General features: G+C 58.8%; 109 protein-coding genes (2 of these 109 cut by a window edge). 63 read left to right on the plus strand and 46 right to left on the minus strand.

Going from position 1 to position 112143, the window contains the following annotated elements; all coding sequences use genetic code 11:
- From L6D63_RS12990 to L6D63_RS13070, 17 genes are all read left to right on the plus strand, one after another.
- Window positions 1–338: the final stretch of a bifunctional prephenate dehydrogenase/3-phosphoshikimate 1-carboxyvinyltransferase gene (locus L6D63_RS12990; RefSeq protein WP_047295738.1), read on the plus strand. 1870 nt of this gene lie to the left of the window's left edge; only the last 338 of its 2208 coding nucleotides appear in the window; its start codon lies beyond the left edge, outside the window; the stop codon is at window positions 336–338.
- Entirely contained in the window at window positions 335–1024 is a 690-nt protein-coding gene (gene cmk / locus L6D63_RS12995) for a (d)CMP kinase (protein WP_007963625.1), read from the plus strand. Before L6D63_RS12990 ends, cmk begins: the two co-directional genes overlap by 4 nt.
- A gap of 119 nt (window positions 1025–1143) precedes the next feature.
- Window positions 1144–2826 (plus strand): 30S ribosomal protein S1, encoded by a 1683-nt coding sequence (gene rpsA, locus L6D63_RS13000; protein WP_131671661.1) that lies wholly within the window; start codon window positions 1144–1146, stop codon window positions 2824–2826.
- A gap of 194 nt (window positions 2827–3020) precedes the next feature.
- Entirely contained in the window at window positions 3021–3299 is a 279-nt protein-coding gene (locus L6D63_RS13005; protein WP_121186581.1) for a hypothetical protein, read from the plus strand.
- A 153-nt stretch (window positions 3300–3452) separates the two neighbouring features.
- Entirely contained in the window at window positions 3453–3749 is a 297-nt protein-coding gene (ihfB, locus tag L6D63_RS13010) for an integration host factor subunit beta (protein ID WP_003189779.1), read from the plus strand.
- A 27-nt stretch (window positions 3750–3776) separates the two neighbouring features.
- Window positions 3777–4016, plus strand: coding sequence for a lipopolysaccharide assembly protein LapA domain-containing protein (locus L6D63_RS13015; protein WP_131671660.1), 240 nt, complete (start codon window positions 3777–3779; stop codon window positions 4014–4016).
- A gap of 222 nt (window positions 4017–4238) precedes the next feature.
- Window positions 4239–5315, plus strand: coding sequence for a dTDP-glucose 4,6-dehydratase (gene rfbB / locus L6D63_RS13020; protein WP_047295548.1), 1077 nt, complete (start codon window positions 4239–4241; stop codon window positions 5313–5315).
- On the plus strand, window positions 5312–6205 hold the full coding sequence (gene rfbD, locus L6D63_RS13025; RefSeq protein WP_131671659.1) for a dTDP-4-dehydrorhamnose reductase: 894 nt from the start codon (window positions 5312–5314) through the stop codon (window positions 6203–6205). Before rfbB ends, rfbD begins: the two co-directional genes overlap by 4 nt.
- Window positions 6202–7092: a glucose-1-phosphate thymidylyltransferase RfbA gene (gene rfbA / locus L6D63_RS13030; RefSeq protein ID WP_047295546.1), complete on the plus strand. Its 891-nt coding sequence runs from the start codon at window positions 6202–6204 to the stop codon at window positions 7090–7092. Before rfbD ends, rfbA begins: the two co-directional genes overlap by 4 nt.
- 53 nt (window positions 7093–7145) lie before the next feature.
- On the plus strand, window positions 7146–8069 hold the full coding sequence (locus L6D63_RS13035) for a glycosyltransferase (protein WP_047295544.1): 924 nt from the start codon (window positions 7146–7148) through the stop codon (window positions 8067–8069).
- On the plus strand, window positions 8066–9019 hold the full coding sequence (locus L6D63_RS13040) for a UDP-glucose 4-epimerase family protein (RefSeq protein WP_131671658.1): 954 nt from the start codon (window positions 8066–8068) through the stop codon (window positions 9017–9019). The genes L6D63_RS13035 and L6D63_RS13040 overlap by 4 nt, the downstream gene beginning before the upstream one ends.
- Before the next feature lie 506 nt (window positions 9020–9525).
- The gene (locus tag L6D63_RS13045; RefSeq protein ID WP_131671657.1) at window positions 9526–10425 is read left to right on the plus strand and encodes a glycosyltransferase family 2 protein; all 900 of its coding nucleotides are present in this window, start codon (window positions 9526–9528) and stop codon (window positions 10423–10425) included.
- Window positions 10426–10539: 114 nt separating this feature from the next.
- Window positions 10540–11358, plus strand: a complete 819-nt coding sequence (locus L6D63_RS13050; protein WP_131671656.1) for an ABC transporter permease — start codon at window positions 10540–10542, stop codon at window positions 11356–11358.
- Window positions 11345–12655, plus strand: coding sequence for an ABC transporter ATP-binding protein (locus L6D63_RS13055; RefSeq protein WP_047295735.1), 1311 nt, complete (start codon window positions 11345–11347; stop codon window positions 12653–12655). The genes L6D63_RS13050 and L6D63_RS13055 overlap by 14 nt, the downstream gene beginning before the upstream one ends.
- Entirely contained in the window at window positions 12652–16974 is a 4323-nt protein-coding gene (locus L6D63_RS13060; protein ID WP_131671655.1) for a glycosyltransferase, read from the plus strand. The genes L6D63_RS13055 and L6D63_RS13060 overlap by 4 nt, the downstream gene beginning before the upstream one ends.
- Window positions 16975–17077: 103 nt before the next feature.
- Window positions 17078–18094, plus strand: coding sequence for an MraY family glycosyltransferase (locus L6D63_RS13065; RefSeq protein ID WP_047295538.1), 1017 nt, complete (start codon window positions 17078–17080; stop codon window positions 18092–18094).
- Between the two features lie 98 nt (window positions 18095–18192).
- Window positions 18193–19287, plus strand: a complete 1095-nt coding sequence (locus L6D63_RS13070; protein ID WP_047295535.1) for an acyltransferase family protein — start codon at window positions 18193–18195, stop codon at window positions 19285–19287.
- 65 nt (window positions 19288–19352) lie between these two features.
- Here L6D63_RS13070 and L6D63_RS13075 read toward each other — a convergent pair whose 3' ends face one another.
- The 5 genes from L6D63_RS13075 to L6D63_RS13095 form a co-directional block, all read right to left on the minus strand.
- Window positions 19353–19748, minus strand: a complete 396-nt coding sequence (locus tag L6D63_RS13075) for a GtrA family protein (protein WP_047295533.1) — start codon at window positions 19746–19748, stop codon at window positions 19353–19355.
- Window positions 19749–19750: 2 nt separating this feature from the next.
- Entirely contained in the window at window positions 19751–20701 is a 951-nt protein-coding gene (locus L6D63_RS13080) for a WxcM-like domain-containing protein (RefSeq protein WP_047295531.1), read from the minus strand.
- Entirely contained in the window at window positions 20698–21633 is a 936-nt protein-coding gene (locus L6D63_RS13085; RefSeq protein ID WP_047295528.1) for a glycosyltransferase family 2 protein, read from the minus strand. Before L6D63_RS13085 ends, L6D63_RS13080 begins: the two co-directional genes overlap by 4 nt.
- Before the next feature lies 1 nt (window position 21634).
- Window positions 21635–22744 carry a DegT/DnrJ/EryC1/StrS family aminotransferase gene (locus tag L6D63_RS13090; RefSeq protein ID WP_047295526.1) on the minus strand — a complete coding sequence of 370 codons (1110 nt, stop codon included), beginning with the start codon at window positions 22742–22744 and terminating at the stop codon, window positions 21635–21637.
- Window positions 22745–22924: 180 nt separating this feature from the next.
- Entirely contained in the window at window positions 22925–25069 is a 2145-nt protein-coding gene (locus L6D63_RS13095) for a glucosyltransferase domain-containing protein (protein WP_047295523.1), read from the minus strand.
- A gap of 353 nt (window positions 25070–25422) precedes the next feature.
- Between L6D63_RS13095 and L6D63_RS13100 the strand changes: the two genes are divergently transcribed.
- From L6D63_RS13100 to fabF, 4 genes are all read left to right on the plus strand, one after another.
- Window positions 25423–27417, plus strand: a complete 1995-nt coding sequence (locus L6D63_RS13100) for a polysaccharide biosynthesis protein (protein WP_047295521.1) — start codon at window positions 25423–25425, stop codon at window positions 27415–27417.
- Window positions 27418–27527: 110 nt separating this feature from the next.
- On the plus strand, window positions 27528–27863 hold the full coding sequence (locus L6D63_RS13105; RefSeq protein ID WP_131671654.1) for a ComEA family DNA-binding protein: 336 nt from the start codon (window positions 27528–27530) through the stop codon (window positions 27861–27863).
- Between the two features lie 212 nt (window positions 27864–28075).
- Complete coding sequence (locus tag L6D63_RS13110) at window positions 28076–28873, plus strand: SDR family NAD(P)-dependent oxidoreductase (protein ID WP_131671653.1); 798 nt, start codon at window positions 28076–28078, stop codon at window positions 28871–28873.
- A gap of 17 nt (window positions 28874–28890) precedes the next feature.
- Window positions 28891–30165, plus strand: coding sequence for a beta-ketoacyl-ACP synthase II (gene fabF, locus L6D63_RS13115; RefSeq protein ID WP_131671652.1), 1275 nt, complete (start codon window positions 28891–28893; stop codon window positions 30163–30165).
- Here fabF and L6D63_RS13120 read toward each other — a convergent pair.
- From L6D63_RS13120 to eat, 3 genes are all read right to left on the minus strand, one after another.
- Window positions 30162–30719 carry a TetR/AcrR family transcriptional regulator gene (locus L6D63_RS13120; RefSeq protein ID WP_095668642.1) on the minus strand — a complete coding sequence of 186 codons (558 nt, stop codon included), beginning with the start codon at window positions 30717–30719 and terminating at the stop codon, window positions 30162–30164. The genes fabF and L6D63_RS13120 overlap by 4 nt on opposite strands.
- A 155-nt stretch (window positions 30720–30874) precedes the next feature.
- Window positions 30875–31042 carry a DUF2897 family protein gene (locus tag L6D63_RS13125; protein WP_003226857.1) on the minus strand — a complete coding sequence of 56 codons (168 nt, stop codon included), beginning with the start codon at window positions 31040–31042 and terminating at the stop codon, window positions 30875–30877.
- Between the two features lie 220 nt (window positions 31043–31262).
- A complete protein-coding gene (eat, locus tag L6D63_RS13130; RefSeq protein ID WP_095668643.1) occupies window positions 31263–32627 on the minus strand; it encodes an ethanolamine permease in 1365 nt (454 codons plus the stop codon).
- A 426-nt stretch (window positions 32628–33053) separates the two neighbouring features.
- Between eat and kdpF the strand changes: the two genes are divergently transcribed.
- The 6 genes from kdpF to L6D63_RS13160 all read left to right on the plus strand — a co-directional run bounded on the left by kdpF (window position 33054) and on the right by L6D63_RS13160 (window position 41120).
- On the plus strand, window positions 33054–33143 hold the full coding sequence (kdpF, locus tag L6D63_RS13135) for a K(+)-transporting ATPase subunit F (protein WP_007963673.1): 90 nt from the start codon (window positions 33054–33056) through the stop codon (window positions 33141–33143).
- A gap of 8 nt (window positions 33144–33151) precedes the next feature.
- Window positions 33152–34846, plus strand: coding sequence for a potassium-transporting ATPase subunit KdpA (gene kdpA, locus L6D63_RS13140; RefSeq protein WP_095668644.1), 1695 nt, complete (start codon window positions 33152–33154; stop codon window positions 34844–34846).
- A gap of 10 nt (window positions 34847–34856) precedes the next feature.
- Window positions 34857–36914, plus strand: a complete 2058-nt coding sequence (kdpB, locus tag L6D63_RS13145; protein ID WP_131671651.1) for a potassium-transporting ATPase subunit KdpB — start codon at window positions 34857–34859, stop codon at window positions 36912–36914.
- A gap of 131 nt (window positions 36915–37045) precedes the next feature.
- Window positions 37046–37591 carry a potassium-transporting ATPase subunit KdpC gene (gene kdpC, locus L6D63_RS13150; protein ID WP_047295505.1) on the plus strand — a complete coding sequence of 182 codons (546 nt, stop codon included), beginning with the start codon at window positions 37046–37048 and terminating at the stop codon, window positions 37589–37591.
- 130 nt (window positions 37592–37721) lie between these two features.
- Window positions 37722–40373: a sensor histidine kinase gene (locus tag L6D63_RS13155; RefSeq protein WP_131671650.1), complete on the plus strand. Its 2652-nt coding sequence runs from the start codon at window positions 37722–37724 to the stop codon at window positions 40371–40373.
- Window positions 40374–40421: 48 nt separating this feature from the next.
- Complete coding sequence (locus tag L6D63_RS13160; RefSeq protein ID WP_047295501.1) at window positions 40422–41120, plus strand: response regulator; 699 nt, start codon at window positions 40422–40424, stop codon at window positions 41118–41120.
- A 141-nt stretch (window positions 41121–41261) separates the two neighbouring features.
- Here the strand turns inward: L6D63_RS13160 and L6D63_RS13165 are convergent, their stop codons facing one another.
- Window positions 41262–42299: a patatin-like phospholipase family protein gene (locus L6D63_RS13165; RefSeq protein WP_047295500.1), complete on the minus strand. Its 1038-nt coding sequence runs from the start codon at window positions 42297–42299 to the stop codon at window positions 41262–41264.
- Window positions 42300–42515: 216 nt separating this feature from the next.
- On the opposite strand from L6D63_RS13165, the gene L6D63_RS13170 reads away from it, so the two are divergent.
- From L6D63_RS13170 to L6D63_RS13180, 3 genes are all read left to right on the plus strand, one after another.
- A complete protein-coding gene (locus tag L6D63_RS13170; protein ID WP_041069470.1) occupies window positions 42516–42794 on the plus strand; it encodes a hypothetical protein in 279 nt (92 codons plus the stop codon).
- A gap of 79 nt (window positions 42795–42873) precedes the next feature.
- Window positions 42874–43638 (plus strand): CHAD domain-containing protein, encoded by a 765-nt coding sequence (locus L6D63_RS13175; protein ID WP_095668647.1) that lies wholly within the window; start codon window positions 42874–42876, stop codon window positions 43636–43638.
- A gap of 220 nt (window positions 43639–43858) precedes the next feature.
- A complete protein-coding gene (locus tag L6D63_RS13180) occupies window positions 43859–44653 on the plus strand; it encodes an acyl-CoA thioesterase (RefSeq protein WP_131671649.1) in 795 nt (264 codons plus the stop codon).
- A 5-nt stretch (window positions 44654–44658) separates the two neighbouring features.
- Here L6D63_RS13180 and L6D63_RS13185 read toward each other — a convergent pair whose 3' ends face one another.
- The 3 genes from L6D63_RS13185 to L6D63_RS13195 all read right to left on the minus strand — a co-directional run bounded on the left by L6D63_RS13185 (window position 44659) and on the right by L6D63_RS13195 (window position 47709).
- A complete protein-coding gene (locus L6D63_RS13185; protein WP_047295495.1) occupies window positions 44659–45024 on the minus strand; it encodes an Mpo1-like protein in 366 nt (121 codons plus the stop codon).
- Window positions 45025–45212: 188 nt separating this feature from the next.
- On the minus strand, window positions 45213–46694 hold the full coding sequence (locus L6D63_RS13190) for a methyl-accepting chemotaxis protein (protein ID WP_095668649.1): 1482 nt from the start codon (window positions 46692–46694) through the stop codon (window positions 45213–45215).
- Between the two features lie 136 nt (window positions 46695–46830).
- Window positions 46831–47709, minus strand: a complete 879-nt coding sequence (locus L6D63_RS13195; RefSeq protein WP_236170341.1) for a TatD family hydrolase — start codon at window positions 47707–47709, stop codon at window positions 46831–46833.
- A 237-nt stretch (window positions 47710–47946) separates the two neighbouring features.
- On the opposite strand from L6D63_RS13195, the gene L6D63_RS13200 reads away from it, so the two are divergent.
- The 3 genes from L6D63_RS13200 (at window position 47947) to L6D63_RS13210 (ending at window position 50469) form a co-directional block, all read left to right on the plus strand.
- Window positions 47947–49368 carry an MltF family protein gene (locus L6D63_RS13200; RefSeq protein ID WP_047295489.1) on the plus strand — a complete coding sequence of 474 codons (1422 nt, stop codon included), beginning with the start codon at window positions 47947–47949 and terminating at the stop codon, window positions 49366–49368.
- Window positions 49369–49476: 108 nt separating this feature from the next.
- Complete coding sequence (locus tag L6D63_RS13205) at window positions 49477–49911, plus strand: DoxX family protein (RefSeq protein WP_007964771.1); 435 nt, start codon at window positions 49477–49479, stop codon at window positions 49909–49911.
- 249 nt (window positions 49912–50160) lie between these two features.
- Window positions 50161–50469, plus strand: a complete 309-nt coding sequence (locus L6D63_RS13210; RefSeq protein ID WP_003226820.1) for a hypothetical protein — start codon at window positions 50161–50163, stop codon at window positions 50467–50469.
- Between the two features lie 3 nt (window positions 50470–50472).
- Here L6D63_RS13210 and greB read toward each other — a convergent pair whose 3' ends face one another.
- Genes greB through L6D63_RS13225 form a run of 3 tightly spaced genes read right to left on the minus strand, consistent with a single transcriptional unit; the run spans window position 50473 to window position 54192 of the window.
- Window positions 50473–50970: a transcription elongation factor GreB gene (gene greB / locus L6D63_RS13215; RefSeq protein WP_016770885.1), complete on the minus strand. Its 498-nt coding sequence runs from the start codon at window positions 50968–50970 to the stop codon at window positions 50473–50475.
- 34 nt (window positions 50971–51004) lie between these two features.
- Window positions 51005–53509 (minus strand): ABC transporter permease, encoded by a 2505-nt coding sequence (locus L6D63_RS13220; RefSeq protein WP_131671648.1) that lies wholly within the window; start codon window positions 53507–53509, stop codon window positions 51005–51007.
- Window positions 53509–54192 (minus strand): ABC transporter ATP-binding protein, encoded by a 684-nt coding sequence (locus L6D63_RS13225; protein WP_041069503.1) that lies wholly within the window; start codon window positions 54190–54192, stop codon window positions 53509–53511. Before L6D63_RS13225 ends, L6D63_RS13220 begins: the two co-directional genes overlap by 1 nt.
- Window positions 54193–54202: 10 nt before the next feature.
- Between L6D63_RS13225 and L6D63_RS13230 the strand changes: the two genes are divergently transcribed.
- The 3 genes from L6D63_RS13230 (at window position 54203) to L6D63_RS13240 (ending at window position 56267) form a co-directional block, all read left to right on the plus strand.
- Entirely contained in the window at window positions 54203–54808 is a 606-nt protein-coding gene (locus tag L6D63_RS13230) for an arylesterase (protein WP_047295484.1), read from the plus strand.
- Window positions 54809–54865: 57 nt separating this feature from the next.
- Complete coding sequence (locus L6D63_RS13235) at window positions 54866–55159, plus strand: hypothetical protein (protein WP_003226812.1); 294 nt, start codon at window positions 54866–54868, stop codon at window positions 55157–55159.
- A 136-nt stretch (window positions 55160–55295) separates the two neighbouring features.
- Window positions 55296–56267, plus strand: a complete 972-nt coding sequence (locus tag L6D63_RS13240) for a L,D-transpeptidase family protein (protein ID WP_041069516.1) — start codon at window positions 55296–55298, stop codon at window positions 56265–56267.
- Between the two features lie 123 nt (window positions 56268–56390).
- Here L6D63_RS13240 and oprI read toward each other — a convergent pair whose 3' ends face one another.
- Window positions 56391–56642, minus strand: a complete 252-nt coding sequence (oprI, locus tag L6D63_RS13245; RefSeq protein ID WP_025113130.1) for an outer membrane lipoprotei OprI — start codon at window positions 56640–56642, stop codon at window positions 56391–56393.
- Window positions 56643–57277: 635 nt separating this feature from the next.
- Between oprI and L6D63_RS13250 the strand changes: the two genes are divergently transcribed.
- Window positions 57278–57559, plus strand: coding sequence for a GNAT family N-acetyltransferase (locus L6D63_RS13250; RefSeq protein WP_025113131.1), 282 nt, complete (start codon window positions 57278–57280; stop codon window positions 57557–57559).
- 63 nt (window positions 57560–57622) lie between these two features.
- Here L6D63_RS13250 and L6D63_RS13255 read toward each other — a convergent pair whose 3' ends face one another.
- Together L6D63_RS13255 and L6D63_RS13260 are read right to left on the minus strand one after the other, a co-directional pair.
- A complete protein-coding gene (locus L6D63_RS13255) occupies window positions 57623–58699 on the minus strand; it encodes a 3-deoxy-7-phosphoheptulonate synthase (protein WP_003226802.1) in 1077 nt (358 codons plus the stop codon).
- Window positions 58700–58828: 129 nt separating this feature from the next.
- On the minus strand, window positions 58829–59272 hold the full coding sequence (locus tag L6D63_RS13260) for a PilZ domain-containing protein (RefSeq protein WP_041069521.1): 444 nt from the start codon (window positions 59270–59272) through the stop codon (window positions 58829–58831).
- Here L6D63_RS13260 and L6D63_RS13265 point away from each other — a divergent pair.
- From L6D63_RS13265 to cysB, 5 genes are all read left to right on the plus strand, one after another.
- Entirely contained in the window at window positions 59271–59657 is a 387-nt protein-coding gene (locus L6D63_RS13265; protein WP_131671647.1) for a thioredoxin family protein, read from the plus strand. The two genes, L6D63_RS13260 and L6D63_RS13265, sit on opposite strands and share 2 nt — an antisense overlap.
- A complete protein-coding gene (locus L6D63_RS13270) occupies window positions 59658–60614 on the plus strand; it encodes a putative 2-dehydropantoate 2-reductase (RefSeq protein ID WP_131671646.1) in 957 nt (318 codons plus the stop codon). It begins immediately after the preceding gene.
- 29 nt (window positions 60615–60643) lie between these two features.
- On the plus strand, window positions 60644–61549 hold the full coding sequence (locus L6D63_RS13275) for a 5'-nucleotidase (RefSeq protein ID WP_095668653.1): 906 nt from the start codon (window positions 60644–60646) through the stop codon (window positions 61547–61549).
- A 98-nt stretch (window positions 61550–61647) separates the two neighbouring features.
- Window positions 61648–62151: a universal stress protein gene (locus L6D63_RS13280; protein WP_095668654.1), complete on the plus strand. Its 504-nt coding sequence runs from the start codon at window positions 61648–61650 to the stop codon at window positions 62149–62151.
- A 113-nt stretch (window positions 62152–62264) separates the two neighbouring features.
- Entirely contained in the window at window positions 62265–63239 is a 975-nt protein-coding gene (gene cysB, locus L6D63_RS13285) for an HTH-type transcriptional regulator CysB (protein WP_007908591.1), read from the plus strand.
- A gap of 9 nt (window positions 63240–63248) precedes the next feature.
- On the opposite strand, the gene L6D63_RS13290 is transcribed toward cysB, so the two are convergent.
- Complete coding sequence (locus tag L6D63_RS13290; RefSeq protein WP_131671645.1) at window positions 63249–63731, minus strand: GreA/GreB family elongation factor; 483 nt, start codon at window positions 63729–63731, stop codon at window positions 63249–63251.
- Between the two features lie 2 nt (window positions 63732–63733).
- Window positions 63734–64144, minus strand: coding sequence for a hypothetical protein (locus L6D63_RS13295; protein WP_041069540.1), 411 nt, complete (start codon window positions 64142–64144; stop codon window positions 63734–63736).
- 125 nt (window positions 64145–64269) lie between these two features.
- Between L6D63_RS13295 and earP the strand changes: the two genes are divergently transcribed.
- The gene (gene earP / locus L6D63_RS13300; RefSeq protein WP_131671644.1) at window positions 64270–65412 is read left to right on the plus strand and encodes an elongation factor P maturation arginine rhamnosyltransferase EarP; all 1143 of its coding nucleotides are present in this window, start codon (window positions 64270–64272) and stop codon (window positions 65410–65412) included.
- 48 nt (window positions 65413–65460) lie between these two features.
- The gene (locus tag L6D63_RS13305) at window positions 65461–66030 is read left to right on the plus strand and encodes an elongation factor P (RefSeq protein ID WP_003226785.1); all 570 of its coding nucleotides are present in this window, start codon (window positions 65461–65463) and stop codon (window positions 66028–66030) included.
- Between the two features lie 65 nt (window positions 66031–66095).
- Here L6D63_RS13305 and L6D63_RS13310 read toward each other — a convergent pair whose 3' ends face one another.
- The 4 genes from L6D63_RS13310 to L6D63_RS13325 form a co-directional block, all read right to left on the minus strand.
- A complete protein-coding gene (locus L6D63_RS13310; RefSeq protein WP_131671643.1) occupies window positions 66096–67109 on the minus strand; it encodes an alpha/beta hydrolase in 1014 nt (337 codons plus the stop codon).
- A 33-nt stretch (window positions 67110–67142) separates the two neighbouring features.
- Complete coding sequence (locus L6D63_RS13315) at window positions 67143–67562, minus strand: organic hydroperoxide resistance protein (RefSeq protein WP_105343275.1); 420 nt, start codon at window positions 67560–67562, stop codon at window positions 67143–67145.
- Window positions 67563–67834: 272 nt separating this feature from the next.
- Window positions 67835–68299, minus strand: coding sequence for a MarR family winged helix-turn-helix transcriptional regulator (locus L6D63_RS13320; protein WP_131671642.1), 465 nt, complete (start codon window positions 68297–68299; stop codon window positions 67835–67837).
- Between the two features lie 83 nt (window positions 68300–68382).
- Window positions 68383–69339 carry a LysR family transcriptional regulator gene (locus tag L6D63_RS13325; RefSeq protein ID WP_131671641.1) on the minus strand — a complete coding sequence of 319 codons (957 nt, stop codon included), beginning with the start codon at window positions 69337–69339 and terminating at the stop codon, window positions 68383–68385.
- A 111-nt stretch (window positions 69340–69450) separates the two neighbouring features.
- Here L6D63_RS13325 and L6D63_RS13330 point away from each other — a divergent pair, with 111 nt between their 5' ends.
- Complete coding sequence (locus tag L6D63_RS13330; RefSeq protein ID WP_179295022.1) at window positions 69451–70200, plus strand: sulfite exporter TauE/SafE family protein; 750 nt, start codon at window positions 69451–69453, stop codon at window positions 70198–70200.
- On the opposite strand, the gene L6D63_RS13335 is transcribed toward L6D63_RS13330, so the two are convergent.
- A complete protein-coding gene (locus L6D63_RS13335) occupies window positions 70190–71044 on the minus strand; it encodes a LysR substrate-binding domain-containing protein (RefSeq protein WP_047295460.1) in 855 nt (284 codons plus the stop codon). The genes L6D63_RS13330 and L6D63_RS13335 overlap by 11 nt on opposite strands.
- 96 nt (window positions 71045–71140) lie before the next feature.
- Here L6D63_RS13335 and L6D63_RS13340 point away from each other — a divergent pair, with 96 nt between their 5' ends.
- A complete protein-coding gene (locus L6D63_RS13340; protein ID WP_047295457.1) occupies window positions 71141–71362 on the plus strand; it encodes a DUF1127 domain-containing protein in 222 nt (73 codons plus the stop codon).
- Window positions 71363–71426: 64 nt separating this feature from the next.
- Complete coding sequence (locus L6D63_RS13345; RefSeq protein WP_131671640.1) at window positions 71427–72653, plus strand: winged helix-turn-helix domain-containing protein; 1227 nt, start codon at window positions 71427–71429, stop codon at window positions 72651–72653.
- Window positions 72654–72835: 182 nt separating this feature from the next.
- On the opposite strand, the gene L6D63_RS13350 is transcribed toward L6D63_RS13345, so the two are convergent.
- Window positions 72836–74182, minus strand: coding sequence for a class II 3-deoxy-7-phosphoheptulonate synthase (locus tag L6D63_RS13350; protein ID WP_041069567.1), 1347 nt, complete (start codon window positions 74180–74182; stop codon window positions 72836–72838).
- A 153-nt stretch (window positions 74183–74335) separates the two neighbouring features.
- Here L6D63_RS13350 and L6D63_RS13355 point away from each other — a divergent pair, with 153 nt between their 5' ends.
- On the plus strand, window positions 74336–75091 hold the full coding sequence (locus tag L6D63_RS13355; RefSeq protein ID WP_095668663.1) for a spermidine synthase: 756 nt from the start codon (window positions 74336–74338) through the stop codon (window positions 75089–75091).
- 131 nt (window positions 75092–75222) lie between these two features.
- Here L6D63_RS13355 and L6D63_RS13360 read toward each other — a convergent pair whose 3' ends face one another.
- Complete coding sequence (locus tag L6D63_RS13360; RefSeq protein ID WP_108183400.1) at window positions 75223–76014, minus strand: crotonase/enoyl-CoA hydratase family protein; 792 nt, start codon at window positions 76012–76014, stop codon at window positions 75223–75225.
- A gap of 421 nt (window positions 76015–76435) precedes the next feature.
- Between L6D63_RS13360 and L6D63_RS13365 the strand changes: the two genes are divergently transcribed.
- Complete coding sequence (locus tag L6D63_RS13365; RefSeq protein ID WP_007964821.1) at window positions 76436–78109, plus strand: DEAD/DEAH box helicase; 1674 nt, start codon at window positions 76436–76438, stop codon at window positions 78107–78109.
- Between the two features lie 117 nt (window positions 78110–78226).
- On the opposite strand, the gene L6D63_RS13370 is transcribed toward L6D63_RS13365, so the two are convergent.
- Complete coding sequence (locus L6D63_RS13370) at window positions 78227–78994, minus strand: DODA-type extradiol aromatic ring-opening family dioxygenase (protein WP_131671639.1); 768 nt, start codon at window positions 78992–78994, stop codon at window positions 78227–78229.
- 104 nt (window positions 78995–79098) lie between these two features.
- On the opposite strand from L6D63_RS13370, the gene L6D63_RS13375 reads away from it, so the two are divergent.
- Window positions 79099–79755, plus strand: coding sequence for a thiopurine S-methyltransferase (locus tag L6D63_RS13375; RefSeq protein WP_131671638.1), 657 nt, complete (start codon window positions 79099–79101; stop codon window positions 79753–79755).
- Window positions 79756–79952: 197 nt separating this feature from the next.
- Here L6D63_RS13375 and htpX read toward each other — a convergent pair whose 3' ends face one another.
- The gene (gene htpX / locus L6D63_RS13380) at window positions 79953–80840 is read right to left on the minus strand and encodes a protease HtpX (protein ID WP_041069582.1); all 888 of its coding nucleotides are present in this window, start codon (window positions 80838–80840) and stop codon (window positions 79953–79955) included.
- Between the two features lie 303 nt (window positions 80841–81143).
- Complete coding sequence (locus L6D63_RS13385) at window positions 81144–82355, minus strand: pyridoxal phosphate-dependent aminotransferase (protein WP_003226761.1); 1212 nt, start codon at window positions 82353–82355, stop codon at window positions 81144–81146.
- A gap of 223 nt (window positions 82356–82578) precedes the next feature.
- Here L6D63_RS13385 and msrB point away from each other — a divergent pair, with 223 nt between their 5' ends.
- The 3 genes from msrB to L6D63_RS13400 all read left to right on the plus strand — a co-directional run bounded on the left by msrB (window position 82579) and on the right by L6D63_RS13400 (window position 84110).
- Window positions 82579–82974 carry a peptide-methionine (R)-S-oxide reductase MsrB gene (gene msrB / locus L6D63_RS13390; RefSeq protein ID WP_041069831.1) on the plus strand — a complete coding sequence of 132 codons (396 nt, stop codon included), beginning with the start codon at window positions 82579–82581 and terminating at the stop codon, window positions 82972–82974.
- A gap of 192 nt (window positions 82975–83166) precedes the next feature.
- On the plus strand, window positions 83167–83652 hold the full coding sequence (locus tag L6D63_RS13395; protein WP_027613435.1) for a glutathione peroxidase: 486 nt from the start codon (window positions 83167–83169) through the stop codon (window positions 83650–83652).
- Window positions 83649–84110: a MarR family winged helix-turn-helix transcriptional regulator gene (locus L6D63_RS13400; RefSeq protein WP_095668667.1), complete on the plus strand. Its 462-nt coding sequence runs from the start codon at window positions 83649–83651 to the stop codon at window positions 84108–84110. Before L6D63_RS13395 ends, L6D63_RS13400 begins: the two co-directional genes overlap by 4 nt.
- Here the strand turns inward: L6D63_RS13400 and L6D63_RS13405 are convergent.
- The gene (locus L6D63_RS13405; RefSeq protein ID WP_131671637.1) at window positions 84094–86415 is read right to left on the minus strand and encodes a hybrid sensor histidine kinase/response regulator; all 2322 of its coding nucleotides are present in this window, start codon (window positions 86413–86415) and stop codon (window positions 84094–84096) included. The genes L6D63_RS13400 and L6D63_RS13405 overlap by 17 nt on opposite strands.
- A 165-nt stretch (window positions 86416–86580) precedes the next feature.
- On the opposite strand from L6D63_RS13405, the gene L6D63_RS13410 reads away from it, so the two are divergent.
- Both L6D63_RS13410 and L6D63_RS13415 read left to right on the plus strand, forming a co-directional pair.
- Window positions 86581–87471, plus strand: coding sequence for an ATP-binding protein (locus L6D63_RS13410; protein WP_047295439.1), 891 nt, complete (start codon window positions 86581–86583; stop codon window positions 87469–87471).
- Window positions 87468–87950 carry a GAF domain-containing protein gene (locus L6D63_RS13415; protein WP_039770434.1) on the plus strand — a complete coding sequence of 161 codons (483 nt, stop codon included), beginning with the start codon at window positions 87468–87470 and terminating at the stop codon, window positions 87948–87950. The genes L6D63_RS13410 and L6D63_RS13415 overlap by 4 nt, the downstream gene beginning before the upstream one ends.
- Here the strand turns inward: L6D63_RS13415 and L6D63_RS13420 are convergent, their stop codons facing one another.
- The 8 genes from L6D63_RS13420 to L6D63_RS13455 form a co-directional block, all read right to left on the minus strand.
- Entirely contained in the window at window positions 87951–90896 is a 2946-nt protein-coding gene (locus L6D63_RS13420; protein WP_131671636.1) for an HD domain-containing phosphohydrolase, read from the minus strand.
- A 48-nt stretch (window positions 90897–90944) separates the two neighbouring features.
- Window positions 90945–94589: a transporter substrate-binding domain-containing protein gene (locus tag L6D63_RS13425; protein ID WP_121186494.1), complete on the minus strand. Its 3645-nt coding sequence runs from the start codon at window positions 94587–94589 to the stop codon at window positions 90945–90947.
- A gap of 8 nt (window positions 94590–94597) precedes the next feature.
- Window positions 94598–95224: a response regulator transcription factor gene (locus L6D63_RS13430; protein WP_041069609.1), complete on the minus strand. Its 627-nt coding sequence runs from the start codon at window positions 95222–95224 to the stop codon at window positions 94598–94600.
- A gap of 346 nt (window positions 95225–95570) precedes the next feature.
- On the minus strand, window positions 95571–96899 hold the full coding sequence (locus L6D63_RS13435) for a deoxyguanosinetriphosphate triphosphohydrolase (RefSeq protein WP_003226741.1): 1329 nt from the start codon (window positions 96897–96899) through the stop codon (window positions 95571–95573).
- A 76-nt stretch (window positions 96900–96975) separates the two neighbouring features.
- A complete protein-coding gene (locus L6D63_RS13440) occupies window positions 96976–98139 on the minus strand; it encodes an EAL domain-containing protein (RefSeq protein WP_131671635.1) in 1164 nt (387 codons plus the stop codon).
- A 124-nt stretch (window positions 98140–98263) separates the two neighbouring features.
- The gene (locus L6D63_RS13445) at window positions 98264–98602 is read right to left on the minus strand and encodes a hypothetical protein (protein ID WP_041069615.1); all 339 of its coding nucleotides are present in this window, start codon (window positions 98600–98602) and stop codon (window positions 98264–98266) included.
- Window positions 98599–98985, minus strand: a complete 387-nt coding sequence (locus L6D63_RS13450; protein WP_041069617.1) for a phage holin family protein — start codon at window positions 98983–98985, stop codon at window positions 98599–98601. The genes L6D63_RS13445 and L6D63_RS13450 overlap by 4 nt, the downstream gene beginning before the upstream one ends.
- A gap of 2 nt (window positions 98986–98987) precedes the next feature.
- Window positions 98988–99302: an ElaB/YgaM/YqjD family protein gene (locus L6D63_RS13455; protein ID WP_025113166.1), complete on the minus strand. Its 315-nt coding sequence runs from the start codon at window positions 99300–99302 to the stop codon at window positions 98988–98990.
- Between the two features lie 305 nt (window positions 99303–99607).
- Here L6D63_RS13455 and L6D63_RS13460 point away from each other — a divergent pair, with 305 nt between their 5' ends.
- Entirely contained in the window at window positions 99608–100816 is a 1209-nt protein-coding gene (locus L6D63_RS13460; protein WP_131671634.1) for an ammonium transporter, read from the plus strand.
- Here the strand turns inward: L6D63_RS13460 and L6D63_RS13465 are convergent.
- Complete coding sequence (locus tag L6D63_RS13465) at window positions 100813–102525, minus strand: cation:proton antiporter (protein WP_131671633.1); 1713 nt, start codon at window positions 102523–102525, stop codon at window positions 100813–100815. The two genes, L6D63_RS13460 and L6D63_RS13465, sit on opposite strands and share 4 nt — an antisense overlap.
- 200 nt (window positions 102526–102725) lie before the next feature.
- Between L6D63_RS13465 and L6D63_RS13470 the strand changes: the two genes are divergently transcribed.
- The 3 genes from L6D63_RS13470 (at window position 102726) to L6D63_RS13480 (ending at window position 104400) form a co-directional block, all read left to right on the plus strand.
- Complete coding sequence (locus tag L6D63_RS13470) at window positions 102726–102962, plus strand: glutaredoxin family protein (RefSeq protein ID WP_047295422.1); 237 nt, start codon at window positions 102726–102728, stop codon at window positions 102960–102962.
- Window positions 102963–103110: 148 nt separating this feature from the next.
- Entirely contained in the window at window positions 103111–103428 is a 318-nt protein-coding gene (locus L6D63_RS13475; RefSeq protein WP_003226726.1) for a transcriptional regulator, read from the plus strand.
- A gap of 81 nt (window positions 103429–103509) precedes the next feature.
- Window positions 103510–104400: a pseudouridine synthase gene (locus L6D63_RS13480; RefSeq protein WP_047295420.1), complete on the plus strand. Its 891-nt coding sequence runs from the start codon at window positions 103510–103512 to the stop codon at window positions 104398–104400.
- Between the two features lie 76 nt (window positions 104401–104476).
- Here the strand turns inward: L6D63_RS13480 and L6D63_RS13485 are convergent, their stop codons facing one another.
- Window positions 104477–104698 (minus strand): YgdI/YgdR family lipoprotein, encoded by a 222-nt coding sequence (locus L6D63_RS13485; protein WP_003226722.1) that lies wholly within the window; start codon window positions 104696–104698, stop codon window positions 104477–104479.
- Window positions 104699–104776: 78 nt separating this feature from the next.
- Window positions 104777–105379: a molybdenum cofactor guanylyltransferase MobA gene (mobA, locus tag L6D63_RS13490; protein ID WP_047295418.1), complete on the minus strand. Its 603-nt coding sequence runs from the start codon at window positions 105377–105379 to the stop codon at window positions 104777–104779.
- A gap of 82 nt (window positions 105380–105461) precedes the next feature.
- On the opposite strand from mobA, the gene moaB reads away from it, so the two are divergent.
- The gene (gene moaB / locus L6D63_RS13495; RefSeq protein ID WP_047295416.1) at window positions 105462–106001 is read left to right on the plus strand and encodes a molybdenum cofactor biosynthesis protein B; all 540 of its coding nucleotides are present in this window, start codon (window positions 105462–105464) and stop codon (window positions 105999–106001) included.
- Window positions 105985–107211: a molybdopterin molybdotransferase MoeA gene (locus L6D63_RS13500; protein WP_131671632.1), complete on the plus strand. Its 1227-nt coding sequence runs from the start codon at window positions 105985–105987 to the stop codon at window positions 107209–107211. Before moaB ends, L6D63_RS13500 begins: the two co-directional genes overlap by 17 nt.
- Window positions 107212–107284: 73 nt before the next feature.
- Here the strand turns inward: L6D63_RS13500 and L6D63_RS13505 are convergent, their stop codons facing one another.
- Window positions 107285–107593 (minus strand): hypothetical protein, encoded by a 309-nt coding sequence (locus tag L6D63_RS13505; RefSeq protein WP_179294967.1) that lies wholly within the window; start codon window positions 107591–107593, stop codon window positions 107285–107287.
- Between the two features lie 320 nt (window positions 107594–107913).
- Here L6D63_RS13505 and yegS point away from each other — a divergent pair, with 320 nt between their 5' ends.
- A complete protein-coding gene (gene yegS / locus L6D63_RS13510; protein ID WP_047295409.1) occupies window positions 107914–108831 on the plus strand; it encodes a lipid kinase YegS in 918 nt (305 codons plus the stop codon).
- Here the strand turns inward: yegS and L6D63_RS13515 are convergent.
- The 3 genes from L6D63_RS13515 to L6D63_RS13525 all read right to left on the minus strand — a co-directional run bounded on the left by L6D63_RS13515 (window position 108815) and on the right by L6D63_RS13525 (window position 111329).
- Window positions 108815–109474, minus strand: a complete 660-nt coding sequence (locus L6D63_RS13515) for a response regulator (protein WP_047295407.1) — start codon at window positions 109472–109474, stop codon at window positions 108815–108817. The two genes, yegS and L6D63_RS13515, sit on opposite strands and share 17 nt — an antisense overlap.
- A complete protein-coding gene (locus L6D63_RS13520; protein WP_047295405.1) occupies window positions 109471–110364 on the minus strand; it encodes a sensor histidine kinase in 894 nt (297 codons plus the stop codon). Before L6D63_RS13520 ends, L6D63_RS13515 begins: the two co-directional genes overlap by 4 nt.
- A 494-nt stretch (window positions 110365–110858) precedes the next feature.
- The gene (locus L6D63_RS13525) at window positions 110859–111329 is read right to left on the minus strand and encodes a hypothetical protein (RefSeq protein ID WP_047295403.1); all 471 of its coding nucleotides are present in this window, start codon (window positions 111327–111329) and stop codon (window positions 110859–110861) included.
- 455 nt (window positions 111330–111784) lie between these two features.
- Here L6D63_RS13525 and L6D63_RS13530 point away from each other — a divergent pair, with 455 nt between their 5' ends.
- Window positions 111785–112143, plus strand: the 5' end (the start) of a protein-coding gene (locus L6D63_RS13530) for a chemotaxis protein CheV (protein ID WP_003226705.1). It continues 577 nt past the right edge of the window; only the first 359 of its 936 coding nucleotides appear in the window; the start codon lies at window positions 111785–111787; the stop codon falls past the right edge of the window.

Consider the following 112143-nt stretch of genomic DNA (forward strand, 5'->3'; position numbering starts at 1 on the left):
CGGCCTGTGCCGAAGGTCGTACCGTGCTGACGGGTGCTGAAGAGTTGCGCGTCAAGGAATCGGACCGCATCCAGGTAATGGCGGACGGCTTGCTGGCGCTGGGCGTCAAGTGCCAGCCGACCCCGGACGGCATCATCATCGATGGCGGCCAGATCGGTGGCGGCGAAGTGCATGGTCACGGCGATCACCGTATCGCCATGGCCTTCAGCGTGGCCTCGCTGCGCGCCACTGCGCCGATCCGCATCCATGATTGCGCCAATGTCGCGACGTCGTTCCCGAACTTCCTCGCGCTGTGCGCGCAGGTCGGCATTCGTGTGGCACAAGAGGCTCAGTCGTGAAAAACATTGCACCGGTCATCACCATCGATGGGCCAAGCGGTTCGGGCAAAGGCACGGTCGCCGGGATTCTGGCCAAGCGCCTTGGCTGGAACCTGCTGGATTCCGGTGCGCTGTATCGCCTGCTGGCGTTCGCTGCGCACAACCATGGTGTCGACCTGACCAATGAAGAGTTGCTGAAAAAGCTGGCTGCTCATCTGGATGTGCAGTTCATCGCGGCGACCGAAGGCCAGTTGCAGCGCATCATTCTGGAAGGTGATGAAGTCAGCGATGTCATCCGTACAGAAAGCGTCGGCGCAGGCGCGTCCCAGGTAGCTGCGCTGCCGGCAGTGCGCGAGGCGCTGCTGCAGCGCCAGCGCGCTTTCCAGGAAGCGCCGGGGCTGGTGGCTGATGGGCGCGACATGGGCACAGTGGTTTTTCCTGACGCACCGTTGAAAATCTTCCTGACCGCCAGCGCCGAGGAACGGGCGCGCCGCCGATATTTGCAGTTGAAGGGCAAAGGCGAGGATGTTAGTCTGTCGAGTCTGCTAGATGAGATCCGTGCACGCGACGAGCGTGATACCCAGCGTGCAGTGGCCCCGCTCAAGCCGGCGGCCGACGCGATTCAGCTGGATTCCACGGAGTTGTCCATCGATCAGGTGCTTGAACGCATCATGAGCGAGATCGCCATTCGCGATATCGCCGGGTGACCAAGAAGGCCGCAGGGGACCAGTCATAGTCCTGCAGCGCTTCTTTTAAATGAAACTAACCCACACCGTCTGGGGTGTGGAGATGGGCGTATTCTTCGCCCTCATCTACAGGAATTAAAATGAGCGAAAGCTTTGCGGAACTCTTTGAAGAAAGCCTAAAGACCCTGAACCTTCAGGCAGGCTCCATCATCACCGGTGTTATCGTTGATATCGATTACCAGGCTCGCTGGGTAACCGTTCACGCTGGCCTGAAGTCTGAAGCACTCATCCCGCTGGAACAGTTCTACAACGACGCTGGCGATCTGGCTATCAATGTCGGTGACGAAGTTCACGTTGCTCTGGATTCGGTTGAAGACGGTTTCGGTGAAACCAAGCTGTCCCGTGAAAAAGCCAAGCGCGCTGAATGCTGGATCGTTCTGGAAGCAGCCTTCGCAGCTGAGGAAGTGGTCAAGGGCGTTATCAACGGTAAGGTTAAAGGCGGCTTCACTGTCGACGTTAACGGCATCCGTGCGTTCCTGCCAGGTTCCCTGGTTGACGTCCGTCCAGTGCGCGACACCACGCACCTGGAAGGCAAAGAGCTGGAATTCAAGGTCATCAAGCTGGACCAGAAGCGCAACAACGTTGTCGTTTCCCGTCGCAGCGTCCTCGAAGCCGAGAACTCCGCCGAGCGTGAAGCTCTGCTGGAATCCCTGCAGGAAGGCCAGCAAGTCAAAGGTATCGTCAAAAACCTCACCGATTACGGCGCATTCGTCGATCTGGGTGGCGTGGACGGCCTGCTGCACATTACCGACATGGCCTGGAAGCGCATCAAGCATCCTTCCGAGATCGTCAACGTTGGTGATGAAATCGACGTCAAGGTTCTGAAATACGATCGCGAACGCAACCGTGTTTCCCTGGGCCTGAAGCAACTGGGCGAAGATCCATGGGTTGCTATCAAAGCCCGTTATCCAGAAGGCACTCGCGTTACCGCTCGTGTAACCAACCTGACCGACTACGGCTGCTTCGCTGAGCTGGAAGAGGGCGTTGAAGGTCTGGTGCACGTTTCGGAAATGGACTGGACCAACAAGAACATCCACCCTTCGAAAGTCGTACAAGTCGGCGACGAAGTGGAAGTCATGGTTCTGGACATCGACGAAGAGCGTCGTCGTATCTCCCTGGGCATCAAGCAGTGCAAGTCGAACCCATGGGAAGACTTCTCTGGCCAGTTCAATAAGGGCGACAAGATCTCCGGCACCATCAAGTCGATCACCGATTTCGGTATCTTCATTGGTCTGGACGGCGGCATCGACGGTCTGGTTCACCTGTCCGACATCTCCTGGAACGAAGTGGGCGAAGAAGCCGTACGTCGTTTCAAGAAGGGCGACGAGCTGGACACAGTCATCCTGTCGGTTGATCCAGAGCGCGAGCGCATCTCCCTGGGCATCAAGCAACTGGAAAGCGATCCGTTCTCCGAGTACGTCTCGGTTAACGACAAAGGCGCTATCGTTAAAGGCACCGTGAAGGAAGTTGACGCCAAAGGCGCCATCATCGTTCTGGCTGACGACATCGAAGCGACCCTGAAAGCCTCCGAAATCAGCCGTGACCGCGTTGAAGACGCGCGCAACGTTCTGAAAGAAGGCCAGGAAGTTGAAGCCAAGATCATCAGCGTTGACCGCAAGAGCCGCGTAATCCAGCTCTCGATCAAGTCGAAAGATGACGCTGAAGAGAAAGAAGCTATCCAGAGCCTGAACTCCGTTCAGGAAGCTCCAGCCGATACCACCATGGCTGCTCTGTTGAAGCAAGCAATGGCCAAACAGAACTAAGTTCTGCTTGATCATGAAAAAGGGCGACTTCGGTCGCCCTTTTTTGTGCCTGCGATTTGGTGGCGGGAGGCTACGGTGAAACCAATCACTTCAGCGGGTTGTCTGTTTCTTTAATCGGATCAATCGCCTATTCGCGACTAAGCTGTGGGTAGTAGTCGTGCAGTAGTCGGGCGTTGCCTGGCATAAGGAAGTGGATGAACAGATTTATTGTGTTGATTGCTGTGTTGATTTTGGCTGGCTGTACCACCAGTGCCAAGACGCATGCGGTGCGTGGCGTCAGTGGTATCGAGATTGACTGCTCCGGTTTGGGGTCGAGTTGGGAGAAGTGCCAAAGGCGCGCGGCGAAGGAGTGCAAGGGGGCGGGTTACCGGGTGATCACCCGATCTGATCAGGCCAAAGATGAGGATGAATATCCGTTTGGCTTCAATCCCGCGGGCTACGTCACTCGAACCATGCTGGTGATGTGTCGCTGAATGAGCGCTGCTCCTGTTCAGTGCTTTAGTGTGCTGAAAACGGGCGTTTTGATGCCGAGAAAGATATGTCAATCCCTGGGCTGTTCAAAATCTTCCGGGCGTGCTAAAACCTTTCAAGCGCTGATCTAGCTGCTTGAAAAAGAAGGGAAAAATATGACGAAGTCGGAGTTGATCGAACGAATTGTCACCCATCAAGGGCTACTCTCATCCAAGGATGTGGAGCTGGCCATCAAGACCATGCTTGAACAAATGTCCCAGTGCCTGGCTACCGGGGATCGCATCGAGATCCGTGGGTTTGGCAGCTTTTCTCTGCACTATCGTGCGCCGCGCGTCGGTCGCAATCCAAAGACCGGTCAGTCTGTCAGCCTTGACGGCAAGTTTGTTCCGCATTTCAAACCGGGCAAGGAATTGCGTGACCGGGTGAATGAGGAAGAGGAGGAGGGGGTTTGACAGTCGCTATTTCTCAAGGAGTTTCTCATGCGTAATCTCAAGCGCGTGCTTCTTGGCGTTTTCGTTTTATTGCTGGTGTTGGTGGTTCTGGCGTTTGTGCTCGAGAACCAGCAGTCGGTTTCGCTTTTGTTTATGGGCTTTTCCGGCCCGCAGTTGCCAGTGTCGATTGTTGCCGTGTTGGCATTGCTGATCGGCATGATTATTGGTCCTGTATTGGGCTGGTTTCTGGGGCGTTCGTCCAGGGCAGCGCGCAAACGACTGGTCTGAAAGCGACAGGCGCACGGCATCTGTCGAATTTGCGCCTTGGCCTGTCTTTATCCATTAGTAAAACCATCATTAAGCTGTAAAATGCACCCTTGTTTGATCGTGCCTAAATGCATGTCGATTCAGACTGACTCTGACGGATGCCAACTGATGGTGGCTTCTGCATTCATGGATTAGACCGCGCTCGCAGGCAGCGCTGTCCGTAGCTCAAGGGTATCGTTTCGCGTGAAAATTCTAGTTACCGGCGGCGCCGGCTTCATTGGCTCGGCAGTCATCCGTCACATCATCTCCAATACTTCTGATTCTGTCGTCAATGTCGATAAGCTGACTTACGCCGGCAATTTGGAGTCCTTGGCAGAAGTCAGCCAGAACTCGCGTTACGCTTTCGAGCGCGTCGATATCTGCGATCGTGATCAGGTTGACCGTGTCCTGCGTGAGCACCAACCGGATGCAATCATGCACCTGGCCGCTGAATCCCACGTCGATCGCTCGATCTCCGGCCCGTCCGAATTCATCCAGACCAACATCATCGGTACTTACACGCTGCTCGAAGCTGCCCGCCACTACTGGGCAGCGCTGGATGATGCGCGTAAAGCCAGTTTCCGCTTCCACCACATTTCGACTGACGAAGTTTACGGAGACCTCGAAGGTCCAGAAGACCTCTTCACTGAGACCACACCTTACCAGCCAAGCTCGCCATACTCGGCCAGCAAGGCTAGCTCTGATCACCTTGTTCGCGCTTGGGCACGCACCTATGGTCTGCCGACACTGGTTACCAACTGCTCGAACAACTACGGCCCTTGCCACTTCCCTGAGAAGTTGATCCCTCTGATCATTCTCAATGCACTGGAAGGCAAGCCGTTGCCGGTTTATGGCAAAGGTAATCAGGTACGTGACTGGTTGTATGTCGAAGATCACGCTCGTGCGTTGTACAAAGTCGTCACTGAAGGTGTAATTGGTGAGACTTACAACATCGGCGGTCATAACGAAAAACAAAACATCGAAGTGGTGCACACCCTCTGTGCGCTGCTTGATGAGTTGCGTCCTGATTCGGCCCATCGTCCTCATGCCAGCCTGATTACCTATGTTCAGGATCGTCCTGGGCATGATGTGCGTTATGCAATCGATGCAAGCAAAATTCAGCGCGAATTGGGCTGGACTCCGGAAGAAACTTTCGAGACCGGTATTCGCAAGACTGTCGAATGGTATCTGAACAACACTGAGTGGGTTGAGCACGTGAAGAGCGGCAGTTACCAACAGTGGATCGATCAGAACTATGCGGATCGCTCGAATAAAGCATGAAGATCCTACTTCTAGGAAAGAACGGTCAGGTGGGCTGGGAGCTGCAACGTTCCCTGGCTCCGCTTGGCGAACTCGTCGCTCTTGATCGTCACGTCGTTGATGGCCTCAGCGGTGATCTGTCGAATCTTGAATGCTTACGTGCAACGATTCGTCAGATAAAGCCCGACGTTATTGTTAATGCTGCAGCTTATACGGCGGTCGACAAAGCTGAGTCGGAAACCGAGTTGGCGGATCGTGTAAACGGCCTTGCGAGTGGCGTGATGGCGGAAGAAGCCGCATCGCTGGGCGCATGGCTGGTTCACTACTCAACGGATTATGTTTTCAGTGGTCAAGGCGTCACGCCATGGCAGGAGACAGACCCTGTCGCGCCGGTGAACCATTATGGCGCCAGCAAGCTCGCTGGCGAGCAGGCGATTATCGCGTCGGGTTGCAACCATCTGATCTTCCGCACCAGTTGGGTGTACGGCGCTCGCGGCAATAACTTCGCCAAGACCATGCTGCGTTTGGCCAAAGATCGCGAAACGTTGAGCGTGATTGCGGATCAGATTGGCGCACCTACCGGGGCGGATCTGATCGCTGATGTAACGGCGTTGGCTATTCAGCAAGTTAATAAGCGTCCAGAGTTGGCTGGCCTCTATCACTTGGCCGCTGCTGGTGAAGTGTCTTGGCATGGCTATGCCAGTTACGTCATTGATTTCGCGAAAGCCCAAGGCGAGGAGTTGGCTGTGACAATAGTCAACCCAATCGAAACGACTGCCTACCCGACACCTGCACGTCGCCCTCTGAACTCACGCTTGAACACTCAGAAGCTGCGCGACAATTTTTCTCTACACTTGCCGGATTGGCAAAGTGGTGTAACCCGAATGCTTAGGGAAGTTCTCAACAAATGACCACGACAAATCGTAAAGGCATCATCCTCGCTGGTGGTTCGGGCACGCGCTTGCACCCGCTTACTCTTGGTGTTTCCAAGCAAATGTTGCCTATTTACGACAAGCCGATGATCTTTTATCCGCTATCGGTGCTGATGCTCGCCGGTATGCGCGAGATTCTGATTATCTCTACCCCTGAAGACTTGCCTTGTTTCCGCAAGCTCCTGGGAGATGGAAGTCTGTACGGCATCAAGTTGACTTATGCCGAGCAGCCAAGTCCCGATGGCTTGGCGCAGGCCTTTATCATCGGCGAGGAGTTCATCGGCAACGATCCTTGCTGTCTGATACTGGGCGATAACATCTTTTACGGTCAGCACTTCACCGACAATCTTCGTTCGGCCACCAATCAGCAGCAGGGTGCAACGGTATTCGGTTACCACGTATCTGATCCTGAGCGATTCGGTGTCGTTGAGTTCGATGCTTCCGGTCGCGCTCTGAGCATCGAAGAGAAGCCGCTGAAGCCGAAATCCAGCTACGCCGTGACGGGTTTGTATTTCTATGACAGTCAGGTCGTGCAGATTGCCAAGAACATCAAGCCTTCGGAGCGCGGTGAACTGGAGATCACCGATGTCAATCGTGCCTACCTTGAGCAGAAATCGCTGAATGTAGAAATGCTTGGTCGTGGTTTCGCGTGGCTGGATACCGGCACCCACGATTCTCTGCTGGAAGCGAGTCATTTCGTTCATACGATCGAACAGCGTCAGGGGCTGAAAGTCGCTTGCCTGGAAGAGATCGCTTATCACAATGGCTGGATCACTGCCGAGCAATTGGCCGCTCAAGCTGATGCGCTTAAAAAGACGGGCTACGGTCAATACTTGCAGAAATTGCTGGACACGCCTTCACGCTGATCGAAAAAAAACTTTTCGAGCAGTAGTGTTTAATCAGTGCAATCAGGATTGGCATGCCCGTAGAACATCCCAGGGTTGCAGTGTTGCTGGCGGCCTTCAATGGCATGCGCTGGATCGAGGAGCAGTTGGACTCGATCCTTGGCCAGTCAGCTGTCGATGTAACCGTCTATATCAGTATCGACCCTTCCTCTGACGGTACCGAAGCATGGTGCGCGGATTATGCCGCGCGCCATGCTCAGGTGATCGTCCTGCCCGAAGCCGGCAGCTTCGGTGGTGCGTCGCGTAATTTTTTCAGGCTGATTCGCGATGTGCCTGTGGATGAATATGATTTCGTCGCCTTCGCTGACCAGGATGATATCTGGAATCTCGATAAGCTCGATCGCGCGACCTGGGCAATTAGATTGCGCCAAGTTGATGCCTATTCCAGCAATGTCACGGCTTTCTGGGCGGATGGGCGGGCTTGTCTGCTAGATAAAGGGCAACCGCAAGTTGCCTGGGATTATTTGTTCGAAGCTGCGGGGCCGGGTTGTACCTACGTCATGAGGCATCGACTGATGACAGAATTGAAGGCGTCTATGCTCGCTAATTGGGAGGCGCTGCAGCAGGTTCGCCTACATGACTGGTATTGCTACGCCTACGCTCGCAGTCATGGTTTTCGCTGGTTCATCGATCCGTTGTCATCCATGCAATATCGTCAGCACGCGCAAAATCAGGTGGGGGCGAATACTGGCCTCGGTTCATTGATCGAGCGTTACAAGACGATTCACGATGGTTGGTGGTTCTCCCAAGTGCGATTGATCGCGAGGTTGGTGGGGGTCGCGGACCATGCGTTTGTGCGGCGCTGGCTGCCGTTAGGTCGCAGACAGTTATTGGGATTGTCCCTGAGCGCTCGGCATTGCCGGCGACGAATGAGGGATAAAGTGTTTTTCTTCTGTATATGTTGGGCTACTGCGATCGTTGGGAAAAAAGCCGAATGACAAAGCGCCGTGTATTGGTTACAGGTGCCACCGGTTTTGTCGGTGAGGCAGTGGTTTTCCGCATGCTCCTGGACAGGGCGTATGCGCCAGTCGCTGCGGTGCGGGGTAAGACCCGGTTAAGCGGCTTGTGTGATGTGGTGCCTTTTGATTTGAGCGAAAATGTTGAGCTGCCGGCGCTCGTACAAGTCGATGTGGTGGTTCACTGTGCAGCTCGCGTCCACGTGATGAGTGACACCGCTGCCGACCCCCTGGCGAAATTCCGTGAGATTAACGTTCATGGCACGGCGCGCCTGGCTCGAAAGGCGGCTGAGGCAGGTGTCAGGCGTTTCGTATTCCTCAGTTCGATCAAGGTTAATGGTGAAGCGACATTGCCTGGTATGCCGTTCAAGGCTGACGATCAGCCTGCGCCGGCTGATCCATATGGTGTCTCCAAATGTGAAACGGAAGAGTGCCTGCGTGAAATCGGTCGTCAGACCGGCATGGATATTGTCATCATTCGTCCGCCGCTGGTGTATGGTCCGGGTGTCAAGGCCAACTTCCTCAGCATGATGAGCTGGCTGAACAAAGGCTTGCCGCTACCTCTGGGGGCCTTGAGAAACCAGCGCAGTCTGGTGGCGTTGGGTAATCTCGTTGATCTGGTTGTTACCTGCATAGCGCATCCCGCTGCGGCGAATCAGACATTTCTGGTAAGCGATGGCGAAGACTTGTCCACCTCCGGGTTGCTCCGGCGTATGGCGGCAGCCTTGGGTAAGCCGGCGTTATTGTTACCTGTGCCACAACTGCTGCTGCGTGGTGCTGCGCGGTTGATGGGGAGGGGGGAGATGGCGCAGAGACTTTTCGGTTCATTGCAGGTCGACATTAATAAGACTTGCTCGTTGTTGCAGTGGTCGCCTCCGATAAGTGTCGATAGGGCCTTGAAGCGCACCGCGATTCATTACCTCGAGCGTTGATGAAGCCGATGCGAGGTCAGTTCGCATGCTGCTTTGCTTGGTCATGAAAGTTGTCGGACAGGGAGGCCGCCTCTGCATGTGAAAATTGGCAAAATGCCACCCCTTTTGCCAATGCAGGGCCCTTGGTACCCTACGCACCCCCTAACCATTGCAGCTTTGCCGAGTTATTGAAGTTCGATCCAGGCGGATGAAGCTTCCATTTTCCGGTGCTAACAATGCCCTGGCGTATTTCATGCGGTGATATCACTGGGCTATCAAGTGGCTTTGACTCATTGTTATAATGGCAAATTTTGCGCAGTCGGAGCGGCCATGAGAAGAGCATGTAACGCTTGTCCTACTGAGAATGCGCATTTTGATGGCAGGCGGAACAACGCCGTCATAATTTTATCCTTAACGCAATGGAGTGCTCGGTGGTAGTCCCTCTTCCACAAGCTGTTCAGACAGGTTCTATACCTTACCGTGAAGCAGTCGATAGACCGGATCAAGGTTCGCACGTCACGATCCTTATGTGTACGTACAACGGTGAGCGTTTTCTGTCTCAACAACTGGACTCTATCGCTCGTCAGAGTTTTCAAAACTGGGATGTTCTGGTATCGGACGATGGCTCAACCGATGCCACTCTGGATATCTTGCGCCAGTATGCCGCCGCGTGGGGCGAAGGCAAGCTGACTGTGCGGCAGGGGCCTCAGCGAGGCTTTGCGACGAATTTTCTGTCGGTGGCCTGCGTTGTCTCTGGTCAATCCGAATTCTATGCATGGGCCGATCAGGATGATATCTGGCAGGAGCATAAGCTCAAGGTCGCTCTCAAGTCGCTGCAGCATCTGCCGATGGACATTCCAGCATTGTATTGCGCGCGTACCGAATTGATTGATGATACGGGAACGATTACCGGCCGTTCGCCGATGTTTCCACGACCGCCCTGTTTTGCCAATGCACTGGTGCAGAGCATTGCCGGGGGCAACACCATGGTCTTCAACCGTTCGGCACAAGCACTTTTTCAGGCCGCCGGGGCGCATCTGGATATAGTCTCCCATGACTGGTGGGCCTACCTGTTGGTGACAGGTACTGGCGGACAAGTTGTCTATGACCACACCCCGACTCTCCTTTACAGGCAGCACGACACCAACCTGATCGGTTCCGACATGGGCGCGCGCGCGCGGTTGGCAAGGTTGCGGATGATGTTCAGTGGGCGTTTCAAAGGGTGGAATCAGAGAAATATCGCTGCTTTGGAATCGGTTCGAACACGACTGAGCAAAGACAGTCAATTGACGCTTGATCTGTTCCAGAAAGCCCGAAGATCCTCAGTTTTTACTCGATTTTTCTGGCTGAGACGTTCCGGCGTCTACCGACAGACTATGTGGGGTAGCTTGGGGCTGATACTGGCAGCGGCCATTAATAGACTATGAAGATATTCGCGCCTGAAAGGACCTTTGCAGGTTTCCTTGGGGCGCGGTAGCAGTGTTTGAACGAGAGAATTTTGATGAGATTCATCTCCCTGAGTTTTTTTAGGTGTGTGCTTAATGCGTAATTATTCGATTTCACCGAGGGAATTGCTCGGCAGTTTGTGGCGCAATCGCAGCATGATCAGAGCTCTGGTGCAGCGCGAGGTTGTGGGGCGCTATCGCGGGTCTTTCATGGGGATTCTCTGGTCGTTCTTCAATCCGGTGTTCATGCTGGTCGTGTACACGTTTGTCTTCAGCGTCGTGTTCAAGGCTCGCTGGAGCGGGGGCAGCGATTCCAAGACAGAGTTTGCACTCATTCTGTTTGCGGGACTGATCGTATTCAACTTGTTCGCCGAGTGCTTCAATCGCAGCCCGACGCTGATTCTTTCCAATGCGAATTACGTCAAGAAGGTGGTATTTCCGCTGGAGATCCTGCCATGGGTGACCGTGGGCTCCGCGCTGTTTCACATGGTGATCAGTCTGATCGTGTGGCTGCTTGCCTATACCTTTCTGTTTGGTACACCTCACCTGACGGTCTTGTTTTTTCCGCTGATCATAATGCCGCTGGTGCTGTTGATTATGGGATTGACCTGGGCGCTGGCATCACTCGGTGTTTACTTGCGCGATGTTGCGCAATTCATCGGGATTCTAACCACTGTGCTGATGTTCCTCTCCCCCATTTTCTATCCGGCGAGCGCATTGCCCGAAGAGTATCGGCACCTGCTGATGTTGAACCCGCTGACGCCCACTATCGAATACGCGCGTGAAGTGCTGTTTTGGGGACATATGCCTGACTTCACCATCCTTGGCATTTATCTCGCAGGCTCGATAGTCGCCGCTTGGCTGGGCTTTGCCTGGTTTCAGAAAACTCGAAAAGGATTTGCTGATGTCATCTGAGATCGCCATCAAAGTTCAGAATCTCAGCAAATGCTATGAGATTTACGACAAGCCACGTGACCGCCTGCTGCAGATGCTAAGTCGCGGCAAGAAAAAATACTGCCGGGAGTTCTGGGCGCTGCACGATGTGTCGTTCGAGATCCGCAAGGGCGAGACCGTCGGGATTGTCGGCAAGAACGGCAGTGGCAAGTCCACGCTGTTGCAGATCTTGTGTGGGACCCTGAACCCTACCGGCGGTACCGTGGAAACCCACGGTCGGATCGCTGCGTTGCTGGAGTTGGGCTCGGGGTTCAATCCTGAGTTCACCGGGCGTGAAAACGTCTATTTGAACGCTACCATCCTCGGTTTGAGCAAAGAGGAAATCGATGAAAAGTACGATGCGATCATCGAGTTTGCGGACATTGGCGACTTTATCAACCAGCCCGTGAAAACTTACTCCAGCGGGATGCTCGTGCGTCTGGCGTTTTCCGTTCAGGCTCAAGTCGAACCGGACATTCTTATTGTTGATGAAGCATTGGCCGTTGGCGATGCCAAGTTCCAGGCACGCTGTTTTGATCGCTTGAAGAAGCTGAAAGAGAATGGCACTAGCATTCTCCTGGTAACGCATTCAAGTGAGCAGATCGTGACTCATTGCGACAAGGCATTTCTGTTGAATGACGGTGTGCAGTTAGAGCAGGGTGAACCACGGCAGGTTGTCAATCGCTATCTGGATCTGCTGTTCGGCAAAACCCGGAATTCGGTTGTGACCGAGCTTGAGCCTGCCGTCGATGTGCTGGAAACCTACCACACGCCTGACGGCGGAATGGACGTATTTGATACGCATCCCAACTACAATCCAAATGAGTATCGTTGGGGTGATCGGGCAGCGACGATCATCGACTTTCATCTGAGTGCCGATGGTCAGGAGTATCCCGTAGCCGTCGATACTGGTTCCAAGCTCAAGCTGGCTGTATTCGTCAGGTTTGATACCGATCTGATCTGCCCTATCCTCGGCATGACCATCAAAACCAAGGAAGGGGTAACCGTTTACGGCGTGAACAGTGAAACCCTTGATTCTCCGGATTTCCGCGCCTTTGGTCGCAAGGGTGAAATTGTCGAGGTCGATTTGTCGATTGCCTGTGAATTGGCTCCGGGTGATTACTTCATTTCCCTCGGCGTTTCCACCAAAGACGGTGAAGAGGTGACGCCAAGGGATCGTCGTTACGATTCCGTGCACCTTCAAGTGCGGCCGACAGACAAGTTTTTTGGGCTGGTAAATCTAGATTCGAGCATTCGTGCCAAAAAGGTTACAAATTGAATACTTTATTGACGCAAGCGGGCTATCAACTTAACGAAGAACTCAAGATCTGGTCGAGGCCGGATTACGCGAGTATCAATTACAGTGACGGCGATACCACCGAACTACGCATCAAGTACTTGATTGAGAAGGCGCGTGATGTAAGTGTTTTTTCCGATGAACTGCGTGGCTGGTGCACGGACTGGCCATCGCTGTATTACCTGTCCAGCACCCGGGCAAATTTGCTACGGGTGTTTGACGCCGATCTTAAAGGTGACGTCCTCGAAATCGGCGCAGGCTGTGGCGCGATTACCCGCTATCTGGGCGAGCAGGGCGGCAACGTTCTTGCGCTGGAAGGCAGTGCGCGCCGTGCAAGCATTGCCCGGTCTCGTACCAGAGACTTGCCGAACGTGTCGGTATTGGCCGAAACATTCGAAAACTTCCAGGTTGAAAAGAAATTCGATGTCATCACGCTTGTTGGTGTTTTTGAGTACGCCAATCTGTTTGTCTCGGGTGAGAACCCGGGCGCGAACATGCTCAAGAAAGTCCGCTCGCTATTGAAGCCCGACGGCTTGTTGATCATTGCGATCGAGAACCAGCTGGGTCTCAAATATTTTGCAGGCGCACCGGAAGACCATGTTGTGACGCCGATGTTTGGTGTCGAGGGACGCTATAACAGCACTACGCCACAAACTTATGGCAAACAGGCGCTAGCCTCGCTGCTGTCTGGTGCCGGCTTTGCGTCCAACGAGTTTTTTGCCCCATTTCCAGATTACAAACTGCCGGTTTCGATTGTCACGGAAGAAGGGTTTGTCGACCCTGATTTCGATGCTGCGGCCTTTGCCTGGCAAAGCGCCCAGCGCGATCCGCAACTGCCTGAGCTGTGTACGTTTTCGCTCGAACTGGCATGGCCGCAGATCTGCAAGAATGGTTTGGGCATGGACATGTCCAATTCCTTCCTCATCGGTGCTTCGCCGGTGGCACGCAAAACCCTCGACGATGGAACCCTGGCAGTTCATTTCAGCAGTGATCGTCGGGCGGAATTCTGCAAGAGTTCGTCGTTCAAAAAAAGCGCCGATAACTCAATTCGCGTTCACTACGAGAAGTTGACCAATATTGCAGCAGAGTCTGCCGCAGACGCCATCGTCGACTTCAAGCTGACAGCGTCCGAACCATACATCAAAGGGCATGTGCTCTCGACAAAGTTGATCGAAATTGTCAATGCGCAAGGCTGGACTTATGCTCAGGTCGGCGAGTTTCTGAAAGGCTATGTGGCGATATTGAAAAATATCTCCGGCGGTCTGTCGGGCGCTGATGATTTATTGCCGGGTCAACTTTTCGATGCCGTACCGCAGAATATTCTGATCGACCAGCAAGGCGCCCCCCACCTGATAGATAAAGAGTGGTCGTTGACCGTCGGTGTGCGGATCGAATTCCTGTTGTTCAGGACTCTGCGTCAATTGCTTGGTTCGGTGACACGTTTCAGCCCAAGCGCTGACTTCGCGACGGCAACTTACAAAGAATTCGTGTTTGCAGCGTCAGCGGCAGCTGGCTATGGGATCGACGATGAAGATGTTCGTCAATTCCTGTCATTAGAGGCGGCTGTGCAGAGCACCGTCATTGGCCGCGAGCCAAGTGAATTTCACTCTTGGGAGGAGGATCGACAGGTTGTCGTCGACAACTTGTTGATGGCTTTCAACAAGATCCAGTCCGCCTTGGCGACACAAGCGCAAGCGTTGGAAGCCGCTGGGAGGGAAGTTGAAAGAGTTCAGGCTGAGTCCCAGCGGGAAGTCGAGAGAATTCAGGCTGATTCCCAACGGGAAGTTGGAAGAATCCAGGCTGATACTCAGCGGATTCACTCCGAACTTCGATCCGAGCTAGAGAATCTGCAGTCGGAACGCTACCGCCTGTCTGTTCGCTTGGCCGAGAGTCAGGCGGCCTACAATGATGTGATTCATTCGAACTCCTGGTTCATCACCAAACCGATTCGATTTGTCGTTCGTTCACTGCGCAACGGCAAAAAGGCTTTGCGCAATAATGTCGAAAGCTGCAAACGCGCGGCTACCGTCTACCTGCGTAATCAGGAGGTCAAGGCTCCGGTTCCCGCAGGCAAGAGTTACATCGTCGAAGCGCCAATTGCCCGTATCCGCTCAGTGACGGTGATCTTGCCGGTTTATAAAGGCATCGAGATGACCAGGCGCTGCATCGAAGCTGCCATGCCGGGCATTCTCTCGATGGCGGGTGCGAAGATCATCGCGATCAATGACTGCAGTCCGGATGCCGGTATGCAGGACATGCTGCTTGAGCTCGAAGCGCAATGGCCGGACGTTCTGACTGTTTTGGAAAATCCGAACAACTTGGGATTCGTCAAAACCGTAAACCGTGGGATGCGCCAGGCCGCAGAAGCCGACATCGTGTTCCTGAACAGCGACGTGATCGTCCCGCAAAACTGGCTGGAACGGCTGACCGCAGAAGCCTACATTGCGCCGAATATCGGTACGGTCACCCCGTTCTCGAATAACGCGACCATTTGCAGTTTTCCGGCCTTCCTGTACGAAAACGAACAGGCCTTCGGACTAGATGTCCATCAGATCGACAAAGTGTTCGCCGGGGCACGACTGCCAAATGTGAAAGCACCTACCGGTGTCGGGTTCTGCATGTACGTGCGCCGCGATTGCCTGGACGTCGTGGGCTTGTTGAATGAGGAAAAATTCGGTCGTGGTTACGGCGAAGAAAACGATTTGTGCCAGCGCGCGCTCAAGGCCGGCTGGTCCAACGTCATTACACCGAACCTTTACGCATTCCATGAAGGCGGCGTCAGTTTTTCTTCGACCAAGCAAGCATTGATCGAAAACGCCTTCAAGGCGATTGTCGAACTGCATCCAGACTATCACCTGGATATTCAGACGTTTATTGCCGAAGATCCGGTCAAACTGGTGCGTGTCAATCGTCTGGTCCAGTTGCTTTCGACACTCGATCGTCCCAAGGTCCTGCAGGTTTCCCATGAGGCCGGGGGCGGAGTCAAACAGCATGTCGAAGAGCTGAGCGAAGCGCTTCAGGCGAATACCTACAACCTCATCCTCAAACCTCGTAAAGGTGCGGGCGCCGTCTCTCTGTACATGGGCACATTCCCCGGCGCAGACGAGTTGGTCTTCCATCTTCCGGAAGAGCTTCCGAAGCTGGTTGCCCTGCTCAAAGGCTGCGGTGTCGGATTCGTCCATTTCCATCACTCTCTTGGATTGAATCCGGCACTGTTCGATCTTCCGGCGCAACTGGGTACTGAATACGCATTGACGGTTCACGACTTCTATTGGCTTGGGGGCAACCCGACACTGACCAACGAGGCGGGCGTTTATCCAGGCCAGTATTCCGATGATTTACTCAATCCTGCGTTCCCTCTGCCCAAGGGTGTCTCGGCAGCCGAGTGGCGCGAACAATTGAGAGTATTCCTCGAAAGCGCGAAAACAGTCGTGTTCCCATCTGAGTACACATTGGCGCTTTACCAGCAGTACTATGCTTTGAAGCGTCCAATCGTAGCGTTGCATGTCGAGAACAAGCGACCGGTGAGCTCTTCGGTGGCACCGATCATCCCAAAACCACGTTATACCGTGGGCGTGCTGGGTGCGCTGGGCAAGGAAAAAGGCGCGGATTATCTCGAGCAACTGGCTGCGAAAGCGAAGGCTGCAAATGCCCCCTTCGACTTCAAGCTGCTTGGCTTCGCTTACCGGGAATTAAACGGCGTTTTCACCAGCGGGCAATACGACGCTGCGGAGCTCGTGCGGTTGATCGCGGAGCATGAACTCGACTTGATCCTGTTTCCTGCGCAATGGCCGGAAACTTACAGCTACACACTCAGCTATGCGCTGGCGTCAGGGCTGCCGATCATCGCGCCGGATATCGGTGCGTTCCCCGAGCGCCTGGCCAGCCGTGAACATACGCTCGTCTACCCATTTGGCATCGAGCCTGCAGAGCTTCTGGAAGCAATGAGCACATTTGTGCAGTCATCGGTGGCGGGGGACTTGATCCAGGCACCTTCGCATGCACAAAGTCTGTTGAATCCGGATTTCTATGATGTCGATTACTTGCAACTGGTAAATAACGCTGTTCCGCGTCAGCAACAGCCCGGTTTCCTCGAGCTCCCTGCCACGGGCATTGCTGCGGCCGAGTACGAAGTGCCGTTGACCACCCGGGAAATTGTGCTGCTCGCTCTGTGGACGTTGTACCGCAAGCCTGGCATGCAGCGACTCAGCCGTTCGGTTCCGTATGGTGTGCGTCAGAAAATCAAGAGAAAGCTGACCAAGCGTCCACTTCACGAAATAGTCGACCTGCACAAAAGCTGAGCAACTTGTTCCCCTTGCCGCGAAGCTGGGGCTTCAGCGGAAGGGGACAGATGATTTTTGGCGCAATGTCGAATTAGAGTTTTGCAAAGGAGCCGCTGGGCTTATGAGTAGCGTTTGGCTTGTGCCAGTGGTTTTTGCCAGTGCCTTCACTTTAACCGCGCTCTTGCGCCGTTATGCCTTATCCAAAAGCCTTATCGATGTGCCTAACGATCGGAGCTCTCACACCATTCCAACCCCAAGGGGCGGAGGAGTGGCGATCGTCGTCACCTTTCTGGCTGCACTTTGTCTATTGTTCATGGCGGGGATAATCCCGTCGGGGCTCTTCTTGTCGGCGTTGGGAGCGGGGGCATTGGTCGCGATCATTGGTTTTATGGATGATCATGGCCACATCGCTGCACGCTGGCGACTACTGGGGCACTTCGCCGCCGCTGCATGGGCTCTTTACTGGCTGGGAGGTCTTGCGCCGCTGCATGCGTTCGGTCAGGTGATCAATCTGGGATGGCCGGGGACGGCATTGGCGGCTTTTTTTCTCGTCTGGATGCTCAATCTCTACAACTTCATGGACGGTATCGACGGGATCGCCGGTGTCGAGGCGGTCACGGTGTGCCTTGGGGTATGCGTGTTATCAGTGTTGGATAACGGCGCGCCGTTGATTGGTGCGCCGCTATTGCTGGCGGTCGCTGTGGCAGGCTTTCTGGTCTGGAACTTTCCGGCGGCACGGATCTTTATGGGCGATGCCGGCAGCGGGTTTCTCGGTCTGATTCTGGGCATTCTCGCGCTTGAGGCCAGCTGGCTCTCGTTTCAGCTGTTTTGGGGGTGGTTGATCCTGCTGGGGATCTTCATCGTCGATGCGACGTTAACACTGCTGCGCCGCTTGCTGCGTGGCGAAAAGGTCTATGAGGCTCACCGCAGTCATGCCTATCAGTTTGCGTCACGTCGTTATGGCAAACATTGGCCTGTCACAATGGCAGTGGGTTTGATCAATCTGCTGTGGTTGTTGCCGATTGCAGTATGTGTCGCCCGATTCCAATTGGACGGGGCGACGGGACTTATCCTTGCGTATGCCCCTTTAGTTTTTCTTGCCTTCAAGTACCAGTCGGGCAGGGCGGAGCAGGCTTGAGTGAGGAAATACAGGCTTCGTAATGGCAACATAATCTCGCCGCACTTACGTGATAATATGCGCGCGCCGAATAAAAGGTGACAAAACGAGTTCGCGTAATGACCAATTTTAAAAAGCCAGCAACAACACTTGGCGACATGGTAAAGCTGCGTGCTAACAACTTTGACTTGCTCAGATTGTGCGCAGCCCTGATCGTCTTGATAACCCATAGCTTTGAGCTCACGGGGAAATCGGCTGCATCGTGGCATACCTTTTTTATGGGTTATGCGCCTGGAAGCCTGGCAGTCAGTGCTTTTTTTGCGATCAGTGGCTTTTTGATTGCCGGCTCTCTGGAGCGCCGTACATTCTCGGAGTACTGGCAGGCACGTGCCTTGCGCATCATCCCGGCACTGGCGGTCACCTCGTTCGCTTCCGCCTTGATATTAGGCCCGATTTTCACCGCGCTGCCGATTGCTGAGTATTTCCAGAGTTCCGGCACCTATCGCTATCTGACCAACTCCATTCCGTATCAGACAATCTTCGTGCTGCCTGGCGTCTTCACGGATGTATTCTATCCACTGACGGTGAATGGTTCGCTATGGACGATCCCGATCGAAGCGTTTTGCTACGTGGCGCTGGCTGCGATCTTCTTTGTCGGACGTCGAACCTTCTCGCTAGTTGTACCGGTTATGGTGTTTATTTCGGCGTTCTTTGTCTGGTTGTTTTTCCATGGCCCCATCGCGCCGATCACACTTTTCGGAACGACGGAGGTACTACCTGTTCTGCGCTTCGGCTTGATGTTCCTGGTCGGTACTTTCCTCTGGAAGTACAAGGATATCGTGCCATTCAAGGGCGGTATCGCGGCAATGTGTCTGGTCATCCTGTTGATCGGCTCACGATTTGGTTACACCAATCTGGCACTGTTCATTGCATTGCCGTACTTGCTGATGTATCTGGCTTATCGTCGTCCAGTCTTCGTTGATGGCATGCACAAGCTTGGCGATCTATCTTACGGCACCTATCTCTTTGCCTTCCCTATCCAGCAAGCGCTGGTGTCGATCTCCCACAAGTCGATCAACGGCTGGTGGTTGGCTATTGCCACCAGCGTGATCTCCATGGGGCTGGCGTGGTTTTCCTGGCGATACATCGAGAAGCCGGCGATGCAGTTTAAAAAGAAGTTCTCGGCACCGGTGGTGCTTGAACGAGCAGCCTGATCAACAGGCATAAAAAAACCCGGATTGCCGGGTTTTTTTATGCCTGTTGATCGTCAAGGACGCTTTCATTGGGCTGGTGTGTTGCTTTTCACAAACACAAGTTTGCTTAACGCATAAGTTATCGGCAGCGTTAGTGCGATGGCTGCCAGTGGGGCCAGATACTCGGGAAGGGACAGCTTCTTGACCCACAGCCAGACAATCAGGACGCCCAAAGCGTATTGCGCAACGTACACGAACGGGAACAAAAGCGCGGATTTCAACCCCTGATGCTCTTTGAATACGAAGAAACGACTGAGCATGAACGCCAGAAAGATCCCGCAGACATAACTGATTGAGTAGCTCCAGATGTAGGGTAGAAAACTCAATAGAACGAGATAGAGAACGTAAGTCAGTCCGGTGTTGAGCCCGCCGGTCAGGAGGAACCGGACAAACTTGATCTCCAGCAGTTTTTTCAGATTCATTCCTACGAAACTGCCTGCTGTTTTTTCTCGATCAGGAATTGATCATAGTCACGGATGTAGTCGTCGGCCATGTAGTGTTCCGAGGCGAATACCAGCAAGACGGCGTCTGCCGAATACTTGTACTGAATTCCCCAGGTCATCGCTGGCAAGAACAGGCCCAGAGTATGGTTGTCCAGAACGAATTCCTGGCGGTGCTTTCCATTATCGGCAACGACATGCACTGTGCCTTTGACCGCTACCAGAAACTGGTGACATTCCCGGTGAGCATGCTCGCCACGGGTTTCTGCCGTCGGAACGTTGGTCACCAGGAAGTAACGCTTCACTTCGAACGGCACATCCTTGCCGCATTCGCCAACGCTCAGACTTCCGCGCATGTCGACGGCTTCCATCATGCGGTGCAAAGTAACGCCACAAGGGTATATATCCGATTTTCCGACTTTCACCGGGTTTTCTACCAGTGCCCCATCGGTAGGCTTGGCATCGACATAACCGATGATTTTGGCCGGGTTGCCGACCACGATGGCATTGGGCGGAACAGATTTGGTGACCACTGCGCCTGCACCAACCATCGCCGAAGTGCCAATGGTGATGCCGGGCAGAATCGTCGAGTTGGCGCCCAAGGAGGCACCTTTACGAATAATGGTTCGGGCGAATGCTTCCGGATAAATCTTGCTGCGTGGGAACTTGTCGTTGGTAAATGTGACATTAGGCCCGACGAAGACATCGTCCTCAATGGTGATGCCGTCCCAGACTTGCACGCCGCATTTCAGCGTCACACGGTCACCGATGATGACGTCGTTCTCGACAAAAACGTTGTCGCAGATATTGCACTCGGCACCGATGAGGGCGTTCGGCAGGACGTGGGCAAAAGCCCAGACTCGTGAGCCGGCGCCAATGGTAGACGATTCACAAATCGCACGGTCATGAACGAAAAAATCCCGTGGATCACTCATTTATTGGCTCCAAACTCAGTAACTTTCATAGGAATAGCCAGAGGGCGCCCTTTAGTATTTTCATACGTGCGCCAAGCGTAAGAACCGATGACGCCCAGGCCCAGCAGATTGAGGCTACCCAATAGCGTGATGGTAAACAGCGTCATGGCATAGCCGGGCACGTTGATCAAACCACCCAGCTTGGCCAGAACTACACTGACGCCATAGAGTGCAGAAAGCACCGAACCTACTGCACCGACCCGGATCAATAATCGAATCGGCAGGTCGGTAAAAGAGAAAACGCTATCCATCAGGTAGTTGATTTTCTTGCGCAGAGTCCACGCGGACTTTCCGTGCTCTCGGGCCACGCGGGAATAGTGAACCACCTGCCGACGGAAGCCGAGCCAGAAAATCTGCGCGATCAACGAGCTATGCCGCTCTTCAAGTTTCAGCAGGTTGTCGCGAAACTCCAGATTGCAGCCGAACATGTCAACGCCGCCGGCCGGCATTTCCGGAATAACGTATCGCTTGTACAGACCCCAGAACGTTTTCGACGCCAGTTTCGACAGGAAAGGATCCTGACGGCTTTCGCGCACGCCTACTACAACATCGACTGGCTCGGTATTCAGGACGCGATTCATGGTCAGAACCAGGCTCGGTGGTTCCTGCAGATCGGCAGCCATTACTGCGAAAGTCCGTCCCTTGCCATGCTGCAAGCCGGTTCTGATCGCCATGAAAGAACCAAAGTTCTTCGAGAGCAGAATCAACTGCGATGCGAAACGTTGCATTGGCAGGCTGTCGCGAAGAATTTCATACGAGCGATCCGGGCTTCCATCTACAACAAACACAACCTCCAGGGCTCCCTGAAGCTCGACATTCAAGTCGTCGACAGCCTTCAGCAGTGAAGGGAGTGATTCTTCGTTGCGATAGACAGGAATGACGAGCGACAGCACGTTAAGCCCTCTGCTTGAAGTAGTTTTTGACCACTTCAATGACGCGGTCTACTTGAGATTCCGTCAGCCCGGGGAAACAAGGCAAAGACACAAGTTGCGAGCAGGCCACTTCGGTAACCGGCAAGTCGAAGTGCTCGGTCAGTTCATAGGCTGTTTGCCAATGATCAGGTACAGGATAGTGAACATCGGTGCTGACGCCATTCTCTTTCAGGTACAGGGTGAAGGCCTCTCTGTCCTTTATGCGCAAGACAAACAAATGCGCAACAAAATCGCTGCCCAAGCTAACTGGAAGCGTGACGGGCAGACCTTTAAGGCCCTCGGTATATCGGCGAGCGATGTATCGACGCTGTTCGTTCCATTGATCCAGTAGAGGCAATTTCACGCGAAGAATTGCAGCCTGCATTTCATCGAGTCGGCTGTTGCGGCCCAGGGCTGTGGTGATGTGATACTTGGTCGACCAGCCATACTGGCGAAGCGTACGCAAACGTTCGGCGATTTCGGTAGAGGACGTAACAATTGCTCCGCCATCACCCAGAGCTCCGAGATTCTTCGTCGGGTAAAAGCTGAAGCAGGCCAGATCACCGAAGGAACCACACTGTCCGCTGGATGATCTGGCACCATGAGACTGTGCGCAATCTTCGAGCACCGCTGCACCCGCCGCTCTTGCCATTTCTGCCAGTGTTCCGATCTCTGCCAGTTGACCATAAAGGTGCGTGACGATTACGACTTTGGCTGGCTTGGACAGTGCTTTTTCCAGCGAAGCCGGGCACATCGTCAGTGAATGTTCGTCGACATCGACGTACACCGGTTCGGCGCCCACTGCGCGAATGGCCGTGCTGCTGTAGAAGCCGGCATTAGCTACAGTAATGACACGATCACCTGGGCCTACTCCAAGCGCAAGCAAAGCGATCTCCAATGCTTCGGAGCCGTTCGCGACAGAGATGCAATGCTCAACGCCTACATAGTCGGAAAATTCGCGCTCAAAGGCTTTGACCTCCTCGCCCATGATGTACCAGTGCCGATTGACCACCCGCATCAGTGGTTCGGAAAAGTCGATGCCTGCGTTCGCCGCGGCTGCAGAAAACAACGGAACGGTTTGATTCACTTCCATGATTTATCCAGAAATATAGGGCGGAGCACTTGATGATGGGCGAAATGTTACTACAGATATTGCCGCCTATGTCGGGCCAATCCACGCCGTTCGTACGCGATGTGCAATGAATAAAAATGGCAGTCTTGGTGCGCAGAACGGAGCTCCGAGCGAGCTCCGTGCGCAGAGGCCGCTGACTGCCTATTGATACTGGGCGTGGATGGGGTCGGGCTTTTCTGACAGCTTGATCAGATAGATACCATTGTCCAGACGAACAGAACCTGGCGCAGGCCAGACCGGCATATCCTTAAACTTCGGCGTCAGCGCTATCCGATCAACCGGCTGGAGAGGAAAAACATTACGGAATCCAACAAGCTGCATGTATTTGATCATTCGATTTGCGTTGCCATCGTCCCAGTCAAAAAATGAAGCACTCATGGTCGACGAGTCGGGGGACGGGTAGCGAGTGTTAAATGACATCTTTCCAAATATATCGATATGTGCTCGTGCATTTCGGTCGAAATGAGGGTTGGACTCGGCTATTTTTTTATATATTTCTTCAGCTGTAAATCGATCATGACTGGTTGCGAGCAGAGTGCTGGCTGTGTACTGCCCATTAATCGTTACTATCTGGAATATCAATATGGCGCTCAAAGCCAGGCCAAGCGCTCGAATTCGGCCTTGATACTCGAGAATAATCATGACGCTAAACCAGCTGACGAAAGAAACCGCCAGCATCGAGCGTAGTGGAAGATTGTTCCCGCCGGTTACAAAATTTAGCAAGAAAGGCGAGATAAGAAGAGCTGCAATAAAAAGCATCATTCGCGCGGAGGCTTTCCAGGTTCTCTGCGTGATCAGAAGTAACGTGGCGAGACCGAGCATGATTGCAGAGATGAAAAAATCGACCCCGAAAGTCTGCGCTGAACCAGTATAAATTTTAAATATTTCATTAGTGGTCAGCTTCGTGATGAGTAAAGGATTTTCCAGTAGTGCGTTCAGCTTCAGGAAGCTGTCTAGATAGCCTGGATTTGCTGGGTAAAAGTGTTTCGCAATTTTATTAATGAGCGCATAAAGAATCAGGCCGCAGAGGAATACTGCTGCAATGAGAGCCATTCTCTTGAATAGAGGCCGAAGCCCACCAGGCAGCGACGTTGTGTCGGCTTTGGCTGCAAATATTATCATGCCTATTCCGATCGCCAGGTAGAACATCACCAGAGACTGATAAGCACCGATTGCCGCCGCGAGTAACAAACTTGCACAGGCGAGTGCGAGAAATTTTGCTTTGTTTGCTTCTGTAGATAGATCAACTCGAGAAACAATGTAAAGGCTGATGGAGAGGCAAAGAACTCCAAGGCCTGTGGAAGGTAGGTTAGAGTAAAACTCGGAGATGAACCACCAGATCGGATGGGCGACAAACACGCAATAAGCGAATGCCGTAAGCTTGGTAAATGTCAGATTGTGCGAACGTAAGATCAGCATGTAAGAAGCTGCGAGGCATACATAGAAAAACAGGTTCGGGACAAAAGGTAAGACTGGCAGCGGGAATATAAATTTTTCTACAAGGAACGCGGTCCATCGTCCGTCAGCAATCCATACCGATGGGTCGGTACGAAAGGCGCCCACTTCATCATCGACGGACAGGAAAAAATTGCTGATGGGGATCAGATTCAAAACTATCCCGATGCACAGAAGAGTAATGAATTCAATCGATGAAAAGTTATCGTTTTTTGCCACATTTTTTATGCGTGTTGCCCAGATGCTTTCTTTCTGAAAATACGGCAGGATAATTGGATGCCAAATGATCCAGCCGACTGTAGCGAGTGCGAGCAATGCTGCCAGCATGAAGGCGATAGATGTACGCACCTTTTCAAGATGGGCGCTATTTATATGGATGGTAATCTGTGGGTCTGTCGATCCAGGCGGTGCCGAAAAGAAATAAAGGTTGTTTCTGAAGGTTTTCTGCAGCTGGAAGGACGGATTGACGTCATCCATTGAAATATCCATACGATACGCCAATAGACTGATGCTGACCGATTTCAAATCAAAGGCTTCTGCATTATCGAACGGATCCCAGCGAAGCTCGTCGTCATAAAATGGTAGCTGGAACTGAAAGCGTGTCCTTGAAGGATCGATTTTTTTGAAGACTGAATTCTGTTCGCTATAGGGTGTCAGTTTTTTATAATAGAGCTGCGATTTTTCGGCAGGGAAGTTCTCAACTTCGATGTTTAATGTGGGCATTAAAATCGGGCTTTTCAGAAGTACCCAGGTAAACACCAATGTTAGTGCTGCGCCGAGGACAGCCCATTTAAAAACGGCTTTTGCTTTTGTCTTGAACTCGGTGTGCATAACCGTTGCTCACTTCCCTATATTTGATTTTTACGAGTGGGGGCTTGATGTTTGAGACGCGGTGGTGCGGCAAATCACGTTGCCGGCGGTTACGCCCGACCTCCTGAGCCTAGAATGGCGCCGGTCAGTATAACGGCTGATGTCCACTGCCGCAGCAGGGCGCTCGGATCCGGCTCGGAATTTCTAGCGGTTAGACGAGGTGGGGGGCGGCTCTGCCTGGCTTAAACTTTGTCGTATCGATATGATTTTAATTTTCCACCCCCTTCTTTTTTCTGTAACGTACTTCTCTATCTCCGTACAATGTCAACCGCCGATTCAACCGAAGGGAGCAGGCCAGATTGGTACAGGGGAGTATGAACAGAATGCGCGAATTCTTGCTGGGATTGCCTCGTCGCCAGAAGCGATTGATTCAAGTGTTGACTGACGTATGTCTCGTCTGGCTTGCGCTGTGGCTGGCGTTTATCGTTCGTCTGGGCATCGACGAGATGGTCAATCCGTTCAGGGTGCACTTGTGGCTGTTCATCTGTGCTCCCATCGTGGCCATCCCGCTGTTCATCCGGTTTGGCATGTACCGGGCGGTGATGCGCTATTTTGGCAACGACGCACTGGTGGTGATCATCAAGGCGGTCAGTTTGTCTTCACTGATTCTGGCGCTGGTCGTGTACTGGTACAGCAATCATGAAGCGGTCGTGCCGCGCTCTATCATTTTCAATTACTGGTGGCTGAGTCTAGTGATCATTGGCGGCCTGCGTTTGTGCATGCGCCACTATTTCATGGGGGACTGGTTTACTGCGGCCCAGCATGTGCCGTTCACCAATCGCGACGACGGGCTGACCAAGGTAGCTGTTTATGGGGCAGGTGTTGCGGGTAATCAGTTGGTAGCGGCACTGCGCATGGGCAGGGTAATGCGCCCGGTGGCCTTTATCGATGATGATCCGGGCATCTCGGATCGTTCGATTTCCGGCCTTCAGGTCTACAAGCCAAAACACATCCAGCAAATGATCGACATGACTGGTGCGCAGGAAATTCTCCTCGCGTTGCCGTCCTCCACTCGTGCACGACGCCGGGAAATTCTCAATCTACTGGAAGGCTTCCCGCTTCACGTGCGCAGTGTTCCCAATTTCACCGACCTTGCCAGCGGGCGAGTGAGAGTCCAAGACATTCAGGAAGTCGATATTGCCGATTTGCTGGGACGCGATGCGGTGCCGGCTCAGCCTGATCTGCTGGAGCACTGCATCAAAGGTAAGGCTGTCATGGTTACCGGGGCAGGTGGATCCATTGGTTCTGAACTGTGCCGACAGATTTTTTCCCTGCAACCGACCACGCTTCTTTTGTTTGAGCACAGCGAATTCAACCTTTACAGCATTCTTTCGGAACTGGAACAGCGCGGTTATCGTGAGTCGGTATCCGTCAAACTGCTGCCGATCCTCGGCTCGGTCCGTCATCAGGACAAGCTGCTTGACGTGATGAAAACGTGGAAGGTCGATACGGTTTACCATGCTGCAGCTTATAAACATGTACCAATGGTCGAGCACAATATTGCTGAAGGTGTCCTGAATAACGTTATCGGTACGCTCAATACTGCTCAGGCCGCATTGCAGTCTGGCGTATCGAACTTCGTATTGATTTCCACTGACAAGGCCGTGCGTCCAACCAATGTAATGGGCAGCACCAAACGTTTGGCCGAGTTGACTCTTCAGGCGCTCAGCCGTGAGATAGCGCCGGTATTGTTTGGCGACAGTTCCAACGTGTCCCGAGTCAATAAAACCCGCTTCACCATGGTGCGTTTCGGCAATGTGCTGGGATCGTCGGGTTCGGTGATCCCGCTGTTTCACAGCCAGATCAAGTCAGGCGGCCCGCTGACGGTCACCCATCCCAAGATAACTCGCTACTTCATGACGATCCCGGAAGCCGCGCAACTGGTGATACAGGCCGGATCCATGGGGCAGGGTGGCGATGTCTTCGTGCTGGACATGGGCGAACCGGTCAAAATTGTCGAGCTGGCAGAAAAAATGATCCACCTGTCGGGCTTGAGCATTCGCTCCGAGCGCAACCCGCAGGGCGATATTTCCATCGAGTTCACTGGCTTGCGGCCAGGTGAAAAGCTCTACGAGGAGCTGTTGATCGGCGACAACGTAGCAGCAACACCCCATCCGATGATCATGTCCGCCAACGAGGATCACCTTCCCTGGGATGTACTCAAGTCTCGCCTGCACGAATTGCTCGTCGCCGTCGAAAATGATGATTACTCACGAGTGCGCCAGTTGCTGCGCGAAACTGTCAGCGGCTACACCCCGGACGGCGAAATCGTCGACTGGATCTATCAACAACGCCGTCTCGAACCCTGATTGTTTCACATCCTGTAATAGACGCATTTTTGACACCCGCCAACCATCGCCTAAGTTTGGAGAGCAGCTTCGGAAAAGCTGCTTTCTCAAACGATGATGGAGCGTCATTTATGCGTACCGGTTTTTTCTACTCTCTGGTTTTTGCTTTGCTCACCAGTGCTTCAATCGCTGTAGTGGCGGCACCTGCCGTTGTCCCGAACGCGGAAAAGGCAACGATGGTGAGCGATACCGTTGCGACGTCTACCATTGAAAAAGTCGATCTCAACGGTGCCGACGCAGCCACTCTGCAAAAACAATTGGTCGGCGTTGGCGAGACAAAGGCCAAAGCCATTGTTGCGTATCGTGATGCTAACGGGCCATTCGCCTCGGTGGATGAGTTGCTGGAAGTGAAGGGCATCGGCAAGGCGATCCTGGATCGCAATCGCGACAAGCTGGAAGTGAACTAAGCTGATTATTCAACGCCAAGGGGCCGGTCATTGACCGGCCTTTCTGCTTTCTGGTGGCAGAGATGCGACAGAGGGAGCACCGTCGCGTCTGTCGGCGAGCTGAAAATTATGGGTATCATATTGTCTTGAGATTATGCCTATAATAATTTCCATCACCTCCAGGCAAGTGAGCGTTGGAGGCCTATCTCCCAATATGTTTCAGGAGCGCTCTCATGAGTTCAGTCCAGTCTCAAGGTACGGCCGTCGTCACTGGCGCATCGTCCGGTATCGGTGCCATCTACGCGCAGCGGCTGGCAGCGCGTGGTTTTGATTTGCTGTTGGTGGCACGCGATCAACAGCGTCTTGAAAGCGCTGCGGGCGAGTTGCGCGAAGCGCACGGTGTAAAGGTCGAAGTGCTCAAAGCCGATCTGACGCAAAAGGACGATGTCCTCAAACTCCAGCAACGCCTGCGCAGTGATTCAAGCATCACGCTGTTGGTGAACAACGCCGGGGTGGCGGCCGATGGCCTGCTGGCCAACTCCGATGCCGAGCAACTGGAGCGTCTGATCCAGTTGAACGTCACCGCCGTAACGTTGCTGGCCTCGGCAGCCGCCGCCAGTTTCGCCAAGGCCGGACGTGGCACGATCATCAACATTGCCTCGGTGGTGGCGCTGTTTCCGGAGCGCTTCAATGCCACCTACAGCGCGAGTAAAGCTTACGTGTTGAGCCTGACTCAATCGCTCAACGCCGAGCTCGAAGGTACTGGCGTGAAAGTGCAAGCGGTGCTGCCCGGGGTTACTCGCACTGAAATCTGGGAACGCTCGGGCATCGACGCCAGCGGTATTCCGGCGGAGATGGTGATGGAGGCTGGCGAGATGGTTGATGCGGCGCTGGCCGGTCTGGATCAGGGCGAGTTGATTACCATCCCGTCGCTGCCGGATGAGGGTGAATGGCAGGCCTTCGTGCGCGCGCGGCATGTCATGGCACCGAATCTGTCGCGCAGCTCGGCGGCTGAACGCTACAAAAATTGATCAGAGGTAACTGCGGTATGAGTCAGCGTCGAATTGTTGTCACCGGTATGGGTCTGGTTTCTCCTTTGGGGAGTGACGTCGAGAGGGTCTGGCAGCGCTTGCTGGCCGGGCGCTCGGGCTTGCGCAATTTGCCGGACGCGGTGAGCGCAGATTTGCCGACCCGGGTCGCCGGGATGGTGCCAACGGCGGCGGAGGACGTCGAGGCCGGTTTCGATCCGGACCTTGCCACGCCACCTAAAGAGCAGAAAAAGATGGATCGCTTCATCCTGTTTGCCATGGAAGCGGCACGCCAGGCGCTGGCGCAAGCCGGATGGCAGCCGTCCCAGGCCAAGGATCAGGAACGCACTGCGACGATCATCGGCTCCGGTGTTGGCGGGTTCGGTGCAATAGCCGACGCGGTACGCACTACGGACAGTCGTGGCCCGCGTCGTCTGTCGCCGTTCACCATCCCATCGTTTCTGGTCAATCTGGCGGCCGGACATGTGTCGATCCAGCACGCTTTGAAAGGCCCGCTCGGCGCACCGGTGACTGCTTGTGCTGCCGGGGTCCAGGCGATTGGCGACGCTGCGCGGATGATTCGTGCCGGTGAAGCGGACATCGCGGTTTGTGGCGGAGCGGAAGCCTGTATTGATCGGGTCAGTCTGGCCGGTTTTGCCGCGGCGCGGGCGCTGTCCAGTGGTTACAACGACACCCCCGAACGAGCTTCACGGCCGTTTGATAGCGGTCGCGATGGTTTCGTGATGGGCGAAGGCGCCGGGCTGCTGGTGATCGAGTCGCTGGAGCATGCACTGGCACGCGGTGCGCAACCGTTGGCTGAGCTGGTCGGTTATGGCACCACTGCCGACGCCTATCACCTCACTGCCGGGCCGGAAGATGGCAGCGGTGCGCGACGGGCGATGCAGTTGGCGTTGGCTCAGGCAGGTGTTGCGCCGGAGCAGGTGCAGCATCTGAATGCGCATGCGACTTCAACGCCGGTGGGTGATCTTGGTGAGTTGGCAGCGATCAAGGCACTGTTCGGTACGGAGAATAAAATCGCCGTGACTTCGACCAAATCCGCCACCGGGCATTTGCTCGGTGCTGCCGGCGGACTGGAAGCGATCTTCACCCTGTTGGCCATCCGCGATCAGGTCGTCCCGCCGACGCTCAACTTCGATAATCCCGATCCGGCGAGTGCGGGTGTAGACATTGTTCATGGTCAGGCACGGTCGATGCCGATCGAGTATGCCCTGTCCAACGGTTTCGGTTTCGGCGGGGTAAACGCCAGTGTGCTGTTCAAGCGTTGGCAGGCTTAGTCCTGCGATTGCTTGAGGTGATCGCGCGTGACGTCGAGGATGCGTTGGGCAAACTCGGCGTCAGCGACACTGCGTGACAGCAAGAGCGCGCCGACCAGCGTCGACATGATGACAATGGCCCGGTCGGCGCCGTTGTCGCCCTCAAGGGTGCCTTCGATTTGACTCAGTCGGGCATTGAGTACCGCATCACTGGTCGGGCTCGGCTGGCCGCGCAGACCCAGCTCTGAGGAAATGGTCAGCAGCGGACAGCCTTCGTGCGGGGAGGTCTGATGCCATTCGGACAGGTAGGTGTCGATAAACGTCTGCAGCGGCTGTTCCTGAGCAAAGATCTCGGCGCACAGGCCATCGACTTGAGCACTCGCCTCTTGCAAGGCTTTTTCGACCAGTTCGTCCTTGGATTTGAAGTGCGAATAAAAGCCGCCGTGGGTCAGCCCCAGTGCTTTCATCAAGGGTTGCAGGCCGGTGGCACCGATGCCGTCTTTGCGAAATCGCGCCGAGGCTTCCTTGATGATCCGCTGATGGGTTTGAGCTTTATGATCTTGCGAGTAACGCATGTGGAACTCTCCGCAACAAGACCACCATCTTAACCAAGGTAAATGAAATGGTGACTGTACTTCTACTTCTTAAAAGCGTGTGGCTGAGTCCAACATGATCCTTGGGGGAATACGCTCCACAAAAAACAAACCCCGCCTGATCCGGCGGGGTTCGTTCAGCGATCCTGCGCGTCCTTGATGTCCGCTTCGGCGTTGCGCTGCGCAACGCGCTTGCGTTCCTCATCGGTCAGTTCGACCTTGTTGGCGGTGTCGCGCAACATCATCAATCCGCCAACGATCGAGCCGATTGCAACGACCAGAATCAACCAGGCATACCAGGGCATAACGGCTCTCCTTAATGGCAACTTGGCGGGCGAGGGTTCGCCAGCGACGCTGCATACCACTTATGAGCGAAATGACTTCGCAGTGGTTCCATTCTAGGCCCGATATCCAAGCCGCACCTTAATTCCCTGTAGGAGCTGCCGAAGGCTGCGATCTTTTGACTTTGCTTTTTCAAAAACAAGATCAAAAGATCGCAGCCTTCGGCAGCTCCTACATGATGGGTTATCGCCCCGTTAGCATGGCATCGGCCGGAGCGTCAGCGCGCAACTGACCGGTAAGCATGAAGTAGCCGAAACCGACTGCCATGAAACCAAGGAAAATCAGCCCGATCAGCGCATTGAACCAAGCCATGGCGATCAGGCACACCACCGCCAGCACCAGCGCGATCAGCGGGATCAACGGATAGCACGGCGCACGGAAAGTCCGCTCGAGATTGGGTTCGGATTTACGCAGTTTGAACAGGCTGAGCATGCTCATGATGTACATCACGATCGCGCCGAACACGGCCATGGTGATCATCGCCGCGGTAAGGGTCATGCCGCCGAGGTTGATCAGACCGTCGCTGTAAATCGCGGCGATGCCGATGATGCCGCCGGCGATGATCGCCCGGTGCGGGGTCTGGAAGCGCGAGAGTTTCGCCAGCGACGCCGGCAGGTAACCGGCGCGGGCGAGGGCGAAGAACTGTCGCGAGTAACCGAGGATGATCCCGTGGAAACTCGCCACCAGACCGAACAAACCGATCCACACCAGCATGTGCAACCAGCCGGAATTGTCGCCGACCACGGTTTTCATCGCCTGTGGCAGCGGGTCATTGATGTTCGCCAGTGTGCGCCAGTCACCGACACCGCCGGCGAAGAACATCACGCCCATCGCCAGCAACACCAGAGTCAGGATCCCGCTGATGTAGGCCTTGGGAATCGTGCGCTTGGGATCCTTGGCCTCTTCGGCGGCCATCGCCGCACCTTCAATGGCGAGGAAAAACCAGATCGCAAACGGAATCGCAGCGAACATCCCGGCAATCGCCGGCGCACCGAACACATCGGAGCCGGCCCAGCCGTTCAGGGCAAAGCTGCTGAAGCTGAAGGCCGGTGCGACCACGCCCATGAACACCAGCAATTCGATCACTGCCAGCACGCAGACGATCAGTTCGAACGTTGCCGCCAGTTTCACCCCGAGGATGTTCAGGGTCATGAACACGATGTAGGCGCCGACCGCTGCGTGTTTCGGGTCGAGCGCCGGAAACTGCACATTCAGATAGGCGCCAATCGCAAGGGCGATGGCCGGAGGGGCGAAGACGAATTCGATCAGCGTGGCCAGTCCGGCAATCAGTCCGCCTTTTTCACCGAAGGCTCGGCGGCTATAGGCGAACGGCCCGCCCGCATGAGGAATCGCGGTGGTCAGTTCGGTGAAGCTGAAGATGAAGCAGGTGTACATCGTGGCGACCATGAAGGAGGTCACCAGAAACCCCAGTGTGCCGGCGACGCCCCAGCCGTAACTCCAGCCGAAGTACTCGCCGGAAATCACCAGCCCGACGGCGATGCCCCACAGGTGCAAGGTGCCCAGCGTGGGTTTGAGTTGTGTGTTCATGCGCATGCTCCCTGAACGGTTTGGAAAGCTCGGGGGAGGGCGTTTGCAGTGGGCGTGCCAGTCATGTGAATCAGGTCGCAATAGGCTGAAAGCTGTCGTTATCCAAGATGTTCATTACCGGATGGGTACATTTTCGTGCGCCAGTTGGGTGCGACGTCGTTAGTGCTGCCGTCTTCGCGGGCAAGCCCGCTCCCACAGGTTTGGCGTTGGAATCAAACTCTGCGGACCACGCAAAAAACTGTGGGAGCCGGGCTTGCCCGCGATGAGGCCCGATCTGACGCTGCAAAACCCCGCTGTAAAGCCAGCATAAACCCACTCTTTACGCTTTCTTTATGCGTCGCTGCCCCCCTCGCTCTCGTTCCTTTACAGCCTCCTTTCCGACAATGCCTCCACACGCGGCAATACGCCGTAACACGGAGATCTTCCATGAGCGTTCTGGACGGGGTGTCCCTGCTGTTGGCAGCCGGGCTGTTCATTTATCTGTTGGTTGCGCTGTTGCGCGCGGATCGGAACTAGGAGCGGCTATGCACAGTTATGACTATTGGCTGATCCTCGCGTTTTTTGCGGTGGTCTTGCTGCCGGCGCCGTTCCTCGGGCGCTTTTACTACAAGGTGATGGAAGGTCAGCGCACCTGGCTGACACCGATTCTCGGCCCGGTCGAGCGCGGTTGCTATCGGATTGCCGGGGTTGATCCGCAGGCTGAGCAGAGCTGGCAGAAGTACACGCTGGCGTTGCTGGCGTTCAACCTCGCGGGTTTCCTGCTGCTGTTCGCGATCCTGTTGTTTCAGGATCACTTGCCGCTGAACCCGCAAAACCTGCCGGGCCAGGAATGGACCCAGGCGTTCAACACCGCGGTCAGTTTCATGACCAACACCAACTGGCAGTCCTACAGCGGTGAAGCGACCCTCAGTTACCTGAGCCAGATGGTCGGCCTTACCGTGCAGAACTTCGTCAGTGCCGCCACCGGTCTCGCCGTGCTGGTTGCGCTGTGCCGTGGCATCGGTCGCAAGTCGACCAAGACTCTGGGTAACTTCTGGGTCGACATGACCCGCGCCACCCTTTACGGCCTGCTGCCGCTGTGCCTGCTGCTGGCGCTGTACCTCGTCTGGCAGGGCGTACCGCAGACTTTCGCGCAATATGTGAACGCGGTGACGATGCAGGGCGTCGATCAAGTGATCCCGCTCGGCCCGGCCGCCAGCCAGATTGCGATCAAGCAACTGGGCACCAACGGCGGTGGCTTCTTCGGTGTGAACTCGGCGCATCCGTTCGAGAACCCGACCGCGTGGAGCAACCTGTTCGAAGTCGCTTCAATCATCCTGATCCCGGTGGCGCTGGTGTTCACCTTCGGTCATTACGTGAAAGACCTGCGTCAGAGCCGCGCGATCATCGCCTGCATGCTCGCATTGTTCCTGATTGGCGGCGCGACGTCGCTGTGGGCCGAATATCAGCCTAACCCGGCGCTGAACAATGTCGCGGTCGAACAGACCGCGCCGCTGGAAGGCAAGGAAGCACGCTTCGGTACCACCGCCACCGTGCTGTGGTCGGTGACCACGACTGCGGCGTCGAACGGTTCGGTCAACGGCATGCACGACAGCCTCAACCCGCTCAGCGGCATGGTCGCGCTGGTCAACATGATGGTCGGCGAAGTGATCTTCGGCGGCGTCGGTGCCGGGCTCTACGGCATGTTGCTCAACGTGCTGATCGCGGTGTTCCTCGCCGGCCTGATGATCGGCCGCACCCCGGAATACCTCGGCAAGAAACTGCAGGCGCGGGAAGTGCAATTGCTGGTGGTGACCTTGCTGGTGATGCCGATCGGCGTGCTGGTGCTCGGTGCGATTGCCGCCACTCTGCCTGGCCCGGCGGCGACCATCAGCAACCCCGGCCCGCACGGTTTCAGCCAGTTGCTCTACGCCTACACCTCGGCCAGCGCGAACAACGGTTCGGCGTTCGGTGGCCTGAGCGCCAACACGCCGTTCCACAACCTGATGCTCGGTCTGGGCATGTTGATCGGTCGCTTCGGCTACATCCTGCCGGTACTGGCTCTGGCCGGCAGCCTGGCGATGAAGAAAACCGCACCGATTGGCCAGAACAGCTTCCCGACTCACGGGCCACTGTTTGTGACGCTGCTGACCGTGACCATTTTGCTGGTGGGTGGCCTGACGTTCTTGCCGACCCTCGCATTGGGCCCAATCGCCGAACATCTGAGCATGGGCTTCTAAGGAGTCAATGATGAATATGCCCGCAATCAAACCCGCCGCCGTCAAGGCGCCGGAACAAGCGAAAACCGCGATCTCGGCCCTGTGGCGTCCGGCGCTGGTGCAAGCTTTCGTCAAGCTCGACCCGCGCCAGCTGGTGCGTTCGCCGGTGATGCTGGTGGTCGAACTGACGGCGATTTTCACCACCGTACTGTGCTTCATCCCGGACAACGTCGTACCGACTTTCGTCGCCGCGCAGATTGCTCTGTGGCTGTGGTTCACGGTGCTGTTCGCCAACTTCGCCGAAGCCTTGGCCGAGGGGCGCGGCAAGGCCCGCGCCGACAGCCTCAAGGCCGGCAGCGAAGGCCTCAGCGCGCGGCGCAAACTGGCCAATGGCAGCTTTCAGGTGGTGCCTGCCGCCAACCTGCGCAAAGGTGATGTGGTGCGCGTCGAAGCGGGAGAGATGATCCCCGGTGACGGCGAAGTCATCGAAGGGATCGCGGCGGTCAATGAAGCGGCGATCACCGGTGAGTCGGCGCCAGTGATTCGCGAGTCCGGCGGCGATCGCTCGGCGGTCACCGGCAACACGCGCCTGGTGTCCGACTGGTTGCTGGTGAAGATCACCGCCAACCCCGGTGAGTCGACCCTCGACTGCATGATCGCACTGGTCGAAGGTGCCAAACGCCAGAAAACCCCGAACGAAGTCGCGCTGGATATCCTGCTGATCGGCCTGACTCTGATCTTCCTGCTGGTGGTGGTGACCCTGCAACCGTTCGCCCACTTCGCCAACGGCAGCCTGCCGCTGGTGTTCCTGGTGGCGCTGCTGGTCACGCTGATTCCGACCACCATCGGCGGCCTGTTGTCGGCCATCGGTATTGCCGGGATGGATCGTCTGGTACGCCTGAACGTGATCGCCAAGTCCGGTCGCGCCGTGGAAGCGGCCGGTGACGTGCACGTGCTGCTGCTGGACAAGACGGGCACCATCACCTTCGGCAACCGTCGTTGCAGCGCGGTGTATGCCGCGCCGGGCGTGAGTGGTCGCGAGTTGGCCGAAGGTGCGTTGTTCGCCTCGCTGGCGGACGAAACCGCCGAAGGCAAGTCCATCGTCGAATACCTGCGCGGTCTGCACCCGCAATCCGAGCCAACGCTGGATACCTTGACTGCCGTACCGTTCAGCGCGGAAACCCGCCTGTCCGGTGTCGACTATCAGGGCCGCGTGTACCGCAAGGGCGCCGTGGATTCGCTGCTGGCCTTCCTTGGTCAACAACGCTCCGATCTGGCCCCGGCGCTGTCGCGGGAAATCGACAAGATCGCGCAGAGCGGCGGTACGCCGTTGCTGGTCTGCGCCGACGGCAAACTGCTGGGTGCGATCCACCTCAAGGACGTGGTCAAGCCAGGCATTCGTGAGCGTTTTGCCGAGCTGCGCAAACTGGGGATTCGCACCGTGATGGTCACCGGTGACAACCCGTTGACTGCTGCGGCCATCGCGGCGGAAGCGGGCGTCGATGACGTGCTCGCCGAGGCTACTCCGGAGAAGAAACTGGCGCGTATCCGCCATGAACAGAACGACGGCCGTCTGGTCGCCATGTGCGGCGACGGCGCCAACGACGCCCCGGCGCTGGCCCAGGCTGACGTCGGCATGGCGATGAACGACGGCACGCAAGCCGCGCGCGAAGCGGCGAACATGGTCGACCTCGACAGCGACCCGACCAAGCTGCTGGACGTGGTGCAGATCGGCAAGGAATTGCTGGTGACCCGTGGCGCGCTGACGACCTTTTCCATCGCCAACGACGTCGCCAAATACTTCGCGATCCTGCCGGCGCTGTTCGCCGCGATTTATCCGCAACTGGGCGTGCTGAACATCATGCACCTGACCAGTCCGCAGAGCGCGATCCTCTCGGCCATCGTGTTCAACGCCCTGATCATCGTGGTGCTGATTCCACTGGCATTGCGGGGCGTGCGCGTGCAGGCGGCGAGCGCCGCGGCATTGCTGCGACGCAATCTGCTGATCTACGGACTGGGCGGGATTCTGGTGCCGTTCGTGGGGATCAAGGCGATCGACATGCTGCTGACGGCGCTGCATCTGGTGTGATCCCTTCGCGAGCAGGCTCGCCCCCACAGTTGCAATGCGGTCCCCTGTGGGAGCCAGCCTGCTGGCGATGAAGTCGACTCGGTCCACCTGAATTAACGCGGTATCCGCTTTCTGAATTCGAGGATTTTGCAATGTCCACAATGTTACGTCCGGCCCTGAGCCTGCTGGTGCTGATGACCTTGGTCACCGGTGTGGCCTATCCACTGGTGGTGACCGGCGTTGCCCAGGTCGCCTTTCCTGAACAGGCTAACGGCAGCCTGGTGCACGATGCCGACGGCAAAGTGCGCGGCTCGTCGCTGATCGCCCAGGATTTCGTCGGTGATGCCTGGTTCCATCCGCGTCCTTCGGCGGGCGCGTTTGCGACCGTGTCCAGCAGTGCCAGCAACCTTGCACCAAGCAATCCGGCGCTGGCCACGCGGGTGATCGACGACGCCAACAAGTTGCAGGTGCCCGGCCAAGGGCCAGTGCCCTTGGCGCTGCTGACCACCTCCGGCAGTGGCCTCGATCCGCACTTGCCACCGGCGGCAATTGCCTATCAACTGGCGCGTGTCGCGCAAGCGCGCAACCTGCCGGTGGCGACCTTGCAGCAACTGCTCGATGCGCACATTGAACAGCCGCTGGTGGGGCCACCGGTGGTGAATGTGCTGGAGCTGAACATGGCGCTGGAAAAGCTGTAATTCGGCGGCGCGGCCATTCGCGAGCAGGCGCGCTCCCACAGGAATACGCGTTCCAAATGTGGGAGCGAGCCTGCTCGCGAAGAGGGCCAAGAGAACACCGCATAACTATCAGGAAGAGAGAGCATCAAGCATGAGCGACTCCGGCCGCGCCGACGCGCTGTTAGCAGACCTGCCCCGCGACGGCCGTGGTCGGCTGAAGATTTTCCTCGGCGCCGCTCCCGGCGTCGGCAAAACCTACGCCATGCTCCAGGCCGCACACACGCAATTGCGCCAGGGCGTGAAAGTCATCGCTGGCGTCGTCGAAACCCACGGCCGCGCGGAGACTGAAGCGCTGCTCGGCGGTTTGCCGCAGCAGCCGTTGGTGCGCTCGGAATACCGAGGCGTGATGCTCGAAGAAATGGATCTCGACGGTCTGCTTGCGGCTAAGCCGAAACTGGTACTGGTGGACGAACTGGCGCACACCAACGCCCCGGGCAGTCGTCACGCCAAGCGCTGGCAGGATATTCAGGAACTGCTCGCCGCCGGCATCGACGTCTACACCACGGTCAACGTCCAGCACCTGGAAAGTCTCAACGATCAGGTGCGCGGCATCACCGGTGTGCAGGTGCGCGAAACCCTGCCGGACTGGGTGCTGCAGGAAGCCTACGAACTGCTGCTGATCGACCTGCCACCGCGCGAGCTGCTGGAGCGTCTGCGCGAAGGCAAGGTCTACGTGCCGGAACAGGCGCGGGCAGCAATCGATGCGTTTTTCACCCAGACCAACCTCACCGCGCTGCGTGAACTGGCGATGCAAACGGCGGCCGCGCAGGTTGATAACGATCTTGCACAAGGCTATCGCCAACTCGGTCAGGCGGCTCCGGCGGTACGCGGGCGTTTGCTGGTCGGCGTTGATGGCGACGCGCATGCCGAACGCCTGGTGCGTCACGCCAGCCGGGTGGCCCAGCGCCGGCATTTGCCGTGGAGTCTGGTGCATGTCGACAACGGCACGGTGCGCGACGAGCAATCGCGCCTGCGCCTGCAAAACGCCCAGCAACTGGCCGAACGCCTCGGCGGCGAGGTGGTGTTGTTGCGCGCCGGCGAAGTGGCAAAAACCCTGATCCAGCATGCCGCCGAACGCCGTGCGAGTCTGCTGCTGGTCGGCCAGTCGCGGCCGAGTCTGCGCCGTCGTCTGTTCGGTGGTGGGCTCGCCGCGCGTTTGTTGCGTCAGGCCCACGGCCTGGAAATCAACGTCCTCGATAACGACCATGAACACCCGCAGCCGCGTCTGCGGGCGACGCCGACGCTGGTCTGGTTCGACTATCTGTTGGCGCTGGTTGCCACGCTGTTGGCCAGTGCCCTGGCGTGGGCGGTCTCGAGTATTTTGCCGCTGCCGAACATCTCGCTGGTGTTCCTCGCGGCGGTGTTGCTGGTGGCGGTGCGCAGCAGTCTGGGGCCGGCGCTGGCCTGTGCAGCGCTATCGTTTCTGACTTACGATTTTCTGTTCATTCCGCCGAATTTTTCCTTCGCCATCCAGCGCGAAGAAGACGTTTTGACCTTGCTGTTCTTCCTGCTGATGGCGGCGCTCACCGGTAATCTCGCTGCGCGTCAGCGACGGCAGTTGCAGGCGCTGCGCGACACGCAGGAAGAGACCACCGAGCTGCTCGACCTGTCGCGCAAACTCACGGCGGCGACGGATCGTCAGGCCGTGATCAGCGCTGCCGCGCAGCACCTCAATGGCTGGAGTGATCTGCAATTGTGCCTGCTCAACCGCGACGGTCAGGGCGGCTGGAAAGTCGAGACCGGCGGGCCGCTGGAATTCAGCGAATCCGAACGTGCCGCCGCCGACTGGGCCTGGCAGCACGATCAACCGGCGGGCATGGGCACCGGCACGCTGCCATTCGGTCGCTGGTGGTGGTGGCCGCTGTCGGTGGAAGACGGGCCGCTGGCGCTGCTCGGGGTCTGCGCCAAAGAGGGCCAGACTTTGAGCGGGCAGCGTCGACGCCTGCTCACCGCGTTGAGTCAGCCACTGGCGCAGGCATTGGCCCGGGCGCAGCTGGCGGACGATCTGGAAGCCGCGCGCCTGCACGGCGAAACCGAGCAATTGCGCAGTGCGCTGCTGGCTTCGGTATCCCACGATCTGCGCACGCCGCTGACCGCCATGCGCGGCAGCATCGACAGCTTGCTCGCCCTCGGCGAAGCGATCCCGCTGGAGGATCGCCGCGAGTTGCTCGAAGGCACGCGCGATGAAGCCGAACGCCTCGACCGCTACATCCAGAACCTGCTGGACATGACCCGTCTGGGTCACGGTGCGTTGAAACTGGCACGCGACTGGGTAGCGCCGGCGGACATCGTCGGCAGCTCGCTCAATCGCCTGCGTGCAGTGCTCGCGCCGTTGCAAGTCAGCACCGATGTGCCGGCCGAGTTGCCGCTGCTGTTCGTACACGCCGCGCTGATCGAGCAGGCGCTGGTCAATGTGCTGGAAAACGCTGCGCGCTTCTCGCCGCCACACGGTCGTTTGCAACTGAGTGCCGGCGCCAATGACGAAGAGATTTTCTTCTCCGTCAGCGACGAAGGCCCGGGAATTCCCGAGGACGAGCGGGCGAAGATTTTCGACATGTTCTACACCGCCGCCCGTGGCGATCGCGGCGGGCAGGGCACCGGTCTGGGGCTGGCGATCTGTCAGGGCATGGTCGGCGCGCATGGCGGGCGGATCAGCGTCGCCGACGGCATCGACGGCCGCGGCACTTGCATCACCTTGTACCTGCCGTTGCAGGCGCAACCGGGGATGGACCATGAAGCCTGATCGCGACTGCGCTACTCTCTTGCCAATCTTTTGTGTCGATGTGAATTCATGAGCCAGACCGCGACCATTTTGGTCATCGATGACGAACCGCAGATCCGTAAATTCCTGCGCATCAGCCTCGCCTCACAAGGCTACAAAGTGCTCGAGGCCGGCACGGGGGCCGAAGGCCTGGCACAGGCGGCGCTGAACAAGCCCGACTTGCTGGTGCTCGACCTCGGCCTGCCGGACATGGATGGCCAGCAGGTACTGCGCGAGTTTCGCGAGTGGGCCACCGCGCCGGTTCTGGTGCTCTCGGTACGGGCCAGCGAAGGGCAGAAAGTCCAGGCGCTGGATGGCGGCGCCAACGACTACGTGACCAAACCGTTCGGCATTCAGGAGTTTCTCGCTCGGGTCCGCGCGTTGTTGCGTCAGGCACCGGCCGGCGAGGCGCAACAGGCGGCGCTGACGTTCGGCCCGTTGACCGTGGATCTGGCCTATCGGCGGGTGTTGCTCGATGGCGCCGAAGTGGCGCTGACCCGCAAGGAATACGCGGTGCTGGCGCAGCTGGCACGGCATCCGGGGCGGGTGATCACCCAGCAGCAATTGCTCAAGGACATCTGGGGGCCGACGCATACCGAGGACAGTCATTACCTGCGGATTGTCGTTGGACATTTGCGCCAGAAGCTGGCGGATGATCCGACCCGGCCGCGGTTTATCGTGACTGAGGCGGGGGTTGGGTATCGGTTGTTGAGTGACAACAGTCTGTAGTTTTTGTATTGCCTGGTCTGGCCTCTTCGCGGGCAAGCCCGCTCCCACAGTGGCCGGTGTGCTACACAAATCTCAATAACACCTTAAAACCCTGTGGGAGCTGGCTTGCCAGCGAAGAGGCCCTGCCAGACATCCGGGATTTCAACCCTGTTCACTCTCATACCGATCCAGCGTATCCCGCGCAATCTCCCGCCCCAGCGCGATCAGTTCCGGCGCTTTGTAGAATTCGAAAAACCGGCACACGCGCTTCGGCACGTTGATCAGGATGTCCGGCGGATAGCCGGCGATCTTGTATTGCGCCAACGAGGTCTGCATCACCTCGAAACTCTGGTTGATCAAGTCCAGCAGTGACGCCGGTCCGACGTTGTCGATGATGAACGAGCCGGTGGCGGACTTCGGCGCGCCTTCGCGCTCGGGTGCCGCTGCCGGTTGCTGACTTTCCGGTTCGCTGCCTTCCAGCCACGGGTTGATGTCCGCCGCCTCCGCACGCAGGGCTTCCTGTTCAAGCAGCAGCAATTGCTCGGCCTGTTTGCGGCGGAACGGCATCTTCGAACCCAGCGAACTGAGCAGGCTGTCAAAGCGCGAACGAAAGGCTGGCGGGCGCTGAATTACCGGCAATTTGTAATGCCGCTGGTTGGTGGCGTTGAGGTTGACCGCGATGATCAGGTCGCAGTGGCTGGACACCACCGGCACAATCGGCAACGGGTTGAGAATGCCGCCGTCCACCAGCATCCGATTGCCCTGCATCACCGGCGTGAACAGGCTGGGGATCGCCGCCGAGGCGCGCATCGCCTGATGCAGGCAGCCTTCCTGAAACCAGATTTCCTGCTGGTTGGTGAGGTCGGCGGCGACCGCGGTGTAGGGGATGCGCAGGTCTTCGATGTTGATTTCGCCGACGATCTTGCGGATCTGTCCGAAGACCTTTTCGCCGCGAATGGCCCCGAGACGAAAGCTCACGTCTACCAGCCGCAGCACGTCCAGATAGTCGAGGGTTTCGATCCAGTTGCGGTACTGATCGAGCTTGCCTGCCGCATAGATTCCTCCGACCACCGCCCCCATCGAACAACCGGCAATGCAGGCAATGTCGTAACCGCGTCTTTCGATCTCTTCGATGACTCCGATATGGGCATAACCCCGGGCGCCACCGGAGCCCAACACCAGTGCGACACGCTTTTTCATCAAGCTTCCTCCCCGACAAGGCTTCACAATGCACCCATCCGGGGGCGGGCGACAATCGTCAGGGTCGTTCGGGGCCGCAGGCGCGTCGTTTTTCGCTACGGCGTGATCACTCGGCGCTATGCTTTGGTCACCGCAGATTCATGGGGCGCCAAGGCACTTTTCCCGCGCCGTAACGTCTTACCTGCACGACTGTTGACCTATTTTGAGGTGTGAGTGATGAAAGCCTGGATCTGTGTGCCGTTGATTGCGCTGGCATTGGCCGGTTGCGCTGGCAAGACTGCTTATCGTGACAGCTGTGGCAGTCAGCTCGATGCGGCGTGGCATGAACTGGACCTGGCCAAGGCCGAAGGTTTTGCCGGCACGGTCAGTTACTCCAAGGCGCTGTCGTTGCTGACGGCGGCCAAGACTCAACAGCAATTCGAAGGCTTCGAAGGCTGCAGCAAAAAGGCCGAGAAAGCCCGTTTCTATATTCGCGAATCTCGCGCCGGACGCTAAGCTGCTGACTTGACGCAAGGATGCGCCTGCCTTCTGACGGCAGACTCATCCTTCAAGCCATGTGAATCAGGAGCAAGTGATGTCTGCGTTGGTTGACCGGTTGGTGGCTCATGTCCTGAGTCTGGAAGTGCGTTTGCTGGCCTGTCAGGCGCGCTTGACTGCGCGTACCGACCCCGAGGCGCTGCATGACTTGCGCACTACGGTACGGCGCTTGCGCAGCCTGCTTCGGCCTTTGCGCGGTTTGCCCGGGGTCGAGCAACTGGAAGGTGCGGCATCCGCGGTGGGGCAGTTGACCACGCCGTGGCGCGACCGCGAGGTGCTGGCGGCGTACCTGCTCAAGCATGATCAACCGCAAGCGGCGCAGCGGCGCATGGCGCAAATGGACGAAGCTTATCCAGCCTTGGCAGCCAGCGCCGAAGTGGCTTCGCTGCTGATCATCCTCGACGCTTTCCCGCGATTTTTGCGTGCCTCCGAGCGGCAGGGTCTGCTCAAGGGGCTGGGCAAACGCATCGAAAAACGCCTGCACAAACAATGGAAAAAACTCGACGAGGCCCTGCACGATCCGGCCCATGACCGGCATCGTCTGCGCTTGCTGATCAAGCGCGTGCGGTATGGCATCGAAGCCTATCCGGAACTGGATCGCCTGCCTGAGCCGGCGCTGGAGCGGCTGAAGTCGGCGCAGGGTGCGCTGGGCGACTGGCACGATTGCTGGCAGTGGCTGGCGCGGGCCGAGCAGGAAAGCGATCTGCAACCCTGCGTCGCGACCTGGCAGGCGGGCCTGATCAAGGCTGAGGCCAAGGCGGATCGGGTGCTGGAAAAACTCAGTTCAGCCTGCTTCAAATAACCTCGATATCACCCGGCCCCTGTAGGAGCTGCCGAAGGCTGCGATCTTTTGATTTTAAAAAACAAAGATCGCAGCCTTCGGCAGCGCCTGCAGGGGTTTTGTTTGAATGGGAAATCGGGGTAAGGCCTTTCTGTCAGTCCATTTGACCGGAATAGACGCTGCGGCGCTCTGCCATGCTGGTTAAGATCGCTGCATTCCTTTTTCGCTTGCCGAGGTTGTCATGCGCTTTTCCGATCTGCTCGAGGCGGTTCGTCGCCAGCCAGAAGTGACCATTCCCGCCGAGTGGGGTCAGGGCCGGGCCAGTTTTGGCGGCCTGGTCGCGGCGTTGCAATACGAAACCATGCGCGCGAAGGTGCCGGCCGATCGCCCGGTGCGTTCGTTGGCGATCACCTTTGTCGGCCCGGTCGAGCCGGACGTTCCGGTGCGTTTCGAAGTCGATGTGCTGCGTGAAGGCAAAGCAGTCAGCCAAGTGCTGGGCCGTGCCCTGCAGAACGGTCAGGTGGTGACGATTGTGCAAGGCAGCTTCGGTGCTTCGCGGCCTTCGGAAGTCGCGGTGGCGGCCTATCCGGCAGCCGAGATGAAGCACTGGGACGAATGCCAGGAGTTGCCCTATATCAAAGGCGTGACCCCGGAGTTCATGCGGCACCTGGCGATGCGCTGGAGTGTCGGCGGCATGCCGTTCACTGGCAATAAATCGCGGCAGATGGGCGGCTGGGTGCGCTTGCGTGGGGACGTCAAGGAAGAACCGGTCAATGAAGCGCATCTGCTGGCGCTGGTGGATGCCTGGCCTCCGGCACTGTTGCCGTATCTGAAGAAACCGGCGCCGGGCAGCACGTTGACCTGGACCATTGAATTCGTGCAGCCGTTACGCGACTTGAGCACCCTGGACTGGTGCAAATACCTGGCGGATATCGAGTACGCGGCTGATGGTTACGGCCATGTGGCCGCCAAGCTGTGGAGCTCGGAGGGGGAGTTGATCGCCATGAGTCGCCAGACCGTGACGATTTTTGCCTGAGTCACTCAGTGCCGACGATGGCGCTCCCGCCAGGCGCGCCACCAGCCGCCACTGAGGAAAAACCGTGGAAAGGTCAGGAACTGCTCGACCAGCAAGCGCGACACGGCATCTTTGCGATCACTGAACGGCTCGGAGGCTTGCGCCTCCAGGCTGTGGCCATGGCGCTGCAAACCCAGCGCCGCGACAATCCCGATTACGCCGATGGCGACACTGGCCAGGCTCAGGCTGAACACTCCGGACACGATCAACAGAAATGCGACGATGAACAACGGCACGGCGATCAGGTGCAACACCAGATTGGTCGGGTGCTGGTGATTGTTCGGGTACGCGCGCCATTGCCACGCGGGAAGGTTGGGATGACGTTTGCCCATGTTGACTACTCCTCGATCCATGTTGAACACATGCTTGAAGAATAGGCCGGGGCGGGTGGGGCGGCGAATCAAGGTTGGCTATTGGCATCATAGTAATGGTGAACAAAAAAAGATCGCAGCCTTCGGCAGCTCCTACATTGAAATGCGTATACCTGTAGGAGCTGCCGAAGGCTGCGATCTTTTGATCTTCAGAGTTTCAACTGCCCGATTGCCTTGTTGAGCTCCCCGGCCAACGTCGCCAACTCATTACTGGTGGTCGCCGAATCCACGGTCTGCTGCACGGTGTTTTCGGTCACATCACGAATGCTCACCACTGCCCGATTCATCTCTTCCGCCACTTGGCTCTGCTGCTCGGCCGCCACCGCAATCTGCGTGTTGCTCTCGCGCATCTGCGCCACGGCGCCAGTGATTTCCGCCAGCGCCTCGCCAGCCTCCTGTGCCTGCTGCACGCAGTCGTCGGCCTTGTACGAACTCTCCTGCATGAAGTCCACCGCATCGCGGGTGCCGGCCTGCAGCGCCGAGACCATGGTGGTGATTTCATCGGTGGAGGTCTGCACGCGTTTCGCCAGGTTGCGCACCTCATCGGCGACTACCGCAAAACCGCGGCCCATCTCGCCGGCACGGGCTGCTTCGATGGCGGCGTTCAGCGCCAGCAGGTTGGTTTGCTCGGCGATGCTGTGAATCACGCTGACCACGCCGTTGATCTTCTGGCTGTCTTCGGCCAGGCGCTGGATCATTTCGGCGGTCTGCTGCACGCCGCTGGAGAGTCCGGCAATCGATTGCTGTACGCGACTGACCACTTGCTGACCGCTGCCGGCCAGACCATCGGCGGTCTGCGACAGATCGCGGGTGGCGCCGGCGTGCTGGGCGATGTGATAAACCGTGGCGGTCATCTCGTTGATTGCGGTGGCGGCCTGATCGGTTTCGCTCTGTTGGCCGAGCATGCCGTGGCGCACTTCGTTCATGCTCGCCGCCAGGCGCGCGGCACCGACGTCGAGTTGTCGCGCAGTGTTGGCGACGGTGGTGACCACCCGTTGGTAACCGGCCTGCATCGCGTTGAACGCGTTGGCCATCTGCCCGACTTCGTCCTTGCACGCCAGCGGCACGCGAGCCGAGAGGTCACCGCTTTTCTCCACATGCAGCATCACGTCTTTCAATGTGTTGAGTTGGCTGAGCAGGAAGCGGATCAGCAGTTGCGAAGCGCCGAGCATGGCCAGCATCAGGATGAACACTGCCACCGCGTAGTTGGCAAAACGTTCACTGAACACTTGCGCCAGGCTTGGACCATAGGCAATGACTGCCACCTGCTGGCCGTCGGCACGGCTGAACACTTCGGCGCCCATTAACGGGTTATTGCCGAACAATGGCAGGTGATTGATTTCGTTCCAGCCGTTGTTGTCACTGATCTCCAGCACCGGCTGATCGTTGAGGCGCGGCGCCTCCCCGCGTTTGAAGGTCAGAATCTGATCAGCCTTGGGCAATGCCTGCCCGGCCGGCCAGGCCTTGAGCAATTGTGCCTGGGCCTGGGCGGAGGCCTGCGCCGCGTGGCTGCGCGCCTGCTGTTCCAGTTGCACGGCGTACAGCACCAGCAACAGAGTGGTGACGAAGGCGACCGCGTTGACCGCCCAGAATTTGTATTTCAGCGAGATATTGCTAAGCCAGGCACCCATGGAGGTCTTCTCTGATAGCGGAAACAGTTTTGGCAAGGTGCCAGCATTGTGCCGCTATGCAGATCTGCGGATCTTGATACACATCAAAAGAACGCATTCCCCCTGTGGGAGCGAGCCTGCTCGTGAAGAGGGCGTGTCAGCCAACACCCATGCCATCTGAACCACGGCTTTCGCGAGCAGGCTCGCTCCCACAGGAGAATTTCGGTGTGTCAGGGAAGGGCGGGAGGTTGAAGAACGCACGGGCACACGCGGTGGTGTGCACCGCCAGGTCTTCCTCGCTCTCGCCTCGGTGCAACGCCACTTCGCGCAATACTTCGGTCAGATACGCCGGCTCATTGCGGCCGTTCTTCGGCTTTGGCCGCAGGGTGCGGGGCAGCAGGTACGGCGCGTCGCTTTCGAGCATCAGTCGTCCGCGTTTGATCTCCTTGACCAGCGAGTGCAGGTGCGTGCCGCGGCGCTCGTCGCAGATCCAGCCGGTAATGCCGATGTGCAGATCCAGATCCAGGTAACTGAACAAGGCTTTCTGCTCGCCGGTAAAGCAGTGCACCACAGCGGCGGGCAGTTGATCACGAAAGTCCCGGAGGATTTCCAGCAGACGCTGACTTGCATCCCGCTCATGCAGGAACACCGGCAACTGCAGTTCTACCGCCAGCGCCAGATGTTCTTCGAGGACTTTTTCCTGTTGCGGACGTGGCGAGAAATCACGGTTGAAATCCAGCCCGCATTCACCCACGGCGACCACGTTTGGCTCGTGCAGCAGACTGCGCAACCGGCGCGCGCTGTCAGCATTCCAGTCACTGGCCGAATGCGGGTGAATGCCGGCGGTGGCGAACAGCTGTTGGCCACCGTCATCCAGTTGCCAGCATAGCTCCAGCGCCTGTTCGCTACCTTCGACGCTGGTGCCGGTCAGCACCAGTTGGCAGACCCCGGCGGCGTAGGCGCGGTCGAGCACGGCCTGATGTTTTTCAGCAAAACCGGGGTTGGTCAGGTTGACGCCGATATCGATGAGTTGCATGGTTCTACCTCGGGCCGAAGGCCGGAAAGCATACCAGAGCTGTAGATTTATAAGAAAAGCCAAGAACTACAAAGAGTTATAGCTGTCTTTTGATGCCGTGACAGAGCCCGGGTTGGCGGATAAGCCATCACTGTGCCAGTCTCTCGCACTTTGCCAGCGCTCCAGGCGCTCTGTTTTCGTCGGCGATTTCGACCGTTCAGCGGTTAAAAAACGCCCCGTATTCTTTCCGGAGAGTGGATGCATCGTCCCTCGGTTTTGCTCCTGTTGTGTGCGTCGCTGCTATTGCCGATAACGGCGGTTGCGCGCTTGCCCGGGCCACAGCAAGCCGTGCCGGCCGCCAAGGTCCGAGACCTGTCGGAGATACGCAGCAGCCGCGTATTGCGAGTGCTGGTCAACCAGAGTCGCAACAGCTCCGGAGAAGTCCAAGGCCAGGCCATCGGGGTCGAATACCATCGCCTGCGCGCCTTCGAGCAATACCTCAATGGCCACGCCCGCGACGGCCAGGAAGTCACTCTCAAGATCATTCCCAAAGCCAAGGATCAACTGCTCGGCGCGTTGCAACGCGGCGAAGGCGACCTGGTGGCGCCCGGCGAGCTGCTTGATTTGCAGCCGGGCCACGCGGTTGCCAGCAGTGAGCCGATCGCCAGCAACGTGCCGCTGGTGCTGGTCGGGATCAAGGGCGAGCGTCGTTACACCAAGGTCGAGCAGCTTTCCGGCAAGACCCTGGCCTTGCCCACCGGCAGTGCGGCAGGGGACGCGGTTAGCCAGCTCAATCAGAAACTGGCGCTGCACAAACTGGCACCGATCAAGATCGAATGGGTCGATCCGACGCTGGCGGTCGAGGACGTGCTGGAGATGGTGCAGGGCGGAATCTTCCACCTGACTATCGTTGAGCAACCGATCGCCGAGCGCTGGGGCAAGATCCTGCCCAAGCTGCGTTTTGACCGGCAATTGATGATCAGTGAACCGGGTGAGGAGTACTGGTTCGTGCGTCGTGATGCCTCGATGCTGCGGGCGAGCATTGATCGCTTCCTCGGCGGCTACAAGAAACCGGCGAACGAGGATGCCGAATTTTTGCGGATCTATCGGCGCCTCTACCAAGTGCACTATCCGTTGGCCAAGGCTGACCGTCAGCGTCTGGAAAAACTGCGCCCGACGCTGCAAAAACACGCCGATGCGCAGAACATGGACTGGCTGAACCTGGCGGCGCTGGCCTTCAAGGAGTCGGCCCTGCAACCCGGCGCCCGCAGCGGCAGCGGCCCGACCGGGTTGATGCAGATCACCCCGTCCGCGGCGCAGCGGGTCGGTGTGAACAACATCCAGAATCTCGATGCGAATGTGCAGGCCGGGGCCAAGTATCTGGCGATGATCCGTCGCAAGTTTTTCAACAGTCCGAAACTCAATGAGCGCGAGCGCATGGCGTTCACCCTGGCCGCTTACAACATCGGTCCGGAACGGGTGCAAGGCATGCGCGCCGAGGCTCGGCGGCGCGGGCTGAATCCCAACCAGTGGTTTTTTCAGGTCGAGCGCATCGCCATGGAGCAGGTGGGCATGGGCCCCGTCAGCTATGTTAATAGCGTGAACAAGTACTACCTGGCGTTCGACCGGGAGCGGGAGTCACTGGAGCCCCGGGAACAGAAAGTCGCCTCACGTAAATGATCAAATAATTTGATTGTTATGGCGGAATAATTGCGCTTTTAACATGAATTTAACTGATTAATATAGCGGCCAATCCCAACACACTTCTCGCAAAACAAGGAATGCCCCATGAGCTCACTGATCAACAAGGTTCTGTTCACCCGCGCCGGTTACGGCCTGACCATTCTGCGTATCGCGGTCGGCGTGATCTTCGCCGCCCACGGTTCGCAAAAACTCTTTGGTCTGTTTGGCGGTTACGGTCTGGCAGGCACCGCGCAGTACATGGACAGCATCGGTCTGCACCCGGGTTACCTGATGGCCACATTGGCCGGCGGTACTGAGTTTTTTGCCGGTCTGGCGTTGATCATCGGCCTGCTGGTGCGCCCGGCGGCGCTGGGCCTGACCTTCCTGTCGCTGGTGGCGATCTTCACCGTGCACATCAGCAATGGTCTGTTCATGGCCAACAACGGTTACGAGTTTGCCCTGGCGCTGCTCGGTGGCAGCCTCGCGGTGATGATCGAGGGCGCCGGCAAGCTGTCGGTGGATCGCGCCATCGCCGGTTGAGCGCTCTGGATCAAGCAAAAGGCCCGCATTGTGCGGGCCTTTTTTTGTTGTGGCTGATTCTTGACACTCATCGGTCACGTTCTCTAGGATGTTGCACATGCGCCGATTTAAACAGCTACTTGCGGGGCGCCAGGTGACTCAGACAGTTGCCGTCAGAAGCCGGAACAGGGCTTCGAAATACCGCTAAAGCGCTGGTTCGGTGTTGCCTCTCACCTGCCATGCAGACTTTTGAGGCAGAGACACGACACGATGAATGCACTACGCCCTCCAGCACGTCCCGCGCCGATCACGGCACATATCACCCAACGCAATCCAAAAATCCTGCTTGGCGGCAAACACCAGCCGACGCTGTTGCGTTATCTGGATGGCTGGCCACGTCGCAGCGGCGGTCCTGCCGCGTTCCTGATCCAGTTTGTTGAAGACGGCGAGTCGCTGGCGCGCTTTGCCAGTGACAGTTTTGACCTCGCCGTGATTCAGGCGCCGAGCGCTGAAGACGCGCCAGAAATGATCAAGCAACTGACCCGCGTTGCGCGGCAGGGACTGATCACGCGCCGCTGAGCGTTACGGATACTCGATCGCCACGATATAGACAAACTGCTCACCGGTTGGCGTCTGCACCCGAACCTCGGCGTCCAGCGCCTTGCCGATCAAGGCACGAGCCAGCGGTGAGTCAATGCTGATCAGACCCAGTTTCAGATCCAGTTCATCCGGGCCGACGATACGGTAGCGCGACTGCTTGCCGTCTTCGTCCTCGATGGTCACCCAGGCACCGAAGTACACCTTGTTCGGATCGCTGGGTTTTTCGCTGACGACCTTCAGTGCTTCGAGTCGCTTGGTGAGAAAACGCACGCGGCTGTCGATCTCGCGCAGCATTTTCTTGCCGTAGGTGTACTCGGCGTTTTCCGAACGATCACCCTGCGCCGCTGCCTCGCTGACTGCCTGCGTCACTTGCGGGCGGCGCACATGCCACAGTTCATGGAATTCGGCGCGCATCCGCGCTTCACCTTCAGGGGTGATCAGCGCGGTGCCGGCGGTGCGGGGAGGGCGATAACGACTCATGGCAACTTCTTCTGGTGACGAAGGCTGGAGTCTATCAACCCTCGCGCAAGACTGTCAGCGGACTCGCATTCAGTGCTCGACGCGTGCCGAACACCCCGGCACCGCCAATCAGTGCGGCGCCAATTAATGGCAGCACCAGCAGCCATGGATGCGGATGCCATGGCAGATCGAAGGCAAAGCGATACAACACCAGACTCGCCACTTCCGAACCGATGGCCGCCAGCAAACCGCTGACCGCGCCGAGCAGACCGAACTCGATACGCCGCGCCTTGACCAGCAACTGCCGTTGCGCGCCCAGTGCGCGTAACAACGCGCCTTGGCGAATGCGCTCGTCCAGCGTGGCCTGCAAGCCAGAGAACAGCACCGCCATCCCCGCCGCCAGCACAAACAACAATACATACTCCACCGCCAGGGTGACCTGGGCGAGGATGCTGCGCAGTTGTTCCAGCAGAGCTTCGACCTGAAGGATGGTCACCGCCGGGAATGCTCGTGACAGCTCGACAATCTGCTGATCGTGACCAGGTGCCAGATAGAAACTGGTCAGGTAAGTCGCCGGCAGATCCCTCAGGGTGCCGGGCTGGAAGATCATGAAGAAGTTCGGCTGAAAGTTGTCCCAATTGATTTCGCGCAGACTGGTGACCCTGGCTTCACGATTGACCCCGCCCACGCTGAACACCATGCGATCGCCGAGTTTGAGCTTGAGGCTTTCGGCGACTTTGCCTTCCACCGACACGCCCGGTATGTCTTCCGAGGGTTGCCCGGTCCACCACACACCGGCGGTGAGCGTGTTGCCGGCCGGCAAGTCGGCGGCCCAGGTCAGGCTCAAGTCGCGTTGCACTGCACGGTCGCCGGCGGAATCCTTGCTGACGATCTGTTGCACCGGTTCGCCGTTGATACTGACCAGCCGTCCGGGCACCACTGGGTACAACGGTGCCGCTTGAGCCGAGACTTTGATCAGGTGGTCGGTGAAGGCTTGTTTGTCCGCGGGCAGGATGTTCAGGGCAAAGTAATTCGGTGCGTTTTTCGGCAACTGGTTTTGCCAGGTGTCGAGCAGCTCGCCGCGCAGCAGAGCGATCAATGCCATCGACAACAGGATCAGACCGAACGCCAGCGCTTGCCCGGCCGCCGCCAGCGGATGACGCAACAACTGCCCCAGACCGAGGCGCCACGGCAGCGGTGCACGGGCGAGCATCCGTCGCAGGCTGTTGAGCAGCAACAACAGCAAACCACCCAATACCAGCGCCGCGACTACACCGCCGCCCAGCAGGGCGAAAGTCAGCAACAGATCCAGACTCAGGCGCCACATGATCAGACCCAGTGCGCCCAGTGCCGCGCCATAGACCATCCAGGTACTCGACGGAATCGGCAGCATGTCACGGCGCAGCACGCGCAGTGGAGGCACCCGACCCAGCGCGGCAAGCGGTGGCAGGGCGAAACCGGCCAGTGCGACCAGTCCCGTACCGATGCCGGCCATTGCCGGAAACAGGCCGCCCGGCGGGACATCTGCCGGCAGCAGATCATGCAGCAGGGCAAACAGCCCCAGTTGTGCCAGCCAGCCAAGCACCGCACCACTGAGGGCGGCGAACAGACCCAGTACGCTCAGTTGAATACTGAACAACAGCATGGTTTCTCGACGCGACAAACCGAGGCAGCGCAGCAAGGCACTGGCGTCGAAGCGACGCCTGGCAAAGCGGTTTGCAGACAGCGCCACGGCCACGCCGGCCAGCAGGACCGCGACCAGACTCGCCATGTTCAGGTAGCGCTCGGCCTTGCCCAGTGCGCCGCCAATCTGCCGGTTGCCGTCGCGCGCATCCTGAATGCGCTGATTGGCGGCCAGGCCCGGTTTGAGCAATTGCCGATAGGTTTCCAGCGCCTGCGGTTCGCCGCGCCACAGCTCGCGGTAGCTGACGCGGCTGCCGGGCTGTACCACGCCGGTGGCGGCAAGGTCGTCGAGGTTGATCATCACCCGAGGCGTCAAGCTGTAGAAATTGCCGGCGCGATCCGGTTCGTAGGTCAGCACGCGGGTCAGTTTCAGCGTTTTCATGCCGACGTCGATGCTGTCGCCGATTTTTAGATCCAGGGCGGTCAGCAAACGTGCCTCGACCCACGCTTCACCGGGTTGCGGTTCGCCGCCGGTTGTCTCGGCGGCAAACGGCGCCGGGGCACTTTTCAGTTCGCCGCGCAGTGGATAAGCGCGGTCGACGGCTTTGATGCTCGATAACTGAATGCCGTTGTCGGTGGCGACGACACTGGAAAACTCCACGACCCGTGCATGATTCAAACGCAGCTCGGTGCCGCTGCGAATCTGTTCGTCGCGGGCCGGCGAACTGCCTTCGAGGACCAGGTCGGCGCCAAGGAACTCGGTGGCGCGCAGCATCATCGCGCCGTTGAGACGGGCGCCGAAGTAGCCGATGGCGGTACTCGCGGCCACCGCCACCAGCAGGGCGAAGAACAACACGCGAAGTTCGCCGGCGCGAGCATCGCGCAGCAATTGGCGAAGGGCGAGACTGAACAGACGCAAGAGCGGCAGACGTGCCATCAAGGCTCCAGAGGGGCGACCAGCAGCCCGGCTTCAAGTCGAATCAGGCGCCGGCAGCGATGGGCCAGGCGTTCGTCGTGGGTCACCAGTACCAGCGTGGTGCCGCGTTCCTTGTTCAGTTCGAACAGCAAATCGCTGATGCGCTCGCCGGTGTGGCTGTCGAGGTTGCCGGTGGGTTCGTCGGCGAACAGCACGTCGGGCTCGGCAGCGAAGGCGCGGGCAATCGCCACGCGCTGCTGTTCGCCGCCGGAGAGCTGGCGCGGCGAGTGCGTCAGGCGCTGGCCGAGGCCGACGCGCTGCAACAATTCAGTGGCGCGCTCACGGGCGTCCTTGCGGCCATCGAGTTCCAGCGGCAGCATGACGTTTTCCAGGGCGTTGAGGCTGTCGAGCAACTGGAACGACTGAAAGACGAAGCCTACGTGCTCGGCACGGATGCGCGCGCGCTGGTCCTCGTCGAGACTGCTCAGGCCCTGGCCGGCGAGAATGACTTCGCCGCTGCTCGGCAAATCGAGACCGGCGAGCAGGCCGAGCAGGGTGGATTTGCCGGAACCGGACGCGCCGACGATGGCCAGGCTGTCGCCCTGGTTCAGTTCCAGGCTGAGTTCGTGCAGGATAGTCAGTTCACCTTCCGCGCTGGGAACCACTTTGCTGAGGTTCTTCGCGGTGAGAATGCTTGCGCCCATGGAGAATCCGATGCGTGTGTGGTTTTTGAGTGCTGGCCTGGCCTTGATGTGCATGGCCCAGAACGCAGCGGCGGGTACTGTCCTGATCGTTGGCGATAGTATCAGCGCCGGTTTCGGACTGGATACCCGCCTGGGGTGGGTATCGCTGCTCGAGCAACGGCTCAAGGCTGAAGGTTTTGACGACAAAGTGGTCAACGCCTCTATCAGCGGTGACACCAGTGCCGGAGGCCAGGCGCGCCTGCCGGCGCTGCTTGCAGAGCATAAGCCGGAACTGGTGATCCTCGAACTGGGCGGCAATGACGGCCTGCGCGGAATGCCGCCAACGCAATTGCAACAAAACCTTGCGGCAATGATCGACCGCTCGCGCCAGACCGGTGCCAAGGTGCTCCTGCTCGGCATGCAATTGCCGCCCAACTACGGCAAGCGTTACACCGATGCCTTTGCCGAGGTCTACGGCAAACTTGCGGACGAGAAAAACATCCCTCTGGTGCCATTTTTCCTCGAAGGCGTGGGTGGGCATCCCGAGCTGATGCAGGCCGATGGTCTGCACCCGGCAGTCGGGGCTCAGGGCAAGTTGCTGGAAAATGTCTGGCCGACGCTAAAACCGCTGTTATGAGGCTTTTCTAGTGGCAGGCTTTCGGCTAATGTGGCGCCCCCTTATTTGGAGCCCCCGATGCCGCGTCCTGCCTGGTCCCTGTTTGCCTACCAACTGATCGAGCCTGACGAACAGCTGGATCTGTTCGCCTGCCAGGAAGTGCGGGTGCATCTGGTGACCCGTCAGCTCGAACTCGGTGGCTCGGCCGACCGCACGTTGTGCGGCAGTCTGTTGCCGGCGCAACCGCGCTGGTCGAGTGTGGATCGCCGAGTGTTCCAGGATCAGCGACTGTGTTCGTTGTGCCGGGCGATTCTCGAGTCACAAAAACGCGGCACCTCGCCGATCTGGCCTGAGTTGCGTTTCGAGCTTTAGGACCAACAGATCGCAGCCTGCGGCAGCGCCTGCATGAAGACTTCTGGCTGCCCATCGGCGCATCTCCCCGAATTCCCGAGGCGCGGTGTACAATCGCGCCCTTATACCCTTGTTGATCATGCGAAGGATTTTCCGGATGTTGCCGCGCTTTCCTGCCGTCACCCGCTGCCTGTCACTTGCCGCCCTGTGTGTGGCCGGTCCCGTTGCTGCATTGGAGTTTCCCCTGCCACCGCCTGGTGAGGACATCATCGGCCAGGTGCAGGTGATCAAGGCCAAGTACGAAGACACTTTCGCTGACCTGGGAACCAAGTACGACCTGGGCTATTCGGAAATGGTCGCGGCCAACCCGGGTGTCGATGCCTGGCTGCCGGGCGCGGGTACTGAAATCGTTCTGCCGACTCGGTTCATTCTGCCGCCGGGGCCGCGCGAGGGTATCGTGATCAACCTCGCCGAATACCGTCTCTACTACTACCCGAAAGGCCGGAACGTGGTGTACACCTTCCCGCTGGGTATCGGCCGTGAAGGGTGGGGTTCGCCAATCGCGCATACCTCGATCACCGCCAAGACGCCGAACCCGACCTGGACCCCTCCTGCGTCGATCAAGGCCGAGCACGCCGCTGATGGTGATCCGCTGCCGAACGTGGTGCCGGCCGGTCCTGACAATCCGTTGGGCCCGTTCAAGTTCACCCTGGGCACTCCGGGCTACCTGATCCACGGCTCGAACAAGAAGTTCGGCATCGGCATGCGCACCAGCCACGGCTGCTTCCGCATGTTCAACAACAACGTGCTGGAAATGGCGGCCATGGTGCCGGTCGGCACTTCGGTGCGTATCCTCAATGACGCGTACAAGTTCGGCAGCAGTGGCGGCAAGGTCTATCTGGAAGCGCACACGCCAATCGACGACAAGGGCAATCCGTCGGTAGTCGACAAGCACACCGCGGTGATCAACGCGATGCTCAAGCGCGAAGACGTGACCAACAATCTGCGCGTGAACTGGGATGTGGTGCGTGATGTGGTGGCGGCTGAAGACGGTCTGCCAACCGAAATCGGCACGCCGAACACCTCGGCACCGATTGTCTCGAGTGCGCCGATCGACCTGCAGCAATAAGCTCGATCCAGACCCGCCGATGCAAGAAGCGTCGGCGGGTTTTTTATTGTCCGGACAAAAGCTGCAGGTACAAAAAAGCCGACCCAGAAACTGGGTCGGCTTGATAACAATCCCGAGGGATTATTACTTGCGGCTAGCTTTGTCCAGCATACGCAGAGCACGCTCGTTAGCTTCGTCAGCAGTCTGTTGTGCTTTTTGAGCAGCAGCCAGAGCTTCATCAGCTTTACGGTATGCTTCGTCTGCACGAGCCTGGGCGCGAGCAGCTGCGTCTTCAGTAGCGGTCAGACGTGCTTCGGTTTCTTTCGATGCGCTGCTGCAACCGGTAGCCAGAACTGCGGCCAGAGCCAGAGCAGAGAATTTCAGAACGTTGTTCATCGTGTTCCCCTTCAAGGACTTTCAATTAAGTGGCTTTCTCCTCCGATTGAGGAAATAGCCGGCGTACATACTACCCATTACTTGTAGTAAGTAAACTGACGTAGCGCAAGAAGCAAAAAAAATTGTAGGCGTTGATTCTTTTTCGAGCAACTTTTAACGGGGCTGATTAAAAAATATCCAGCTGCAAGCCCCTGCCTCAGCGAGTTAATGAGAAAAAGTTCCCGCTGTCACGTGCTGTTTTCGGCGTCTTGCACCAAGTCTGCCTAGATGAATTCGTCTACACTTTTGTTCCGATTTTGCATGACGCCTCACATATCTTTGTCGCTCTTGAGGTGACTTTAAAGAAGAGCCTGCGTCTTAAGTCTCGACATCCGGCAATGTTCAGGTGAGCGCCTCGGGATATGTTCCCCGCGCCTGCCACTACGCCCATCGGAGTTATCCGTACAACCTGCACGATGACGAGCGCACCTTGAGCATTTTTGCCAATGGTGCCTACTATTTATCACGTGCTCGGTTGCGCGAGATCGGTGTGGCTTTTCTCGGTGTCCATCAGGCACGGGGTGGCGTAGATGTTCCTTCGCCGGAAAAACATCGGTAAGGTAGGGGTCAGAATTCAAGACCCGCGAGGAGTAGTGATGAGCGAGGCGTTGTCCATCCACCATGACCAGGCTGGTCATCAGTTCGAGACCAATGTGGACGGTCATCGTGCCTACCTGACCTATATGGATCTGGGAAAACAGACCCTGGATATCTACCGCACCTTCGTGCCCAATGCCCTGCGCGGTCGAGGCATCGCGGCAGCGCTGACCGAAAGCGCGCTGCAATACGCCGAGGAAATGGGCTACACGGTGATTCCTTCGTGCTCCTACGTCGAGCGCTACATGGAGCGCCATCAGAAGCGCGCGGCGAAAATCTGATTACCCCCACACACAAAAACGCCGGGCAATGCCCGGCGTTTTTTTATGCCTGCGAAACGCTGATCAGCTGCGCTGACGCTTCGGCAGCACATCCTTGAGCTTGGCGTGCATGCTGCGCAGGGTGTTCTCGGTGGCGGACCAGTCGATGCAGGCATCGGTGATCGACACGCCGTATTGCAGGTCGGCGAGGTCTTTCGGGATGGCCTGACAGCCCCAGTTCAGATGGCTCTCGACCATCAGGCCGATGATCGACTGGTTGCCTTCGAGGATCTGGTTGGCGACGTTCTCCATCACCAGCGGTTGCAGGGCCGGGTCCTTGTTGGAGTTGGCGTGGCTGCAATCGACCATGATGTTCGGCTTGATCTTCGCCTTGTTAAGCGCCTGCTCGCAGAGGGCGACGCTGACCGAATCGTAGTTCGGCTTGCCGTTGCCACCACGCAGCACCACGTGACCGTAGGCATTGCCCTTGGTGGTGACGATCGACACGCCACCTTCCTGGTTGATACCGAGGAAACGGTGCGGGCTGGAAACCGATTGCAAGGCGTTGATCGCCACGGTCAGGCCGCCGTCGGTGCCGTTCTTGAAGCCGACGGCCGAGGACAGGCCGGAAGCCATTTCACGGTGGGTCTGGGATTCGGTGGTACGCGCGCCGATGGCCGACCAACTGATCAGATCCTGCAGGTACTGCGGGGAGATCGGGTCGAGGGCTTCGGTGGCGGTCGGCAGGCCTTTCTCGGCCAGGTCCAGCAGCAACTGGCGACCGATGTGCAGGCCGTCCTGAATCTTGAACGAGTCATCCAGGTACGGATCGTTGATCAGGCCTTTCCAGCCGACAGTGGTCCGTGGCTTCTCGAAATACACACGCATGACCAGGTACAGGGTGTCGGAGACTTCCTCCGCCAGCACCTTGAGGCGGTCGGCGTACTCGTGGGCAGCCTTGATATCGTGGATCGAGCACGGGCCGATCACTACGAACAGACGGTGGTCGGTGCCATCAAGAATGTTGCGAATGACTTCGCGGCCCTTGGTGACGGTGCGCAGGGCAGCGTCGCTCAGAGGGATATCACGCTTGAGCTGATCGGGAGTGATCAGGGTCTCGTTAGAGGCGACGTTTAGGTCGTTGATCGGTAAATCAGCCATCGTTTACTCGTCAGGTCACGGGTGCCGGCCGCCAGCGATCCCCGCGCGGCGGAGCACAGCAGATTTAAGCGCGTCGGGGAGCCGAACCTTAGCGCGTCAGACGCGGCTCGACAATGGGCAAGCGCCGCTTTAATCCAGCACTGGCTGGGCAAAAGCCTTGCGCACGCTGTCGTGGGAGAACTCGTTGGCGTGTTGTTCGACCCATTGCAGGGCCAGCGCCTGAATATCCTGCAAGTCGTCATGGGCCTCGTTCATGCGGCAATAACGTTCGATCTGGCACACCTGTTCGCCCATCCGGGCGCTGAACAACGTCTGCTCATCAGTGAACGCGATCCCCACCAGATAGCCCTTTTTGCGTCGCAGGCACCACGCCACATAGCCCGGAAAACAGAGGTCGGCATTGAGCGTCGGCAGACGCACTTCAAGGGCGGTGCCGTGGCGCCAGGCGCGGTGATAATTGCAAGCGATCCCGCCGAGGCTGATAGTGTGCAGCTGTTGCCTGGAAATACACTCGGGCTTGAGCAAGGTTAATTCAACCGGCACTTCGTCCGGATGAGGAATGAAACGTCCCATGAGCACAGACTCCCTGTGTCGGCCATTTGACATTGTTTCCCCCAGTATAGTGGTCGAATCCGAGCTGACCGATTTCGACGCCGACCAGCGGCTGCTGGCGATGAGCGGTGTTTCGCTGGTGATTTTCACCAGTGTCGGCTGTTCCAGCTGCCGCTATGCCAGAGAAGTGTTGCCCGGGTTCGCGCTGGCGGTCGATCGCCTGTGCTGGATTGATGCCGGCAATAACGGTGGGCTGGTGGAGCGCTATCAGGTCTTTCATTTGCCGGCGCTGTTTGTGGTGCGCGACGGCGAGTTCTTTGGGGCATTGCACACGCGCCTGACCGCCGCTGCGCTGAACGCGGCAGTGGCGCAGGCGTTGAGTCGAATTGCAGAGGAGTTGCCATAGATGGTGGGAGCAGACAGCAAACCGGTGATCGGGATTATCGGCACCGGCGCAATTGGCGGGTTTTACGGTTTGATGCTGGCGCGGGCCGGTTTCGATGTGCACTTTTTACTGCGCAGTGAGTTTTCAGCGGTGGCCGAGCGGGGGTTGCAAGTGGACAGTGCCGTGCATGGCACGCTGACACTGAATCCGGTGCAAGCGTATGCCAGGGCCGAGGACATGCCGGCCTGCGACTGGTTGCTGGTCGGCGCCAAGACCACCAGCAGCGCAGGTCTGGCCCCGGCGATCATTGCCGCGGCCAGGCCCGGCGCGAAAGTGCTGGTGCTGCAAAACGGTCTGGACGTCGAAGACAGCCTGCGCGAGTGGCTGCCCGACTCCCTGCATTTGCTCGGCGGTCTGTGTCTGATCTGCGTGCATCGCGGAGGGCCGGGGCACATCACCCATCAGGCCTTGGGGGCGGTGAACGTCGGCTATCACAGCGGCCCGGCGACGGACGATGCGGCGCGCATGGCGCTCGTTGAAGAGGGCGCCAGTCTGTTCCGCGCCGCGGGCATCGATTCGCAGGCAATGGCCAATCTGCAACAGGCGCGCTGGCAGAAACTGGTGTGGAATATTCCCTACAACGGTCTCTCGGTGCTGCTCGGCGCCGGCACCACGCCGCTGATGGCCGACGCCGACAGTCGCGCGTTGATCCAGGCGCTGATGGCCGAAGTGGTGCAGGGCGCCAGGGCCTGTGGTCATGAAATACCGTCCGGTTATGCCGAATACCTGTTCACAATGACCGAGAAAATGCCCGACTACTGGCCGAGCATGTACCACGATTTTCTGCACAAACGGCCGCTGGAGCTGGAAGCGATTTACGCCCGGCCATTGGCCGCCACCAAGGCGGCAGGATGTGAATTGCCACGAATCGAAGCGTTGTATCGCACGCTGGGTTTCATCGATCGACGCAACACCTGAGTCGGTTTTTTGCGGGAGTGGGGGAAGGCATGGCCAAGAACATCGATGACAAACTGGTGCTGGCGATTTCGTCTCGCGCCTTGTTCGACCTGAGCGAGAGTCACAAGGTCTACCTGTCGAGCGGCGTTGAAGCCTATCGGCAATATCAGATCGAACACGAAGACGAAATCCTCGCCCCCGGCGATGCGTTCCCGCTGGTGGAAAAACTCCTGAGCCTCAACAGCCGCCTCGACCGCGCCCGGGTCGAGGTGATTCTGGTTTCGCGCAACAGTGCCGATACCGGCCTGCGCGCGTTCAACTCGATTCATCACTACGGGCTGGACATTTCCCGGGCGGCCTTCGTCGGCGGACGCAGCCCGTATCCGTATCTCAAGGCCTTTGGCTGTGACCTGTTTCTGTCCACGCACGCCGAGGACGTGCGCGCCGCACTGGATGCCGGATTTGCTGCAGCGACAATTCTGTCTGGTGGCGCCAGCCGTGCCGCGAGTGATGAGTTGCGCATCGCCTTCGACGGTGACGCGGTGTTGTTCTCCGACGAGTCCGAGCGCGTTTATCAGTCCGGCGGGCTGGAGGCGTTCCAGGCCAAGGAACGCGAGTCGGCACGCGAGCCATTGCGCGGTGGGCCGTTCAAAGGATTTCTGGCGGCGCTCAATGCGCTGCAGCGCGAGTTCCCCGAGGCCGACTGCCCGATCCGCACGGCGCTGGTCACCGCGCGTTCGGCACCGGCCCATGAGCGGGTGATCCGCACCTTGCGCGAGTGGGATATCCGCCTCGACGAGTCGCTGTTCCTCGGCGGTCTGACCAAATCGGCATTCCTCGAAGCCTTTGCCGCCGACGTGTTTTTCGACGATCAGGCCGGACACTGCGAGCTCGCCCGTGAAGTGGTCGCCACCGGCCATGTGCCGCATGGCATCAGCAACGAAACGTCGATCTAAAGCCCCTGTGCTTCAAGACGTTGCGTCGTACGTCGTAGTCGCCAAGGCACTGCTAAGCTGAATCAAATCTCCGCCATGTTGGCACGCGAGGAGGTCATATGATTCGTTCGATGCTGTATGCCACTGACCTCGGTCTGTACGCACCGTTAGTGATGCAGCATGCCCTGGCACTGGCGCGGACATTCAATGCCGACTTGTACGTGGTGCATGCAGTGGAGCCCATGGGGCTGTTTGCCGAATCGGTGTTGCAGAGTTATCTCGACGAACAGGCATTGAACGAATTTCACCGTCAGGGTCTGAAAACTGTCATCGCCAGTATCGAGCAACGGGTGCTGGACAGTTTTCGTGAGGAACTGGGGGACGAGGGCGAGCAGGATCTGCAGCGGATTTGCGCGGTTCGGGTGGTGCAGGGCGATCCAGCGCAGGTGATTCTCGACCAGGTGCGGAAACTCTCTGTGGATTTGCTGATCGTAGGCACTCACAGCCACGGCGTAGGGGCGGAAACGCCTTTGGGGCGCACGGCGACCCGGGTTCTGCAATTGGCCAAGGTGCCGGTCTATCTGGTGCCGTTGATGGAGCGTCGGCGCCGGGGGGATCGCTGAAGCGGGAATAATGGCGTTTTGATAAAAAAGTTCTAGATTTATTCATCAAACCATTAATATAGTTATATACCGTCGCTGATGCCCGTGGCGTCTACCTGCTTTGAGGGATACATATGAAGCTTCAACAATTGCGCTACATCTGGGAAGTGGCGCACCACGACCTCAACGTTTCCGCTACCGCCCAAAGCCTTTACACCTCGCAACCGGGTATCAGTAAACAGATCCGCCTGCTGGAAGACGAACTTGGCGTTGAAGTGTTCGCTCGCAGCGGCAAACACCTGACCCGCGTTACCCCGGCCGGCGAGCGCATCATCACCACCGCTGGCGAAATCCTGCGCAAGGTCGAAAGCATCAAGCAGATCGCTCAGGAATTCTCCAACGAGAAGAAAGGCACCCTGTCGATCGCCACCACCCACACCCAGGCACGTTACGCATTGCCGCCGGTGATCAGCAATTTCATCAAGCAATACCCGGACGTGGCGCTGCACATGCACCAAGGGTCGCCGATGCAGATCGCCGAGATGGCCGCTGACGGCACGGTCGATTTCGCCATCGCCACCGAAGCGCTGGAGTTGTTCGGTGATCTGGTGATGATGCCTTGCTATCGCTGGAACCGTTGCGTGGTCGTGCCTCAGGGCCACCCGCTGACCAAGTTGCCGAAGCTGACCCTCGAAGCGCTGGCCGAATACCCGATCGTGACATACGTGTTCGGTTTCACCGGCCGTTCGAAACTCGACGAAGCCTTCAGTCATCGTGGCCTGACGCCGAAAGTGGTGTTTACCGCCGCCGACGCCGACGTGATCAAAACCTACGTGCGTCTGGGTCTGGGTGTGGGCATCGTCGCCAAAATGGCGGTCGACACCAAGCTCGATAACGACCTGGTGGTGCTGGATGCCAGCGAACTGTTCGAGTCGAGCATCACCAAGATCGGTTTCCGTCGCGGTACGTTCCTGCGTGGTTTCATGTGCGACTTCATCGAGAAGTTCGCCCCGCACCTGACCCGCGAAGTGATGGCCAAAGCCATCCAGTGCCACAACAAACAGGAACTGGAAGAGCTGTTCGACGGCGTCGAATTGCCGGTCCACTAAGTCCCCGCCTCAAAGCACCTCGGTGACAGCGAACTGTTGCCGGGTGCCTGCCACCAGAATCTCCACCTCATCGCCCTCGAGCTTGCCCAGCAGGCTTTTGCCCAGCGGCGAGCGTGGGCTGATGACGGTAATCGGCTGACCCACCACATCGACTTTCAGGCCCGCCGCATCCGGGGCCAGGAACAGCCATTGCTCGCGGCCCTTTTCATCTTCCAGACCAAGCAGGGCGCCGATTTCGATGCCGCGATTTTCGTCGTAGGCGCGCAGCTTCAGGTTCTGGCATAGCGCCAGTGACTGGCGGATTTCCTCGACGCGTTTCGCCTGACCCGCCGCCAGATAGGAAGCCTCAAGCCCGAGCGTGTCGTACTTGTTCTCGGCGATGTTCTCTTCGTGGGTCGCGGTTTCGTAAGCGGTCTGCGCGGCGCGCTCGGCGATGTCGAGGTCGACGCGCAGTTTGTCTAGGATCAGTTGGTGGACGGTGTGCTTGTTCATGATCAATCGCAGAATTGCAAAACGTTGGCGCGGCTCTTTTCGCTCGGCGCGGTCTGGTCCTGTTGCAGCCAGAACTGGCATTTCGGATTCGACTGGTTGCGACTGCTGCCGCGAGCCTGATCCAGACGTGCCTGCTGCTCGTTCTTGCGCAGGTTTTCTTCATACTGCTCGAACAGCGGGCTCTGTGGCGGAATGTCCGGTTGTACCTGGACGGCCGCTGGCGGCTTGGCCAGTTGCTGCACGGCCTGGGCAACCGGCGCCAGTTGCTCGGTCAACACAAAACGCGAAATCAGCCAGCAGGTCAGGGCGATGGCCAGAAAGCCCAGCCACATGCCCAGGGCAATGCTGCCGGTCAGTTGCAGCGCGCTAAGCTGAACAGGCAACGGACGACGCGGGTTGGGACGATAGGGCATGGCTGCCTCCTGGCGGATGATTGCGGGCAAGTGGCGATTGTCGCACGAAGATTAATCGCCGTCGGCTCTTCTGCGCGAGGTCATTTATGCGGACAATCAGCGCTTTTGCCAACGGGAGTCTTTGCATGCCGGTACCGAAAACCCGCTGGGATATTTTTTGCACCGTGGTCGACAATTATGGCGACATCGGCGTGACCTGGCGTCTGGCCCGGCAACTGGTGGCCGAACACGGGCTGGCGGTGCGCTTGTGGGTCGATGACCTGCGCGCCTTCGAACGTATCTGCCCCGAGATCGACATCAACCTTGCGCAACAATCGCAGCAGGGCGTCGAGGTGCGGCACTGGCCGAGCGACTGGCCGCAGACGGAGGCGGCGGACGTGGTGATCGCCGCATTTGCCTGCCAACTGCCAACGGCGTACATGGATGCCATGACCGAGCGGCAACAGCCACCACTGTGGATGAACCTCGATTACCTCAGCGCCGAAGACTGGGTTATCGGCTGTCACGGTTTGCCGTCGGTGAAGTACAAGTCGGTACAGAAATTCTTTTTCTTTCCCGGATTTCAGCCGGGGACGGGCGGCTTGCTGCGTGAAAGCGGTCTGCTTGAGCGGCGTCGGCAATTTCAGCAGGATGCAGTTGCGCAGCGACAATTCCTGCAAAACCTGGGCGTCGATCGAGCAGCGGACGCACAGCTGATCTCGTTGTTCGCCTATGAAAATGCCGGGCTGGCCAGTTGGCTGGACGTGCTGGCGGCCGATAGCACGCCGACCCATTTACTGGTGCCGGAAGGACGGATTCTCGGTGATGTCGCACGTTGGCTCGGGGTCGACTCTCTGGCCGTTGGTGACCTGAACGTGCGTCAGGCGCTGACGGTGCAGGTGCTGCCGTTCGTTCGTCAGGATCAATACGATCAGTTGTTGTGGTGCTGCGACTTCAACGCAGTGCGCGGAGAAGACTCGTTCGTCCGTGCACAGTGGGCCGGGCGGCCGATGCTCTGGCACATCTATCAGCAGGATGAAGACATCCATCTGGACAAGCTCGACGCCTTTCTTGCGTTGTATACGAAAGGGCTTTCGCCGGCCGCTGCCGAGGCGATGAACGGTCTGTGGCGGGCCTGGAGTGCCGGGCAACCGATCGGCGAGCACTGGCTCAAGGCCCGTAAACACTGGCCAGAACTGCAGGAAAACGCCGAGGCGTGGTGTCTGGAACAAGGCTTGCAGGCGGATCTTGCCACGGCGCTGGTACAGTTTTACCTAAATTGGATATGATACGCGGCCTAGATTTTTGTAAATCCCATCCAAATTCGGATATTCGCAATGAAAACTGGTAAAGAACTCAAACCCGGTACCGTGATCCGTATCGACAACGATCCTTGGCTGGTTCAGAAAGCTGAATTCACCAAGTCGGGCCGTAACAGCGCGATCATGAAGACCAAGCTGAAGAACCTGCTGACCGGTTACAAGACCGAAACCGTTTACGGTGCGGACGACAAGCTGGACGACGTGATCCTGGATCGTAAAGAAGCCACCCTGTCTTTCATCAGCGGTGACACCTACACGTTCATGGACACCACTGACTACACCATGTACGAGCTGAACGCCGAAGACATCGAAAGCGTTCTGCCTTTCGTTGAAGAAGGCATGACCGACGTTTGCGAAGCCGTGTTCTTCGAAGAGCGTCTGGTGTCCGTAGAGCTGCCGACCACCATCGTGCGTCAGGTTGACTACACCGAAGGTTCCGCTCGCGGTGACACTTCCGGCAAGGTGATGAAGCCTGCCAAACTGAAGAACGGTACCGAACTGTCGGTGGCTGACTTCATCGAAATCGGCGACATGATCGAGATCGATACCCGCGAAGGCGGTTCCTACAAAGGCCGTGCCAAATAAGCACTGCTTTTCGCGGAAAGAAAAAGCCCGACCATTGTGTCGGGCTTTTTTGTGCCTGATGAAAATTACTTCTTCAGGTGCTGTTTCAGTTCTTCCGAAGCCTGCAGCATCGCCGAACGCACCGCCGGTACTTGGCTGACCACGTTGAGCAAACCGTAGTCGTGGATCATGCCGTTGTAGCGCACTGAGGTCACCGGCACGCCGGCTTCGTCGAGTTTACGGGCGTAGGCTTCACCTTCGTCACGCAGCACGTCGGCCTCGGCGGTCTGGACCAGTGCAGGCGGCAGACCTTTCAATTGCGCGGTGGTTGCACGCAGCGGCGAGGCGTAGATCTCGTTGCGCTGATTGGTGTCGGTGGTGTAGTTGTCCCAGAACCACTTCATCATGTTGCGGGTGAGGAAGTGCCCCTCGGCATACTGGTTATACGAACCGGTGTCGAAATTGGCATCGGTTACCGGCCACAGCAGTACCTGAAATTTGATCGCCGGGGTGCCTTTGTCTTTGGCCATCAAGGCGACGACTGCGGCCATGTTGCCACCGACGCTGTTGCCCGCCACCGCCAGACGCTTGCCGTCGACGTTGATCTCTTTGCCGTGTTCGGCCACCCATTTGGTCGCGGCGTAAGCCTGGTTGATCGCTATCGGGTAATGCGCTTCCGGCGAAGGGGTGTAATTGACGAACACCGCCGCAGCCCCCGAACCGACCACCAGATCCCGCACCAGACGTTCGTGGGTCGGGAAATCCCCCAGCACCCAGCCACCGCCGTGGAAGAACATGAACACCGGAAGCTCGCCCTTGACCCCGGCCGGCCGGACGATGGTCAGGCTCAACGGTTGGCCATCGACCTGAATAGTCTTCTCGCTGACGTCCGCTTTGGGCAGCGTCAGTTTGACCCCGGACTGCGCGCCTGTCAGCACGGCGCGGGCATCCTTGGGTGTCAGCTGTTCCATCGGTTTGCCAGTGCCGGCATTCAGTACATCGAGGAATGCCTGGGTGTTGTGTTCAACCTCCCCGGCAAATGCGCTCTGGATGGACAGGGCGAGAAGGGTACCGGTCAAGACTTTGCTGAAAGTGTTCATGTTCATTTCCTGTACGGGCCTGAGTGTCAGTGATTACACGGTGACGTGCAGACGCACATCGACGTTGCCGCGAGTGGCGTTGGAGTACGGGCAGACCTGGTGGGCAGCGTCGACCAGGCTTTGTGCGTCAGCCTGTTCCAGGCCCGGCAGATTAATGTGCAGATCGATGTCCAGACCGAAACCACCAGGAATCTGACCGATACCGACGTGGGCGGTGATCGAGGCGTCGTCCGGGATTTTGCGTTTGGTCTGACTGGCAACGAATTTCAGCGCGCCGATGAAGCAGGCCGAGTAGCCGGCAGCGAACAGTTGCTCAGGGTTGGTGGCCGCGCCGCCGGCACCGCCGAGTTCTTTCGGGGTGGCGAGTTTGACGTCAAGGACGTTGTCGCTGGAGATCGCACGACCATCACGGCCGCCAGTGGAGGTTGCGATTGCGGTGTAGAGCGTTTGCATGGTGTGAGCCTCTTCAAGTGTGATTGTTGCGCTAATTGTTTGCGCGCTAACTAGGTGCGAAGTAAATGTACTTCGCTAATATTTAGCGCGCAAGATAAATTTTTGAAGAAAGCGTGATCGGCACTTGGATTGGGCAGTGTCGTGACCTCAAGCGTTTGATATGGAAGGTTTTTTTAACGTGAAACGAGAGAAAAAATTTTTCGGGGGATAAGCGGGGGGGACGGTGCGATTCGCCTGCAGACGCAAGGCTGCGCCCACAGGGAAGGGGAGTCTTAAGCGAGGCTGTCCTGCAAATGTCCACGCAATGCCTGCAATTCAGCTTGCAGGTTTTGCAGGCGCTGCAGCGTGAAGCCACTGGCCCCCAAGATGCATTGAGGCACGGTTCGGGCCTTGTCTTTCAGGGCGCTCCCCTGTGCAGTCAGTTCAACGATCACCACGCGTTCATCCTCACGGCTGCGGGTTCGGCTGAGCAAACCCTCACCTTCCAGCCGCTTGAGCAGCGGGGTCAGCGAGCCCGGATCGGTCAGCAGGCGCGTGCTGATTTCTCCGACGGTCAAACCGTCCTTCTCCCACAACACCATCATCGCCAGGTATTGCGGATACGTCAGGCCAAGCGCTTGCAACAGCGGCTTGTAGACCTTGGTCATCATCAGCGAAGTGGAATGCAGGGCGAAGCAGGCCTGATTGTCGAGCAGCAGGTCTTCGCAGTGGTCGGTGGCGTCGCGGTCGGTGGTCATGTCAGTGCCTTGAACGGTGATGCAGATGAATCTAGCGCTCGAATCTTTAATGCGCCAGACAATTGTGCCTGGTGGCGGATCGGTCAGTGCCGGCCCAGTTCACGTTGCAGCGCCAGATCCCACGGCGGCACGGGGCTGAAACGGGTCTTGAGGTATTCCAGCAGCAGGCGGCTGCGGGAGCTGGCCTGCTGTTCCAGCCGCAGCGCATAGATGCCGGTGCTCTCCGGTTTTGGCAGGCCGTTTTCACAGAACAGCGGCAGCAACTCGCCACGTAACAGGTATTCGCTGGCCAGCCAGGTGGGTAGATGCGCGATCCCGAGTCCCGCAAGCGCTCCGCAAACCAACGCCTCAGCGTTGTTGGCGCTCATGCGCACCCGCGCCGGGCGGTGCAATTGCATCTGCCCGTTTTGCTCGAAACGCCAGGCGAAGGGCGGGGCGAGGCCGTCCCAATCGAGGCCGTCATGCTCGCTCAATTGTGCGGGTTCGCTCGGCACGCCCCGGCGCTTGAGATAGTCGGGGCTGGCGCAGGCGATGCGCACCATGCTCGCCAAAGGAGTGGCCACCAGCCGGGTGTCGGCCATCTGCCCGGCACGCAATACCAGGTCGACCTTGCCCAGGTTTGAACCGTCCATGTCGACGAAGCTGTCGATCAGATGCACTTGCACATCCAGCCCCGGATACAGCACCAGAAAATCGGCAATCACCGGCGCCAGATGTCGGCGCCCGAACGCCGCTGGCGCATCCACCCGAATCAGCCCCTCCGGCGCGCTGCTCAGAGACACCGCTTCAGCCCGCGCCAATTGCAGCTCGGCAACGATTCGCCGCGCCCGTTCGGCAAACGCCAGCCCGGCCGGCGTGGCGCGCACCGCATGAGTGCTGCGGATAAACAGCTGGCTGCCGACGGCGCTCTCCAGACTGTCGATGCGTCGGGCGACGGCGGATGGCGTCAGCGGATGTCGACGCGAAGCCGCAGAAAAGCTCCCGCTCTCCAGCACATCGAGAAACAGCCCCAGTTGTTCGGTCAATTGATTGGGATTCATGAACCAGCTCAGTGCCTATGCGGTTTTGGCACAGCCATTGTGCGTTGCTGTGCGTTTCCCCGCCAGTCACGACTGCGTAGGATGGATCGCCTGACGGATGAGGACATCGCTGTGATCGAGTTTTTGCTGTACCTGCTGTTTGGCGCCGCCTTGGGGACATTGGGCGGAATATTCGGTATTGGTGGCGGGCTGATCGCCATTCCGCTGCTGGGCGTGTGGTTCGGCCTCGATCAACAGATCGCCCAAGGCACGGCGCTGGTGATGGTCGTGCCGAACGTGATGCTGGCGCTGTGGCGTTATCACCAGCGTAACCGCATCGAACTGCGCCACGCGCTGCCGCTGGCGATCATGGGTTTTTGCTTTGCGTGGATCGGTTCGATCTGGGCGGTGGGCATTGATGCGCAAACCATGCGTATCGGTTTTGTCGCTTTCCTCGTGGTGCTCTCGGCGTACAACCTGCTGAAGATGTTCGGCAAAAAGCCGGCAGTGAGCTCAGAGATGCGTTACTCATGGCCATGGCTGGGTGTGCTTGGCGCGGCGTCCGGAACCATGGGCGGTCTGTTCGGTGTCGGCGGGGCCGTGGTGGCGACGCCGGTCCTCACCAGTCTGTTCGGTACTAGCCAAGTGGTCGCTCAAGGCCTGTCGCTGGCACTGGCGCTGCCCAGCACCGGCGTGACCCTGGTGACCTATGCGGTGCATCACGAGGTCGACTGGATGATCGGCCTGCCCCTGGCCATCGGCGGTCTGGCGAGCATCAGTTGGGGCGTCAAAGTCGCCCACGCCATGCCGGAAAAATTGCTGCGCGGGCTGTTCTGCGGTTTCCTGGTGCTGTGTGCGGTGATGCTCGCGTTTAAAGTTTGAAGCCTTCGACGATGTGCTCGGCCAGGCATTCGGTGATCGGCGACGGGTTGTTCAGGTTGCGGATCAGCATGATGCTGGCCTCGGGCAGCAGCGGCAGGTCTTCGTTGGCACCGAGAATGCGCATGTCCGGGGTGATCAGGCTTTCCAGTTGCGCGGTAATCGCCAGACCCGCGCTCACCACCGCCATCAGTGCCGACAGGCTGGTGCTGTTGTAGGCGATGCGGTAATCGCGGCCCATCGCGTCGAGCGCATTGCAGGCCCACAAGCGGCAGAAACAATCACTGTTGAACATCGCCAGCGGCAGCGGCGTCTGCTCGTGCGCGCTGAAGTTTTGCGCCTCGGCCCAGACAAAACGCTCCTTGCGCAGCAACTGGCCGATCTCGTTGCCCGGCTCGCGGGTGACGATCGACAAGTCCAGATCGGTGCGCTGCAACAGCTGTTTGCTGGACTCGCAATGCACTTCGATCTGGATCAGCGGGTAGAACTGCGCGAACCGCGACAGGATCCCCGGCAGAAACCGCATCACGTAATCGTCCGGCGTACCGATGCGCACAGTGCCGACCATGTGCGGCTCGCGCAGGGTGTTGAACACTTCGCTGTGTAATTTCAGGATGCGCCGCGCATAACCCAACAACACCTGGCCTTCGGCGGTCAGGCGTACCTGGCGGCCGTCGCGCTCGAACAGCTGACGCTGCAACACGTCTTCTTCCAGACGTTTCATCTGCATGCTCACCGCCGATTGCGTGCGGTTGACCATTTCGCCGGCGCGGGTAAAACCGCCCTGATCGGCAATCGCGACGAAGGTGCGCAGGACATCGGTATCGATACTGGGGTAGGCCGACAATTGATGAATCTCCGTGATGAATGCCATCAGAAACATTCGTTGGATTGATCTTAGCGCCAGCGCGAGACTTGAGCCATCCACAAGGAGGGCAACACGATGAAAGGTCAAAGAGAGTATGTAGACGACACAAAATTTTCCGGCCACGGCCATATCGTTTCCGATCTGCTGCACAGGTTCAGCCGCTGGTACGAACTGCACCGTGAGCGCGAGTTGCTCGCCAGTCTGAGTGATGAAGCGCTGAAGGACATCGGGGTCAGTCGGGCCGACGTCGAACACGAGGCGATTCGGCCGTTCTGGGACGATCCGATGCATAAATGATCGGCGCCTTACTACACAAACCACTTTCAGGTGAGGTAGGTTGCGAGCAGACAAGGAGATGCTCATGCCCGCGACTCTGGCCTTTTCTCTCAAACAGGCGCGACGTCTGGCGCTGGCCGCCCAAGGATTCAACGGGCGCCAGCCGCCAACCGTCAAGGCGCCGCAACTTAACCGGCTGATCGAACGGCTGGGCCTGCTGCAGATCGACTCCGTCAACGCCGTGGTGCGCTCGCACTACCTGCCGCTGTTTTCCCGTTTGGGTTCCTATTCCGCTGATTTGCTCGATCAGGCCGCCTGGAGTTCGGGACGACGTCGCACGTTGTTCGAGTACTGGGGCCATGAGGCATCGTTGTTGCCATTGGCCATGTATCCGTTGATGGGTTGGCGCATGCAGCGGGCGAGGAATGGCAGAGACATTTATCAGCAACTGGCAAAGTTTGGTCTGGAGCAGCAGAGCGTTGTGCGCCGGGTCTTGAGTGCGGTCGAGGAGCGCGGTGCATTGGGTGCCGGCAGTCTGTCGACCCGCGAGGACAAGGCCGGGCAGTGGTGGGACTGGAGCGCGGAAAAGCATGCGCTGGAGTGGCTGTTTGCCGCGGGTGAAGTGACCGTGGCCGGTCGTCGCGGTTTTGAGCGTTTGTATGATTTGCCGGAGCGGGTCATTCCCTCCTCGATTCTGCAACAAGCGTTACCTGACGAGGCGCAAGCGCAGTGTGGTTTGTTGCTGCACGCGGCGCAGGCGCTCGGCGTCGGCACGGAAAAGGATCTGCGGGATTATTTCCGCTTGAATCCGTCTGATGCGCGACCGCGTCTGGCGGAACTGGTCGAGGACGGGCAGTTGCAGACCTGTGAAGTCACCGGTTGGCGACAGATCGCCTACTGCCTGCCGGAACCGAAGGTGCCGCGCAAAGTGGTTGCCAGTGCACTGTTGTCGCCGTTCGATTCGTTGATCTGGGAACGCAGTCGCACCGAGCGGCTGTTTGATTTCCGCTATCGGTTGGAGATCTACACGCCGCAGGACAAGCGTGTTTACGGCTATTACGTGCTGCCTTTCCTGCACAACGAACGGATTGCCGCGCGAGTCGATCTGCGCGCCGAACGAGCGTCGGGGCGCCTGGCGGTGCACGCGGTGCATGAGGAAGTGCCGGGGCTGGATGAAGAGGGGATGCTGGCGCTGGCGTTGAATCTGCGGCAGATGGCCGATTGGCTGAGGCTTGCGCGGGTGCAGCTTAATTGTCAGCGCGAGAGTGCGGCGCGGTTGCGGGTGGCGTTGGCGCAAATTGAGGGTGCCTGAACCGACCTCATCGCCAGCAGGCTGGCTCCCACAGAGATCTCTGGGTGATCTTGATCCTTGTAGGAGCTGCCGAAGGCTGCGATCTTTTGATTTTTTAAATCAAGATCAAAAGATCGCAGCCTTCGGCAGCTCCTACAGGGATAGAGGTCAATCCATGCCTGTTGGCGATGGGGCGACTCGGTCTAGCGGCGGACCTGTTTCAGGGTTTCCGCAATCAAAAACGCCAGTTCCAGCGACTGATCGGCATTCATCCGCGGATCGCAGTGGGTGTGATAACGATCCGACAACCCGTCTTCCGTGATCGGCCGCGCGCCACCAATGCACTCGGTGACATTCTGCCCGGTCATCTCGATATGAATCCCGCCGGCATAAGTGCCTTCGGCTTCGTGCACCTGGAAGAACTGTTTCACCTCACCCAGGATCTGCGCGAAGTCGCGGGTCTTGTAGCCGCTGCTGGCCTTGATCGTGTTGCCGTGCATCGGGTCGGAGCTCCACAACACCTGCTTGCCTTCACGCTGTACCGCGCGGATCAGCGCCGGCAGGTGATCGCCGACCTTGTTCGCGCCCATCCGCGCAATCAGGTTCAGGCGGCCGGGATCGTTGTCCGGGTTGAGCACGTCGATCAGGCGAATCAGGTCGTCCGGGTTCATGCTCGGGCCGACTTTGACGCCAATCGGGTTGTTCACCCCGCGCAGGAATTCGACGTGAGCACCGTCGAGCTGACGAGTACGGTCACCGATCCACAGCATGTGCGCCGAACAATCGTAATAATCGTTGGTCAGGCTGTCGCGACGCACGAACGCTTCTTCGTAGTTCAGCAACAGTGCCTCGTGAGCGGTGAAGAAACTGGTTTCGCGCAGTTGCGGCGAGCTGTCCATGCCGCAGGCGCGCATGAATGCGAGGGTCTCATCGATGCGGTCGGCGAGGTGGCTGTATTTCTCGGCCAGTGCCGAGTTGGCGATGAAATCCAGGTTCCACTTGTGCACCTGATGCAGGTCGGCGAAGCCGCCCTGGGCGAAGGCGCGCAACAGGTTCAGGGTAGCGGTGGACTGGTGATAGGACTGCAGCAGGCGCTCCGGATCCGGCACGCGGCTCTTTTCGTCAAAACCGATGCCGTTGACGATGTCGCCACGGTAGGCGGGCAGGGTCACGCCGTCGAGGGTTTCGTCGTTGGCAGAGCGCGGCTTGGCGAACTGACCGGCCATGCGCCCGACCTTGACCACCGGGCAACCGGCGGCGAAGGTCATGACGATCGCCATTTGCAGCAACACTTTGAAGGTGTCGCGAATCTTCGCTGCCGAGAACTCGGCAAAGCTTTCCGCGCAATCGCCGCCCTGCAACAGGAACGCCCGGCCCTGAGTGACCTCGGCAAACTGGCGGCGCAGCTCGCGCGCTTCACCAGCAAACACCAGCGGCGGATAGCTGGCCAGGGTCTGCTCGACCTGGCGCAGATGCGCGGCGTCGGGGTATTGGGGTTGTTGCTGGATCGGCAGGGCGCGCCAGCTGTCAGGACTCCAGGGTTGGCTCATCACGGTCTCTAATGGGTTCTACGCACGGGAAGGCCATGGTAGCAGCAATTAGTGCGTGACCTGCTCCCGCCCCATCACCGACAATCGCCGCTTTGCCACGGCGCCGGAGCGGTGCCATCGTGTCACCGCGCCCGGTGGCCATCAGGAGACGAAATGACTGAGGAGCGCGTCGAGCTGTTGCTCGCCGAGGTACAGGATGAATTCGGCGTGATTCGCGTGCTGGAAGTGGCCGATTACCGCTTTCTGGAATTCGGCGATGCCATCGAGCAGAGCTGCGTGTTCACCGCCGATCCGAGCTGGCTCGAATACGACTACACCCGGGCGATGCTGATTGGCGCGTTGTGCCATGAACAACCGGAGAGCGCGCTGTTTCTTGGCCTCGGTGCCGGTACGCTGACCCAGGCCTGCCTCAAGTTCCTGCCGCTGGAAGATGTCGAAGCCATCGAACTGCGCCCGGACGTGCCGCGCCTGGCCATCGAATACCTGGGGCTGGATGACGATCCGCGTTTGTACATTCGGGTCGGCGATGCGCTGGAGTTGCTGCCGACGGCCGAGCCTGCGGATCTGATCTTTGTCGACCTGTACACCGATGTCGGCCCGGGTGTCGGGCATCTGGCCTGGAGTTTTCTCGGCGACTGTCAGAAGCGTTTGAATCCGGGCGGCTGGCTGGTGATCAACCAGTGGGCCACCGATGATGGCAAACCGCTGGGCGCCGCGTTGCTGCGTGGGCTCTACCACCGGCATTACTGGGAACTGCCGGTGAAGGAGGGCAATGTGATTCTGATTGTGCCGGCGGATCTCGATCAGGAGCTGGACATGCAGGCGCTGACCGCCCGCGCTGAAGCGCTGGCACCGCGATTGGGGTATTCGTTGCAGTCGTTGATCAAGGCCATTCGTCCGGCGACCTGAGTTGCCAGTGATGGCCCCATCGCTGGCAAGCCAGCTCCCACAGAGTTCGCGCCGCACGCGCGATGTGTGAACGGCTCGGTCACTGTGGGAGCTGGCTTGCCAGCGAAGGTGTTCTGATGTCACGACATCTTTCAGATCCCTTTGAAGATGCCTGGCCGCCGCTCCACCAGCGAGCTGATGCCTTCCTTGGCATCCTCGCTCCCCAGCAACTTCTTCACCAGTGCCGGCAATCCTTGTGCCGCCGCCGTCTCACCTTCATACCGTGCCTGGCGCGCCGACATCAGCGTCGCCTGCACCCCCAACGGTGCCTGCCGGGCAATCCGCTCGGCCAGTTCGATCGCGCGGGGCAGCAGGTCCTCACTGGCCATTACTTCCTGTACCAAACCCAGGCGCAATGCATCATGCGCATCGAACTCATCGCCGGTCAGCAGCCAGCGCATCGCGTTGCCCCAGCCGGCCACCTGATGAAAACGCAAGGTCGCGCCACCAAAAGGAAAAATCCCTCGCTGCACTTCCATTTGTGCGAAGCGGGTATTGCTCGCGCACAGGTTGATGTCAGCGGCCAGCATCAACTCGATACCGATGGTCAGGCAGTAGCCCTGCGCGGCGACAATTACCGGTTTGCTCACGCGCGGCCCGACGAAAACGCCCCACGGGTCGCAACCGCCGGTCGGAACCTGCCAGCCTTCGGCGAGGGCGGCGCTGGCATTGAGCAGATCCAGACCGGCGGTAAAGTGCTCGCCATGCCCGAACACCACGGCCACTCGCGCGTCACTGTCGGCCTCGAACTCGCCGTAGGCCAGGCTCAGGTCATTGAGCAGATCGAGGTCGAAGGCATTGCGTTTGGCGGCCCGGTCGAGGCCAATCAAGTGGACATGACCACGATGTTCGCGGCTGACGCGGCCGGGGCAGGGCTGATTCATGGGTAGATCCTCGGGCGGGAAGGGCGGGTGCAGCGACGGTATGCCGCACATCGATGAATCGTTTAAGCGTCATCACCCGCAAGGCCGGGCCTTTGCAAAATAGACCTTCGCACGATTATCCGCAAAACCCCGTTACACAGCGGTGACACAGCGATTCAGCTGATAAAAAAAGCTCCCTTTTTGGGCAAATTCCGGTATAGTGCGCGCCGGCCTTTAACCGGGCCGCGTTTAGGTAGCGCAATTCCCCGAAGCCAGCTTCGGCTGCACGTCCGCACTGCGGGCTCTTCCTTGACGATTCTTTTTCATTCATACGTTTTCGCAAATCCCCGCCGACAAAGCTGCCAGGGCGACTCTTGAGTCTCAACACGGCATGCGCAGCTTTGGAGCATGGGTCTTTGCGGATGCACTTAGAGGCAGACCCATGACCCAGGAAATCGGCGGCTTCGCCGCTCTTGAACTTCATCCCAATATTGTCGCTGCAGTAGTCGCTACCGGCTATGAAGAGCCTTCGGCCATTCAGCAGCAGTCGATCCCGATCATCCTCGCCGGTCACGATATGATTGGTCAGGCGCAAACCGGTACCGGTAAAACCGCTGCCTTTGCCCTGCCTATCCTGCACCGCATTGATCCGTCCAAGCGCGAGCCGCAAGCTCTGATCCTGGCCCCAACTCGTGAGTTGGCGCTACAAGTTGCAACCGCTTTCGAAACCTACGCCAAGCAAATGCCGGGCGTAACTGTTGTGGCTGTCTACGGCGGCGCGCCGATGGGCCCACAATTGAAAGCAATCCGTAATGGCGCACAGATCGTTGTCGCCACGCCGGGCCGTCTGTGCGACCACCTGCGTCGCGACGAAAAAGTCCTCGCTACCGTGAACCACCTGGTTCTGGACGAGGCGGACGAAATGCTCAAACTGGGCTTCATGGACGACCTGGAAGTGATCTTCAAGGCCATGCCGGAAACCCGTCAGACCGTATTGTTCTCGGCAACCTTGCCGCAGTCGATCCGTGCCATCGCCGAGCGCCACCTGCGCGATCCGAAGCACGTGAAGATCCAGAGCAAGACTCAGACCGTTACCGCGATCGAACAGGCTCACCTGTTGGTTCACGCTGACCAGAAGACCTCTGCTGTTCTCAGCTTGCTGGAAGTGGAAGACTTCGACGCGCTGATCATGTTCGTGCGCACCAAGCAAGCGACCCTGGATCTGGCCAGTGCCCTGGACGCCAAAGGCTACAAAGCCGCTGCGCTGAACGGTGACATCGCCCAGAACCAGCGTGAGCGCGTCATCGACTCGCTCAAGGATGGCCGTCTGGACATCGTTGTCGCGACCGACGTGGCTGCCCGTGGTCTGGACGTTCCGCGCATCACCCACGTGTTCAACGTGGACATGCCGTACGATCCGGAGTCCTACGTGCACCGTATCGGCCGTACCGGCCGTGCCGGTCGCGAAGGTCGTGCGCTGCTGCTGGTGACTCCACGTGAGCGCCGCATGCTGCAAGTGATCGAGCGTGTCACCGGCCAGAAGGTGGCCGAAGTGCGTCTGCCGGACGCTCAAGCTGTGCTCGATGCACGCATCAAGAAACTGACCAATAGCCTGTCGCCGCTGGTCGCCGATGCCGAATCGACTCACGGCGAGCTGCTCGATCGTCTGACCGCAGACATCGGTTGCACCCCGCGTGCACTGGCTGCAGCCCTGCTGCGCAAGGCAACCAACGGTCAAGCGCTGAACCTGGCAGCGATCGAGAAGGAACGTCCACTGGTGCCGAACAACGCACCGCGTGGCGACCGTCCTGAGCGTTCCGGTGATCGTCCTGATCGTGGCGACCGCGAGCGTCGCGCGCCAATGCCTCTGGGCGAAGGCCGTGCCCGTTGCCGTACCGCGCTGGGTGCGCGTGACGGTATCGCCGCCAAGAACCTGCTGGGCGCGATCCTCAACGAAGGTGGTCTGGCCCGCGAAGCGATCGGTCGCATTCAGGTGCGTGACAGCTTCAGCCTCGTCGAACTGCCGGAAGATGGTCTGGACAAACTCCTGACCAAGCTGAAGGACACTCGCGTCGCTGGCAAGCAGCTGAAACTGCGTCGCTACCGCGAAGATTGATCCGCCCTCGGGCTGATTGATCGAACATAAAAAATCCCCGACTGGTTCGGGGATTTTTTATGTCTGCTTTTTGCCCCGCCCCACAACCCTGTGGGAGCTGGCTTGCCAGCGATGACGTCAGCCGAAGCGATAGATATCCATACCCAGTGCACCCATCGTGAAGCCTTTATGCGCTACGCGGAACTCACCTCCCGCACCACGGGCAAAATACAACGGCAACAAATGCTCATCACTCGGATGGCTGCGCACCGCATTTGGCGCCTGCTGACGATAGTCGTGCAACGCCGCTTCGTCATTGGCCGCCAACTTGTCGATCATCCAGTCGCGGAAGTCCCGCGCCCACGGCTCGACGCTTTCCGGGCCGGCATGCCAGTCCAGCTCGCGCAGGTTGTGGGTGATGCTGCCGGAGCCGATCAGCAAAATACCCTGCTCGCGCAGACTCGCCAGTGCTTGTCCGACACGGGTTTGCAGCGCCGGGCCACCGCGACTCGGCAGCGACACCTGCACCACCGGAATATCCGCCTGCGGGTACATCAGTGACAGCGGCACCCAGACGCCGTGGTCGAACGGTCGTTGCGCATCGAGGCGAGCCGGCAGATGGGCAGCGTTGAGCAATTCGGCCACTTCGGTGGCCAGTTGCGGATTGCCCGGCGCCGGATATTGCACTTCAAACAGGGCGCGGGGAAAACCGCCGAAGTCGTGCCAGGTTTCGGGTTGCGAATGGCTGCTGACCCGCAATTCCTGGCTTTCCCAGTGGGCAGAGACAATCACGATGGCTTTCGGTTTAGGCAGTTCGGCCGCCAGGCGCGCGAGGGCCGGGCCGCTGGCGCCGGGTTCCAGGGCCAGCATTGGCGAGCCGTGGGAGATAAACAGGCTGGGAAACATGGAAAGGTTCCTGAGCGGTAAGATGGTGCCATCTTCAGTCAGATCATTGATCTAAATCTAATATAAGTTTTAACGCCTTTTGATCGAATTTTTTGAGGTGAAGCATGCAGCCTGAGTTTTGGCACAAGAAGTGGGAATCCAATCAGATCGGCTTTCACCTGCCTGAGGTGAATCCGTATCTGCAGCGTCTCTGGCCGCAGTTGAAGATCCCGGCCCAGGCGCGAGTGCTGGTGCCGCTGTGCGGCAAAAGCCTGGATCTGTTGTGGCTGGCCGGGCGCGGATATCAGGTGCTCGGGGTCGAGTTGTCGCAGAAGGCCATCGAGGACTTCTTCAGTGAGCATCAGGTAACGCCGCAGGTCAGCGACGAGGGGCCGTTCAAGGTCTATCGCGGCGATTCCATCGAGTTGTGGTGCGGTGATTTCTTCGCGCTGACTGCAGACGATGTAGCGGACTGCGCGGCGTTGTACGACCGGGCAGCGTTGATCGCCTTGCCGCCTGCGATGCGTGAACGCTATGCGACGCATCTGCAGCAAATCCTGCCGCCGGTTGTGCAAGGGTTGTTGATCACTCTGGATTATGATCAGGCGCAAATGTCCGGGCCACCGTTTGCGGTGAGCGATGATGAGGTGCGGCGCTTGCTGGCGGGTGCCTGGCAGGTGCGAATGCTGGAAGAGCAGGATGTGCTGGGGGAGAGCTGGAAGTTTTTGCAGGCGGGGGTGACGCGGTTGGAGGAGCGGGTTTACCGGGTTTCTGGTCGATAGGTTTGTATTGGCGGTGCGGGCCCCATCGCTGGCAAGCCAGCTCACACAGGGTTTTGTGGTGTTTTCTGGATTCGAGGACGAATCAGATCACTGTGGGAGCTGGCTTGCCAGCGATGGGGCCAGATCCGCAACACACAATCCCGAGCACAAAAAGGCCCGCATCGCTGCGGGCCTTTTCGGTTGTCACGCCAGATGGATCAACCGCGACGACGCAGCGCGTCGATACGCTCTTCCAGCGGCGGGTGGCTCATGAACATGCGGGCAAAGCCCTGTTTGATGCCACCGTTGATGCCGAAGGCGTTCAGGGTGTCCGGCATGTGTACCGGCAGGCCCTGTTCGGCGCGCAGGCGTTGCAGCGCGCCGATCATCGCGTTGGTGCCCGCCAGACGAGCGCCGGCTTCGTCGGCACGGAATTCGCGCTTGCGCGAGAACCACATGACGATAGCGCTGGCGAGGATGCCCAGGACCAGTTCGGCGAAGATGGTCGCCACGTAGTAGGCAATGCCCTGGCCTTCTTCGTTCTTGAAAATCACCTTGTCGACGAAGTTGCCGATGATCCGCGCAAAAAACATCACGAAGGTGTTCACCACGCCCTGGATCAGCGCCAGGGTGACCATGTCACCGTTGGCCACGTGACCGATTTCGTGGGCCAGAACGGCTTTCACTTCATCTGGCGAAAAACGCTCGAGCAGGCCCTGGCTGACTGCGACCAACGCGTCGTTCTTGTTCCAGCCGGTCGCAAAGGCGTTGGCCTCGTAGGCCGGAAAAATACCGACTTCGGGCATCTTGATCCCGGCTTCGCGGGACAGTTGCTCGACGGTTTGCAGCAGCCATTGTTCATGCCGGGTACGTGGCTGGCTGATGATCTGGGTGCCGGTGCTCATCTTGGCCATCCACTTTGAGATGAACAGCGAGAACAGCGAACCGGCGAAACCAAAGACCGCACAGAAAACCAGCAGCTGACTGAGGTTGAGATCAACCCCGTTGGCCGCCATGAACCCGTTGAAGCCGAACAGGCTCAGGGTGATGCTGGCTATCAGCACGACCGCCAGGTTAGTGGCCAAAAACAGCAGGATGCGCATCATGGTTGTAGAAATCTCCTCAAGCTAAAGATGTAGCGTACTGCGGGGTATATAAGGTGCGGCACGGGGTGATTCAACTGAGTGACTATTTCAAACTGTGTCCTACAGCGGATTCCGGGGCTGCAGGCCATTGCCCACGACCGAAACCGAAAGGGATGACAGCCAGCCGCCACCCGCCACCACTGCGCCAGAGGCAAGTGGACTATACGAATCGCAAGTGTAGAAGGCCCTGCGAGGCGAGTAGGGCAGAAGTGTTGCTGAATCAGACAGTGCGCAACGTTCGGGCCGTTGCGCACGGTCGACCGGTTACTGGCGGTAGGACTTGAGGAAGTTGCCGATACGTCCGATGGCCATCTCGAGGTCGTCGACGCGGGGCAGGGTCACCACGCGGAAGTGATCCGGCCACGGCCAGTTGAACGCCGTGCCTTGCACCACCAGCAACTTCTCGGAAAGCAGCAGGTCGAGGACGAATTTTTCGTCGTTGTGGATCGGGCAGACCTTCGGGTCGATCCGCGGGAATGCATACAGCGCGCCCATCGGCTTGACGCAGCTGACGCCCGGAATGTCGTTGAGCAACTCCCAGGTACGGTTGCGCTGCTCCAGCAGACGACCTTGCGGCAGCACCAGATCATTGATGCTCTGATAGCCGCCGAGGGCAGTCTGGATTGCGTGCTGACTCGGCACGTTGGCGCACAGGCGCATGTTGGCCAGCATGTCGATGCCTTCGATGTAGCTCTGGGCATTGTGTTTCGGCCCGGAGATGGCGATCCAGCCGGAGCGGAAACCCGCCACGCGGTAGGATTTCGACAGCCCGTTGAAGGTCAGGCACAGCAGGTCCGGTGCCAGCGAGGCGGTGCAGATGTGCACGGCATCGTCATAAAGAATCTTGTCGTAGATCTCGTCGGAGAACACCACCAGATTGTGCGCGCGGGCGATTTCCAGCATGCCCAGCAGTACTTCCTTCGAGTACACCGCACCGGTCGGGTTGTTCGGGTTGATGATCACCATGGCCTTGGTGTTCGGCGTGATCTTGGCCTTGATGTCGGCCAGATCAGGGAACCAGTCGGCACCCTCGTCGCACAGGTAATGCACGGCGTTACCGCCGGCCAGGCTCACGGCGGCGGTCCACAGCGGGTAGTCCGGGGCCGGTACCAGCACTTCGTCGCCGTTGTTGAGCAGCGCCTGCAGCGACATCACGATCAGCTCGGACACGCCGTTGCCCAGGTAGATGTCTTCGATGCCGACACCTTCGACATTCTTTTGCTGGTAGTACTGCATCACCGCTTTACGGGCGCTGAACAGGCCTTTGGAATCGCTGTAGCCCTGAGCGGTCGGCAGGTTGCGGATCACGTCCTGGAGAATTTCGTCCGGCGCTTCGAAACCAAACGGTGCCGGGTTGCCGATGTTCAGCTTGAGGATGCGCTGGCCTTCCTCCTCCAGACGTTTGGCGTGCTTGAGCACCGGTCCGCGAATGTCGTAGCAGACGTTGGCGAGCTTGTTCGATTTGCTGAACTGCATGGCGATGTGATCCCGAAAATGAACGATCCAGACGGCGGATGGCCAACCGTACTGGGATTCCTGCGTCTTCGCACAGGCGGAGTCTTGCGCGGTGGCGCCAATAATCCGTTTGAATGCGCCCGGTCTGGCTGCCAGACTGGCGTGTGACGAGGCGCAATCATACGTGCCACCCGATCCGTGGAAAAGGTACAGATCGGGCTTTTTCAGCCGTTGAGGTGTGATGATGGAAAAGTTGGAAAAAACCCTGGAAGAATGGCGTGCGATGCTCGACCCCGAGCAGTACAACGTGTGCCGGCTCAGTGCGACCGAACGGCCGTTCTCCGGCAAATACAACGCCACCAAAACCGACGGCATTTATCATTGCGTCTGCTGCAATGAGCCGCTGTTCGACTCCCAAACCAAATTCGATTCCGGCTGCGGCTGGCCGAGCTTCTACGCGCCGATCGGCGAAAGCGCCATGACCGAAATCCGCGATACCAGTCACGGCATGATCCGCACCGAGGTCAAATGCGCTCGCTGTGACGCGCATCTGGGCCACGTGTTTCCCGATGGTCCGCCACCGACCGGCCTGCGTTATTGCATCAACTCCGTGTGCCTGAACCTCGAGCCTCGCGATTGAACTGCTGGCTTGCCCGGCTGGTTTGATCCACCCCTGTAGGAGCTGCCGAAGGCTGCGATCTCTTGATTTTTTAAGATCAAAAGATCGCAGCCTTCGGCAGCTCCCACATGATGGCAACTCAATTAATTAAATTGCACACAATTTAATTGCTCGCTATGTTTGGCCTTTGCCGATAACCCGTGGAGCCGTCTCATGAGCGACAACCTGCTGAATATTCCTGTCACCACCATCAAGGGTGAGCAAAAGACCCTGGCCGATTTCGCCGGCAAGGCCGTTCTGGTGGTCAACACCGCCAGCAAATGCGGCTTCACCCCGCAATACAAAGGCCTGGAAGAGCTGTGGCAGACCTACAAGGATCAGGGCCTGGTGGTGCTGGGGTTTCCGTGTAATCAGTTCGGCAAGCAGGAGCCAGGTAACGAGGGGGCGATCAGCGAATTCTGTGAGCTGAATTACGGCGTGAGTTTCCCGTTGTTCAAGAAGATCGATGTCAACGGTTCTGATGCGCATCCACTGTTCGTGCAGTTGAAAAAACGCGCTCCGGGTCTGCTCGGCTCCGAGGGCATCAAGTGGAATTTCACCAAGTTCCTGATCGGCAAGGATGGGCAACTGGTCAAGCGTTTTGCCCCGACCACCAAGCCGCAGGACATCAGCGGCGAGATCGAAGCCCTGCTCAAATGAACAGCCTGCCCGACGATTCGCTGAAGCTCGACAGTCAGTTGTGCTTCAAGTTGTATGCCGCGTCCCGGGCGGTGATTCGCGCTTACAAGCCGATGCTCGATCAGCTCGGCCTGACGTACCCGCAGTACCTGGTGATGCTGGTGCTGTGGGAGTGGCAGGACAGAGCGCCGGAGCAACCGACGGTCAAGGCCTTGGGCGAGCGTCTGGCGCTGGACTCCGGCACTCTGACGCCGTTGCTCAAGCGGCTTGAGCAATTGCAGTGGGTGCAGCGCCAGCGTTCTGCGCGCGATGAGCGTGAAGTGCATCTAAGCCTGACCACCCAGGGTCAGGCGTTGCGCGAGCAGGTCGGGCCGCTCAAGGCCCGATTGTTGTGCGACAGCGGCGTGGATCTTGAACGGCTCAACGATTTGCGTAACGGTCTCGATCACTTGCTGGGGCAGATCAAAGCGCTGACGTAGTCGGAATCCACTGATCGAGCAGGGTCGCCAGCTCTTCGCGGCGGAACGGCTTGGCCAGGTAATCGCTCATGCCGGCGGCACGGCAGCGTTCGCGCTCTTCCGACATGGCGTTGGCGGTCAGCGCGACGATCGGCAGATGCGGCCAGCGCCCGCTCTGGCGAATCTGCCGGCTCGCTTCGTAGCCGTCCATCACCGGCATGTTGCAGTCCATCAGCACCAGGTCGAACTCATCGTGTTCCAGTTGATCCAGCGCTTCGGCGCCGTGGGCGGCGACCACCACGTCGCACCCGAGCTTGCCGAGCATGCCTTTGGCCACCAACTGGTTGACCGGATTGTCCTCCACCAGCAGCACGCGTCCGCGGCGTTGAACCGGCTGGCTTTCGTGCTGCGTATCGTTGTTCGTGGTGATGTCTGCCAGGAGAATGCGCCGCAGGATCTGATACAGCGCGTTGCGTGCCAGTGGTCGGGCCTGTTGCTGCAATGGCGCCAGCGCTGCGGCCTCTTCGCTGGGCATGAAGCTGCCATAAGCGGTCACCACCAGGATCGGCGCGCTAAGGGTCGGGCGCAGACTGAACAGGCATTCCGGGCAATCGGTGATCAGCAGATCGGGTGACAGGCCCAGCAACGGGTCGTCCATGGTGCGCTGTTCGTAAGTCACGCCCCACACCGGCAACAGCATCTTGAGCAGTTCGGCGAGGCCGCTGCTGGCCGCGGTGATCGCCAATACCTTGCCGTGCAGCGGTGGCGGCATGATCGCCCGGGTATGGCACGGCAGCGGCAGGTCGGCACAGAACTGACTGCCGAAACCGGCCTCGGAACTGATGGTCAGCCGACCCTGCATGGCTTCACAGAGGTTGTAGGTCAGCGCGAGGCCGAGACCGGTGCCGCCGTACTGCCGGGTGATACCGGCGCCCGCCTGGGTGAACGGCTGGAAGATTTTCACCTGGGCCTCCTGGGCGATGCCGATACCGGTGTCGCAGACTTCAATGCGCACCCCGTCGCCATGGGCCGACAGGCGCACATCAACCCGACCGAAGCGGGTGAACTTCAGGGCATTGGACAACAGGTTGCTGACGATCTGCCGCACCCGGGTCGGGTCTCCCAGCACCAGAGCGGGGAAGTGCGGATCGATCAGGCAGGTCAGTTCGACGCTCGGCGCTGCGTTCTGCGACAGCAGGTTGGCGGTATCCTCGATCAGCGAGCCGAGGTCGAACGGGATGTGCTCGAGCTCCAGTTGTCCGGCATCGAACTTGGACAGGTCGAGAATATCGTTGAGCAGCTCCACCAGCACCTTGCCCGAGTCATGGGCAATTGACAGCTGTTGCTGTTGTTCGGCATTCAGCGGGCCGTCAAGGGACAGGGCGATCATGCCCAGCAGACCGTTGAGCGGGGTGCGGATCTCGTGACTCATGTTGGCAAGGAACGCCGAGCGTGCTTCGGCCATGTCCAGTGCGGTGCTGCGGGCGATCTCCAGTTCTTCGTTGGACTGGCTGAGCCGGGTGTTGATCGCCTTGAGCTCGGCGGTGCGGGCCGAAACGATGTGCTCCAGCTGCCCGAGGTAGTCGGTCAGGCGGTTTTCGGCGTTGCGGCGCTGCTGGATTTCCGTGGCGATGTTTTCGAACTGCTGGTTGGCGACTTTGACCAGCACGCCGATCTCGTCATTGGCGTGTCCGGCCGGGCATTCCAGCGTTGTCGGTTCTGCACTGCGTGCGTCGCGCGCACTGAGTTCACGAATCAGCCGTACCAGTGGCTTGGTCAGCATCACGTAGAACAACGCCAGCAGGATTCCGGTGAGGATCAGGCTGCGGGCAAATCCGTTGAGCAGAGTGACTTCGGCGCGGCGCAGGAAACGGCTGCCGAACGCGTACGTGTCGACTTCAAGGCTGAGGATGCCCAATGATTCGTCAGGCAGGTGGTCGAGGTACAGACGGTCTTCGAACTGGCGTTTGGCGCCGAACAGGAAGTCGCTGATCACTCGATAGCCGCTTTGCAGCTCCGGGCGTTTGACGTTGGCCAGCACGTTGCCATTGTTGTCCGTCAGTTGCGCCGAGATGATCGCCGGCGAACGCAACAGCCCCAGGGTCAGTTCCTGCGCCAGTTCCGCGTCGATGTTGTAGGCGATCCGCGATGCCGGATTGTGGCTGATTTCCAGCAAAGACAGGATTTCACGGTTGATGGAGGCGTCTTCGCTGGCATAATCGATGCCGATTTGCAGCAGGCTGAGCAGCGTGCCCAGAATGAACCCGACCAGCACAGTGAATCTGGCTTGCTTGTAAGACAGCCGGTGGGTGAATTTGATATCCATGGGGTGTTGAACCACTTCCGTTTCCCTTCGCTGCTCAAGCATAGTCGATCATGTATGGATACCGAGGTTCCCGAATCGCCTTGTAACAAGGCCTGAGCGGGGATTGAGATCTGTCTGTCGTCGCTGTATCGACATCATCACTGTGAACGTGCCCGAGGAGAAGACGTGGATTCCCGATTGAATGCTTTTCTTGAACGCGCCGAGTCGGTTCTGGCGCGGATCGAACCCTTGCTGCCGGCGCCACGTCCGCTGATCGACTGGAATACTTGCCTGGCCGCGCGCTGGCAGCGAGACGGGCGTAGCGGATACTTGCTGCCGCTGGACGTCAGTCTCGACATGCGCCTGTCCGACCTGATCGGTGTTGACCGTCAACTGGAGCAACTGGGCCGCAACACCCAGCAGTTTCTCGACGGCATGCCGGCCAACCATGCGCTGCTCTGGGGTTCGCGCGGTACCGGTAAATCCTCGCTGGTGCGCGCGCTGCTGGCTGAACACGCCAAGGCCGGCCTGCGGTTGATCGAGATCGAACGCGATCATCTGGCCGACCTGCCGCGCGTGGTCGAGCAGATCGGCAAACTGCCACAGCGCTTCGTGCTGTTTTGCGATGACCTGTCGTTCGAATCCGGCGAAGGCGATTACCGCGTGCTGAAAAGTGTGCTCGACGGCTCGCTCGAGCAGGCCCCGGACAACGTTCTGCTGTACGCCACTTCCAACCGCCGCCATCTGGTGCCGGAGAAGGAAAGTGACAACGAAAACTGGAAGCGTGTCGACGGCGAGCTGCATCCGAGTGAGGCGGTGGAAGACAAGATCGCCCTGTCGGACCGTTTCGGTCTGTGGCTGTCGTTTTATCCGTTTACCCAGGAACACTTTCTCAATGTCGTCGAACACTGGATCGGCCAGTTGGCCGCCAAGGCTGGCCTGAGCTGGCAGCGCGACGAACAACTGGACATTCTCGCCGTGCGCTGGGCCACCGGGCGCGGCAATCGCAACGGCCGTTGCGCGTACCAATTCGCCCGTTACTGGGTGGGTCTGAAATTGCTGGAGCACAAGGCATGATTGATTTGCAACAAAGCGGCCAGGGCCTCGAAGGCTACGGCATGTTGGCCGCACAACTGGAATCGCTGCTGGCGGACGAGCGCGATTTCATCGCGAATGCCGCGCAGTTTTCGGCGTTTCTGTTCAACCAGCTCGATGACTTGAACTGGGCGGGTTTCTACCTCAATCGCAATGAAGAGCTGGTGCTCGGTCCGTTCCAGGGCCAGATCGCTTGCGTGCGCATTCCGTTCGGGCGCGGCGTGTGTGGCGCCGCGGCGGCCAGTCTGCAGACTCAGCGCGTCGAAGACGTGCATGCGTTCCCGGGCCATATCGCTTGCGACAGCGCTTCCAACAGCGAGTTGGTAGTGCCGCTGGTCAAGGACGGTCGGTTGATCGGCGTACTCGATCTCGACAGCCCGAAACTGGCGCGTTTTGGCACCGACGATCAGGCAGGTATCGAGCAATTGGCGGCGATCTTCCTGCGTCTGACCGACTGCTGATCAGGCACTCAGGCCAGCCTTGCGCAGCAGGCTGGCCGGATCCACCGCATCGATCTGGCGCGGATCGAGAAACCGCGCAGCGTATTGCATGTAAACCCCGTCATTGATGAACAGCGCGAACAGCTCGGCGTCGATGTGCGCCTCGCGGCACATGGTGGCCATGATCGCCAATGCCTCGCTCAGGGTTTTGGCTTTCTTGTACGGCCGATCCGCAGCCGTCAGCGCCTCGAAAATATCGGCAATCGCCATCATCCGTGCCGGCAGGCTCATGTCTTCGCGTTTCAGGCGCTTTGGATAGCCGCTGCCGTCCATTTTTTCGTGATGCCCGCCGGCGATTTCCGCGACGCTGTCCAGGTGCCCGGGGAAGGGCAGGTGGCTGAGCATCAGGATCGTCTGCACCATGTGGTGATTGATGATGTAGCGCTCTTCGCGGGTCAGGGTGCCCCGGGCAATGCTCAGGTTGTAGAGTTCGCCGCGATTGTATTTGTAACGCGGCACATCCAGTTTGAACCCCCACGGATTGTCTTCGGGAATCAGTTCACTCTCGGCGCGTTCGATCAGGTGTTCGGGCTTGTCCGCCAGCAGTGGCTCGCTGACTGGCAGCGTTGGCGCGGGCGTTTGCGCCTGACGGCGGTTTTCCTCCCATGACACCCCCAGGCGATCATCGAGGGTGCGCATCCAGCGCCGCTCGGCGATGCGCTCAAGGCGCTGCAGATCGGCGGGTGCCATGGCCTCGCCGCCCAGATTGCAGCGGGCAACAAAGGCAAAGTCATCGTCCAGTTGCGTCAGCGCGGCGTCACGCTGTTCGCTCAGTTGCGCCGCGTTGCCGCCGAGCGCCAGCGCCTGCCAATAACTGACCCAGGCATCGCGCTTGAGCACTTCGAAACGGGTGCGAATTTCGTGGATGCGATCGTTGAGGGTTTCCAGTTTGGTCGCCTTGTCGACGACGTATTCGGGTGTGGTGACCTTGCCGCAATCGTGCAGCCAGGCCGCGATGTGCAGGGCTTCCCACTCGTCTTCGTTGGGCTGATAACGCTGAAATGCCGGTGCCTGGCTGGCGGCAGCGGCTTGCGCAAGCATCAAGGTCAATTCCGGCACACGCTGGCAGTGGCCGCCGGTGTAGGGGCTCTTGGCGTCGATGGCGCCGGCCAGTAACTGGATGAACGCATCGAGCAACTGCTTCTGTTTCGCTTGCAGACGCTGACTTTCAATACTCACCGCCGCCGCACCGGACACTGCTTGCAGGAAGGCAATGCGGTCCGGGCGCAGTTTTTCCAGATCCTGAGCGTTGCCGCTGTCGTTGATCAGCAGAATCAACAAGCCAATGGTCTCGTTGTGGCGGTTACGCAGGCGGATACCGATCAGGTGGATGCGCGGCGACTGCATGGCCAACAGGACGTTCTGCAAGTCTGCGGCCTGCTCGAAGCCGAGGCTGCTGACCACGTTGTCGGCGTGGATCAGTTGCTGAAACCACGCCGGGCCCTGATCTGCCAGCAGGTCCTGGCCGAGCACGTTGAACCCGGCCGGCTCCTGCGAAACACCGTCGATCACCAGTCCATAGGGTTCCATGCGGTTGCCGTCGCTTTCGCGCAGATAGATCAACCCTGCCTGGGCCTGGGCGATCTGCACCGTTTCGAACAGCACCCGTTGCAGCAGCGGGGCGAAGCGGGTTTCGGCGCTGAGGCTGTCGGTGATGCGGAAGAAGCTGGCGAGTGTGTCTTTCATGCGCGCCATCGACAGGCTCAACTGGTCGACCTCCAGCACCGGCGAGCGGCGAGTGACCGGAAAATTGAAATCGAAACTGCGGATCGCGTCGGCTTCCTTGACCAGCGCGTGCAACGGTTTGACCAGAATCCGCGAGATCAGCCAGCCCAGCGGCAGGCACAGCAGCAAGATCGCGAGGGTGATCAGCGCGCCTTGCCAGCGCATGCGGTAGGCGTCGGCCAGCAGTTCGTCCTCCGGCACCAGCAGGGCCATCTGCAAACCGTTCGGCCCACCTTCCTCCAGGTTGCTGCGGGCGACGATCCAGTGGCGCCCATTGACGTCGAGCCGTTTGCCCTGATGGGGCGTGGACAGCAACGCGTGCAGGTTCGGGCTCAGGTCGGCGGCCTTGGCCAGGCGCGCGCTGCGGTCATCGACAATCAGCCGGCGGCTATCGGGATAGGCCACCGCATTGCCATCGGCATCGAACAACACGATTTCGGTGGAGGGGGTGACGACGTGCTTGAGCAAGGTGGCGGAAAGTGCTTCAAGGGTCAGGTCGGCACCGATGACGGAGTCTGCGCTGCTGCGACGGGCGAGCGTGGTGCCCACATTGTGCGTGGAGAAAAATACATAGGGCTCGGTGGTGATCTGGTCACCCTGTTGCAGGGCGTTGATGTACCAGTTGCGGGTACGCGGGTCGTAGCGGTCGTCGGAATTGACGTCGCGCCCCACCGGCGCCAGTGTCTGATCGAAGAACAGTGACTGCGACGATACGGTGCCGCTGGCGTCGTGCTCGATGCTCCAGACCTGATAGACCGCGGTCGGCGGCGCCTTGAGCAGGGTTTTAAGGGCGTTGGTACGCAAGGGTCGAACCATGAAGAAGTCGCCGTTGCCGTACCCCAGATACAGCGACGCGAGATCGCTGTTGTCCTTGAGTGACTGACTGAACGGCTTGAGTAGCGCCAGACGCTGTTGCAGGCGCGAAGCGCCGGCCGCCTGATTGTCGGCCAGCAGGCTCAGCAGGTGCCGGATCGGTTCGTAAGTTGAATGCAGGTCCAGGCGCACGTCCTGTTCGATGCGATTGAACAGGTTTTCACTGCTCGACAGGATGATCCGGGTGGTCTGGCGATAATTGAACAACCCCAGCACAACGCCTGTCAGCAACAGCAGGAAGGTGAACATGACGCTGATGTGCACGTGCAACGGGAATCGGCGTTGATCCGGGCGCAGTGGTCTGGGCATTGCTGACTCTCCATTGAAGTAAACACACTGCTCAGCGTCCAAGCATAGTTAAGGCTCGCCCAGTGTGCCTTCTTCCAAAGGTTCCAGTTGTCGCTGCAATGCCTGCTCCAGTTCGACAATCGCTGCGTCGGTGGCCTCGGTGCAGCGCACGATGGTCGCCAGCGAGGTTGTCTGCAGGCAGGCTTGTTCCAGCGCATCGCAACAGGCAATCAGGCGCGAGGCCTGGGCGATCCGGGCGGCACCCTTGATCTTGTGTGCCACGACCGCCAAGGCTTCACGGTCATTGTGCGGGGCCAGGGCCAGAAGCTCCTCGCGATCCAGGCGGCTACTCTTGAGCAACTGTGTAAGCAGGCGCCGGGCTTGCAGCGGATTGCCACCGGTCAACTGATTCAGGCCCTGAAAATTGAACGCCGGTTCAGGCGCTGCCGGTCGCAACCCGTTGACCCAATGGTTCAGGGCGCTGAGGCTCAAGGGCTTGAACAGGCAGTCATTCATGCCAGCCTGTTTGCAGCGTTGCACCTCTTCGGGCTGAGCGTTGGCCGTGAAGCCCAGCACCGTACAAGGCGTGCGGCCAGTGCGCCGTTCCTGTTGGCGGATGGCCTCGGTCAGTTCATAGCCGTTCATCACTGGCATGTTGCAGTCGGCGATGACCAGGTCGAATTCGCCGGTCTGCCAGATTGCAAATGCGTTTCGCCCCTCTTCGGCAACACTGAAACGATGACCGAGGAATTCCAGCTGCTGGCACAGCAGCAGGCGATTGGCCGGATGGTCATCAACCACCAGAATGTTCAGCGGTGTCGCAGAGGGGGCGATTGGCTGCGCGGTTTTCGCTGCGGTGGCCTTGCACGGCAGCGTCTGCAACGGCAATGACAGGCAGACCTGGGTGCCGATCCCGGGCTGACTGCTCAGCTGCAGTTGACCGCCCATCATTTCACAGAGGTTACGGCTGATGACCAGCCCCAGTCCCGCACCACTTCGAGCCTGTTGCCGACCGCTGTCGGCCTGGGAAAACGGTTCGAACAGGCGTTGTTGATCTTCGGTGCTGATCCCGACTCCAGTGTCGTGAATGGTCAGTTGGATCAGGGAATACAGGCCCGCGTCATTGGGGCGTACGTCCAGCGCGATGCGCACCTGCCCGCGCTCGGTGAATTTGATGGCGTTGCTGATCAGGTTCGACAGGACTTGCTTGAAGCGCAACGGATCCAGCTCCACGTCGACGGCGAGTCCGGGAGGATTGACCGTCAGGGGCAAGGCGAGGTTTTTCTGACGGGCCAGGCCGTCGAAAATTCTGACCACTGACGCCACGGTTTCGACCAGATTGACCCGCTCGGGGCTCAGACTCAGGTGCCCGGACTCGATTCGTGCGATATCGAGGATGTCGCCGATCAGGCCCAGCAGATCCTTGGCCGAACAGTAAGCGGTTTCGATGGATGAGCGATCCGGTGCCTGATCGCTCATGCGCTCGAGCGTCAGTTCGAGCATGCCGATGATGGCATTCATCGGCGTACGGATTTCGTGACTCATGGTCGCCAGAAAGGTACTTTTGGCGCGATTGGCGTTGTCCGCCTGCTCCTTGGCCGTGCGCAGCTCATCGAACAATTGGCGACGTTCACTGATGTCGATCCAGCCACCGATGATCCCTTGTACTTCGCCGCTGGAGTCGCGGTACGGCAGGATCCAGTGATAGATCGTCAGGCGCCGGCCACCGATGTGCAGCGGACGGTCGAGCAGCAGCGGCGTACCTTCGGCCACCACCCGTTGGTAATCCGCCTGGAAGGCCTGGGCTTCGAAGGCATTGCTCAGGGTGCCCTGCATGACACTCTTGCCGATCACGTCTTCGCGTTTGGCGTTGAAGGCTTCGAGATAGCTGTCGTTGCAGCTTTGCAGCAGACCCCGGCGGTCACGCACGTAGATCGGGTGAGGGGTACCGTTGACCAGCGAGCGCATGAATTCGAACTGATCGTTGAGCGCGCGCTCGGCGGCCTGACGTTGCTTGATCTGGCGGCGCATGTAGGCGTTCCAGAGCAGTGACAGCAACAGCAACAGGCATGCCGCCCCGATCAGTTGGTAAAACAGGCGCTGGTATTGATGCCAGTTGCTTTGCGCGGCATTGGAGAAACCGCGCCAGCGGCTGTTGATGACGCCCAGTTCTTCGGGGCTGATGCTCAGCAGCGCTTTGTCGAGGATCGAGCTCAGCTCGCGGTTGTCACGCGCCGTGGCCAGCGAGAAGGCGGCCTGGCGAGTGCCCAGGGTCGTGGTGATCTGCAACTGATGTTCGAAGATCCGCGACGAGATCAGGTAATTGGCGATGACCAATGAGGTGACCGCGCCATCGACCCTGCCTTCAGCGAGCAATGTCGCGGCGCCGAAGGTGTCCGAGGTTTCGGTCAGACGGATATCGGGAAACTCGCGGCGCAGGTAATCGGTCATGGGGCTGCCTTGGGCAATCGCCAGGTATTTGCCCCTCAGCTGAGCCGGATGTGTCGGGCTGTCGGGGGATTTTCGGGTCAGCAGGACAAAGGAGTTTTCCAGATAAGGGCGACTGAATTGCAGGGTTTTTTCCCGCTGGGGGCTGGGAAGCAGCGCCGCGATCAGATCGGCCCGATGCTGATTGATCTGTTCCACCATGTCGCCGTCGCTGCGGCTGCGCACCAGTTCGAAGCGCATGCCGGTGCGCAATCGCAGCAGCTCAAGCAGGTCTGCGGTAATGCCGCGCAGATTGCCATCACTGTCGAAGAACGTCAGCGGGGCGAACGCTTCGTTCACCACCACACGCAGCACCGGATGCTGTTTGAGCCACTGCTCTTCATGATGGGTCAATTGCAGCTTCTGGTCGGTCAGCAGAATGTCGCTGCCGGCGCTCCAGCGCTTGGCGATGCTGTCCCGTTCACTGGTCGGTATGGCTTGTAGCACGGCGTTGATGATGGCCAGCAGTTGAGGGTTTTCGGCGTGTACGGCAAAACTGAAACCGTGGGCTTCCTGTTTGCCGAAATTGGCCATGCGGATGTTGTTGAGATAGCCCTTGTTGATCATGTAGTGGGTGGAAATGGTATCGCCCAGAAACACGTCGGCCTGATCAAACGCCACCGCGTTGATTGCGTTTTGATAGGACGGATAGGAGGTCAGGATGGCTTTCGGATACAGCGCCCGGACCTCGTCCTGGGGCAGATAGTGATAGACCATGCTCAGGCGCAGACCGGCCAGGCCCTGGGTGAGCGTGCGGGTTTCGTCCTCACGGGTGACCAGTACCGGCTGATCGATGGCGTAGGGCGTTGAAAGCAGGATATCCGCGTCACTGGCTTCGAAACCGTTGGCGGTACCGAGCATGTCGACCTGACCGGCTTTCAATGCGCGCAAGGCGGCTTCCCGTGAGGCAAAGCGCTGAACCCGCACTGGCAGTCCGCTGGCCTGTTCGAGGAGGCCGGCGTAATCAGCGGTAAATCCTTCGTAATCGCGACCGCTGGCCGTCATGTCGAACGGCGGATAATCCGGTGCGGAAGTGCCCAGTACCAGTTCGCTGCGAGTCTGCAGCCATTGTCGCTGCGCAGGCTCCAGTGTCACGGACAGTGCTTCATGACCCGAACGGCTGCGCAGCACATACTCTTGCGCCGTGATGAGGTCGGCATGGCTCTGAGTCGTCAGGCACAGGCTCGCGCACCAGAGGGCAAGATAGATCTTTAAACGACTGGGCATTCGGGCTCTCACACTAGTGCGTTGCGTTTGGCCATCTCGATAAGTTCCACCAGAGACCTGGCTTTCAGTTTCTGCATCAGGCGTTTTTTATAGGTGCTGACAGTCTTGTTGCTGAGAAACATGCCTTTGGCAATTTCCTTGTTGGTGCGCCCTTGGGCAAATAACTGCAGAACCATGAGTTCCCGGTCATTGACGGACTTGAATAACTCCAGTTCGGCATAACGCACATCATCGCTGCGCACCGGATTCAATGCCTGGCTGGGGAAATAGTTGTAACCGGAAAGTACCGCCTTGATGGCACTGACCAGTTCGCTCAAGTCTTCTTCCTTGCACACATAACCGGATGCACCGGACTGCATGCAGCGAATGCCGAACAGGGTCGGGCATTGTGCGGTCAGCACCAGGGTCTTGAGCGGGGTCCCCATGGCGTTGAAACGGGCGAGGACTTCCAGGCCGTCGAGTTTGGGAATGCTGATATCAAGGATGATCAGGTCGGGCATGCATTCGCGGACCATCTGCATGGCATCGACCCCGTTATCGGTTTCGCCGACGACCTTGTAACCTTCATGCTCGAGCAGCATCCGAACGGCAAGCCGGATGACGGGGTGATCATCGACAATAAAAACGGAGTTCATAATCAAATCCCATACGTGCGCGAATAAAGCGCGCACCTTAGCTCAGATAAATGAGCGGCCGCATGAACTCCCACGGCTTTAGCAGCGATATAGGATAAGTCCTACACGCTAAAGGGAAATCGACTACGATCAAACTCAGTGTCGCGTAAGGAAGTGTTTAGGATATTTGTTTATCTGAATGTCTTAAGTTGCTTGTAGAGTATTGAAGAAGCAGAGTTTGTCCGGTTTTTTTGAGTGTTAAACAAATGACACTTGGAAGTCACAAATATTGCGAACCGTAACACCGGTTCAATGGACCACGCGCTCAACCGGGCAGTCATGGCGACCCGGTGAGCGCAGTGTTCTGTCAGTGGCTGGAACGTCCGGTCATTTCCAGCGCCATGTCGCTGGCGTAGCTGTCGGTCATCCCGGCGATGAAGTCGATCATGCGCAGAAACGAAGTGTGCAACGGGCCATGGGGATCCGGCGCATTGTTGCCCAGCAGATCGAGGATGCGTCGGCTTTTGAACGACGGCGTGCGTCCGCCATGTTGCTCCAGCGCGGCGCCGCAGAACGCGTTGAGGAGGATTTCCAGGGTGGTGTAGGCGCCGATTTCATGCAGCGTCTTGCGCTTGTCCTGAAAAATCTTCTTGCGCGCAATGTCCTTGGCGTTCAGCACGCAGCGTTTGGCCGGGCCGTGCATGTGTTCCACCAGGTCGCCGTGCAGAGTGCCTGCCAGCAATGCGTCCTGTTGTTCGACGAACGCCCTGGCGGCGGCGTTGGTCAAGTGCTCGATGGCCTTGCCGCGCAGGATCGCCAGTTTGCGTCGACGCGAATCCTGCGGGCCGAGCTGGCGATAGGTTTCCGGCAGATCGTCTCCCACCAGGCCGAGCAGCAGCGATTCAACCTCCGCGTACTCCAGCAGTTCCATTTCCAGGCCGTCTTCGAGGTCGATCAGTGCATAACAGATGTCGTCAGCCGCTTCCATCAGGTACACCAGCGGATGCCGCGCCCAGCGTTGGTCTTCCAGTTGTGGCAGGCCGAGCTTGTGGGCGATCTGCTCCAGCAGTGGCAGTTCGCTCTGATAGCAGCCGAACTTGTGTTTCTTGTAGCCCAGCGAGTCGGCGTGACGTGCGGTCCACGGATACTTCAGATACGTGCCGAGGGTGGCGTAAGTGAGGCGGGTGCCACCGTCGAACTGGTGATACTCAAGCTGAGTCAGCACCCGAAAGCCCTGCGCGTTGCCTTCGAAATTGAGGAAGTCACCGCGCTCCGCTTCGCTCATGCCGTCCAGCCAGCCGCGCCCGGCGGCTTGCTGGAACCAGTGACGAATGGCGTCTTCACCGGAGTGGCCGAATGGCGGGTTGCCGATGTCATGGGCCAGGCAGGCCGATTGCACGACCATGCCCAGATCGCTCGGGTCGCACCAGTCGGGCAGGGCGCTGCGCAAGGTTTCGCCGACGCGCATGCCCAGCGAGCGGCCGACGCAGCTGACTTCCAGCGAGTGGGTCAGACGGGTGTGGATATGGTCGTTACTCGATACCGGATGCACCTGGGTCTTGCGCCCCAGACGGCGGAAGGCGCCGGAGAAGATGATGCGGTCGTGGTCTTTGTGGAACGGGCTGCGGCCCAGCTCTTGCGGGCTGTGCAGCGGTTTTCCAAGGCGTTCGCGGTTGAGCAGGGTCTGCCAATCCAAGGCTGGTTCTCTCCGTCGGTGACTGGGATGACTGTTGCCCTAGCTTCCCGGTTCAGGCTCGCACCTGCAAGCGGAACTACAGGCCCGCGGCATCGATATCGATCAGCAGCAGGCGCTCGCCGTTATCGAAGAACTGCCCGGCGGTCAGGCAATACTGGTTACTCGTGGCGTCGCGGTAGGTGCTGGACAGCGTCAGGCGACGTTCTTCCCAGCCTTCGGCGAGCAAGTGATAGAAGTACGGACGCCATGACCAGTTATGGCCCAGGTAGCGGTTATCGGCGACCCAGCCGGTGTTGCGCCATTCAAGGTTGGGCGTGAGTTGGGTGCCATGCCGGTCGCATTGGTAGAACCGCAGCAACCACGGAAAGGCTTCCAGTTGCGGCAGCGCACTGAGCGGTGCGTGGGCCTGAGCCCAGGCCTGGAGAATCGCCATCAGTTCGCTGAGTTGTTGGCGCATTTGCATCAGGCGTCCGCGTTCGGCCAGTTTCTGCCGCACGTAACGCTGGCGCAATTCAGCGAAGCGCTGCACGAAGGCATCCGTTGGATAGAGCGCCTCCTGCGCCCGGGCGAACAGGAAACCCTGAACGTAGCGCGAACCGCATTCCAGGGCGAAATTGAGCTGGGCCTCGGTTTCCACACCTTCGGCAATGATCCAGCAGCCGGTCTTCTCGGCCATCTGCGCCAGTGCCTTGACCACATCACTGCTCGGCCCGCCGAGTGCGGCAGCCTGGAACAGGCGCATGTCGAGTTTGAGGATGTCCGGCTGCAAGGCCAGCACCCGATCGAGCTGCGAATAACCGGCGCCGAAATCATCAATCGCAATCCGCGCTCCCGCGTCGCGATAACGCGCCACCACTTCGGCCAGACGCTGACTGTTGCCGCCCAGCTCAGTGATCTCGAACACGATGCGTTGCGGGTCGACGTCGTGTCGCAACATTTGCTTGAGGCTGGGCAGCGGCTGTTCGGCGCGCAGGCGACTGATCCAGCGTGGCGACATGTTCAGGCTGAGAAACCACTCCGAGGGGGCTTCATGCAGTCGGCTCAGGGCGTTGTCGCGGATCTGTCGGTCGAGGCGGCGCAGGGCGATGGCGGGTGTGCGCGGGTCGGCGAACAATGGCCCGACCGAGACCAGTTGGCCATCGGACTGGCGCAGGCGACCCAATGCTTCGACGCCTGCAATGCGCCCAGTGGCGGTATCGATGAAAGGTTGAAAGCAGGCGAGCGGTTGCCCGTCGATCACGGGGCCTCCTTAGTCGTTCTTGTTCTGGGTGAACCCCGCCGACCGGGTAGGCGCGCGGGATTGAACCTCCGGGTAAAGAGGTTCATCCCGCGGATATTGCAAGAATGCAGCCAGATGCGCCGGCTCAGCGTTTGCCCGAGCTCTGCATTACCAGTCTGATCAGCGGCCCGAGGCTGGTGCCCAGACGTATCAGTCGGGTCAGACCGCCGACGCCCCCGCTTTTTGCGCCCTTGCCGGTGATAAACCCCAGCAGGGTCACAGCGGCCACGCCCCATAGCGGCGCGTGCTTGATGCCGAAACCTGCTTGCAGGTTTTGCGTCATCCCGCGCATGCGCTGCAAGGGTTGCAGCACTTGCCCGGCTTCATGGCGGATTTCCTGCCGGTGCATTTCCATACGCAGGCGGATCAGTGCCTTGCGCATTTCCCGGCGCGAGCTGTTGTGTGGCAGTTCAGGCAAGCTCATGGCAACAGGCGCTCCCGATCGTTGGCCAACTCTTCCAGCGTGCCGTGGAAGGGCGAGGATTCATCGAAGACGGCTGCTTTGAGGCGTAGCCCACAGAAAGCGGCGGCCAAGGTGTAGAACACGCACAGGCCGATGATTGCCGCCAGGCGATAAGTGTCCCAGAACACGATCAGCACCAGCGTCGACAGACCGACCAGCAACAGCAGGGCAAACACCAGTGCCAGGCCTGCGAACAGCAACAGGCTGACGGTGCGTGCTTTCTGCTCCTGCAACTCGATGCCGAACAGTTCGACATGGCTGTGCAGCAAGCCGAGAACAGCGGCGCCCAGACGCCGCGTGGAGGATGAGGTGCCCGACCCTAGGCCGGATTCGCCGATCGACATGATCAGCGCCGAGTGGCCAGCAGGCCAATCAGAAAGCCCACTCCGGCAGCAATGCCCACCGACTGCCAGGGATTGGCCGACACGTAGTCTTCAGTCGCGGTGACGGCGGCCTGACCGCGATCGCGCAGGGTGTCTTCGGTCAGCTTCAGGGTTTCACGTGCGCGCAACAGGCTGTCGTGGATCTGCTCACGCAGCTCATCAGCCTGATCGCCCGCCAGCGTCGCGGTGTGTTCGAGCAACCGCTCGGTGTCGGCGACCAGAGTCTGGAAGTCGTTCATCAGGATTTCTTGAGCGGTCTTTGCCTTGATGCTGGCCATGGGTGGATCTCCGTAAGTGACGTCTGAAGCGTTCGAGTATGAGCCTTGCGCGAAGGTTCAGTACAAATGACTGGTACAGCTTTTGCTATGTCCTGGTGCGTTCTGCCGCGCTCGTGCGCTGTTGGCGGGCGTACATGCAGCAAAACCTTAACTCAAATAATCCTGGTCCGTGTCAGGACATTGACCTTGTGCGCCAAAGCGGTTCACTGCAGCGTCACTGCGGTGCCTGGCCGGGCGCAACTTGGTGCATGAATTGTCCGCGCGAACCGCTTTGGTGCCTTTCTAGCCTTCAGGTCTGCCTTTTTATGGAAAATCTGCAAAGCGCTGTGGACACGCTGGTCCACAGCTCCAACACGTTGTTCATTCTGATCGGTGCGGTGATGGTGTTGGCGATGCACGCCGGTTTCGCCTTCCTTGAAGTCGGCACGGTGCGCCAGAAAAATCAGGTCAATGCACTGTCCAAGATCCTCAGTGACTTTGCCGTTTCGACGCTGGCCTATTTCTTTATAGGCTATTGGATCTCCTATGGGGTGACCTTCATGCAGCCGGCGGCGGTGCTGAGCGCGGATCACGGTTACGGTCTGGTGAAGTTTTTCTTCCTGCTGACCTTTGCCGCGGCGATTCCGGCGATCATCTCCGGCGGGATTGCCGAGCGTGCGCGATTCGTTCCGCAGTTGTGTGCGACAGCGCTGATCGTGGCGTACATCTACCCGTTTTTCGAGGGCATGGTCTGGAACGGCAACTACGGTCTGCAAGCCTGGCTGACGGCGCGCTTTGGCGCGGCGTTCCATGATTTCGCCGGTTCCGTGGTGGTGCACGCCATGGGCGGCTGGCTGGCACTGGCGGCGGTTTTGCTGCTCGGTCCGCGCAACGGCCGTTATCGCGAAGGGCGTCTGGTGGCGTTCGCGCCGTCGAGCATTCCGTTTCTGGCGCTGGGTTCTTGGATTCTCATCGTCGGCTGGTTCGGCTTCAACGTGATGAGCGCGCAGACCTTGCAGGGCGTCAGCGGTCTGGTGGCGGTCAACTCGTTGATGGCCATGGTCGGCGGTACCGTGGCGGCGCTGATCGCCGGGCGCAATGACCCAGGCTTCCTGCACAACGGCCCGCTGGCCGGGCTGGTAGCCGTCTGCGCCGGTTCCGACCTGATGCACCCGGTAGGCGCGCTGGTAACCGGCGCACTGGCCGGTGCCTTGTTCGTCTGGTGCTTTACCGCCGCGCAAGTCAAATGGCGCATCGACGACGTGCTCGGCGTATGGCCGTTGCACGGTCTGTGCGGCGTGTGGGGCGGGATCGCCTGCGGCCTCTTCGGCCAGACTGCGCTGGGGGGGCTTGGCGGCGTCAGCCTGATCAGTCAGTTGATCGGCAGCGCGCTGGGTGTGCTGGTGGCACTGATCGGCGGATTCGCCGTCTACGGCGTGATCAAGGCCTTGCACGGCCTGCGCCTGAGTCAGGAACAAGAGTATTACGGCGCCGACCTGTCGCTGCACAAGATCGGCGCGGTGAGCCAGGACTAGGCTTCCTCGTCTTCCGCGCCGGGATAGAAGCCATGCAGCAGACGATAGCGGTCAATGCGCACCTGATCGATTTGCTCCTGCACCTTATGCGCCGGCAGGCCGAGCATGACCAAGGCGTGGGAGGCGAGCATCAGGCTCGACTCCAATAGCTCCGGCACCACTTCGCTGGCGCCGGCGGCTTTGAGTTCAGCCCATTGGCTGTCGTCGCGGGTGCGCACCAGAATCGGTATCCGCGCATTGAGCCGGCGCGCTTCCTTGAGAATTTGCAGGCTGACATCGCTCTGATCCACGGAGATCACCAGCAGCCGGGCGCGCAACAGTCCGACGGCGGTCAGCAGGTCGCCGCGCGCAGAATCGCCGTAATGCACCTCGCTTTCGCCGGCTGCGGCTTCCTGCACTCGCACCGGATCGTTATCCAGCGCGATATAAGGCTGATTGGCGTTGCGCATGAAGCGGCCGATGGATTGACCGACACGGCCGTAACCACAGATCACCACATGTTGATCCAGCCCGGCATTGAGGGCGCTGATTTCCTCGATTTGCGCCTCCTGGTTCGGCTTGCGGTGCAGGCGCGCGGCCATTTGCGGCGCGGCGCGCAATAGCAGAGGCGTCAGCAGCATCGAGCAGAAGGTTGCCGCCAGCAGCAGGGCGCCCAGCTCGGCAGGCAGCATCTGGTTTTGTTGCATTTGCGCCATTAAGGCGAAGCAGAATTCCCCACCCTGCGCCAGGGCCAGGCCGCTGCGCCAGGCGGTTTCGTGATCACTGCCGCGCCATTTCACCAAGAGCGCGACGACCGTGCCCTTGATCAGCATCAGGCCGAGGGTCAGGCCGAGAATCATCACACTGTGACTGACGAACAGTTGCAGGTCGATCAGCATGCCGATGCTGACGAAAAACACCCCGAGCAGAATGTCGCGAAACGGCCGGATGTCAGCTTCGATCTGATGGCGGTAGTGGCTCTCGCCGAGCAGCATCCCGGCCAGAAATGCGCCAAGGGCAGGGGACAGGCCGAGCAGGTGTGTCAGCCATGCAGTCAACAGCACAATCACCAGCGCCAGCAGCACGAACAATTCCGCCGAACGCGAGGCCGCCACTTCATGGAACAGCCGTGGCAGCAACCAGCGGCTGGCCAGCAACAGACCGAAAAACAGCACCACGGTCTTCACCAATGTCAGGGGCAAGGCCCAGTACCAGGCTTGCGCGCTGCTTCCGGCGAACACTGGCACCAGGGTCAGCAACAACACCGCTACCACGTCCTGAAACAGCAAGACCCCGACCGCGTTCTGCCCGTGACTGCTGAACACTTCGCCCAGGCTACCCAATTCCTTGGTGACAATCGCCGTCGACGACAACGACAGCCCGGCGCCGAGCAACAGGGCCGGGGCCCACGGCATGCCCAACAGGATCAGCACCAGCCCGAGCAATCCAGTGCTGAGCAATACCTGCTGGCTGCCCAGGCGGAACACCACCTGGCGCAGCGCGATCATCTTCGACAGGGAAAACTCCAGGCCCAGCGAGAACAGCAGAAACACCACCCCCAGTTCGGCCACGTCCGGCAGATGTTCGCTCTCGTTGACCCAGTTGAAAGCAGTCGGTCCCACCATCAGGCCCACGCAGAGATAGCCCAGCACCGGCGGCAAGCGCAGGCGGCGGAACAGGGCAATCATCACCAGGGATGAGGCGAGGATGATCAACAGGTTGGCAAACACAAGACACTCCGATGTCAGGCTCAGGCTTCTCAAGCGTAGAGGCAAAAAGCGCGGAAGCATCGCCTGATTGGCTTTCCCATGGACTGATTTGCATTAGGGTTTGCTTGTTTGCTGCGGTTCGCCAGCCATCTGGCTGCGCCGGCTCGACGGGTTTTCGAGGCGGGCCTAGAATGAACGCTCATTTTTTCGGTTGAGCGATCATGCCTCCTGAATGTCAGTTGTTCGGCACCTTGGGATGCCATCTGTGCGAGGTGGCAGAAGCCGAGTTGATGCCGTTTGTCGAGCACGGTCTGCTGGTGGAACTGGTGGATATTGCAGAGGATCAATCGTGGTATGAGGCTTACAGCCTGCGGATCCCTGTATTGCGCCGAGTGGATACTGGCGCAGAACTGAATTGGCCGTTCAGTGCCGATCAGGTGGTGGCATTCCTGCGCTGAGCGATTTGTCATCCGCTGGTCGCGAGCGACCATCGTCGCGTTGGCACTCTGCGGTTTATTCGTTTACTGTATGCGCATACAGTAATTGGGTTGACCTGCTGCTTGTGAAGTCTTGAGCAGGTGAATCCGGCAGTCAGAGGGACGAACCGTGGTCAATGTCGAACAGTTGAAGAACAGCGTGAACCGGATGTCGGTTGACGTGGTGCGCGAGGCGGTCCTCGAGTTGCGCCTGGACGGGCTGGTCACGGAGGGCAAGACGCCATTCAACAAACTGCATTTCAACACCTGCTTTGCCGAGATCGAAGCGTTGTTCCAGCGTGCCGGTTATCACAAACAACTGGATGTGGTCGGTTATCAGGGGTTGTTGTACGCCTTGTATGACCCGGGACGCTGGGAGGCGGTCGATGTGTTGCGCTGGCTCAAGGAGTTCACCGAAGCTGCGGCACTCAAGTCGATTCCGGCCTGAGGCGGGCCGCGGATTCCGCACTAGGTTCGTTTCGCTCAGTGTTGGATAATGCCGGCCTGCATTGAGGGTTCGAATTTCCGTATGTCCACACCAACGTTTTCTGCTGCGCAGAATCAGGCCAGCACCCTTTACCTTCCTCCGGGGCCTTGGGCGACCGTCCTTGATTGCCTGTGTGAGCATTTCAGGGCGATCAGTCGCGAGCAATGGCTTGACCGGATTGTCCGGGGCCGGGTGCTGGACGGTCAGGGTCAGCCAATTGCGCTGGATCTGCCTTACAAGGAAGGGCTGCGCATTCACTACTTCCGTGAAGTGCCGGATGAAAAGCCGATTCCGGTGGTCGAGTCGATCCTCTATGCGGACGAGCATCTGGTAGTGGCGGACAAACCGCATTTTCTGCCAGTCACGCCCGCTGGTGAGTATGTCGAGCAGACGTTGCTGCGTCGTCTGATCCGCCGCCTCGATAACCCGCATCTGGTGCCATTGCACCGCATCGACCGGCACACCGCCGGGCTGGTGATCTTCTCGGCCAACCCACAAACCCGCTCGGCTTATCAGTCGCTGTTTCCGACCCGGCAGATCGATAAACGCTATGAGGCGATTGCCCGTGCGCTGCCGGAGCTGGAGTTTCCCCTGGTGCACAAAAGTCGCTTGATCGACGGCGAACCGTTCTTCCGCATGCAGGAAGGCCCGGGACTGGCGAACACTGAAACGGCGGTGGAAGTCCGGGAAAAGAACGGTGATCTGTGGCGCTATGGTCTGTATCCGGTGACCGGCAAGAAGCATCAGTTGCGCGTGCACATGACTGCGCTGGGCGCGAGTATCTGCAACGATCCGTTTTATCCGCAGGTGTTGAAAGACGTTGAGGATGACTACGCCAATCCGCTCAAACTGCTGGCGCAGGGACTGCGGTTTGTCGACCCGGTCACCGGTGAGAAGCGCGAGTTCGAGAGCCAGATCACCCTGCAGTGGTGACACCATTTACTTTTACGTACCCATGAAAAAGCCCGCATCAATGCGGGCTTTTCTGTATCCGGTGTCGACGTAAAGGTTACAGCTCTTTAACGGTACGAACCTGATCCTTGTTGATGCGGGTCTCTTTGCCGTCCAGCTGCTTGAACTCGTAGAAGCCCGAATCTTCGTCATATTTCGGGGTGTCGACGGCCTGGATTTCGCGACCGTCATTCAAGGTGATCACTGTTGGCGACGAGCAACCAGCGAGCGTTGCCAGGCCCAGTGCGAGCATGAAAGTGGCGAGGGTCCGTTGAGTCATGAGTGTGTCTCCGAATGGGAATACTTTTGGTTACTGAGCTTGAGACGTATACAAGGCGTGAGAGTTCCTTGAATGCTGTCAGTCTGACACAGTGTTATGCGCATTTAACAGTTCGGGGGTATTCAGGTTGGCCAGGCGCGGGTCGTTGTCCGGGCATTGCAGGGCCGCTGCGCCGAGGCTGCGCATGATACGGCCGGGGCTGCGTTCGCCGGCGTTCCAGGCATTTTTGAATGCGGGCAACAGGGCCACCGGAATCACGCACAGCAGGGGCTCCCAATGGTCGTCATGGCGCAACATTAAAGGTTTGTCAGGAAACTGGCCGGCAGTTGCACGCATGTCGCGCAGCAGCGCTGCGTCGATGCGCGGCACATCGCAGGGCAAGACCAGCAGATGGGGCAAACGCGCAACTTCAAGCCCCGCGAGGATGCCGGCCAAGGGGCCTGGAAAGTCGTCTTCTTCATCACTCACCAGTTGGTCGGCGTAGGCAGCATAACGCTCGCGATTGCGATTGCAGGAGATGATCAGATCGTCAGTCAGCGGTCGTACCTTGCGCTGCAAATGCGCAATCAGCGGTTCACCCTGCCATTCCACCAACCCTTTGTCCTGGCCGCCCATGCGCTGGCCGCGTCCGCCTGCCAAGAGCAGAATGGAGCAGGGGAGCAATGGCGTATTCGGGATCATGGCAGCTCTCCAGCAGGGCGGCGAAAGAATCAAGCGCTGTGATATAACACCGGGCTGATTCTCCTACAACTGGACGAGCCTAATGAAAGCCAAGGCCGATGTACCTTTTGCACCGCTGAATATTGCGGTGCTGACTGTCAGCGATACCCGAACCCTGGACACCGACACCTCAGGCCAGGTCTTTGTCGACCGCCTGACTGCTGCCGGCCACCGTCTGGCCGAACGGGTCCTGCTCAAAGATGACCTGTACAAGATCCGCGCGCAAGTTGCCCACTGGATTGCCGAGGACGTGGTGCAGGTTGTATTGATTACCGGCGGCACCGGCTTCACCGGGCGTGACAGCACGCCTGAAGCCGTGGCTTGTCTGCTCGACAAGCAGGTTGACGGGTTTGGTGAGCTGTTCCGACAGATTTCGGTGGCTGATATCGGTACGTCAACCGTGCAATCGCGGGCACTGGCCGGTCTGGCCAATGGCACGCTGGTATGTTGCCTGCCAGGTTCGACCAATGCGGTGCGCACCGGGTGGGACGGCATTCTCGCCGAACAGCTGGATTCGCGGCATCGGCCGTGCAACTTCGTTCCTCACCTCAAACAGGCGGCGCCTTGTGAATCCCGTGGGTAAGCCGGGCAAGAACGGCAGCCTGATGCCCGTCGAGGAAGCGCTGGCTCGCCTGCTGCAAATGGCCGAGGCCACGCCGATTGTCGAGCGCGAGTTTTTGCCATTGGCGCAGGTCGAGGGGCGAGTGCTGGCCGAAGACCTGGTTTCGACGCTGGACCTGCCGCCTTGGCCAAACAGCGCCATGGATGGTTATGCCTTGAGGCTGGCGGATTGGACCGGCACACCGCTGCCGGTCAGCCAGAAAGTTTTCGCCGGTCAAGCGCCTGCCGCCTTGAAGCCCGGCACCTGCGCGCGGATCTTCACCGGTGCGCCGGTGCCTGCTGGTGCCGACTGTGTGGAAATGCAGGAGAACGCCGAAGTCCAAGCCGACGGCAGTGTGCGCTTCGTCGAAATCATGAGCCTCGGCCAGAACATTCGTCCGCAAGGCCAGGAAACCACCGTGGGTGAGTTGATCCTGGCGGCAGGCACAAGGCTGGGACCGATCGAGCAAGGTCTCGCGGCATCGCTGGGATGTGACGGGCTGAATGTGGTACGCAAGGTCCGAGTGGCGGTGCTGTCCACCGGCGATGAACTGGTTGAGCCGGGCCAGCCGCTGGGGCCGGGGCAGATTTACAACAGTAATCGGGTGGTGTTGTGCAGTTGGTTGCAGCGATTGGGCTGTGAGGTGATCGATGCGGGCATTCTGCCGGACGATCTGGACACCACCCGAGCGCGGCTGGGCGACTTGCAGGATGTCGACCTGATTCTTTCAACCGGCGGGGTTTCGGTCGGGGAAGCAGATTTTCTGGGTGTTGCATTGAGGGAAGAGGGCGAGCTGGCACTGTGGAAACTGGCAATCAAGCCAGGAAAGCCGCTGACGTTCGGCCATTTTCGCAACGTGCCAGTGATTGGCCTGCCCGGTAACCCCGCTTCGACGCTGGTGACGTTTGCCTTGCTGACGCGACCTTACTTGCTGCGGCGTCAAGGTGTAAGAGACGTTGTGCCGTTGAAGTTCAAGGTGCCAGCCGGTTTCGTCTGGCCTGTGGCCGGCCATCGGCGTGAATACCTGCGTGGTCGACTCGAGCAAGGACGGGCCATTATTTTTCGTAACCAAAGCTCTGGTGTGTTGCGCAGTGCTGCCTGGGCGGATGGGCTGGTAGAAGTGCTGGAGGGTCGTACGCTCGTAGAAGGTGATGAAGTCGGGTTCATTCCCCTGAGCGACCTGCTCGACTGACTCTGATCTTCGCTGAGCCTGCCCTTGCAACTGCAGGCTCTACGCCTGAAAGCGTCGAGCCTGCATTCCCCGGTCATTGGCTCATCAGTGTGACCAACTGATCGAAGCGGCTGTTGGCAACCCAACCCAACAGTCCCATTATCACTGCCGTTGCACCTGCCGAATAGGCGAGGCGGTGCTTGATTGTTCTTACATCTGCGCGGACTTCATCCATATCCCGGCGTATGTACTTGAGATGGGTTTCCAGTTCGGTCACGCGCGGTTCCATTTGTGCTTCTCCAGCGGTTCTGGCGCTCTTTTTGAAATCGGATTTGTGACTGCTGCGACTTTCGTTGAGAGGGGCAATCGGACGGGTTGAAACTCTGGCTTCATGGCTGGACATGGACATATCCGTCGGCTGTTTTCACTGTCAGCGCGCTGGCCTTTCCGTCATTCGAACTGTCACCAGCTCCGAGGGGGTATCCACTCATTCCCTGCACATCCTTGTGTTGTTAAAAAACGAAAATTGATACTGCCTGCACAAGGTGTATCAAGGATCGAGTCCGGTCAATTGAGCCGATTCCTTACCTGTTGTAAGAAAAAGTACCGCTGTGTAGGACGTGACAGGCCGGGCGCTTGAATTAAATGGTGCTCCGATGGCTTTTTTGCCTGTGCCAGTGGTCAAGATGTTTTATACCGATTCAATTGTGGGGAGTGACCGTTATGAGTGAACGCAGGGCGCTGTTGATTCTGCATGGCAAGCAGGCACTCAATGAGGCGGTTCGCGCCGCTGTCGAAGCAAAACGCAAGCAGGGCTGGGAGTTGGCAGTACGCCTGACCTGGGAGGCCGGTGACGCTCAGCGTCTGGTCGCGGAAGCACTGGCGAGTGGCTATCGGACGATCATCGCCGGAGGCGGAGATGGCACGTTGCGCGATATCGCTGAAGCGCTTGCCGCGAATCCGGACGAGGCCAGTCTGGTGCTGTTGCCGCTAGGAACGGCTAACGATTTTTCTCGCGCGGCGGGGATCCCGCTGGAGCCGGCCGAAGCACTGGAAATGCTGGACGTGCCACCGCGCAAGATTGACCTGGGCGAAGTCGGTGGGCAGATTTTCCTGAACATGGCGACGGGTGGTTTCGGCAGCCAGGTCACGGCCAATACCTCTGAAGATCTGAAAAAAGTGCTCGGCGGGGCGGCCTATCTGTTCACCGGTTTATCGCGTTTCAGTGAGTTGCACGCAGCCTACGGCGAACTGCAGGGACCGGACTTTCACTGGCGTGGCGAGCTGCTGGCGCTGGGAATCGGCAATGGCCGTCAGGCGGGTGGCGGACATGAATTGTGTCCGCAGGCACTGGCGGATGATGGCCTGTTGGACATCAGCATTTTGCCGGCACCGCAGGAGTTGGTCGGTACGCTTAAGACCCTGCTAAGTGACGGCTTCGGCCTCGACAATATGTTTGTCCGGGCCCGTCTGCCCTGGGTCGAAATCAAGGTCGCCGAGGGCTTGAGCATCAATCTTGACGGTGAGCCGCTTGAAGGCGACAGCCTGCGCTTCGAGGCGCGCCCTGCGGCCTTGCGGGTGCATTTGCCCGAGCATTCGCCGCTGTTGGGCGGTGCCGGGTCGATCAGTCGTCAAGACTGATGATCTGTTCGCGCACGGCGAACAGGACCAGACCCGCCACGTCATAGATCTGCAGGCGTTTCATGATCTGCGAGCGGTGGGTTTCGACGGTCTTGATGCTCAGGCCCAAGCCGTTGGCGATCTCCCGAGTGGATTTGCCGCGCACGATCAATCGCAGGATTTCCAGTTGACGGGCTGTCAGGTTGTGCGAATCGGCGACTTCCGGCGGGTTTTTCTGCGTACGGGTCAGGGCCTGGTTGATCACGGTGTGGGCGATCGCCGGGCTCAGGTAACGTTCGTTGTTACGCAGGGCTTCAAGGGCATGCTCAAGTTCGGTGGCTGTGGTGTCCTTGAGCAAATAACCATGCGCCCCGGATTCCAGTGCCTGCATGATCAGCGCCGGATCGGTGTGCATCGACAAAATCAGCACTTTGCTCTGGGGCCGCACCCGCTTGAGCCGTTGCAGGGCTTCAAGGCCACCGGTTTCCTTCATCGAGATATCCAGCAACACGATATCGGGTGCCAGATGCTCGACCATTTCAAGCAACTGCGAGCCATCGCTGGCTTCGCCAACGACGGCGTAACCGGGAATGTCGAGCACCAGAGCGCGCACGCCGGCCCTGATCAGCGAGTGGTCATCCACCAGAAGTAAGTTACAAGTCAACGCATAACCTTATTCGTACTGGCCCGCTCGAGTGCACGGGGCGCCCAGGGGAATAGTGCTTCGATTTGAGTGCCTTTGCCCGGCTCGCTGATGACGTTCAGCGTGCCGCCCAATTGTTCGATCCTTTCGGCCATCCCGGCCATTCCGCGCTGTCCTTCCCGACCCGGATCCGCAGCAGGCGCGAAGCCTTGGCCATCGTCGCTGATCAACAACGTCAGCCCTTGTGGCAGGCGCTGCACACGGATCAACAGGTTGCTGGCCTGCGCGTGGCGCAGAATGTTGGTCACCGCTTCCTGGGTGATGCGAAAGGCGGCGACCGCCATTTCTTCCGGAATGCCGTTGAGTCGCTGCTGGCAATCGAGGCTCCAGTGCACCGGTGTGTTGGCCAGAGTCTTGAGCAAGTGCGCACGCAGGCTGGCTTCCAGTCCGAGGCTGGTCAGCTGGCGCGGGTTGAGAATGGCCGAGACGTCGCGCACCTTGTTGAGGGTTTCTTCGAGGGTGTCGCAGAGCGTCGAGCATTGCTCTTGCAAGTCGCTTGGCAAGCGTCTTTTGAGCCATTCACTTTGCAGTTTGGCGGCCGTCAGTAACTGACCGATGTCGTCATGCAGTTCACGGCTGAGGCGGTGTCTTTCGTTTTCCTGGACTTCCAGCAAGCGGTCGGCGAGTTCCTGGGGCTGGAACTTGATCGATTTGCGCGACAGCCGATATTGCACCCAGACACAAGCAGTGGCGGCCATGTTCAACAGCAGCAGTCCCAGCGAAAGCGGTGCAGACAAACCGTAGGTCAGCAGGCAGCCGGCGGTGGCAGTGACACACAATATGAGTGTGAACCGGCGTGCATTTTCCCGGGACGGTGGCCATGTGGTGATTGACTTGAGGCTGGCGTACATATCGGATGGAGCCAATGGATATTCGCTGCGGGCAGACCGGCCGTTGGCTGGCGGGTCTCTGTCTGAAAATGCTGTCAATTACATTATTGATTTGAACGAGGTTCAGTGAACGCTGTTTGACCGCCAACTGCGTTGGGGAGGACTGTCACTGAATCACTTTGCCATTAATTGATAGCAACTAACGGGCGGCATAATACCACTTAAGATACCGTTGGTCGCGTTTGCCATATATGTCCAAAGGGTCAGGAAAGTCGCCATGTTGGACGTGAGTTCCATAATGGAAAAAAGTCACCTTATTATGCTGGATAGATATCCCGTGGCGCTTGAAGTTGATCGTTACACGGACACAGGCAAACCCTGAGGCGCGGGAAAATTTCTGCGGGTGTCAGGTGTGATTATTTAATTCGAACTGTCGCTGGCGGGCATGAACTATTCATTTGCGACATTCAGCGATTCGGCTCTACAGCCGCGATGTGCGCATTAACCGCAGCGAATCAGGCCTGGCGCTCGGAATAAGACAAGAGTGGAACAGGCCGGGGCGAGAGCGAAGGCTGAAACTGGCGTTGGCCGACCTGGAACGCGAAGGCTTCGATCAGCGAGGTCTGCTCGCTGCTATCCAGGCTCAGTTGCCCGGTATTGTGATCGACCAGTTCAATCTGCCAGGCCATCAGGGTGAAACAGTCCTGAAGCGCATTCAGTGCCTGAGCGTGCAGATCGATAGAGTCCGGGGCATGATCGAGCAAGCTGTGAATGTGCAGGGAAAACTCGGAAATCGCTTCCAGTGCCAACGCTTCGGCACGACTCGCCAGCTTGAGCAGGGTGCTGCGCATGCAGTCGATCGCATCCTTGTCGTTGCTGATCAATTGCAGGTGGCTCAGACATTCTTCCGACTTGGCCAGGAGTGTTTCCGCTTCGACGAGAAATTCGGGAAAGCGTTGTGCCCAGTCTTTACGGTCGATTGGCATGCTTATCTCCACAGCGTCATGTCTGATGAGGGAATGCCGTGTGTGTCGACGATCATGAACCGTCGGGAGATCGCGCCCCGCCGTGCAAGTGCACTGGCTGAGGTTTTCCAGAGGGTGGGTTTCCACTGACCTGCGATCGCACACAATAGCCTGACTCCGTTCATGCAATGAGATTGGCGTCACATTAATGGCTATTGGATATTGCGAACATCAGGTTGGGCCTGATTGTTACTAGGGGATTCCCTTACACGCGGGAACCTGTGGCGCAAACTGTGGTCGCGCCAGAAGAGAATGTAGCAGATGAAAACGCCGGGCCAGTAAACCATGATGTTAATGTGACATCAATGCCTGCGTGTGGCATTTTGATGGTGATTTTGTGGGGATCAAGAATCGCCATCAACAGCCGATAACCCCACTTAGTAGTGAATTCATCAGAACAAGCCCAGGAGTCATTGATGGCCGGCATTCTCGACACGGTAGACCAACGCACGCAACTGGTGGGTGAGAATCGCCTGGAAATTCTCATGTTTCGACTGGCCGGACGCCAATTGTTCGCGATCAACGTGTTCAAGGTTCAGGAAGTCCTGCAATTGCCGAAGCTGACCCTGATGCCGCAACGTCACCCGTTTGTCTGCGGTGTGGTCAACCTGCGTGGCCAGACGCTGCCGGTGATCGACCTGTCCCAGGCGATCGGCATGCGCCCGCTGGTACCGGGGCCGAACAGCACCATCATCGTCACCGAGTACAACCGTTCGGTGCAGGCGTTCCTTGTCGGCGGCGTGGATCGCATCGTCAACATGAACTGGGAAGCCAT

The sequence above is a fragment of the Pseudomonas parakoreensis genome (assembly GCF_021602155.1).
In the GTDB taxonomy this organism is placed as follows: Bacteria; Pseudomonadota; Gammaproteobacteria; order Pseudomonadales; family Pseudomonadaceae; genus Aquipseudomonas; species Aquipseudomonas parakoreensis.

What these genes read in the sequence shown, in the direction of transcription:
- L6D63_RS13080 (WP_047295531.1), bottom strand. Translation starts at nt 20,701, where the DNA reads ATGAGTGATCCACGGGATTTTTTCGTTCATGACCGTGCGATTTGTGAA.
- kdpB (WP_131671651.1), top strand. Translation starts at nt 34,857, where the DNA reads ATGAATATGCCCGCAATCAAACCCGCCGCCGTCAAGGCGCCGGAACAA.
- L6D63_RS13160 (WP_047295501.1), top strand. Translation starts at nt 40,422, where the DNA reads ATGAGCCAGACCGCGACCATTTTGGTCATCGATGACGAACCGCAGATC.
- L6D63_RS13105 (WP_131671654.1), top strand. Translation starts at nt 27,528, where the DNA reads ATGCGTACCGGTTTTTTCTACTCTCTGGTTTTTGCTTTGCTCACCAGT.
- L6D63_RS13200 (WP_047295489.1), top strand. Translation starts at nt 47,947, where the DNA reads ATGCATCGTCCCTCGGTTTTGCTCCTGTTGTGTGCGTCGCTGCTATTG.
- L6D63_RS13345 (WP_131671640.1), top strand. Translation starts at nt 71,427, where the DNA reads ATGCCCGCGACTCTGGCCTTTTCTCTCAAACAGGCGCGACGTCTGGCG.
- L6D63_RS13275 (WP_095668653.1), top strand. Translation starts at nt 60,644, where the DNA reads ATGGCCAAGAACATCGATGACAAACTGGTGCTGGCGATTTCGTCTCGC.
- L6D63_RS13425 (WP_121186494.1), bottom strand. Translation starts at nt 94,589, where the DNA reads ATGCCCAGTCGTTTAAAGATCTATCTTGCCCTCTGGTGCGCGAGCCTG.
- L6D63_RS13210 (WP_003226820.1), top strand. Translation starts at nt 50,161, where the DNA reads ATGAATGCACTACGCCCTCCAGCACGTCCCGCGCCGATCACGGCACAT.
- kdpC (WP_047295505.1), top strand. Translation starts at nt 37,046, where the DNA reads ATGTCCACAATGTTACGTCCGGCCCTGAGCCTGCTGGTGCTGATGACC.
- kdpA (WP_095668644.1), top strand. Translation starts at nt 33,152, where the DNA reads ATGCACAGTTATGACTATTGGCTGATCCTCGCGTTTTTTGCGGTGGTC.
- moaB (WP_047295416.1), top strand. Translation starts at nt 105,462, where the DNA reads ATGAAAGCCAAGGCCGATGTACCTTTTGCACCGCTGAATATTGCGGTG.
- L6D63_RS13395 (WP_027613435.1), top strand. Translation starts at nt 83,167, where the DNA reads ATGAGCGACAACCTGCTGAATATTCCTGTCACCACCATCAAGGGTGAG.
- L6D63_RS13005 (WP_121186581.1), top strand. Translation starts at nt 3,021, where the DNA reads ATGAACAGATTTATTGTGTTGATTGCTGTGTTGATTTTGGCTGGCTGT.
- L6D63_RS13070 (WP_047295535.1), top strand. Translation starts at nt 18,193, where the DNA reads ATGACCAATTTTAAAAAGCCAGCAACAACACTTGGCGACATGGTAAAG.
- L6D63_RS13370 (WP_131671639.1), bottom strand. Translation starts at nt 78,994, where the DNA reads ATGTTTCCCAGCCTGTTTATCTCCCACGGCTCGCCAATGCTGGCCCTG.
- L6D63_RS13050 (WP_131671656.1), top strand. Translation starts at nt 10,540, where the DNA reads ATGCGTAATTATTCGATTTCACCGAGGGAATTGCTCGGCAGTTTGTGG.
- L6D63_RS13260 (WP_041069521.1), bottom strand. Translation starts at nt 59,272, where the DNA reads ATGGGACGTTTCATTCCTCATCCGGACGAAGTGCCGGTTGAATTAACC.
- kdpF (WP_007963673.1), top strand. Translation starts at nt 33,054, where the DNA reads ATGAGCGTTCTGGACGGGGTGTCCCTGCTGTTGGCAGCCGGGCTGTTC.
- rpsA (WP_131671661.1), top strand. Translation starts at nt 1,144, where the DNA reads ATGAGCGAAAGCTTTGCGGAACTCTTTGAAGAAAGCCTAAAGACCCTG.
- greB (WP_016770885.1), bottom strand. Translation starts at nt 50,970, where the DNA reads ATGAGTCGTTATCGCCCTCCCCGCACCGCCGGCACCGCGCTGATCACC.
- L6D63_RS13480 (WP_047295420.1), top strand. Translation starts at nt 103,510, where the DNA reads ATGTCCACACCAACGTTTTCTGCTGCGCAGAATCAGGCCAGCACCCTT.
- L6D63_RS13190 (WP_095668649.1), bottom strand. Translation starts at nt 46,694, where the DNA reads ATGGGTGCCTGGCTTAGCAATATCTCGCTGAAATACAAATTCTGGGCG.
- htpX (WP_041069582.1), bottom strand. Translation starts at nt 80,840, where the DNA reads ATGATGCGCATCCTGCTGTTTTTGGCCACTAACCTGGCGGTCGTGCTG.
- L6D63_RS13110 (WP_131671653.1), top strand. Translation starts at nt 28,076, where the DNA reads ATGAGTTCAGTCCAGTCTCAAGGTACGGCCGTCGTCACTGGCGCATCG.
- msrB (WP_041069831.1), top strand. Translation starts at nt 82,579, where the DNA reads ATGGAAAAGTTGGAAAAAACCCTGGAAGAATGGCGTGCGATGCTCGAC.
- mobA (WP_047295418.1), bottom strand. Translation starts at nt 105,379, where the DNA reads ATGATCCCGAATACGCCATTGCTCCCCTGCTCCATTCTGCTCTTGGCA.
- L6D63_RS13325 (WP_131671641.1), bottom strand. Translation starts at nt 69,339, where the DNA reads ATGAATCCCAATCAATTGACCGAACAACTGGGGCTGTTTCTCGATGTG.
- L6D63_RS13385 (WP_003226761.1), bottom strand. Translation starts at nt 82,355, where the DNA reads ATGCAGTTCAGCAAATCGAACAAGCTCGCCAACGTCTGCTACGACATT.
- oprI (WP_025113130.1), bottom strand. Translation starts at nt 56,642, where the DNA reads ATGAACAACGTTCTGAAATTCTCTGCTCTGGCTCTGGCCGCAGTTCTG.
- L6D63_RS13040 (WP_131671658.1), top strand. Translation starts at nt 8,066, where the DNA reads ATGACAAAGCGCCGTGTATTGGTTACAGGTGCCACCGGTTTTGTCGGT.
- L6D63_RS13355 (WP_095668663.1), top strand. Translation starts at nt 74,336, where the DNA reads ATGACTGAGGAGCGCGTCGAGCTGTTGCTCGCCGAGGTACAGGATGAA.
- L6D63_RS13270 (WP_131671646.1), top strand. Translation starts at nt 59,658, where the DNA reads ATGGTGGGAGCAGACAGCAAACCGGTGATCGGGATTATCGGCACCGGC.
- L6D63_RS13235 (WP_003226812.1), top strand. Translation starts at nt 54,866, where the DNA reads ATGCCGCGTCCTGCCTGGTCCCTGTTTGCCTACCAACTGATCGAGCCT.
- L6D63_RS13155 (WP_131671650.1), top strand. Translation starts at nt 37,722, where the DNA reads ATGAGCGACTCCGGCCGCGCCGACGCGCTGTTAGCAGACCTGCCCCGC.
- L6D63_RS13295 (WP_041069540.1), bottom strand. Translation starts at nt 64,144, where the DNA reads ATGCCCTATCGTCCCAACCCGCGTCGTCCGTTGCCTGTTCAGCTTAGC.
- L6D63_RS13415 (WP_039770434.1), top strand. Translation starts at nt 87,468, where the DNA reads ATGATTGATTTGCAACAAAGCGGCCAGGGCCTCGAAGGCTACGGCATG.
- L6D63_RS13120 (WP_095668642.1), bottom strand. Translation starts at nt 30,719, where the DNA reads ATGCGTTACTCGCAAGATCATAAAGCTCAAACCCATCAGCGGATCATC.
- L6D63_RS13485 (WP_003226722.1), bottom strand. Translation starts at nt 104,698, where the DNA reads ATGACTCAACGGACCCTCGCCACTTTCATGCTCGCACTGGGCCTGGCA.
- L6D63_RS13365 (WP_007964821.1), top strand. Translation starts at nt 76,436, where the DNA reads ATGACCCAGGAAATCGGCGGCTTCGCCGCTCTTGAACTTCATCCCAAT.
- L6D63_RS13305 (WP_003226785.1), top strand. Translation starts at nt 65,461, where the DNA reads ATGAAAACTGGTAAAGAACTCAAACCCGGTACCGTGATCCGTATCGAC.
- L6D63_RS13075 (WP_047295533.1), bottom strand. Translation starts at nt 19,748, where the DNA reads ATGAATCTGAAAAAACTGCTGGAGATCAAGTTTGTCCGGTTCCTCCTG.
- L6D63_RS13310 (WP_131671643.1), bottom strand. Translation starts at nt 67,109, where the DNA reads ATGAACACTTTCAGCAAAGTCTTGACCGGTACCCTTCTCGCCCTGTCC.
- cysB (WP_007908591.1), top strand. Translation starts at nt 62,265, where the DNA reads ATGAAGCTTCAACAATTGCGCTACATCTGGGAAGTGGCGCACCACGAC.
- L6D63_RS13320 (WP_131671642.1), bottom strand. Translation starts at nt 68,299, where the DNA reads ATGACCACCGACCGCGACGCCACCGACCACTGCGAAGACCTGCTGCTC.
- L6D63_RS13230 (WP_047295484.1), top strand. Translation starts at nt 54,203, where the DNA reads ATGCGTGTGTGGTTTTTGAGTGCTGGCCTGGCCTTGATGTGCATGGCC.
- L6D63_RS13460 (WP_131671634.1), top strand. Translation starts at nt 99,608, where the DNA reads ATGGAAAATCTGCAAAGCGCTGTGGACACGCTGGTCCACAGCTCCAAC.
- L6D63_RS13100 (WP_047295521.1), top strand. Translation starts at nt 25,423, where the DNA reads ATGAACAGAATGCGCGAATTCTTGCTGGGATTGCCTCGTCGCCAGAAG.
- L6D63_RS13520 (WP_047295405.1), bottom strand. Translation starts at nt 110,364, where the DNA reads ATGTACGCCAGCCTCAAGTCAATCACCACATGGCCACCGTCCCGGGAA.
- L6D63_RS13280 (WP_095668654.1), top strand. Translation starts at nt 61,648, where the DNA reads ATGATTCGTTCGATGCTGTATGCCACTGACCTCGGTCTGTACGCACCG.
- L6D63_RS13350 (WP_041069567.1), bottom strand. Translation starts at nt 74,182, where the DNA reads ATGAGCCAACCCTGGAGTCCTGACAGCTGGCGCGCCCTGCCGATCCAG.
- L6D63_RS13290 (WP_131671645.1), bottom strand. Translation starts at nt 63,731, where the DNA reads ATGAACAAGCACACCGTCCACCAACTGATCCTAGACAAACTGCGCGTC.
- L6D63_RS13255 (WP_003226802.1), bottom strand. Translation starts at nt 58,699, where the DNA reads ATGGCTGATTTACCGATCAACGACCTAAACGTCGCCTCTAACGAGACC.
- L6D63_RS13340 (WP_047295457.1), top strand. Translation starts at nt 71,141, where the DNA reads ATGAAAGGTCAAAGAGAGTATGTAGACGACACAAAATTTTCCGGCCAC.
- L6D63_RS13405 (WP_131671637.1), bottom strand. Translation starts at nt 86,415, where the DNA reads ATGGATATCAAATTCACCCACCGGCTGTCTTACAAGCAAGCCAGATTC.
- L6D63_RS13375 (WP_131671638.1), top strand. Translation starts at nt 79,099, where the DNA reads ATGCAGCCTGAGTTTTGGCACAAGAAGTGGGAATCCAATCAGATCGGC.
- L6D63_RS13180 (WP_131671649.1), top strand. Translation starts at nt 43,859, where the DNA reads ATGCGCTTTTCCGATCTGCTCGAGGCGGTTCGTCGCCAGCCAGAAGTG.
- L6D63_RS13170 (WP_041069470.1), top strand. Translation starts at nt 42,516, where the DNA reads ATGAAAGCCTGGATCTGTGTGCCGTTGATTGCGCTGGCATTGGCCGGT.
- yegS (WP_047295409.1), top strand. Translation starts at nt 107,914, where the DNA reads ATGAGTGAACGCAGGGCGCTGTTGATTCTGCATGGCAAGCAGGCACTC.
- L6D63_RS13240 (WP_041069516.1), top strand. Translation starts at nt 55,296, where the DNA reads ATGTTGCCGCGCTTTCCTGCCGTCACCCGCTGCCTGTCACTTGCCGCC.
- L6D63_RS13185 (WP_047295495.1), bottom strand. Translation starts at nt 45,024, where the DNA reads ATGGGCAAACGTCATCCCAACCTTCCCGCGTGGCAATGGCGCGCGTAC.
- L6D63_RS13450 (WP_041069617.1), bottom strand. Translation starts at nt 98,985, where the DNA reads ATGTCGATCGGCGAATCCGGCCTAGGGTCGGGCACCTCATCCTCCACG.
- L6D63_RS13225 (WP_041069503.1), bottom strand. Translation starts at nt 54,192, where the DNA reads ATGGGCGCAAGCATTCTCACCGCGAAGAACCTCAGCAAAGTGGTTCCC.
- fabF (WP_131671652.1), top strand. Translation starts at nt 28,891, where the DNA reads ATGAGTCAGCGTCGAATTGTTGTCACCGGTATGGGTCTGGTTTCTCCT.
- L6D63_RS13165 (WP_047295500.1), bottom strand. Translation starts at nt 42,299, where the DNA reads ATGAAAAAGCGTGTCGCACTGGTGTTGGGCTCCGGTGGCGCCCGGGGT.
- L6D63_RS13505 (WP_179294967.1), bottom strand. Translation starts at nt 107,593, where the DNA reads ATGTCCAGCCATGAAGCCAGAGTTTCAACCCGTCCGATTGCCCCTCTC.
- L6D63_RS13035 (WP_047295544.1), top strand. Translation starts at nt 7,146, where the DNA reads ATGCCCGTAGAACATCCCAGGGTTGCAGTGTTGCTGGCGGCCTTCAAT.
- rfbA (WP_047295546.1), top strand. Translation starts at nt 6,202, where the DNA reads ATGACCACGACAAATCGTAAAGGCATCATCCTCGCTGGTGGTTCGGGC.
- L6D63_RS13095 (WP_047295523.1), bottom strand. Translation starts at nt 25,069, where the DNA reads ATGCACACCGAGTTCAAGACAAAAGCAAAAGCCGTTTTTAAATGGGCT.
- L6D63_RS13090 (WP_047295526.1), bottom strand. Translation starts at nt 22,744, where the DNA reads ATGGAAGTGAATCAAACCGTTCCGTTGTTTTCTGCAGCCGCGGCGAAC.
- L6D63_RS13220 (WP_131671648.1), bottom strand. Translation starts at nt 53,509, where the DNA reads ATGGCACGTCTGCCGCTCTTGCGTCTGTTCAGTCTCGCCCTTCGCCAA.
- L6D63_RS13315 (WP_105343275.1), bottom strand. Translation starts at nt 67,562, where the DNA reads ATGCAAACGCTCTACACCGCAATCGCAACCTCCACTGGCGGCCGTGAT.
- L6D63_RS13525 (WP_047295403.1), bottom strand. Translation starts at nt 111,329, where the DNA reads ATGCCAATCGACCGTAAAGACTGGGCACAACGCTTTCCCGAATTTCTC.
- L6D63_RS13045 (WP_131671657.1), top strand. Translation starts at nt 9,526, where the DNA reads ATGTGTACGTACAACGGTGAGCGTTTTCTGTCTCAACAACTGGACTCT.
- ihfB (WP_003189779.1), top strand. Translation starts at nt 3,453, where the DNA reads ATGACGAAGTCGGAGTTGATCGAACGAATTGTCACCCATCAAGGGCTA.
- L6D63_RS13175 (WP_095668647.1), top strand. Translation starts at nt 42,874, where the DNA reads ATGTCTGCGTTGGTTGACCGGTTGGTGGCTCATGTCCTGAGTCTGGAA.
- L6D63_RS13445 (WP_041069615.1), bottom strand. Translation starts at nt 98,602, where the DNA reads ATGAGCTTGCCTGAACTGCCACACAACAGCTCGCGCCGGGAAATGCGC.
- L6D63_RS13125 (WP_003226857.1), bottom strand. Translation starts at nt 31,042, where the DNA reads ATGCCCTGGTATGCCTGGTTGATTCTGGTCGTTGCAATCGGCTCGATC.
- L6D63_RS13065 (WP_047295538.1), top strand. Translation starts at nt 17,078, where the DNA reads ATGAGTAGCGTTTGGCTTGTGCCAGTGGTTTTTGCCAGTGCCTTCACT.
- L6D63_RS13205 (WP_007964771.1), top strand. Translation starts at nt 49,477, where the DNA reads ATGAGCTCACTGATCAACAAGGTTCTGTTCACCCGCGCCGGTTACGGC.
- L6D63_RS13430 (WP_041069609.1), bottom strand. Translation starts at nt 95,224, where the DNA reads ATGAACTCCGTTTTTATTGTCGATGATCACCCCGTCATCCGGCTTGCC.
- earP (WP_131671644.1), top strand. Translation starts at nt 64,270, where the DNA reads ATGCCGGTACCGAAAACCCGCTGGGATATTTTTTGCACCGTGGTCGAC.
- L6D63_RS13420 (WP_131671636.1), bottom strand. Translation starts at nt 90,896, where the DNA reads ATGCCCAGACCACTGCGCCCGGATCAACGCCGATTCCCGTTGCACGTG.
- eat (WP_095668643.1), bottom strand. Translation starts at nt 32,627, where the DNA reads ATGAACACACAACTCAAACCCACGCTGGGCACCTTGCACCTGTGGGGC.
- L6D63_RS13195 (WP_236170341.1), bottom strand. Translation starts at nt 47,709, where the DNA reads ATGCAACTCATCGATATCGGCGTCAACCTGACCAACCCCGGTTTTGCT.
- L6D63_RS13400 (WP_095668667.1), top strand. Translation starts at nt 83,649, where the DNA reads ATGAACAGCCTGCCCGACGATTCGCTGAAGCTCGACAGTCAGTTGTGC.
- L6D63_RS13265 (WP_131671647.1), top strand. Translation starts at nt 59,271, where the DNA reads ATGAGCACAGACTCCCTGTGTCGGCCATTTGACATTGTTTCCCCCAGT.
- L6D63_RS13015 (WP_131671660.1), top strand. Translation starts at nt 3,777, where the DNA reads ATGCGTAATCTCAAGCGCGTGCTTCTTGGCGTTTTCGTTTTATTGCTG.
- L6D63_RS13250 (WP_025113131.1), top strand. Translation starts at nt 57,278, where the DNA reads ATGAGCGAGGCGTTGTCCATCCACCATGACCAGGCTGGTCATCAGTTC.
- L6D63_RS13470 (WP_047295422.1), top strand. Translation starts at nt 102,726, where the DNA reads ATGCCTCCTGAATGTCAGTTGTTCGGCACCTTGGGATGCCATCTGTGC.
- L6D63_RS13455 (WP_025113166.1), bottom strand. Translation starts at nt 99,302, where the DNA reads ATGGCCAGCATCAAGGCAAAGACCGCTCAAGAAATCCTGATGAACGAC.
- rfbD (WP_131671659.1), top strand. Translation starts at nt 5,312, where the DNA reads ATGAAGATCCTACTTCTAGGAAAGAACGGTCAGGTGGGCTGGGAGCTG.
- L6D63_RS13360 (WP_108183400.1), bottom strand. Translation starts at nt 76,014, where the DNA reads ATGAATCAGCCCTGCCCCGGCCGCGTCAGCCGCGAACATCGTGGTCAT.